The 115,343-nt window shown below is 36.5% G+C and carries 105 protein-coding genes (1 of these 105 cut by a window edge); 54 read left to right on the plus strand and 51 right to left on the minus strand.

The window, feature by feature from the left end:
* Positions 1 to 67: 67 nt before the first annotated feature.
* Both typA and ABN763_RS10800 read right to left on the minus strand, forming a co-directional pair.
* Positions 68 to 1,867, minus strand: coding sequence for a translational GTPase TypA (gene typA, locus ABN763_RS10795; protein ID WP_410485475.1), 1,800 nt, complete (start codon positions 1,865 to 1,867; stop codon positions 68 to 70).
* Positions 1,868 to 1,954: 87 nt separating this feature from the next.
* Positions 1,955 to 2,500 carry a hypothetical protein gene (locus ABN763_RS10800; RefSeq protein WP_410485476.1) on the minus strand — a complete coding sequence of 182 codons (546 nt, stop codon included), beginning with the start codon at positions 2,498 to 2,500 and terminating at the stop codon, positions 1,955 to 1,957.
* Positions 2,501 to 2,610: 110 nt separating this feature from the next.
* Between ABN763_RS10800 and kdsA the strand changes: the two genes are divergently transcribed.
* Positions 2,611 to 3,429, plus strand: coding sequence for a 3-deoxy-8-phosphooctulonate synthase (gene kdsA, locus ABN763_RS10805; protein WP_410485477.1), 819 nt, complete (start codon positions 2,611 to 2,613; stop codon positions 3,427 to 3,429).
* A 1-nt stretch (position 3,430) separates the two neighbouring features.
* Positions 3,431 to 3,955 carry a CIA30 family protein gene (locus ABN763_RS10810; RefSeq protein WP_410485478.1) on the plus strand — a complete coding sequence of 175 codons (525 nt, stop codon included), beginning with the start codon at positions 3,431 to 3,433 and terminating at the stop codon, positions 3,953 to 3,955.
* A 7-nt stretch (positions 3,956 to 3,962) separates the two neighbouring features.
* Here the strand turns inward: ABN763_RS10810 and ABN763_RS10815 are convergent, their stop codons facing one another.
* Both ABN763_RS10815 and lgt read right to left on the minus strand, forming a co-directional pair.
* Positions 3,963 to 4,445, minus strand: a complete 483-nt coding sequence (locus tag ABN763_RS10815) for a DUF192 domain-containing protein (protein WP_410485479.1) — start codon at positions 4,443 to 4,445, stop codon at positions 3,963 to 3,965.
* On the minus strand, positions 4,442 to 5,299 hold the full coding sequence (gene lgt / locus ABN763_RS10820) for a prolipoprotein diacylglyceryl transferase (protein WP_410485480.1): 858 nt from the start codon (positions 5,297 to 5,299) through the stop codon (positions 4,442 to 4,444). Before lgt ends, ABN763_RS10815 begins: the two co-directional genes overlap by 4 nt.
* Positions 5,300 to 5,423: 124 nt before the next feature.
* On the opposite strand from lgt, the gene ABN763_RS10825 reads away from it, so the two are divergent.
* From ABN763_RS10825 to ABN763_RS10835, 3 genes are all read left to right on the plus strand, one after another.
* The gene (locus tag ABN763_RS10825) at positions 5,424 to 6,539 is read left to right on the plus strand and encodes a hypothetical protein (protein ID WP_410485481.1); all 1,116 of its coding nucleotides are present in this window, start codon (positions 5,424 to 5,426) and stop codon (positions 6,537 to 6,539) included.
* Between the two features lie 99 nt (positions 6,540 to 6,638).
* A complete protein-coding gene (locus ABN763_RS10830) occupies positions 6,639 to 8,183 on the plus strand; it encodes an alanine/glycine:cation symporter family protein (protein WP_410485482.1) in 1,545 nt (514 codons plus the stop codon).
* A 208-nt stretch (positions 8,184 to 8,391) separates the two neighbouring features.
* A complete protein-coding gene (locus tag ABN763_RS10835) occupies positions 8,392 to 9,789 on the plus strand; it encodes a hypothetical protein (protein WP_410485483.1) in 1,398 nt (465 codons plus the stop codon).
* A 1-nt stretch (position 9,790) separates the two neighbouring features.
* On the opposite strand, the gene ABN763_RS10840 is transcribed toward ABN763_RS10835, so the two are convergent.
* Both ABN763_RS10840 and ABN763_RS10845 read right to left on the minus strand, forming a co-directional pair.
* Complete coding sequence (locus tag ABN763_RS10840; protein WP_410485484.1) at positions 9,791 to 10,540, minus strand: DJ-1/PfpI family protein; 750 nt, start codon at positions 10,538 to 10,540, stop codon at positions 9,791 to 9,793.
* Positions 10,541 to 10,545: 5 nt separating this feature from the next.
* Entirely contained in the window at positions 10,546 to 11,781 is a 1,236-nt protein-coding gene (locus tag ABN763_RS10845; protein ID WP_410485485.1) for an MFS transporter, read from the minus strand.
* Positions 11,782 to 12,015: 234 nt separating this feature from the next.
* Here ABN763_RS10845 and ABN763_RS10850 point away from each other — a divergent pair, with 234 nt between their 5' ends.
* On the plus strand, positions 12,016 to 12,678 hold the full coding sequence (locus tag ABN763_RS10850) for a DUF1684 domain-containing protein (RefSeq protein WP_410485486.1): 663 nt from the start codon (positions 12,016 to 12,018) through the stop codon (positions 12,676 to 12,678).
* Between the two features lie 74 nt (positions 12,679 to 12,752).
* Here the strand turns inward: ABN763_RS10850 and ABN763_RS10855 are convergent, their stop codons facing one another.
* From ABN763_RS10855 to ABN763_RS10875, 5 genes are all read right to left on the minus strand, one after another.
* Positions 12,753 to 13,787, minus strand: coding sequence for an outer membrane beta-barrel protein (locus ABN763_RS10855; RefSeq protein WP_410485487.1), 1,035 nt, complete (start codon positions 13,785 to 13,787; stop codon positions 12,753 to 12,755).
* A gap of 128 nt (positions 13,788 to 13,915) precedes the next feature.
* The gene (locus ABN763_RS10860; protein ID WP_410485488.1) at positions 13,916 to 15,166 is read right to left on the minus strand and encodes an ammonium transporter; all 1,251 of its coding nucleotides are present in this window, start codon (positions 15,164 to 15,166) and stop codon (positions 13,916 to 13,918) included.
* A 22-nt stretch (positions 15,167 to 15,188) separates the two neighbouring features.
* Positions 15,189 to 15,527 (minus strand): P-II family nitrogen regulator, encoded by a 339-nt coding sequence (locus tag ABN763_RS10865; RefSeq protein WP_410485489.1) that lies wholly within the window; start codon positions 15,525 to 15,527, stop codon positions 15,189 to 15,191.
* Between the two features lie 273 nt (positions 15,528 to 15,800).
* The gene (crcB, locus tag ABN763_RS10870; RefSeq protein ID WP_410485490.1) at positions 15,801 to 16,172 is read right to left on the minus strand and encodes a fluoride efflux transporter CrcB; all 372 of its coding nucleotides are present in this window, start codon (positions 16,170 to 16,172) and stop codon (positions 15,801 to 15,803) included.
* 15 nt (positions 16,173 to 16,187) lie between these two features.
* The gene (locus tag ABN763_RS10875) at positions 16,188 to 17,222 is read right to left on the minus strand and encodes an SRPBCC family protein (protein ID WP_410485491.1); all 1,035 of its coding nucleotides are present in this window, start codon (positions 17,220 to 17,222) and stop codon (positions 16,188 to 16,190) included.
* A gap of 314 nt (positions 17,223 to 17,536) precedes the next feature.
* Here ABN763_RS10875 and ABN763_RS10880 point away from each other — a divergent pair, with 314 nt between their 5' ends.
* Complete coding sequence (locus ABN763_RS10880; protein WP_410485492.1) at positions 17,537 to 17,923, plus strand: hypothetical protein; 387 nt, start codon at positions 17,537 to 17,539, stop codon at positions 17,921 to 17,923.
* A 61-nt stretch (positions 17,924 to 17,984) separates the two neighbouring features.
* On the opposite strand, the gene ABN763_RS10885 is transcribed toward ABN763_RS10880, so the two are convergent.
* Positions 17,985 to 19,055 carry a branched-chain amino acid aminotransferase gene (locus ABN763_RS10885; protein WP_410485493.1) on the minus strand — a complete coding sequence of 357 codons (1,071 nt, stop codon included), beginning with the start codon at positions 19,053 to 19,055 and terminating at the stop codon, positions 17,985 to 17,987.
* Between the two features lie 105 nt (positions 19,056 to 19,160).
* Here ABN763_RS10885 and ABN763_RS10890 point away from each other — a divergent pair, with 105 nt between their 5' ends.
* From ABN763_RS10890 to ABN763_RS10935, 10 genes are all read left to right on the plus strand, one after another.
* Positions 19,161 to 19,631, plus strand: coding sequence for a DUF4920 domain-containing protein (locus ABN763_RS10890; RefSeq protein WP_410485494.1), 471 nt, complete (start codon positions 19,161 to 19,163; stop codon positions 19,629 to 19,631).
* Position 19,632: 1 nt separating this feature from the next.
* The gene (gene mnmD, locus ABN763_RS10895; RefSeq protein ID WP_410485495.1) at positions 19,633 to 20,295 is read left to right on the plus strand and encodes a tRNA (5-methylaminomethyl-2-thiouridine)(34)-methyltransferase MnmD; all 663 of its coding nucleotides are present in this window, start codon (positions 19,633 to 19,635) and stop codon (positions 20,293 to 20,295) included.
* Positions 20,296 to 20,364: 69 nt separating this feature from the next.
* Entirely contained in the window at positions 20,365 to 21,270 is a 906-nt protein-coding gene (locus tag ABN763_RS10900) for a TIGR01777 family oxidoreductase (RefSeq protein WP_410485496.1), read from the plus strand.
* A gap of 102 nt (positions 21,271 to 21,372) precedes the next feature.
* A complete protein-coding gene (locus ABN763_RS10905) occupies positions 21,373 to 21,933 on the plus strand; it encodes a nucleotide exchange factor GrpE (RefSeq protein WP_410485497.1) in 561 nt (186 codons plus the stop codon).
* A gap of 29 nt (positions 21,934 to 21,962) precedes the next feature.
* The gene (gene dnaJ / locus ABN763_RS10910) at positions 21,963 to 23,072 is read left to right on the plus strand and encodes a molecular chaperone DnaJ (RefSeq protein WP_410485498.1); all 1,110 of its coding nucleotides are present in this window, start codon (positions 21,963 to 21,965) and stop codon (positions 23,070 to 23,072) included.
* Between the two features lie 310 nt (positions 23,073 to 23,382).
* Complete coding sequence (locus ABN763_RS10915; protein ID WP_410485499.1) at positions 23,383 to 24,333, plus strand: ABC transporter ATP-binding protein; 951 nt, start codon at positions 23,383 to 23,385, stop codon at positions 24,331 to 24,333.
* Positions 24,326 to 25,651 carry an ABC transporter permease gene (locus tag ABN763_RS10920; protein WP_410485500.1) on the plus strand — a complete coding sequence of 442 codons (1,326 nt, stop codon included), beginning with the start codon at positions 24,326 to 24,328 and terminating at the stop codon, positions 25,649 to 25,651. The genes ABN763_RS10915 and ABN763_RS10920 overlap by 8 nt, the downstream gene beginning before the upstream one ends.
* A 3-nt stretch (positions 25,652 to 25,654) precedes the next feature.
* Positions 25,655 to 26,548 carry a mechanosensitive ion channel family protein gene (locus ABN763_RS10925; RefSeq protein ID WP_410485501.1) on the plus strand — a complete coding sequence of 298 codons (894 nt, stop codon included), beginning with the start codon at positions 25,655 to 25,657 and terminating at the stop codon, positions 26,546 to 26,548.
* Between the two features lie 23 nt (positions 26,549 to 26,571).
* The gene (locus tag ABN763_RS10930; RefSeq protein WP_410485502.1) at positions 26,572 to 27,735 is read left to right on the plus strand and encodes a sigma-54-dependent transcriptional regulator; all 1,164 of its coding nucleotides are present in this window, start codon (positions 26,572 to 26,574) and stop codon (positions 27,733 to 27,735) included.
* Between the two features lie 328 nt (positions 27,736 to 28,063).
* Complete coding sequence (locus tag ABN763_RS10935; protein WP_410485503.1) at positions 28,064 to 28,231, plus strand: DUF6747 family protein; 168 nt, start codon at positions 28,064 to 28,066, stop codon at positions 28,229 to 28,231.
* A gap of 89 nt (positions 28,232 to 28,320) precedes the next feature.
* Here the strand turns inward: ABN763_RS10935 and ABN763_RS10940 are convergent, their stop codons facing one another.
* The 3 genes from ABN763_RS10940 to ABN763_RS10950 form a co-directional block, all read right to left on the minus strand.
* Positions 28,321 to 29,616, minus strand: a complete 1,296-nt coding sequence (locus ABN763_RS10940; protein ID WP_410485504.1) for an amidohydrolase family protein — start codon at positions 29,614 to 29,616, stop codon at positions 28,321 to 28,323.
* Positions 29,617 to 29,627: 11 nt separating this feature from the next.
* Complete coding sequence (locus tag ABN763_RS10945) at positions 29,628 to 32,693, minus strand: amidohydrolase family protein (RefSeq protein ID WP_410485505.1); 3,066 nt, start codon at positions 32,691 to 32,693, stop codon at positions 29,628 to 29,630.
* Positions 32,694 to 32,823: 130 nt separating this feature from the next.
* Entirely contained in the window at positions 32,824 to 33,891 is a 1,068-nt protein-coding gene (locus ABN763_RS10950) for a DUF3810 domain-containing protein (protein WP_410485506.1), read from the minus strand.
* A gap of 87 nt (positions 33,892 to 33,978) precedes the next feature.
* Here ABN763_RS10950 and ABN763_RS10955 point away from each other — a divergent pair, with 87 nt between their 5' ends.
* A complete protein-coding gene (locus tag ABN763_RS10955) occupies positions 33,979 to 35,439 on the plus strand; it encodes an aminoacyl-histidine dipeptidase (RefSeq protein WP_410485507.1) in 1,461 nt (486 codons plus the stop codon).
* A 55-nt stretch (positions 35,440 to 35,494) separates the two neighbouring features.
* Here ABN763_RS10955 and ABN763_RS10960 read toward each other — a convergent pair whose 3' ends face one another.
* From ABN763_RS10960 to ABN763_RS10970, 3 genes are read right to left on the minus strand one after another with little or no spacing between them, the layout of a single operon-like run.
* Positions 35,495 to 36,616 (minus strand): peptidylprolyl isomerase, encoded by a 1,122-nt coding sequence (locus ABN763_RS10960; RefSeq protein ID WP_410485508.1) that lies wholly within the window; start codon positions 36,614 to 36,616, stop codon positions 35,495 to 35,497.
* A gap of 24 nt (positions 36,617 to 36,640) precedes the next feature.
* The gene (gene gldI / locus ABN763_RS10965) at positions 36,641 to 37,189 is read right to left on the minus strand and encodes a gliding motility-associated peptidyl-prolyl isomerase GldI (protein ID WP_410485509.1); all 549 of its coding nucleotides are present in this window, start codon (positions 37,187 to 37,189) and stop codon (positions 36,641 to 36,643) included.
* Positions 37,179 to 38,207, minus strand: coding sequence for a DHH family phosphoesterase (locus tag ABN763_RS10970; protein ID WP_410485510.1), 1,029 nt, complete (start codon positions 38,205 to 38,207; stop codon positions 37,179 to 37,181). The genes gldI and ABN763_RS10970 overlap by 11 nt, the downstream gene beginning before the upstream one ends.
* A gap of 72 nt (positions 38,208 to 38,279) precedes the next feature.
* On the opposite strand from ABN763_RS10970, the gene ABN763_RS10975 reads away from it, so the two are divergent.
* Together ABN763_RS10975 and ABN763_RS10980 are read left to right on the plus strand one after the other, a co-directional pair.
* Positions 38,280 to 39,293 carry an alkaline phosphatase D family protein gene (locus ABN763_RS10975; RefSeq protein ID WP_410485511.1) on the plus strand — a complete coding sequence of 338 codons (1,014 nt, stop codon included), beginning with the start codon at positions 38,280 to 38,282 and terminating at the stop codon, positions 39,291 to 39,293.
* 125 nt (positions 39,294 to 39,418) lie between these two features.
* Entirely contained in the window at positions 39,419 to 39,838 is a 420-nt protein-coding gene (locus ABN763_RS10980) for a nucleoside-diphosphate kinase (protein ID WP_410485512.1), read from the plus strand.
* 49 nt (positions 39,839 to 39,887) lie between these two features.
* Here the strand turns inward: ABN763_RS10980 and ABN763_RS10985 are convergent, their stop codons facing one another.
* From ABN763_RS10985 to recF, 3 genes are read right to left on the minus strand one after another with little or no spacing between them, the layout of a single operon-like run.
* The gene (locus ABN763_RS10985; RefSeq protein ID WP_410485513.1) at positions 39,888 to 40,184 is read right to left on the minus strand and encodes a DUF721 domain-containing protein; all 297 of its coding nucleotides are present in this window, start codon (positions 40,182 to 40,184) and stop codon (positions 39,888 to 39,890) included.
* Entirely contained in the window at positions 40,168 to 40,602 is a 435-nt protein-coding gene (locus tag ABN763_RS10990; RefSeq protein ID WP_410485514.1) for a hypothetical protein, read from the minus strand. The genes ABN763_RS10985 and ABN763_RS10990 overlap by 17 nt, the downstream gene beginning before the upstream one ends.
* Positions 40,599 to 41,678 (minus strand): DNA replication/repair protein RecF, encoded by a 1,080-nt coding sequence (gene recF / locus ABN763_RS10995; RefSeq protein WP_410485515.1) that lies wholly within the window; start codon positions 41,676 to 41,678, stop codon positions 40,599 to 40,601. The genes ABN763_RS10990 and recF overlap by 4 nt, the downstream gene beginning before the upstream one ends.
* A gap of 109 nt (positions 41,679 to 41,787) precedes the next feature.
* Between recF and ABN763_RS11000 the strand changes: the two genes are divergently transcribed.
* The 10 genes from ABN763_RS11000 to ABN763_RS11045 all read left to right on the plus strand — a co-directional run bounded on the left by ABN763_RS11000 (position 41,788) and on the right by ABN763_RS11045 (position 50,411).
* Positions 41,788 to 42,558 carry a tetratricopeptide repeat protein gene (locus ABN763_RS11000; RefSeq protein WP_410485516.1) on the plus strand — a complete coding sequence of 257 codons (771 nt, stop codon included), beginning with the start codon at positions 41,788 to 41,790 and terminating at the stop codon, positions 42,556 to 42,558.
* Positions 42,558 to 43,046: a 6,7-dimethyl-8-ribityllumazine synthase gene (gene ribH, locus ABN763_RS11005; RefSeq protein WP_410485517.1), complete on the plus strand. Its 489-nt coding sequence runs from the start codon at positions 42,558 to 42,560 to the stop codon at positions 43,044 to 43,046. Before ABN763_RS11000 ends, ribH begins: the two co-directional genes overlap by 1 nt.
* 275 nt (positions 43,047 to 43,321) lie before the next feature.
* A complete protein-coding gene (locus tag ABN763_RS11010; RefSeq protein WP_410485518.1) occupies positions 43,322 to 43,828 on the plus strand; it encodes a cytochrome c in 507 nt (168 codons plus the stop codon).
* 6 nt (positions 43,829 to 43,834) lie between these two features.
* The gene (locus tag ABN763_RS11015; protein ID WP_410485519.1) at positions 43,835 to 44,425 is read left to right on the plus strand and encodes a fasciclin domain-containing protein; all 591 of its coding nucleotides are present in this window, start codon (positions 43,835 to 43,837) and stop codon (positions 44,423 to 44,425) included.
* Positions 44,426 to 44,464: 39 nt separating this feature from the next.
* A complete protein-coding gene (nosZ, locus tag ABN763_RS11020) occupies positions 44,465 to 46,429 on the plus strand; it encodes a Sec-dependent nitrous-oxide reductase (RefSeq protein WP_410485520.1) in 1,965 nt (654 codons plus the stop codon).
* A gap of 94 nt (positions 46,430 to 46,523) precedes the next feature.
* Positions 46,524 to 47,141: a hypothetical protein gene (locus ABN763_RS11025; RefSeq protein ID WP_410485521.1), complete on the plus strand. Its 618-nt coding sequence runs from the start codon at positions 46,524 to 46,526 to the stop codon at positions 47,139 to 47,141.
* The gene (locus ABN763_RS11030) at positions 47,138 to 47,584 is read left to right on the plus strand and encodes a nitrous oxide reductase accessory protein NosL (protein WP_410485522.1); all 447 of its coding nucleotides are present in this window, start codon (positions 47,138 to 47,140) and stop codon (positions 47,582 to 47,584) included. Before ABN763_RS11025 ends, ABN763_RS11030 begins: the two co-directional genes overlap by 4 nt.
* Before the next feature lie 106 nt (positions 47,585 to 47,690).
* Positions 47,691 to 48,932, plus strand: a complete 1,242-nt coding sequence (locus tag ABN763_RS11035; RefSeq protein WP_410485523.1) for a nitrous oxide reductase family maturation protein NosD — start codon at positions 47,691 to 47,693, stop codon at positions 48,930 to 48,932.
* A complete protein-coding gene (locus ABN763_RS11040) occupies positions 48,929 to 49,636 on the plus strand; it encodes an ABC transporter ATP-binding protein (protein ID WP_410485524.1) in 708 nt (235 codons plus the stop codon). Before ABN763_RS11035 ends, ABN763_RS11040 begins: the two co-directional genes overlap by 4 nt.
* Positions 49,629 to 50,411 (plus strand): ABC transporter permease, encoded by a 783-nt coding sequence (locus ABN763_RS11045; RefSeq protein ID WP_410485525.1) that lies wholly within the window; start codon positions 49,629 to 49,631, stop codon positions 50,409 to 50,411. Before ABN763_RS11040 ends, ABN763_RS11045 begins: the two co-directional genes overlap by 8 nt.
* Before the next feature lie 37 nt (positions 50,412 to 50,448).
* Here the strand turns inward: ABN763_RS11045 and ABN763_RS11050 are convergent, their stop codons facing one another.
* Positions 50,449 to 52,491, minus strand: a complete 2,043-nt coding sequence (locus ABN763_RS11050; protein WP_410485526.1) for an adenylate/guanylate cyclase domain-containing protein — start codon at positions 52,489 to 52,491, stop codon at positions 50,449 to 50,451.
* Positions 52,492 to 52,540: 49 nt separating this feature from the next.
* Here ABN763_RS11050 and ABN763_RS11055 point away from each other — a divergent pair, with 49 nt between their 5' ends.
* From ABN763_RS11055 to ABN763_RS11065, 3 genes are all read left to right on the plus strand, one after another.
* On the plus strand, positions 52,541 to 54,439 hold the full coding sequence (locus tag ABN763_RS11055; protein ID WP_410485527.1) for a sigma 54-interacting transcriptional regulator: 1,899 nt from the start codon (positions 52,541 to 52,543) through the stop codon (positions 54,437 to 54,439).
* 174 nt (positions 54,440 to 54,613) lie between these two features.
* Complete coding sequence (locus tag ABN763_RS11060; RefSeq protein WP_410485528.1) at positions 54,614 to 55,168, plus strand: OsmC family protein; 555 nt, start codon at positions 54,614 to 54,616, stop codon at positions 55,166 to 55,168.
* A gap of 79 nt (positions 55,169 to 55,247) precedes the next feature.
* A complete protein-coding gene (locus ABN763_RS11065; protein WP_410485529.1) occupies positions 55,248 to 58,526 on the plus strand; it encodes a 4Fe-4S binding protein in 3,279 nt (1,092 codons plus the stop codon).
* Between the two features lie 3 nt (positions 58,527 to 58,529).
* Here ABN763_RS11065 and ABN763_RS11070 read toward each other — a convergent pair whose 3' ends face one another.
* The 4 genes from ABN763_RS11070 to ABN763_RS11085 all read right to left on the minus strand — a co-directional run bounded on the left by ABN763_RS11070 (position 58,530) and on the right by ABN763_RS11085 (position 65,348).
* A complete protein-coding gene (locus ABN763_RS11070) occupies positions 58,530 to 59,741 on the minus strand; it encodes an alpha/beta fold hydrolase (protein WP_410485530.1) in 1,212 nt (403 codons plus the stop codon).
* A gap of 71 nt (positions 59,742 to 59,812) precedes the next feature.
* The gene (locus ABN763_RS11075; RefSeq protein ID WP_410485531.1) at positions 59,813 to 61,252 is read right to left on the minus strand and encodes an SLC13 family permease; all 1,440 of its coding nucleotides are present in this window, start codon (positions 61,250 to 61,252) and stop codon (positions 59,813 to 59,815) included.
* 30 nt (positions 61,253 to 61,282) lie between these two features.
* Complete coding sequence (locus tag ABN763_RS11080; RefSeq protein WP_410485532.1) at positions 61,283 to 61,969, minus strand: DUF2490 domain-containing protein; 687 nt, start codon at positions 61,967 to 61,969, stop codon at positions 61,283 to 61,285.
* A gap of 178 nt (positions 61,970 to 62,147) precedes the next feature.
* The gene (locus ABN763_RS11085; RefSeq protein WP_410485533.1) at positions 62,148 to 65,348 is read right to left on the minus strand and encodes a VPS10 domain-containing protein; all 3,201 of its coding nucleotides are present in this window, start codon (positions 65,346 to 65,348) and stop codon (positions 62,148 to 62,150) included.
* Between the two features lie 301 nt (positions 65,349 to 65,649).
* Here ABN763_RS11085 and tssD (ABN763_RS11090) point away from each other — a divergent pair, with 301 nt between their 5' ends.
* The 14 genes from tssD (ABN763_RS11090) (at position 65,650) to ABN763_RS11155 (ending at position 80,081) form a co-directional block, all read left to right on the plus strand.
* The gene (gene tssD / locus ABN763_RS11090) at positions 65,650 to 66,036 is read left to right on the plus strand and encodes a type VI secretion system tube protein TssD (protein ID WP_410485534.1); all 387 of its coding nucleotides are present in this window, start codon (positions 65,650 to 65,652) and stop codon (positions 66,034 to 66,036) included.
* Positions 66,037 to 66,419: 383 nt separating this feature from the next.
* On the plus strand, positions 66,420 to 66,815 hold the full coding sequence (tssD, locus tag ABN763_RS11095) for a type VI secretion system tube protein TssD (RefSeq protein WP_410485535.1): 396 nt from the start codon (positions 66,420 to 66,422) through the stop codon (positions 66,813 to 66,815).
* Between the two features lie 5 nt (positions 66,816 to 66,820).
* Complete coding sequence (locus ABN763_RS11100) at positions 66,821 to 67,498, plus strand: hypothetical protein (RefSeq protein WP_410485536.1); 678 nt, start codon at positions 66,821 to 66,823, stop codon at positions 67,496 to 67,498.
* Positions 67,485 to 67,883 carry a hypothetical protein gene (locus ABN763_RS11105; RefSeq protein ID WP_410485537.1) on the plus strand — a complete coding sequence of 133 codons (399 nt, stop codon included), beginning with the start codon at positions 67,485 to 67,487 and terminating at the stop codon, positions 67,881 to 67,883. Before ABN763_RS11100 ends, ABN763_RS11105 begins: the two co-directional genes overlap by 14 nt.
* A gap of 9 nt (positions 67,884 to 67,892) precedes the next feature.
* Entirely contained in the window at positions 67,893 to 69,701 is a 1,809-nt protein-coding gene (locus ABN763_RS11110) for a type VI secretion system Vgr family protein (protein WP_410485538.1), read from the plus strand.
* Complete coding sequence (locus tag ABN763_RS11115) at positions 69,701 to 70,708, plus strand: hypothetical protein (RefSeq protein ID WP_410485539.1); 1,008 nt, start codon at positions 69,701 to 69,703, stop codon at positions 70,706 to 70,708. Before ABN763_RS11110 ends, ABN763_RS11115 begins: the two co-directional genes overlap by 1 nt.
* Positions 70,708 to 72,414: a DUF4280 domain-containing protein gene (locus ABN763_RS11120; RefSeq protein WP_410485540.1), complete on the plus strand. Its 1,707-nt coding sequence runs from the start codon at positions 70,708 to 70,710 to the stop codon at positions 72,412 to 72,414. Before ABN763_RS11115 ends, ABN763_RS11120 begins: the two co-directional genes overlap by 1 nt.
* Positions 72,411 to 72,833 carry a hypothetical protein gene (locus tag ABN763_RS11125; RefSeq protein WP_410485541.1) on the plus strand — a complete coding sequence of 141 codons (423 nt, stop codon included), beginning with the start codon at positions 72,411 to 72,413 and terminating at the stop codon, positions 72,831 to 72,833. Before ABN763_RS11120 ends, ABN763_RS11125 begins: the two co-directional genes overlap by 4 nt.
* A 90-nt stretch (positions 72,834 to 72,923) precedes the next feature.
* Entirely contained in the window at positions 72,924 to 73,271 is a 348-nt protein-coding gene (locus ABN763_RS11130; RefSeq protein ID WP_410485542.1) for a hypothetical protein, read from the plus strand.
* 65 nt (positions 73,272 to 73,336) lie between these two features.
* Positions 73,337 to 76,297, plus strand: a complete 2,961-nt coding sequence (locus ABN763_RS11135; protein ID WP_410485543.1) for a hypothetical protein — start codon at positions 73,337 to 73,339, stop codon at positions 76,295 to 76,297.
* Between the two features lie 86 nt (positions 76,298 to 76,383).
* On the plus strand, positions 76,384 to 77,238 hold the full coding sequence (locus ABN763_RS11140) for a hypothetical protein (protein ID WP_410485544.1): 855 nt from the start codon (positions 76,384 to 76,386) through the stop codon (positions 77,236 to 77,238).
* Positions 77,239 to 77,240: 2 nt separating this feature from the next.
* Positions 77,241 to 77,765, plus strand: coding sequence for a hypothetical protein (locus ABN763_RS11145; RefSeq protein WP_410485545.1), 525 nt, complete (start codon positions 77,241 to 77,243; stop codon positions 77,763 to 77,765).
* Positions 77,766 to 77,775: 10 nt separating this feature from the next.
* Positions 77,776 to 78,483, plus strand: a complete 708-nt coding sequence (gene tssD / locus ABN763_RS11150; protein WP_410485546.1) for a type VI secretion system tube protein TssD — start codon at positions 77,776 to 77,778, stop codon at positions 78,481 to 78,483.
* Positions 78,484 to 78,596: 113 nt separating this feature from the next.
* Positions 78,597 to 80,081, plus strand: coding sequence for a hypothetical protein (locus ABN763_RS11155; RefSeq protein ID WP_410485547.1), 1,485 nt, complete (start codon positions 78,597 to 78,599; stop codon positions 80,079 to 80,081).
* Positions 80,082 to 80,416: 335 nt separating this feature from the next.
* On the opposite strand, the gene ABN763_RS11160 is transcribed toward ABN763_RS11155, so the two are convergent.
* The 17 genes from ABN763_RS11160 to ABN763_RS11240 all read right to left on the minus strand — a co-directional run bounded on the left by ABN763_RS11160 (position 80,417) and on the right by ABN763_RS11240 (position 99,748).
* Positions 80,417 to 81,415: a pirin family protein gene (locus ABN763_RS11160; RefSeq protein ID WP_410485548.1), complete on the minus strand. Its 999-nt coding sequence runs from the start codon at positions 81,413 to 81,415 to the stop codon at positions 80,417 to 80,419.
* 21 nt (positions 81,416 to 81,436) lie between these two features.
* Positions 81,437 to 82,012 (minus strand): YdeI/OmpD-associated family protein, encoded by a 576-nt coding sequence (locus ABN763_RS11165; protein WP_410485549.1) that lies wholly within the window; start codon positions 82,010 to 82,012, stop codon positions 81,437 to 81,439.
* 2 nt (positions 82,013 to 82,014) lie between these two features.
* Positions 82,015 to 83,373: a GntP family permease gene (locus tag ABN763_RS11170; protein ID WP_410485550.1), complete on the minus strand. Its 1,359-nt coding sequence runs from the start codon at positions 83,371 to 83,373 to the stop codon at positions 82,015 to 82,017.
* 6 nt (positions 83,374 to 83,379) lie between these two features.
* The gene (gndA, locus tag ABN763_RS11175; RefSeq protein ID WP_410485551.1) at positions 83,380 to 85,263 is read right to left on the minus strand and encodes an NADP-dependent phosphogluconate dehydrogenase; all 1,884 of its coding nucleotides are present in this window, start codon (positions 85,261 to 85,263) and stop codon (positions 83,380 to 83,382) included.
* Between the two features lie 112 nt (positions 85,264 to 85,375).
* The gene (locus tag ABN763_RS11180) at positions 85,376 to 85,978 is read right to left on the minus strand and encodes a short chain dehydrogenase (RefSeq protein ID WP_410485552.1); all 603 of its coding nucleotides are present in this window, start codon (positions 85,976 to 85,978) and stop codon (positions 85,376 to 85,378) included.
* A gap of 15 nt (positions 85,979 to 85,993) precedes the next feature.
* The gene (locus tag ABN763_RS11185; protein WP_410485553.1) at positions 85,994 to 86,908 is read right to left on the minus strand and encodes an alpha/beta hydrolase; all 915 of its coding nucleotides are present in this window, start codon (positions 86,906 to 86,908) and stop codon (positions 85,994 to 85,996) included.
* Between the two features lie 10 nt (positions 86,909 to 86,918).
* Positions 86,919 to 88,250 (minus strand): M28 family metallopeptidase, encoded by a 1,332-nt coding sequence (locus ABN763_RS11190; RefSeq protein ID WP_410485554.1) that lies wholly within the window; start codon positions 88,248 to 88,250, stop codon positions 86,919 to 86,921.
* 53 nt (positions 88,251 to 88,303) lie between these two features.
* The gene (locus ABN763_RS11195) at positions 88,304 to 89,476 is read right to left on the minus strand and encodes an MFS transporter (RefSeq protein WP_410485555.1); all 1,173 of its coding nucleotides are present in this window, start codon (positions 89,474 to 89,476) and stop codon (positions 88,304 to 88,306) included.
* A gap of 3 nt (positions 89,477 to 89,479) precedes the next feature.
* Entirely contained in the window at positions 89,480 to 90,994 is a 1,515-nt protein-coding gene (locus tag ABN763_RS11200; protein WP_410485556.1) for a nuclear transport factor 2 family protein, read from the minus strand.
* A gap of 95 nt (positions 90,995 to 91,089) precedes the next feature.
* Positions 91,090 to 92,901 (minus strand): acyl-CoA dehydrogenase family protein, encoded by a 1,812-nt coding sequence (locus ABN763_RS11205; protein ID WP_410485557.1) that lies wholly within the window; start codon positions 92,899 to 92,901, stop codon positions 91,090 to 91,092.
* 39 nt (positions 92,902 to 92,940) lie between these two features.
* Positions 92,941 to 93,075, minus strand: a complete 135-nt coding sequence (locus tag ABN763_RS11210) for a four helix bundle protein (protein ID WP_410485558.1) — start codon at positions 93,073 to 93,075, stop codon at positions 92,941 to 92,943.
* Positions 93,011 to 93,301: a four helix bundle protein gene (locus ABN763_RS11215; protein WP_410485559.1), complete on the minus strand. Its 291-nt coding sequence runs from the start codon at positions 93,299 to 93,301 to the stop codon at positions 93,011 to 93,013. The genes ABN763_RS11210 and ABN763_RS11215 overlap by 65 nt, the downstream gene beginning before the upstream one ends.
* A 31-nt stretch (positions 93,302 to 93,332) precedes the next feature.
* Positions 93,333 to 94,523 (minus strand): acetyl-CoA C-acyltransferase, encoded by a 1,191-nt coding sequence (locus tag ABN763_RS11220; RefSeq protein ID WP_410485560.1) that lies wholly within the window; start codon positions 94,521 to 94,523, stop codon positions 93,333 to 93,335.
* Between the two features lie 39 nt (positions 94,524 to 94,562).
* Positions 94,563 to 94,910 carry a four helix bundle protein gene (locus tag ABN763_RS11225; protein WP_410485561.1) on the minus strand — a complete coding sequence of 116 codons (348 nt, stop codon included), beginning with the start codon at positions 94,908 to 94,910 and terminating at the stop codon, positions 94,563 to 94,565.
* A gap of 32 nt (positions 94,911 to 94,942) precedes the next feature.
* Positions 94,943 to 97,348: a 3-hydroxyacyl-CoA dehydrogenase NAD-binding domain-containing protein gene (locus ABN763_RS11230; RefSeq protein WP_410485562.1), complete on the minus strand. Its 2,406-nt coding sequence runs from the start codon at positions 97,346 to 97,348 to the stop codon at positions 94,943 to 94,945.
* A 3-nt stretch (positions 97,349 to 97,351) separates the two neighbouring features.
* On the minus strand, positions 97,352 to 97,807 hold the full coding sequence (locus tag ABN763_RS11235) for a MarR family winged helix-turn-helix transcriptional regulator (protein WP_410485563.1): 456 nt from the start codon (positions 97,805 to 97,807) through the stop codon (positions 97,352 to 97,354).
* 165 nt (positions 97,808 to 97,972) lie between these two features.
* A complete protein-coding gene (locus tag ABN763_RS11240) occupies positions 97,973 to 99,748 on the minus strand; it encodes an AMP-dependent synthetase/ligase (protein WP_410485564.1) in 1,776 nt (591 codons plus the stop codon).
* A 394-nt stretch (positions 99,749 to 100,142) separates the two neighbouring features.
* Between ABN763_RS11240 and ABN763_RS11245 the strand changes: the two genes are divergently transcribed.
* The 6 genes from ABN763_RS11245 (at position 100,143) to ABN763_RS11270 (ending at position 106,101) form a co-directional block, all read left to right on the plus strand.
* Positions 100,143 to 101,507, plus strand: coding sequence for a hypothetical protein (locus ABN763_RS11245; RefSeq protein ID WP_410485565.1), 1,365 nt, complete (start codon positions 100,143 to 100,145; stop codon positions 101,505 to 101,507).
* A 68-nt stretch (positions 101,508 to 101,575) separates the two neighbouring features.
* On the plus strand, positions 101,576 to 102,058 hold the full coding sequence (locus tag ABN763_RS11250) for a hypothetical protein (protein WP_410485566.1): 483 nt from the start codon (positions 101,576 to 101,578) through the stop codon (positions 102,056 to 102,058).
* Between the two features lie 37 nt (positions 102,059 to 102,095).
* Positions 102,096 to 102,788, plus strand: a complete 693-nt coding sequence (locus tag ABN763_RS11255; protein WP_410485567.1) for a CsgE family curli-type amyloid fiber assembly protein — start codon at positions 102,096 to 102,098, stop codon at positions 102,786 to 102,788.
* Positions 102,789 to 102,808: 20 nt separating this feature from the next.
* On the plus strand, positions 102,809 to 103,222 hold the full coding sequence (locus tag ABN763_RS11260; protein WP_410485568.1) for a curli production assembly/transport component CsgF: 414 nt from the start codon (positions 102,809 to 102,811) through the stop codon (positions 103,220 to 103,222).
* Positions 103,223 to 103,232: 10 nt separating this feature from the next.
* Entirely contained in the window at positions 103,233 to 104,582 is a 1,350-nt protein-coding gene (locus ABN763_RS11265) for a CsgG/HfaB family protein (protein WP_410485569.1), read from the plus strand.
* A 4-nt stretch (positions 104,583 to 104,586) separates the two neighbouring features.
* Entirely contained in the window at positions 104,587 to 106,101 is a 1,515-nt protein-coding gene (locus ABN763_RS11270; RefSeq protein ID WP_410485570.1) for a carboxypeptidase regulatory-like domain-containing protein, read from the plus strand.
* Between the two features lie 23 nt (positions 106,102 to 106,124).
* On the opposite strand, the gene purL is transcribed toward ABN763_RS11270, so the two are convergent.
* The 3 genes from purL to ABN763_RS11285 form a co-directional block, all read right to left on the minus strand.
* Positions 106,125 to 109,790 carry a phosphoribosylformylglycinamidine synthase gene (gene purL / locus ABN763_RS11275; RefSeq protein ID WP_410485571.1) on the minus strand — a complete coding sequence of 1,222 codons (3,666 nt, stop codon included), beginning with the start codon at positions 109,788 to 109,790 and terminating at the stop codon, positions 106,125 to 106,127.
* Between the two features lie 78 nt (positions 109,791 to 109,868).
* Complete coding sequence (locus ABN763_RS11280; protein WP_410485572.1) at positions 109,869 to 110,204, minus strand: T9SS type A sorting domain-containing protein; 336 nt, start codon at positions 110,202 to 110,204, stop codon at positions 109,869 to 109,871.
* An 8-nt stretch (positions 110,205 to 110,212) separates the two neighbouring features.
* Positions 110,213 to 111,427, minus strand: a complete 1,215-nt coding sequence (locus tag ABN763_RS11285; protein WP_410485573.1) for an RsmB/NOP family class I SAM-dependent RNA methyltransferase — start codon at positions 111,425 to 111,427, stop codon at positions 110,213 to 110,215.
* Positions 111,428 to 111,495: 68 nt separating this feature from the next.
* Here ABN763_RS11285 and ABN763_RS11290 point away from each other — a divergent pair, with 68 nt between their 5' ends.
* Positions 111,496 to 112,569, plus strand: coding sequence for a WD40/YVTN/BNR-like repeat-containing protein (locus ABN763_RS11290; RefSeq protein WP_410485574.1), 1,074 nt, complete (start codon positions 111,496 to 111,498; stop codon positions 112,567 to 112,569).
* Between the two features lie 32 nt (positions 112,570 to 112,601).
* On the opposite strand, the gene ABN763_RS11295 is transcribed toward ABN763_RS11290, so the two are convergent.
* From ABN763_RS11295 to ABN763_RS11315, 5 genes are all read right to left on the minus strand, one after another.
* Complete coding sequence (locus tag ABN763_RS11295) at positions 112,602 to 112,952, minus strand: DUF6515 family protein (RefSeq protein WP_410485575.1); 351 nt, start codon at positions 112,950 to 112,952, stop codon at positions 112,602 to 112,604.
* 97 nt (positions 112,953 to 113,049) lie between these two features.
* Positions 113,050 to 113,499 (minus strand): Spy/CpxP family protein refolding chaperone, encoded by a 450-nt coding sequence (locus ABN763_RS11300; RefSeq protein ID WP_410485576.1) that lies wholly within the window; start codon positions 113,497 to 113,499, stop codon positions 113,050 to 113,052.
* A 23-nt stretch (positions 113,500 to 113,522) separates the two neighbouring features.
* Positions 113,523 to 114,065 carry a hypothetical protein gene (locus ABN763_RS11305; protein ID WP_410485577.1) on the minus strand — a complete coding sequence of 181 codons (543 nt, stop codon included), beginning with the start codon at positions 114,063 to 114,065 and terminating at the stop codon, positions 113,523 to 113,525.
* Positions 114,066 to 114,077: 12 nt separating this feature from the next.
* On the minus strand, positions 114,078 to 114,626 hold the full coding sequence (locus ABN763_RS11310; RefSeq protein ID WP_410485578.1) for an RNA polymerase sigma factor: 549 nt from the start codon (positions 114,624 to 114,626) through the stop codon (positions 114,078 to 114,080).
* A 388-nt stretch (positions 114,627 to 115,014) separates the two neighbouring features.
* A protein-coding gene (locus tag ABN763_RS11315) for an ABC transporter ATP-binding protein (RefSeq protein WP_410485579.1) crosses the window boundary here: on the minus strand, positions 115,015 to 115,343 show its 3' end. Its footprint extends 1,495 nt past the window's final position; 329 of the gene's 1,824 nt are visible here — the last part of the coding sequence; the start codon falls outside the window, past its right edge; the stop codon is at positions 115,015 to 115,017.

Below are 115,343 nucleotides of genomic sequence, written 5' to 3' on the forward strand. Positions count from 1 at the left end.
AAAAAAGCTTAACAATTGCAATAAACAAAAACGGTTGACTTAAAATAGTCAACCGTTAATGAATACTTTATAGCGATTTATTCCGCTTTCTATCTACTTCTTTTAATAATACCTTTCTTAGCCTTAAGTGGTTCGGTGTTACCTCCACTAATTCATCTTTTTGAATGTATTCTAGCGCTTCTTCTAATGAAAATTTAATAGCTGGAACAATTTTGGCCTTATCATCGGCACCAGAACTTCGTACATTACTAAGTTTTTTGGTTTTAGTAACATTGACAGTCATATCATCACCTCGGCTATTTTCACCAATAACTTGTCCTTCATAAATGGCTTCGCCTGGATCGATAAAGAATTTACCACGCTCTTGTAGTTTGTCAATAGAATACGGGATAGCAGTTCCATTTTCCATCGATACTAACGAACCATTTATGCGTCCAGGAATTTCTCCTTTAACTGGTGCATACTCTTTAAAACGGTGTGCCATGATCGCCTCACCAGCGGTTGCAGTCAGCAATTGATTACGCAAACCTATAATCCCTCTTGAGGGAATTAAAAACTCACAAATCATACGTTCGCCTTTAGCTTCCATACTTAGCATTTCACCTTTACGAATAGAAACCATTTCTACCGCCTTACCCGAAACATGCTCTGGTAAGTCGATCGTTAATTCTTCAATGGGTTCGCATTTTACACCATCAATTTCTTTGATAATTACTTGCGGCTGACCAATTTGTAACTCATATCCTTCACGGCGCATGGTTTCAATTAAAACAGATAAATGCAATACACCACGACCAAATACCATAAATTTATCGGCACTATTGGTTTCTTCAACACGAAGTGCTAAGTTTTTTTCTAGCTCTTTTGTTAAACGCTCTTTAATATGACGTGAAGTAACAAACTTGCCATCTTTACCAAAAAAGGGAGAGTCATTAATGGTAAATAACATACTCATGGTGGGTTCATCAATAGCTATTGTTTTCAATCCTTCCGGATTTTCAAAATCAGCAACAGTATCACCAATTTCGAAATTTTCTAACCCAACAAGGGCGCAGATGTCACCTGCTTCAACTTTATCTACTTTCTTTCTGCCTAAACCTTCAAACGTATGTAATTCTTTGATTCTACTTTTTACGATAGAACCATCCCTTTTTACTAATGACACAGGTGCGCCTTCAGTCAAGATGCCACGTTGCAAACGACCAATAGCAATACGACCCGTAAACGAAGAAAAATCTAAGGAGGTAATAAGCATTTGAGCAGTACCTTGCTCAACTTTCGGTTCTGGTATATGCTCGATTACCATATCTAGCAATGGCTCAATATTTTCTGTTTGTTGTTGCCAGTCTTCTGACATCCAGTTATTTTTAGCTGACCCGTAAACCGTCGGAAAATCTAGCTGCCACTCTTCAGCACCCAGCTCGAACATCAAATCGAACACCTTTTCATGTACTTCTTCAGGAGTACAGTTTTCCTTATCTACCTTGTTGACTACTACACAGGGTTTTAATCCTAAGTCAATGGCTTTTTGAAGTACAAAACGAGTTTGCGGCATAGGTCCTTCAAAGGCATCTACTAATAATAAGACACCATCTGCCATATTCAAAACGCGCTCTACTTCGCCCCCAAAATCGGCGTGACCAGGAGTGTCGATGATGTTAATTTTAGTTCCTTTATAAGTTACCGAAACATTTTTGGATGTAATGGTAATTCCACGTTCGCGTTCAAGATCATTATTGTCTAAGATCAAGTCACCAGTATTTTCGTTTTCACGAAATAACTGACAGTGATACATAATCTTGTCTACCAAGGTGGTTTTACCGTGGTCAACGTGTGCAATGATCGCAATATTCCTCATCTGGGCCATATGAATCCGTTTTTAAGCGCGCAAAGGTACGGTTAATACGTTAATAACTACTGGTATAAAACTTTAATTTTAAAGTATTTTATTTTGTTAGTTTTTACTTCCACCTAAAACCCATCCAAGGGTAAAGCCTATGTTTGGAACTATATCTCCGTTATCAAGATCACTCCATGCATAGCCTAAACCAAGATGTAAATTTAGGTTAAATCCACCACCATAGGTACGTTGCATTCCCCATAGCGGTCCGACGAAAGCCCCATAGTTTTCATTAAAATCAATGTTACCGATGATCGATTTCCCGCTTTGAACCAAAGCACTAAAGGCAAAGTAATTGGCAGAGTTTCTATCGATACGCTTACCAAGACTACTTCGTCTTTTAAAGTTATAATAATATCTATACTGTGTGTCTAAAAAGGGAAATACGCCTGCTTCCAGCTTATTATCCCCTTGTTTTCTAAAAAAGTAACCGGTTCCTAATTGGAAATCAATCGTACTGTTAAGTCCAATACTTTTTTCCCATTCAACACCTGGTGTCAGTATATTTATTTTAAATTGACTTTTTTCAAGATTCCATGCGTCTTGGCTGAAGATAAACTGCGTTGTGAGGATTGCAGTCATTACAATAAGGTTTTTCATTTACGAAGTTTTTTAGTTTAAAAAAACCTAAATCATCAAGCTTTATGCCATAAAAATTCAAAAGTCTTATGTGCGCTAATAATGTATCTTTGCCGAATAATTATTAAGAAATGAATCTAGCCAATATCCCTAAGTTAAAACATACTACATCTGATAACTTTTTTTTGCTAGCAGGCCCTTGCGCTATAGAAGGTGAAGACATGGCAATGCGTATTGCCGAGAAGGTACTCGAGATAACTAATGATCTTAAAATCCCCTACGTTTTTAAAGGTAGTTTTAAAAAAGCAAACAGAAGTCGTATCGACAGTTTTACTGGAATTGGAGATGAAAAGGCGCTAAAAATTCTTCGAAAAGTAAGCGAATCTTTTGATGTACCCACGGTAACTGATATTCATGAGGTAGAAGATGCGGCAAAAGCAGCAGCTTACGTTGATGTCCTGCAAATACCAGCTTTTTTAGTAAGGCAAACAGATCTTGTTGTGGCAGCGGCAAAAACTGATAAAGTGGTTAACCTAAAAAAAGGACAGTTTATGAGTCCTGAAAGTATGCAACATGCTGTTCGCAAGGTACATGATTCCGGAAATAAAAAAGCATGGATTACCGATAGAGGAACCATGTTTGGCTACCAAGATATGATCGTCGATTTTCGTGGAATACCTACTATGAGGCAGTTTGCTCCAACTGTATTAGATGTTACACATTCACTTCAACAACCAAACCAGACAAGTGGCGTTACAGGGGGTAGACCAGATATGATTGAAACGATTAGTCGTGCTGGAATTGCAGCAGGAGTTGATGGCTTATTTATGGAAACCCATTTTGATCCAGCAAATGCAAAAAGTGATGGGGCAAACATGCTGCATTTAGACCATTTAGAGAATTTACTTCGTAATCTTACGGCTATACGAAAAGTGATTGCTAATTTGTAAGATGAAGGCCCTGATACTTTTAATGCTAATGTCAATACCCACCGTTGTGATATATGATTTTAACAAGAACAAAAGTGTAAACGACTGGCGCGTGGTTGATGATGTGGTGATGGGAGGTAGGTCTACTGGGAGCTTCAATATTAATGATGGTGGCAACGGTGTTTTTTATGGAAGTGTCTCTTTAGAAAATAATGGAGGATTCTCATCTGTTCGGCATCAAACTAAAAGGTTAGACCTTTCTCAACATTCTAAGTTTGTTATCACACTTAGGGGAGATGGAAAAAAGTATCAGTTTCGAACCCGGGCAAGTTATGAAGACCGTTTTTCGTACATCGGTGTATTTAATACAACAGGGGAGTGGCAAACTATAAGTATTCCATTCGATACAATGTATCCAGCTTTTAGAGGTCGAACACTAGATTTGCCTAATTATTCCGGTACAGCTTTGGTTGAGGTGGCCTTTTTGATCGGGAATAAAAAAGAGCAAGAATTCATGTTGGAGATTGCAAGCATTTCAGCAGAATAAATAAAAGTTAAATTTTCGAGAAAACGATTCGATCACCTTTTGTTAATCCTAATTTATCTGAAAGTCCAGCATTAATTTCAAACACATATTTTGCAGGTCCTTCAGAAGGTAAAGATGCTTCATTAAAAGGTTCAGCATTTTTTTGAATGCTTACGACTTCATTATCTTCACTGATGTAGATAATATCGATCGAAAACTCAGTATTCTTCATATAAAAATAGCGCTGCTGGGAGTCAGGAAATATGAATAGCATTCCTCGATCATCTTGCATCGATTTGCGATACATTAATCCAGTTTGCGTTTCGTACTCATTATCTGCTATTTCAATATCAAAAGAAGCAATCAGGCTATCTTTTTTAAAAACTGAAAGCGTACCTTCTTTGGTGAAAGACACTTCTTGTTTGATTACTTTTTTTTCTGATTTTTTATCCCCACAGGTGATTAAAAAGAATCCTGTGGCGAGAATGATACATGCGAGAAACTTTTTCATGCAACCGCCTTTTTTTGGTTTCCTTTCCACATAAAGTACAAGCCCAGCAAAACAAATGGAATACTTAGTAATTGTCCGGTATTCAATCCTAGCACCCAATCTTCACGCCCATCAACTTGTTCAATTTTAAAGTACTCAACAATAAAACGCACTCCCATTAACATTATCAAGAACAAGCCAAAAAGAAAACCGAGTTTTTCTCCTGCCTCACGTTTCCAATATAAATACATGAGTGTGATGAAGACAAAAACATACCCAAAGGCTTCATATAGTTGCCCTGGATGACGGACTACATTATCAATTTTTGCAAAAATAATACCCCAATCAGATCCTGTAGGTTTACCAATCATTTCAGAATTAAAGAAATTTCCTAGTCTTATTGCTACTGCACCGAATGCACAAGGAATCACCACACGATCTAAAACCCACAATAACGGTTTTTTGATTACTTTTTTACTGTAGTAATACATACCGATGATCATTGCAATGGTAGCGCCATGACTAGCTAAGCCTCTAAAACCCGAAAACTTGTATTTTGAAAACTCGAAAATACCAACTCCTGTTGGTTTTGAAATAGGTAAAAACACCTCAAAAGGGCTTTGCCATAGAAGTTCAGTTTGGTAAAATAGGACATGTCCTAAACGTGCTCCAACCATAATAGATATCATACTGTAGATGAAAAGAGAATCTAGTTCATCTGGGCTACGCTTTTCTTTACTGAAAATCTTTTTAGTAATATAAAAACCAACTGCGAATGCAACAACCCACATTAGGCTATAATACTTTATTTCATAAAACCCGAGGTCTATTCCTTCAGAAGGATTCCATTTAATGGAGAGGGGAAGTGTCGTCATATTTTTATAATGTAGCGGTAAATATAACCAAAAGGCATTTGAACCTTAAAAACATTTTACACAAACTTTTAGCATAATTTAAAGTTCTCATATATCAATTTCTTAAAATAATTACATTTGTTTCATGCTGTTTGATATTGAGAATACGGTAATTGCTTTGGTTTGCTTGGTTACAGCAATTGTTGTTCAACGTATTTATCTTAAAGAAAAGAATCGTATTGGTAATACTGCATCCATTGACGGGATTAAGTGGTTTGGTCTTGCAATATTTATTTGGGGTCTAGGGGCGTTAATAACACAGATATTGTTAATAGCGGGTTTTCCAGAAGCTCATAAAACTATCATTTATTTAGGATTATTAGTGTCTTTGCTAAATTCACTTTTTATTATACTCTCATTGCCTTCAATAGAACACCATCATCCAAGAAGTATGATTGTTAAAATGATAACTCGTTTTAATGAAAAGGAATTTATCGCTTTATACTGCTCAGTATTAGTGATGATCGCATTTGTTTTTGTGGTAACCTCTTTAACAAGTAATAGTATTTCAAATCGACTTGTTTGGCTAATTGATATTCCAATTTCTATTGTAGTTGCATTCTCGTTGCTTTTGGAATTAAATAAAGCATTTAAGCATAGAGATATGCGTTTTATGTATTTACCGTCGTTTGTGTTGTTCATTCTAATTGTGGTAGCAGTATCGCATAGAATTATTCCAATTGATATCAGTACTAGATGGTTTTCTTTCGACTCATGGAAGTTACTTGGAAGCATTACTGCCATTTCTTTTAAATTCTTGTTTATAATCTTGTTTTCGATTTTGCTATATAGCTGGAAGTTTTTATCAGAAAAAGAACAGCAACAATTTGTAGTTGACGACTTGATAAAACAAAATGACGAGCTGTTGAAAACTAACAGTCAGTTAATTAAGGAAAAAGACAAAGGTGCCGACCAATTGGTTCAACTAAAAAAGGAGCTAAAGATGCTTCAAAAATTAAAGAAGATAGAACTGTCAGATAGACAAAAAGAAGTGCTTGGTAATTTAGCAATCTGTGGTAAGAACAAGTCATATACAGATATCGCAGATGCTATGAATATTAGCGTTGACGGTTTTCAAACTCATGTGTATCAAATTAAGAAAATCTTAAACGTCAGTGGTGCAGATGGTAAAGAACAGTTAATCAAATTTGCTGTTCAAAACAATCTCGCGCGTTTCGCTACTATCAAGGAAGATGCTTAAGTATATACTTAAGCATAATTGTACTAAAAAACACCTATGCTTAATCTTTTCATCTTAATAAAATGATTTCATATTCGTCAGGATTTAAAATAAGTTCTGATGATTCCATTATTAAAAAGTCCCGACCTATCTATTGATGATATTATAAATGAGCGTTTTGAAAATGCCACAGGATGGTTTTATGATGCTATTTTTGCTCAAATTCCGATTACTGATTCTGTTGGTATTCCATGGGTGCTCTTGGTACTTCTTATAGGAGCCAGTTATTTTACCGCTTACTTTCGATTCATAAACTTTAGGCAGTTTCTCACGGCGGTTAAAGTTGTAAAAGGGGATTATGATGATCTGGAAAAAGCGTTTATTGAGGGATCAACAAATATTCATCAATCACAAGGCGATGCGGTAGACACGATTAGGGTTGAGGGGCACGAAGGTGAAGTAAGTCACTTTCAAGCGTTAACAGCGGCCCTTTCGGCTACCGTTGGCTTAGGTAATATAGCAGGTGTAGCCATTGCATTATCAATAGGTGGTGCAGGAGCAACTTTTTGGATGGTGATGGTTGGGTTGCTTGGGATGGCTTCAAAATTTGTTGAATGCACACTCGGGGTTAAGTACAGGGAGATTGATGAAAGTGGGACAGTTTTTGGTGGTCCTATGTATTATTTAAAAAATGGACTCAATCAAAAAGGGTTTAAAAAATTAGGTAAGTTATTGGCAGCGCTATTCGCCATTATGTGTATAGGTGGGTCTTTTGGTGGTGGAAATATGTTTCAAATAAATCAAGCTTTCAAATTATTTGAATATGTAACCGGAGCTGAGTCTAGTTTTGTTCATGGAAAAGGTTGGCTATTTGGTTTAATCATGGCTATTTTGGTAGGAGTTGTAATTATTGGCGGTATTAAAAAAATTGCCAAAGTGACTGATAAAATTGTTCCGGTAATGGTTGTTGTATACGTACTAGCAGTTCTAACAATATTAATTATTAACTATAAGCAAATTCCTATGGCGATTCAATCTATAATTGACGGAGCATTTTCACCTGATAGCGCAGCGGGAGGTTTTATTGGAGTAATGGTTCAAGGATTTAAACGAGCCGCGTTTAGTAATGAAGCAGGTATAGGCTCATCGTCTATAGCTCATTCGGCAGTTAAAACAAAATATCCGGCCAGTGAAGGCTTAGTGGCTTTACTAGAACCTTTTATAGATACCGTTGTGGTTTGTACGATGACGGCTTTAGCACTAATTATAACGGGACAAATAACAATTGGTAGTGAAGTTTCTTGGGAAGAGGGTGCTATTTTAACATCAAAGGCATTAGAAAGTGGTATTTCTTGGTTTCCCTATTTGCTATCTGTTGCGGTTATATTATTTGCATTTTCATCAATGATATCATGGTCATATTATGGGTATCAAGCCTGGTCTTTTTTGTTTGGGAGAAAAAAGCGAACAGCATATATTTATAAAACTCTTTTTTGTCTTTTCGTTATTGTGGGGGCGGCTTCTAGTTTAACCGCAGTAACTGATTTTTCCGATGCGATGATATTTGCAATGCTAGTGCCTAATATGATTGGTTTATTTCTACTTAGAAAAAAGGTGGGAGACGAACTTAAAAAGTATTTACATGGTATTAAGTTGCTAGGATGATTTTGTATCTTTAAGTATCTAAACAAGCACTTAAGAAATTGGACGAATTAGATGGTACTTGTGACTATTTGAATTGCATGAATGGTTCTTATTTCGGCAGTGTTATCATGATTTGACAATTTTTATTTATGATACATTAAATAATAATTAGTGATATTATGGTATATTTTTTGATGTTATCAACGAACAATCGATAATCTCGTTTTAAATGATGCGATATTTTTATGTTTTACTGCTTTTATGTTTTTTTTCAACTACACTTCAATCTCAGGATATTACATTAAAAAAAGGCAGTCTTAACGATTCTATCGCAATTGCAGGGACTGAGAGCACTTTCTCGATGTATCTGCCAGGCTCATACAATGAAAATTCAGCTGGTCCTGTCTTATTCGTGTTTGACCCTTATGGCAACGCTTCATTCGCAATTAGAAATTTTAAACTTGCAGCTAATACTTTTAATATGCCGGTGGTAGCTTTAAACGCGCCAATCTCAAAACTTACCGATGAAAATATTGAATTGTTTATAAAGCTCCATAAAAGTGTTTTTAGTATCATCCCGCAATCAAAAGAACTATATTTTAGTGGTTTTTCAGGCGGGGCATTATTTGCCACAACTATGGCCGCACGCATTAATACAGCTGCCGGACTCATTTTGTGTGGTACTAATTATGAGGTAGTCTCTAAAATGAACTATTTACGAAACAGAGATATGCCGGTTATAGGATTAGTTGGTGATGAAGATTTTACATTTAAAAGTATGGAAAGTATTCATCGATTTTTAACAAGAAAGAAGATTGCTAATGATCTTATTGTTTACAAAGGGGGACATTACTGGCCAACTGCGGGGTATTTGCAACAAGCGTTGGAGTGGATTTATGTTAAAAGGGCAATTACAGGAAAACATCCTCAGCACGAGATCGTTACTCCTACATTGTATAAAAAGCACTATGAATATGCCAATGACTTAGTTAACAATAATGAACTGTATTTAGGGGAAAAAGCATTTACAAGAGTAGATAAAAATTATAGAGGTTTATTTAGAATAGATAGTGTAAGGCCTGTTTTAGACACTATTAGAAAAAATAAAGCTTTCAAAAAATATAAAAGAGGTGTTACCGGTGCTAGCTATGATGAAAATAACATATTAAATAACTTTGGCGCGTTGTTGGAAGAGGATATTGCCAACGCTAGTTTTCAAAATTTCGCATTTTGGGAAGAAGAGCTTGAACGACTTAATTTTTACAAGAAGGGAACAATTCATTATAAAAAGAAGTTAAAACGAATAAAGGGATTATTGTTTCATGTTTGTGCAGAAAGCGTTCCCTTATATGATGTTGAGGAATCTATTGACAATCTCTTATTTCTTCATGAGTTTATGATATACATAAAACCAGATTATCATAAAGCGTATATTGAGTTAATTAAACTGTATACCAAAGTAGGTGAGCTTGACAATGCATTATCAAGTATGGAGGCTTTATTGCAAAATGGCTATACCGATGAAGATACTCTTCAACTGTTGCCGGGAATCAGTACCTTAAAAGGGCGACCTGAGTTTTGGGATATTTTAAACACATATCCATTGCCTGAGAATAAAAAGGAATAGTCTAATCTTTTATTACGAGGTGTGGAACTTCTTCCAATTTCCAATCAATTACAAGTCCACCTGCTAATGACCTAGCAATTTCGGCGCCGTACAAATATTCACATAAGTATAAAGCCGCTTCAAAACTTTTTGCACCACCGGCCGAGGTAATGTATTTACCATCATGCACAAAGAGTACTTCTTTTCTTATATCAAGATCTGGAAATTTCTCCCTCATAGTATCAATATCACTGGGGAAGGTGGTAGCAACAACTTTATCTAATAAACCTGCTTGAGCAAGGACAAAAGCACCGTCACAGTGACTGGTAATAAATTGCGCTTCCTTATCAACTTTTTTTACAAAATTGATCATTACTTCGTCCTCTAGATCGGTATCTAAATGATGTTCTGCGCTTGGTACAACCAGAATATCGATAGTCGGAATCGTGTCTTTTACATAATTAAAATCGGGTAATAGTCGCATTCCCTCAAAAGTGGTAATGACATCATCGGTATTAGCAACCGTGAAAACATTCATTTGTTTTATGTTTTTTCTATACTGCGTATGCTGAAAAATGTCATAAGGTGCTGTTAGCTCTGTATTATAAACACCATCCATGATAAGAAAGGCAACATTATAACGTCCTTCTTTTATGTCGGGAAGCTGTTTTTCTATCGATGTAATTTCCTTAGCATTTACTGAGGTTTCTTGTTTACCGCTACAACAAGATAGCAGCACAAAAACTATTAATGATGACAGTACTTTTTTCATTGACATTATAATTTTGTTAAAGATACAGTTTCGGTCGTTTTCTCGTACTTTAATTTACGCATTGCATACAATACAAGTATAGTAGCTACAACCCCGATTCCGGTCATAATCAGCCAAGTATTGTTAAATCCGAAGTTGTTGATCAGCTGCATGCCTACATTATGTCCAAAAACATGTGCCACGGAAAATGACATGGTGAACAACCCCATATATGCTCCTTGTCTTCCCTTTTTAGATCTTTGTAAAGCAAACGCATTTCCCATTGGTAAGCCAATCATTTCTCCGACGGTCATGAAGAGCATACCTATTATTAATATACCAACCCAAGGAGACAGTGGTAATACGATAAAGCTTATTGCCGTTAAAATCAGACCAACAACTACATGCTGCAAGTTGCTAAGTGCTGTTTTTTCTAAAAATGCGATCAAAGGCATTTCCAATATCACAATCAGCAAACCGTTCATCGCTAAAAGTAATCCGATACTTTTTTCTGATAGTTCAAAAATTTGTCTGTAATATAAAGGCATAGCAGAAAAGTATTGAACAAAAATGAATCCGAATAGCGCAAACGCAACTAAGAATAATATGTAGATCATATCCTTTTGAGGGGCAATCGGGTTCTTCACTACTTTTTCTTCATCCGATATTTTTGCTTTTTTTGGATTAAGTGTTTGTATCATTATCAAGCCAGCTACGATGCATGTAAAACCATCTACCCAAAAAAGACCATAATACCCTATAGAGGCTATGATCAGACCACCCAAAGCGGGACCTGCAGAGAAACCCAAGTTAATAGCAAGTCGTATTAAAGTAAGCGAACGTGTTTTATTTTTAGGTTTACTATAGGCACTTAATGCCACAAAAAATGCAGGTCTAGCGGCATCGGCAACTGTAATCAACAAGAAAAATGCAATACACATTCCTACAAAAGTGCTGACATACTGGGTAAGAACAAAGGCAATCCCAGTAGCAAATAGTGATCCTAGAATTACCTTATAGTATCCTATTTTGTCACTAAGTTTACCGCCTAACCAGGCACCAAAAAACGATCCTAAACCAAAACAACTCATGACCCATCCCACCTGAGGTACTGTAAATGCTTTGTCTTCTGTTAAGTAAAGCGATAAAAAAGGTATTACCATTGCACCGGTACGATTTACCAAAGTAATAAGGGCTAACCACCAGACTTCACGTGAAAGCCCTTTAAAAGTGTTGATGTAGTTACTGAATAAACGAAACATTGATTGGTTTTTAGATTGATTATAAAAAAAAAGCCCGGCTCATTGAGCCGGGCTTTCATAATTGTATTGTTAGAGAACATTACAAGACATACCGGCATTTTTTTTCTGCTTTCACAGAAATCAGTTGATAAGTATGTACCGTAATGTGTTTCATTTTCTCCTAAATTGTCACACAAAATTACTCAAATAGTTGAGATGTTGTACATTTAAAACCACATTAATTATCAATTAAAAATGAATTTAATTTCTAAGCTTTTTTGCATTTGTATTTTATTGTCAAGTATTACAACTAGTTGTGCGCAGAAAAAGGTTGAAAAGAAGACTGCAAACGCTTTTAAAAGACCTTCAGCAAATCAAATTATTAATGAGGTGAAAGATTTTCAGGATGATTTGAATCTTACTTACGGCAACTCCGAAGAATCACCACTGACCGAAGCTGACAGGAAAGACTTTAAAGGACTGCAGTTTTTTGATATTGATACCACTTTTTATGCAGTTGCAACATTTATTGAAACCCCCAATACAACTCCTTTTAGAATGAAAACTACTACGGATCGATTACCTTTATATCGCAAGTTTGGTGAAGCTTACTTTAAACTAGCAGGAGAAGAAAGAGTACTTAGTGTTTTTCAAAATATTGATTTGATAAAGGACTCAGAGTACGCAGACCATTTGTTCATTCCATTTACTGATTTGACCAACGGTTCAGATTCATATGGCGGTGGGCGTTATTTGGATGTCGAAATGCCCGAGGGTGACCGGATAATTATAAATTTTAATAAAGCCTATAATCCGTATTGCGTCTATAATGCGAAATACTCGTGCCCAATACCACCGGCTGAAAATCATTTGGAGGTGGCAATTACCGCTGGGGTCAAGGCATATGATAAGCATTAAAAAACCACAAGCCAAAGGGGCTTGTGGTTTAACAACTCTATAATTAACCAAATTATGATTGATTCATACTCTTTTTAGAATGAGTAGATTGCTGCTACACCAAAAGACGACAAACTTTTAGTTGGTGCAAGATCTCCATCAAGAAATCCCTCTTCTGATAAGCTATCTAATCTAAGTTCGGGCTTGATAATTAAATTTTCAACGGTATAGCTTCCTGTAAGTGTAACTGCAAATACGGTTGCATCATCAAAACCAAATACTGGACCACCATCTTCTAACTGTGCGAAGTATTCACCTCTTAAACCGATGGCAAAACTCTCTGATGTTTTAAGTTGAGGGTATAATGCTGCACCATAAAAACCACTTCCGTCATTATCTTGGTATGCTGCATTAATTCCTAGGTAAAAATCTTCTGAAACATCAAATCCACCAGTGTAGTCTACTTCAAAACCTAAACCTGTGCCGTCATCATAGTAAAAGTTTAAATATTGACCTTTATAACCTAATTGTGCTCCTGCAGAGTACGAGCCTGTAAGATTATTGTTTACATCGGTAATATTCATTGCTGCAAGCATTAAACTAAAATCATCCGAAAGTGCAAAATCAGCTTTTAAGCCTACATGCGAGAATGGCCCGTAAGAAAATAGGTATGATGTGCTATAGTTGAAATTGGCAGCAGGCGCAATAACTTCATACCCTAAATAAGTGTTGAAACGTCCCGCAGATAAGGTTGTTTTTTCACTAACATTCCAATATGCGTATAACTGATTTAAGTTAAACCCACCAGTAGCTTGATTACCACGTGGTCCAAAAGTAAGATCGGCTACAACACCTGTTTTTTCACCATCGTAGCTGGCAATTAAGTTAGCCATACCTAATGCAAAACCGGTTTCGTTGGCAAATGATGTTGGTGGTGCTTGTGAGGCTCCGGTTACAATCTCCTGGTCTGTGGAGCTTAGATTGGTACGAAAATAAGCATCGACGCTACCGCTGATTTTAAGCTTTTTCTCTGTAGCCTCTTCTTCCTGCGCAACGATTGTTAATGCAAATAGTGAGCAGGTTAATACAAGTACATTTTTTACGATATTTGTTTTAATGATCGCTTTCATAAATTAAATTTTAGCTATTTATTATTCTCTCTGGTAAGAGTAAATTGATAGTTTTTTGAAGTGATTAGTTGCCGGATGGTGCTGCAACACCATCCGGTTTTTTTTACTTCTACTGTTGTTTAAATTGATTAATGTTGATTCATTCTAAAGTCTGGGTACGAGTCCATTCCATGCTCGTTAACATCCAAGCCCTGAACCTCTTCTTCTTTAGTAACACGAAGTCCCATAGTTTTCTTTATTGGAAGTAATATGAGTACGGCGCTTACTGAACAGAAAGCCCCATAGACACCTACACCTGCTAGCTGAACTAGGAACTGGTCAAAACCAGCCATTTGTCCAAAAATACCAACGGCTAAGGTGCCCCAGATACCACAAATTAAGTGTACTGCAATTGCTCCTACAGGATCGTCCAGCTTTAATTTGTCGATAAGTGCAACACCAAGTACAATAATAACGCCGGCGATTAATCCGATGAGAATTGCATCGGTTGGCGCCATTTGGTCGGCACCAGCGGTGATACCTACAAGTCCGCCTAAAATACCATTAAGGAACATGGTAAGGTCATAATTTTTATACAAAATGGAACTGAAAATAAAAGCCCCTACACCACCTGCTGCCGCAGCTAAGCAAGTTGTTACCAAGGTGATCGAAGTTGCCCCGGGGTCCGCAGATAATACGGAACCACCATTAAAACCAAACCAACCTAGCCAAAGAATTAGTACACCGGCAGCTGCTATAGGAATATTGTGGCCTGGAATCGCTTTTGGTTTGCCATCACTATCGAACTTACCAATACGGGCACCCAGTAAATATACTGCAATTAAGGCAGCCCATCCTCCAACAGAGTGTACTAATGTTGAACCAGCAAAATCATAGAAGCCAAGTTTATCTAAAAATCCACCACCCCATTTCCAAGAACCAGCGATAGGATATATAATACCAACATATAATACGGTAAAGATCATAAAGCTTGGTAGCTTAATACGCTCAGCTACCGCACCTGATACAATAGTTGCTGCAGTGGCTGCAAACATTCCTTGAAATAGGAAGTCTGTCCAATAAGTATAACCTTCGTTATAAGTAAGATCTAAGCCCGCATCTGTCAATGGTGCACTTAGCCCAAATAGGTCGAAAAAATAATCGGGTATAAAGCCAGCTACAAAACTTGAAGGGTACATTAAATTAAATCCAACTAGGCAGTATAATAGCAAACCTACACATATAATAAATACGTTTTTAAATAAAATATTGATGGTATTTTTTTGCCTGGTAAGGCCAATTTCTAAAAAGGCAAAACCCAGATGCATAAAAAATACAAGTGCTGTACAGATCATCATCCATACATTATTAATCGTCAAAATGTTGCTTGTCGTTTCCATATCTTTTTTAAATGATTGTCAATTAGTTTAGAGATTCTGATCCGTTCTCCTTAGTTCTTATTCTGTAAGCTTCTTTAATATCTGAGACAAAAATCTTACCATCACCAACATTGCCAGTGTACGCTGATTTTAGAATGGCATCAATAGTCCGTTGTTCAAAGCTATCAGATACCACGATTGAAAGGTATCTTCTTTGAATATCAGTAGTGCTATAACTAACACCTCGATAGACGTGACCTCTTTTTTCGTTTCCAACTCCTGTTACGTCCCAGTAGCTAAAAAAGTTGACCTCTACTTCGTGCAGTGCTTCTTTGACTTCGTCGAAGCGAGATTTGCGAATAATGGCTTCAATTTTTTTCATTGTTCTATATGGTTAATCTTATGATTTAGGTGCCAAATCTATGTTAAATGAATGCATGCCCCAAAAAAAATAGGGGTTAGACATATATTTTTATGATTTTTATAAATTAACCCTATAAAAATTAGGGTTGCTTTAATTTAAATCAAAATAAATGTGAATATGTACCCACGAATTGAAGGGTGGATTCGTTTTTTCTGTTAAAAATGAGGATATAACCGCTATATAAGATACCTTATATAGTGTAAAGTGATCAAAAAGGCGAGAAAATGTGATTTAAATCAACTTTGATAACCAGATGCCAAAGAATACGGCTGCAAAGCCTATTAAAAAGCTAAGGGCGGTATATATGAAAAATTGAAACAAGTCACCATTTTTAAGAAAGACATGATTTTCGTATGCGAAAGTAGAGAATGTGGTGAATCCGCCACAAAAACCCGTGGCTAGTAAAGTAATTTGTGATTGGCTCAAGGTGTCGCTTTTAGCTGCATAACCTAAGATTAATCCAATAACTAGGCTGCCTATAATATTTGCAGTAAAGGTGCCATACGGAATCCCGTCATTAGGGTTGTTAAGGTATTTTCCGAGTATGAAGCGAGCGACACTACCAATACCACCGCCTATAAATACCAATAACAACTGTTTCATATGGTATATATGTAGCTATTTAATAGGTATGTATAGGTTGGTAATCCATTGAGCTGGATTTTTTACCACACCCGGATCATTCATATATATTTCAAAAGGTTCACTATTCCAAGTCGGCTTTAGTTCATTTTGATTCATATATGCATATGCGCTTTCCCATGCCTCTCCTAAATTAGTGTAATTGCCTGTCAATACCGTCTTAATCATTTTACCTTTTGGTAATTTGCCGCATAACACATCATTGTTCCAAGGTACAATAACACGTTCCGCCACTGGAATACCTGTCGACATAATCGTCGTTCCTTGTTCGGTATTCATTTCTTTATAAACGGTAAGCGGCATACCTGATTGAGGAATATTATTTTCACTCATGTATTTCATAATTACACCAAACATCTCAGCCATTTTTTGCGAAATGGCCTCTTTTTGTGTTTCTGTAGTCATATACATATAGTAGCCTCCGTCAAATTCAACAACACCTTCTACATTTACATTGTAAGCAGTGACTTCATTTGTGATAATCTTATCGAGATTTGCTAGACTTTCTTTGTACATGGGCTGTATGCCTTCCTCAATTGTTTGATCCTGAAAAAGGAAGAATACTTTTTCTAGCAACGATTGTTCTCCGTTTATTCCCCAACTTACCTTGGTGCTCCCTTGATCTTGTTCTTCAAACGTCCAATAAACATTACTTTGCGAATCTCCCATAGGGCTTTTAAAAGTCATCTCTTGTACAATCTCCGCGTTATTAATTACTGATACCGTTTTCATCGTTCCATTTCCTGCTTTTTCCGATTCCCATGAATAGGAAGCACCGTTACCGCTTGTAGTATCGCCATAACTCAATTTCATATTTGGGTCTTCTTTCATCCATGCACCCCAGACTTCCCAGTTTTTATAATCATTTACATTGTTGAAAATAACTTCGGCGGGAGCATTAATCATTTTACTTTCAACAACTTGGTAACTTCCATCTTTGGTTCCAGCATAAACAAGAAGTCCGATAAGTCCTATGATGATTAAGAAGAAAAGGTATTTTATGATTTTCATAAAAAATGGTCGTATTGGTGGATGTTAACGCTAAGATAACGATTTTTATGGTAGTTAATCTTATAATAGATTGTGAGAAATAGGCTACTTCACATAAAATTTGATCAATAGTAGAACAGCTATAAAAACGAGAAACCCAATAATAATTGGAATCACGCCGCCTTTAAAATAACTTTTGTGCATCTTTAAATCTTTACGGTAACTAAAGATGATAATGGCTGTGAAAGCAATGACGAAAATACCGGCAAATATTAATTGACCTGTACTGAGCATATGTTTATTTTTATGCAAAATTACCTATTACACTTTAATATATGAAGCGAAAATTAACTGCCGTTCAACTATTTCATGAGTCCTTTGGTTTAGGAGTAAAACATGAGCCAATTGCTAACCTTGGAGAGGATAAGTTAAAGCTGAGATTTAATCTCATGGCTGAAGAAAACGAAGAATATTTAGAAGCTGCAAAAGATAATGATCTGGTTGAAGTAGCCGATGCACTGGGTGATATGCTGTATATACTTTGCGGTACCATATTAGAACACGGTATGCAGCATAAAATAGAGGAAGTATTTGAAGAAATACAACGTAGTAACATGAGTAAGTTGGGTGCCGATGGAAAGCCTATATACCGAGAAGATGGCAAGGTGTTAAAGGGGCCTAATTACTTTAAACCAAATATAAAGGCGATATTGGAATCTTAAACATCTGGAAATAAAATAGGCAGTTAATTTAACTGCCTATTTTCATAAAAAGTGTTTTGTTCTATTCAACAACATATCGCCATCCAAAAGGATCTGCAGTTACATTGTATTGAATATTAGTAAGTTCTTTTTTAAACAAGCTGGCATACGAGTTCGTTACATTCTCTAATTCAAAACGTTCTCCTCTAAAGCCAAATCCTTTAACAGGGTTTATCACCGCGGCAGTACCGGCACCAAACATTTCTTTTAACGAACCATCTTTTGCAGCTTCTACCACTTCATTTACTTTGACAGGTCGTTCTTCAACCTTAATATTGTGATATTTTGCCAACTCAATTAAGCTTTTACGGGTAATACCATCTAATATGGTGTCACTAGTTGGTCCAGTTACTAAAGTATCATTAATGCGGAAAAACAAGTTCATTGTCCCTGCTTCTTCTATATACTCGTGATTCTTGGCATCCGTCCAGATAATTTGTTGAAAACCTTGCTCAGCAGCTAATTGTGTTGGGTAGAACTGCCCACCATAATTTCCAGCTGCCTTTGCATAACCAAAACCACCAGGTGCCGCACGTGAAAATTCTTCCTCTATTTTTAATCTAACTTCACCACCATAATACGATTGTGCAGGTGAGCATATAATGAAAAACATATATTCTTTTGCTGCAGAAGCTCTAACACCAGCCTCAGTGGCAATTACAAAAGGTCGTATATATAAACTGTTTCCTATTCCTGGTTTTATCCATTCATTATCCAGTTTTAAAAGTGATTCTAAACCGTCAAAGAAGAATTCTTTTGGGAATTCTGGAATTGCCATCCTCTTAGCAGATTTGTTAATGCGATCTAAATTGTCTTCAGGCCTAAACATTAAGATTTTTCCATTATCATCTTTATAGGCTTTCATTCCTTCAAAAACAGCTTGTCCATAATGAAAAACACTTGCCGAAGGAAAAAGACTGATCGCTTGATACGGTTTAATAGTAGGGGTTTGCCAACTTCCATTCTTAAATTCACAGACAAACATATGATCAGTAAATACTTTTCCAAAATCAAGATTTTCAAAGTCTACCTGTCTTATTCTTGAAGTTGTTGCTTTTTCTATCTGTACGGCGGTTAAGGCTGTGCTCTTCATCACGAAAAATTTTGACAAAGTTACAGATTAAATCAATCTAGTTGATTTCAAAAACTCTAAAAAAACCGTTATTTTGTAAAATATGAAACACAAAATAGGGTAATCATGAATAAACTGAAAGTAACGAACATATTTGGGCTGGTTATAATGATAACTGCACTGATATCTTGTAAAAAAGAATACGAGAGTTTCGGTAAAGAAATTGAAAATGCCAGATATACTGAAACAGCTTCTATGTTAGAAAAATATGAGGCCTTGGCTGAAAACGATACCATAGATGCAACCTTCAAGGCTCCAATTAATAGCGTATGCGCTAAGAAAGGTTGTTGGATGCGTTTAGATATGGGTGACGGTAAAGAAACCATGGTACGATTTAAGGATTATGGCTTTTTTATGCCACTTGATGCAAAAGGAAATGTAATTGTAAATGGTAAGGCATTTGTTAATAAAACAAGTGTAGAAGATTTAAAACATTACGCTAAAGATGCTGGCAAGTCAGAGGAAGAAATTGCCGCTATTACACAACCAGAGCTAACATATTCGTTTGTGGCTGATGGTGTTTTGCTTGAAAAATAGAGTGAAACGAAAGATCATTCAAACAGCCGATGGTTCGCATACCATTCATTTGGAAGATTGGAATGAGCAGTATCATTCGAAACATGGGGCCATTCAAGAAGCGTATCATGTTTTTATAAAAAGCGGACTCGACCATTGTACCAAAACTAAAATTGATATCCTTGAGATTGGTTTTGGTACTGGCCTTAATGCACTAATAACACTTATCGAGAGTCATAAGCGTAAATTGCAAATTAATTATGTCGGCGTAGAGAAGTTTCCGGTTGAGTTAAATGAAGTTGGTCAACTTAATTATGTAGCAGAATTAGAAGCTCAACAATTTTCTGATTATTTTGATCAAATACACGGATCAAAATGGGATGAGGTTTTGGATATTTCTGATAATTTCTTATTGGTAAAACAACAAAAAGACTTTTTTGAAATTGATCAAATAAATGAGTTTGATTTGGTTTATTTTGACGCCTTTGGTGCAAGGGTTCAGCCTGAATTATGGACGGAAGAGGTTTTCAAAATAGTGCATAGTGCGATGAAATCATCAGGGATATTGGTTACCTATTCTGCTAAAGGAAGTGTGCGCAGAGCCATGCAATCAGTTGGTTTTGAAGTTGAACGACTCCCGGGCCCACCAGGAAAGCGTGAAATGCTGCGCGCAATCAAAATTTAAGGTGTTAAACCCAATATAAAACCAAGAAATAACTCTGTAATAAGGTGTAACTTTGGTAAAAATGATAGTATGCGACTTTTAATTACGGGAGCAACCGGGTTAATAGGTAAGGCGCTTGTTAAAAAGTGCCTAGAGCAAAGTATTGCAATAAATTATCTTACCACAAACACTTCAAAGCTAGAGGAAACGGCATTTTACAAAGGATTTTTATGGAATCCTTCGGAAAATGAGATAGACATAAAATGCTTTGAAGGTTGTGATGCAATTATAAATCTAGCGGGTGCCTCGGTTTCAAAAAGATGGACTGAAAGTTACAAGAAAGAGATATTGAACAGCCGAATAGACACACTTAGAACGTTAAAACAAGGGCTTTCAAAGGTTAAAGATCATACGATAAAGCATTTGGTGTCAGCATCTGCTATCGGATTTTATCCCGATTCTGAAACCGAATACTATACAGAAGATTATTCCAAGGCTGGGACAAGTTTTCTGGCAAAAGTTACCGAGCAATGGGAAGCGGCTATAGACAGCATCCAGTCTTTAGGTGTTCAGGTTTCTAAAATAAGAATTGGCATTGTTTTAGCTAAAAAGGGAGGGGCTCTTCAAAAGATGGTGCCACCAATTAAATATTTTGTAGGTGCCCCTTTTGGTTCGGGAAAACAATGGCAATCATGGATTCATATTGATGACTTGACCGATATGTTCTTGTTTTTAATTGAAAAGGAAATTGTGGGTGTTTTTAATGGGGTGGCACCGAATCCGGTTACTAACAAGCGAATGGTAAAAGCTATTGGTAACCAATTAAAAGCCCCAGTTTTTCTGCCTAATATTCCTCGTTTTGTCATGAAATTGGTGCTAGGAGAAATGCACACACTGGTTTTTATGAGTCAACGAGTAAGTAGTAAAAAAATAGAATCAGTCGGGTTTCATTTTAAGTATATCAACTTACCTAAAGCCTTATCTAATTTGCTTTAAGTGCTAATTAGACGTTTTCCTATAATTTTTCTGTGACATTTTGACATTTTTGTAGAATTGGCAGTACTTTTGCGCACCCATAAAAAAGTGTTTTAAAATTCTATGGCAACAAAGAACAAAAAGGAAGAAAAAGATAGCAAAGTGGAAGACCAGGTACAAGAAACGATGACTCCGGAACAAGACGATGTTGTAAATGAACAGGAAGAGACGCTTAGCAAAGAAGAGAAGCTTGAGCAAGATTTAGCAAAAGAAAAAGACAAGTTTCTTCGATTATTTGCCGAGTTTGAAAACTTTAAAAAACGCACAGCAAAAGAACGTATTGAGCTTTTCAAAACTGCTGGTCAGGATATAATGGTGGCCATGTTACCTGTTTTAGACGATTTTGATCGTGCACTTAATGAAATATCGAAGTCGGGAGATAAGGAACTTGTAAAAGGGGTTGAATTAATTAGCAACAAGTGTAAAGAAACACTAAAATCTAAAGGGCTAACCGAGATGGAAGTGAATGCTGGCGATGCTTTTGATGCCGAATATCACGAAGCGATTACTCAAATTCCTGCTCCGACAGATGATATGAAGGGAAAAATTGTTGATGTCATTGAAAAAGGGTATCAACTTGGAGATAAGATTATTCGTTTTCCTAAAGTGGTAACAGGCCAATAAAACACCCTAATTATTTTAAAAACAGTATTGTGAAACAAGATTATTACGAAATATTAGGTGTTAGTAAAAATGCATCGCAGGCAGAAATAAAAAAAGCATATCGCAAAAAAGCAATAGAATTTCACCCAGATAAGAATCCTGATGACCCTAAGGCTGAGGAAATGTTCAAAAAAGCAGCTGAAGCCTACGAGATACTTGGTGATGAACAGAAAAAGGCAAGATATGACCAATTTGGGCATGCAGCTTTTGAAGGTGGAGCTGGAGGTTTTGGTGGCGGCGGAATGAATATGGAAGACATATTCAGTCAGTTTGGAGATATCTTTGGTGGCGGTTTTAGCGGATTCGGTGGCTTTGGTGGTGGCGGTCAGCGTCGAGTAAAAGGTAGTAACTTACGCATACGCGTGAAACTGACATTAGAAGAGATTGCAAATGGTGTAGAGAAAAAGATTACTATTAAGCGTAAAAAACAGGCTGCAGGTGTCACTTATAAAACATGTAGTACCTGTAATGGAAGCGGTCAAGTTACGCGAATTACCAATACCATTCTTGGTAGGATGCAAACCGCAACTACTTGTAATACTTGCGGAGGTGCAGGGCAGTCTATCGACAATAGACCTTCTGGTGCTGATGCTAATGGTTTAATCACCGAGGAAGAAACAGTAACAATACCAATTCCAGCCGGAGTTGTTGATGGGATGCAGTTAAAAGTTGCCGGAAAGGGTAACGAAGCCCCTGGTAATGGGATTTCTGGTGATCTTTTGGTAGCAATACAAGAATTAGAGCACGATACATTAAAGCGTGAAGGCGATAATTTACACTATGATCTTTATGCAAGTATTCCTGAAGCAATTTTAGGGGCAAGCAAAGAAATTGATACCGTAACTGGAAAAGTCCGTATTAAGTTAGAACCGGGTATTCAATCTGGTAAGATTTTGAGACTCCGCAGTAAGGGTATCCCAAGTATTAATGGCTATGGAAGTGGAGATCTTTTAGTGCATATTAATATTTGGACTCCACAAAATTTATCGAAAGAACAAAAGGCATTTTTTGAGAAAATGCAAGGAGATGAAAACTTCGAACCGAGCCCATTAAAAAGTGATAAATCGTTTTTTGAAAAAGTAAAAGATATGTTTTCATAACTTTTTTGTTTAACAAAAAAAAGTTATCTTTGGATACTAGTGCTATATCTTTATAGTGCTAATTTTTTCTTTTTCATAGCAATTTTTTCCCATCCTTAGTGCTTTTATCTAAGGGTGGGTTTTGTTTATCGTTAGTATCTTTTCTTTTTTGTTGTCTATTGTTAGTTGTTTAAAAGTTAAACAAAATGAAGTTATTTTGAAAAATCGATGAATTCAAATCACTTTGTTTCTACCATTAAGTTAAATGTGACACACAAATAAAACAAAAACAAATCAGTTGTTTTCGTGTCATTTGAATATCTTTGAATCCATGCATACACCATCCTCTGAACATTTGTTGGTTGCCAACAATATCACTAAAAAATACGGAGATTATACAGCTTTAAATAAGGTTTCTATTAGCGTTCCAAGAGGAAGTATTTTTGGCTTGCTTGGACCTAATGGAGCAGGAAAAACAAGCCTTATTCGCATCATAAATCAAATTACATTACCCGATGAAGGTTCACTTTTTTTAAATGGTGAACACTCACGACCTGAGCACGTTAGACAAATAGGATATTTACCTGAAGAACGAGGATTGTATAAGAATATGAAAGTTGGTGAGCAAGCAATTTATTTAGCTCGTTTGAAAGGCTTATCTAAAAGTAAGGCCAAAGCACAACTAAAATATTGGTTTGATCGATTGCATATTGATCATTGGTGGAACAAAAAATTGAATGAACTTTCCAAAGGGATGGCCCAAAAAATTCAGTTTGTGGTCACGGTACTCCACAATCCGAAGCTCTTAATTTTTGATGAACCCTTTTCTGGGTTCGATCCTGTTAATGCAAACCAAATTAAAGACGAAATATTACAACTAAGAGACGATGGGGCAACAGTCATTTTTTCTACCCATAGAATGGAATCGGTTGAAGAGTTATGTGATCATATAGCATTAATTGATAAATCTGAAAAAATACTAGATGGCAAGTTAATAGATATTAAACGTGAATATAGATCGAACACATTCGAAGTGGCACTTGAGACGGCTAATAATAAAGGTCTATTAAATCAAATTCAGAAAGATTTCAAAATTAGCGATGCGCATTTTAGGACTATTGGTGATGAGTTAAAGTTAAATATTCATTTAGATAAAGATAAAACGGCTAACTATCTAGTACAATACTTAAATAACAAGGGTACCCTTACCCATTTTGTTGAAAAGGTGCCAAGCGTCAATGATATTTTTGTGCAATCAGTAAGTAAAGAGAATAATGAGTAAGTTAAGTCTGATTGTTAAAAGAGAGTTTTTAGCGAAGGTACGGAATCGCGCTTTTGTCGTTATGACCTTTGTAAGCCCGATCCTTTTTGCGGGTACCGTAGCGCTAATTGTATATTTAACAAGTATTAATAATGAAGATAAAAAGTTAATTACCGTACTTGATCAAAGTGGTTTGTTTCTTACTGAGCTCGAAAAAAGTGAGACGATTTCTTTTTTACATTTTAGAAAACTAAATTTTAGTCAGGCGAAAGATAGTAGCTTTCGGATGGGGGCTAGCGGCTTTTTATTTATTCCGGACGAAACTGCTTTAGATCGTTTGGAAGAGGAAATTGAGTTTTACTCTTCTAGTTCCCCTAGTGTTGCGGTACTGGGTAATATAGAACAGCGTATTGAGCGAAAGTTGAGACAACTTCAATTAGCGAACTATGGCATTTCAAAAGATGCACTTACTAAGATTGACGATGATTTTGATCTAAACACAAAGAGCTTTTCAGGGAGCAAGAATCTTAAGGGAATAAATGAGTTAAAAGCATTTATAGGTAGTGCTTTCGGCTATTTAATTATGATGTTCATAGTGATTTACGGTTCCTTTGTCATGCGCAGTGTAATAGAAGAAAAAACAAGTCGTATAGTTGAAGTAATTATTTCGTCAGTGAAGCCATTTCAACTAATGATGGGTAAGATAATTGGAAATTCGTTGGCAGGAGTATTTCAGTTTATGATCTGGGTGGTACTGGGTTTTACAGTCCTTACAATACTTACTTATTTTTTGGGTATTAACATGAACGAGTTGTCATCGGCCAACCCAGCGATGACAAAGTCTATGGAAGTCGCATCTATCTCTCCAAGTGATGCATCGCAAGTAAGTTTATACCTCAAAGAGTTGATGACGATTCCTTGGATAAGCTTATTGGGATTGTTTGTTGTCTATTTTGTTTTAGGTTATCTTATTTATAGTTCAATTTATGCCGCAATTGGTAGTGCCGTTGATAATGAAACCGACACACAGCAATTTGTTTATCCTGTAATAGTGCCGTTGATATTGGCTGTTTATGTTGGTGGTTTTTCGGTGTTTGATAATCCTGATGGACCAATAGCGGTATCATTTTCATTGTTTCCCTTAACTTCTCCTATTGTGATGCTCATGCGTTATCCTTTAGGCGGTGTACCTTGGTGGCAATTGGTGTTATCGATCGTATTATTAGTACTAACCTTTATCTTTATAGTATGGCTCGCAGCAAAAATATATAGAACAGGAATATTAATGCATGGCAAGAAGGTTAGCTATAAAGAACTCTATAAATGGTTAAAATATTAGCATATGTTTCAGAGTAAGACCGAAGATATTCTAGAAACGACTAAATCAACTTGGGATAAAGTTTTCGACTTTTTAAGTCATCAAATATACCTCAGTGAAAAAATACATATATCAGTACTTCAGATACTGATTGTAATACTCGTTTTTGTCGTTACAACGTATGTGTTAAAGTTGGTTCGAAAAGTGGTGACCAGAAAACTGCCGGAAGAAGATAAGCTAAAGTTTGCAGGCTTTTTCTCATTCATTAAGTATTTTATTTATATAGCAGTTATACTTATAACCTTAGATAACACTGGTTTTAATGTAACAGCCGTATTTGCAGCATCTGCTGCACTATTAGTTGGTGTTGGTTTAGCGTTACAAACGTTTTTTCAAGACATTATTTCTGGAATATTTATTCTTCTGGATCAAACGGTACATGTAGGTGATATTATAGAGTTGGATGGTAAAGTAGGTCGGGTTGAAAAAATAAACTTACGCACTACGCGAGCTGTGACAATAGATAATAAGGTCTTAATTATTCCAAATCATAAATATCTAACTTCAATACTATATAACTGGACAGAAAACGGGTCGCTAACCCGTGAGAATATTTCAGTTGGCGTTGCATATGGCAGTGATACTGAATTGGTAAAACAAATACTAATAGATGTTGCTCTTGCACATCCCAAGGTCAGAAAAGTGCCTGAGCCGTTAGTGCTTTTTACTGATTTTGGCGATAGTGCACTAAATTTTAAGCTTATTTTTAGCATGGATGATAGTTTTATAGCCGGAATCCCCAAAAGTGATATGCGTTTTGAAATCGATAAAAAATTTAGGGAGCATGGTATTAGTATTCCATTTCCGCAAAGGGAAGTTCATGTATTCCAGGCAAATCAGTCAGCTGAAGATTTATAGTGATAAGAAAATAAAAACAAGTTATGTCAAAAATATTAGTCATAGAAGATGAGGCGGCAATACGGCGCGTATTGGTCAAGATATTAAGTGAAGAAAGCGACTCCTATAAAGTATTAGAAGCTGAAGATGGTTTGGCAGGCATTGATATGATCAAAAAGGAGGATTTTGATCTGGTTTTGTGCGATATTAAAATGCCAAAAATGGATGGTGTTGAGGTTTTAGAAGCTACTAAGAAAATAAAACCTGAAATCCCTTTTGTCATGATTTCGGGTCATGGTGATCTTGATACTGCAGTAAATACGATGCGTTTAGGTGCGTTTGATTATATATCGAAACCACCAGATTTAAACAGGTTATTGAATACCGTACGTAATGCACTTGATAAAAAAGAACTGGTAGTAGAGAATAAAAGGCTCAAGAAAAAGGTAGGTAAGAAATATGAAATGATAGGGGAGTCAAAGGAGATTGCTCATATCAAAGAAATGATCGAGAAGGTTGCAACCACAGACGCTCGGGTACTTATTACGGGACCTAACGGAACCGGAAAAGAGCTGGTGGCACATTGGCTACATGAAAAAAGTGAGCGAAGTAAAAATCCTATGATTGAGGTAAATTGTGCAGCTATTCCTTCTGAATTAATAGAAAGTGAGCTTTTTGGGCACGTAAAAGGAGCGTTTACATCTGCAAATAAAGATCGGGCGGGGAAGTTTGAAGCAGCTAATGGAGGAACAATTTTTTTAGATGAAATAGGTGACATGAGCTTGTCGGCTCAGGCAAAAGTATTACGCGCACTTCAAGAAAGTAGGGTACAACGCGTGGGTAGTGATAAAGATATTAAAGTTGATGTTCGAGTGGTCGCTGCTACCAATAAGGATCTTAAAAAAGAAATTGACGAAGGTCGATTTAGAGAAGATTTATATCATCGATTGGCAGTTATTTTAATTAAAGTACCTGCTCTTAACGATCGCAGAGATGATATTCCTTTACTCGTTGATCATTTTTCTAAAAAAATTGCGGAAGAACAGGGAGTGGCTCATAAAAATTTCAGCGATAAGGCTGTTAAAAAATTACAAGATTACGATTGGACCGGTAATATTCGTGAGTTACGTAATGTTATCGAACGACTTATAATTTTAGGCGGTACAGAAGTCTCTGAAGAAGATGTGAAACTGTTTGCTTCAAAGTAAGAGTTCGTTCTTATATATTGTATGTTAACATGTACTCCGATTGCTGTAAATGTTAAGCAGCACTGCACTTTTGCTAATATCAAAAACCTGTTAATCAGTGTTTTATACTTGATAATCTTAACTTTGATAAAATCAAAAATATGTTAATGAAATCTTAAAATAGAATGTTAAAATTTTAACATTTATATCTTTTAGGAGCTTTTATACTTAAGCTCGTCGATTATTTTTTGTTTTCACTTTGTTAGGCTATAAAGAGATTGCATCTTTGACCAGCCAATGACCTATTGTATTTTAATAGACACTATAACAACAATAAATACAATAGATTATGACAACAATTTTACTTTTTAGAGACCTGTACGCTCAAGCGTTCAAAAAGATACAGTTTATACAGTTGGTTGTATTAAAGTCCTTAACCTGGTTCGCTTTAGGAATGATTGCTTTGGGTTTTTTAGCATTTGTTTTTAGAATAACCTCCGGATTTTTTACAATCTAGAGGTACCATAATACTAGTTTGCAAAAACAAGTGGCCTGAAAAGGATAAATCCTTATCAAGCCGCTTGTTTCTTTTTAAATCAGAATTTATTATTTACCACTTCCATGATATTTGTTCATGTAGCGTTTCCACAATTTGGTTTGATGTGTTTCTAAACTTAATTCACGACCTTGAATAAATGCATGACTAATTAAGTTAGTACGCATGTCTAAGGCATCACCTTCACTAATAAACAGGGTAGCACTTTTTCCCACTTCAAGACTTCCAAAATCAGTATCAATACCAAGTACTTTTGCCGCATTGAGTGTAATCATTTTTACAGCTTCTTCTTTAGGTACACCGTATGCCGCATAGGTGCCAGCATAAAATGGAATATTTCGTGTATTCATGCGTTCCATTTGTCCTTCCATTCCTATTGTGACCATGATACCCTTATCAATGAGTATTTTTGCCATTTTATAGGCTAACCGAACATCTTCGTCATCCATATTTGGATTACGGTGTGACCGATCTAAAACAACTGGAATCTTGTGTTTTACCAGCTCATCAGCTACCAAATGCGCTTGGTCGCCATGAACAAGCACCATTTTAATCCCTTGTGAAGTGGCAAAGTTTATGGCATCTACAATCTCCTTTTTACCGCTTGTGTGAACAAAGAGTTTTTGAGAACCATTATACAAGCCTTTTACAGCGTCATAAGGTAGGTTCTTTTTAGACTGTTCGCCATTTAAGTAGGCTTTTGCTTCCAGCATAAAGTTCTTGATCTTGCCAACATTATCCATGTATTTTTTGTCGGGCTTAGCTCCTGGCTCTTCTCCAAGCCACCAGCGTCCATAGGTGAAGCTGCTTGGCCAGTTCAAATGAATCCCATCATCTGCTTTTACAACCGCGTCTTCCCAGTTCCAGGCATCTAGCTGCATTACCGACGATGTTCCTGAAATTGTACCACCACGAGGGGTTATTTGAGCTAACAATACACCATTAGGGCGCATACTTTCTACCACTTTTGATTCAGCATTATAAGCTATTTTTGCTTTTACATGGGGGATGATTTCGCCTATTTCGTCAAAATCACGGGTGGGTCTTACAGCATCGATTTCTGATAAACCCAAAGAGGCATTAGGTACAATAAATCCAGGGTAAACATGCTTACCACTTGCATCAATTGTTTTACCTCCAGTATTTTGCGACTGGGTGCCAACATAGGTTAATGTACCCTCTTTAAAAACGATTATGCTGTTCTCTATAACCTGACCATTGCCTATGTGCGCTGTGGCACCGGTAATGGTTATTGTTTCGTTTTGCTTCGATGCCGGAGTTTGCTGGGCAACAACCGCTGATACTGCAAACATCGAGACTAATAAGCTTTTATATAAATTTTTCATCTTGCTTCGTATTAAAATTGTTCGACAGTATCACAGTGAAAATCTTCCTTCACTATTTTCTTAGGAGGCTGCGTTTTCATTCCACTATTTTTTGCTTTCAGCATCATATTAATAAGCATATTACGCTCTTTTGCAATATCCTTATTTAGTTGCTGGTCTCGACCCGAATCGAAATAGGTTACCCCTTCAATGATGGTTTTTTCTGCTTTTGCATAGATAGACATCGGATGATCACTCCATAACACAAGATCAGCATGTTTGCCTACTTTAATACTCCCAACTTTATCATCTATTTGCAACATTTTAGCAGGATTAAGGGTAACAAACTTCCATGCTTCTTCCTCAGAAACGCCACCGTATTTTATAGCCTTTGCAGCTTCCTGGTTTAATCTTCTAGACATTTCAGCATCATCGGAATTAAATGCCGTTAAAACGCCTACACTATTCATAATGGCCCCGTTGTATGGTATAGCATCGTTTACTTCGTACTTATAAGCCCACCAATCTGAGAAGGTAGAACCGCCAACACCGTGCTCTTTCATTTTATCAGCTACCTTATAGCCTTCCAAAATATGCGTAAATGTTTGTATTCTAAAATCAAATTGCTCTGCTACCTTCATTAACATATTAATTTCAGATTGTACATAGGAATGGCATGAGATGAATCGTTCTTTATTTAGAATTTCGACCATGGTTTCCATTTCAATATCATAGCGTGGTGCCTTAGCTCTCGATTTCGATTTTTTAGAAAGGCTATTATACGCTTTCCATTCGGCTTCATATTCTCTTGCTCTAGTAAAGTTATCTACAAAGACCTGTTCAACACCCATACGTGTCTGTGGGAATCGAGAAAAGCTATTCCAGTTACTTTGCTTAACATTTTCCCCTAACGCGAATTTTATGTATTTAGGAGCACCTTTAAATAGCAAACCGTCTGCATCTTCACCCCATTTAAGCTTTATGATTGCAGAACGCCCACCAATTGGGTTAGCCGACCCATGTAATATTTGAATGGTGGTAACACCTCCGGATAAGTTTCTATAAATTCCAATGTCATCAGCTTCCACAACATCTTCAATAGTAACTTCAGCAGAGTTATTGTGTCCTGCTTCATTAATAGATGCTGCAGCAATGTGACTGTGCTCATCAATAACTCCAGATGTTAAGTGCTTTCCGGTAGCATCTATTACTTTTGCACTAGGATCGCTAAGGTTTTTTCCAACCTTGGCAATACGGCCATTTTTTACCAAAACATCAGCATTCTGCATGATGCCTTCTGATTCATTAGTCCATACAGTTGCATTTTTAAATAATAGGTTTTCAGCAGTAGGTTTTGTTTTAAAACCAAATGCGTTGTTAGGATAGGTAAGTGGTAGTAAAACAGGATCGTCATCACCACTTTTACCGGCTTTGCCTCCTTTACCTCCTTCGCCACCATTTTCTCCATGCTTGCCACTTTTTCCATCTTTTCCTCCTGTATCGTCTTCTTTTGCATCTGCCGATTTATTGGCAGTCCATTTAGTTATCGCACCGCTGGCCAAGGTACCGTTACCAGATAAATTGTCAGAATTTCCTATAGCGGCAGTTAAACGTACAAAACGCTCTTCTTTTTCATCCGCAGGAATATAAAACAGGTTGAGCCATCCGTCTTTATATTTTACTTTAGAAGCCAATTTAAGGGTGTCCTTTTTTATCTCTGATTTTAGTTTTGATAACTCTCCAGAAAGTTTCAGACTATAGGTGTTGCCAACAATATTAAGATCATAATCTCCACGAATGTCTTTTACGTTCATATCATTAACGACATTTTTGTTGCCTTGAACCCAATTTTCATAGAGGGTTGTTTTTTTGTTGAAAATATCTCCAGAAGTGATTAAAAAGTTCGCGATAGCTCCTTTGTTGAGCGAACCGATCATGTTACTTTTTCCAAGAAGTCTTGCTGGGACCGTGGTTAATGCTTCTAATGCTTTAGTTTCATCTAAACCATACTTAATGGCTTTCATTAAGTTCGATTTAAAATCTTTAGTCGATTTTAATTCGGCAGTGGTTAATGCAAAGGGAATCCCATTTTTTGCCAAAACACTTGGATTAGTGGGTGCATGATTCCAATGTTTCATCTGGCTTAATTCTACCATCGAAGCAGCATAAGGGTCACTAACATCATAGGCAGCTGGAAACTTTATAGGAATAATAAAGCTGGCATTTGTTCTTTTTATCGCATCAATACTAGCGTATTCGTCACCGCCACCTTTAATGATATAGTTGATGCCAAATTCATTTGCAATTTTATCCGCCCTTAAGGCATTCGCAGCACTTCTTGCATCTATAATTTGCGGTAAGTTCATGTTTTTGGCAACAGCTTCTAACGACCTATCTTTCGTATCACTATTTCCACTTGCATACCATTTGGAATCGTGATACACCTGGCGTATCAATGCCATAGAACCCATGATGGAGGTAGGGTAACTTTGTCTTGAAGCCACACTTTTCCTAAACGATAGGTGATTGGCGGCGTCCTGATCTAAAATACGGGTTTCGTCACCATCAGTCTCATTTAAGGTAACTAACATGCTAGTTCCTCTCATAATACCATCTTCCATATGGGTGTTTACAGCACCAAAACCAGCTTTTACAAGTTCTCCCGCTTTTTTGCTGTCAAATTTAAAGGAAGATATACCATGTGTTTCTGGCATAATATGATCATTCCAATAAAAACCTTCTCGACTTCCATGATATTGGGCACTACGGCCATTACCGCTAGCTCTTTTGGGCTTGGCAATGCCAAAACTACTATACATATCAATAAAAGAAGGGTAAATATGTTTTCCTTCAAGATTGATAATCGTTGCGTTTTTAGGAATACTAACTGAAGATCCAACGTTTACCACTTTTCCATTTTGTATAAGGAGTGTACCGTTATTTACTACTTGAGTAGGTGTAACATAAATGGTAGCATTGGTAAATGCGGTGTAATTGTTATTCGCAGTTTTTACTCCGTCATTTTTTGGAAAGTAGTCTTGCGAAAACATCGAAATACTGCATAGCAAAAAGCTAAGCAGCAAGAGCTTTTGTTTCATAGGTTGGTTGTTGAATTTGTTAATCTATCGAGCTTAAAGTTAACATAAGCTTAATAAAGTGATGGCGAAATGAAGAATTTTAACGTTTAGCAACCGACTTGTGTATTGAAGAACTCAATGAAAATATCGCCTATAAAGGTTCCGTTTTATAATAATTTACCAAAAGCGCTACTACATGATTGTAACTCTTTATCCCGGCTGATTGGCTATTAGCTTTTAAGTAGGTATTAAACGTGAGTTTAAAAAGCGGTTCGAATACGTTTTGATGATTGCGCCAAAACATCCTTGCCTCTTCATAGTTTTTGAGAATTCCCGGATTTACTTTTTCCAAATATGAATCAATAAGTTCAGGCTCTCGTCGGCTAATTTCATTCAAACAATGCCTTAAGGCAAAAGTATAACCTGAGTATTTAAAATATTGATCCTTATTATTAATCGACGCCAAATAACCTAAGAAGTTTGCTTCGTTTTCTGCACTATATCCTAGTTGGTGGGCTTCTTCATGACAACTGGTTGTCGGAAACTTATGTCCCGGTATCATATAATCTACATGACCTTCTTGAGTGAATGGATTTAAATATCCACTAAATCCCATGTACGTTAAGGGGTAACTAAATAATGATTTTTTTATACTCTTAGGTTTGTATTCAAGCTGTGGATATTTCTTACTTAAAACAGCATAGCCTTCGGGAGTTTTTTTAAACACTTCAGATAAGGAATGCGGAATCTTAACAGGAATCGTATCATTTTTGGTAATACTTGTATGCAGGGTATTATTCTTTTCGATCAAAATATCGGTAAAAGCCAATAATTCTTCGGTAGTGTATTGGGGGCTAATTCCCAATGATTTATACAGAGGAAGTCTGTAATAATTCATTCCCCAAAGCAAATGAAAAATGAAATAAACTAATGACACTCCAACAAATACATCAGTAAAAAATGCCCGAGTTGACGAAAAGAATTTCTTGCCATTTTTGATCAAAAATCGAACAATCATTACGATGGCAAGCGCATATAATATATCACCAAAAGAGAAAGGAAGCCAACCAAGCAAATATCGAAACAGCTTAGAGATGAATGGATAAAGGCCTTGGCTGTAGTACTTTTCTACAAATTCAGGGAAACGAGCTAATGTTTTCACAATGATCACTTGCGGAATAATAGATAGCGCAATAATGATCTTGGTCTTTTTTTGCATGTAGCTAAAATAGGTTTTTATCGATTTATGAGGGCGTATTCAATATTTTTGCAACTCGGTATATTAAAGTTAGCAAAGCATAAAAATATGAATTCTGAAATAATACAACTAGAACCCACAGAAATATGGAGCAATTTTTCAAAATTAAATGCTGTCCCACGTGCTTCCAAAAAAGAGGAACGCGTTATTGCTTTTATTAAAAATTTTGGGGAACAGTTGAAGCTTGAAACAGTAGTCGACCATGCTGGAAATGTAATCATACGCAAACCGGCTACCCCTGGTATGGATGATAGGAAAATGGTGGTCATGCAATCGCATTTGGATATGGTACATCAAAAAAATAATGATACTATATTCGATTTTGATACGCAAGGGATCGATATGTTTATTGAAGGTGATTGGGTGAAAGCGAGAGGGACGACCTTAGGTGCAGACAATGGCTTGGGTGTCGCAACTATTATGGCAGTTTTAGAGAGTGCCGATATTGAGCATCCGGCTATTGAAGCGTTGTTTACTATTGATGAAGAAACAGGGATGACAGGTGCTTTTGAATTAAAAGGAGGTTTGTTAAACGGTGAGATCCTACTTAATCTAGATACAGAAGAAGATGATGAAATAGGTGTAGGCTGTGCAGGCGGTATTGATGTAACAGCAACAAAAGATTATGAGACTGAAGAAAAACCCGAAAACACCATTGGTTTTAAGATAACAGTTAAAGGTTTGCAAGGAGGTCATTCTGGGATGGATATTCATAAAGGGCTTGGCAATGCAAACAAGATCATGACTCGCTTATTATTTGATGGTTTTGAGAATTTCGGATTGCGAGTTCAGTCATTTGATGGCGGTAGCTTACGCAACGCCATTCCTAGAGAAGCTGTTGCTTTGGTAGTTGTTGATAAAATGCATCGGTCTTCTTTCCAATTTGAGATGAAACAACAGGCTGATCAGATTAAAAAAGAACTTCAGGCGATGGAACCCGAGTTAGAAATTGTATTGGAAGAAAACGATGCTACAGACCAAGTAATGGAACTCGGTATTCAAGAGGGTATCATCAAAGCGCTATATGCAGCCCAAAATGGAGTGTATCGAATGAGTGCTGATATACCGGACCTAGTTGAAACTAGTAATAATATAGCAAGAGTCCAGATAAACAAAGGTGCTATTCAAATAGGATGTTTGACAAGATCATCGGTTGAAAGCTCGAAAATCGATTTGGCAAATAGTCTAAGAGCAACTTTTGAATTAGTTGGGTGCGAGGTTGAATTTTCTGGGGACTATCCAGGGTGGACACCCAATATGAACTCTCCAATACTAAAAATAATGTCGAAGCTTTATGAAGAACTTAATGGAGAAAAACCAAATGTTGCTGCTTGTCATGCGGGCTTGGAATGTGGTATTTTAGGCCAAAACTACCCGGATATGGATATGGTGTCTTTCGGACCAACTATTAAAGGTGCGCATTCACCTGATGAACGGGCAAGCATTTCTTCAGTTAAAAAGTACTGGAAGTTTGTGCTAGAGATTTTAAAGAATATTCCTGGAAAATAAACATTAAAAAAGGTGCTATTTCAGCACCTTTTTTATTTGTGTTGCAAACTAAATGTTATTCTGGCTCATTTTCGAATCCGAGAATTTCCAGATCGAAAACTAAAGTCGATCCACCTGGTATAGGGCCGTAGTTGTTATCGCCGTATCCTAAATGTGGTGGAATAATCGCGCGAACTTTATCACCGACCTTCATCGATAATAACGCTTCTCTAAATCCAGCAGCTAACTGTGCTTCAGGACTATATTCCATTGGGAACGGAGTCATTGGATGTCTAATCTGTTTTGCAACGCCAAATTCTTCAGCAGCTTCAGTAACGTTAGTATCAAAAAGGGTAGCGTCTTTAGCTAACCAACCCACGTAGTTAACCATTACTCGTGGCCCACCTACTTTAGGTTTTTCGCCCCCACCGTTGACAAGTGAGACTACTTTTAGACCAGAAGGGAATGTTTTTGCGGTTTTTTCTTGCTTAGCAAGGGTAGCTAAAAAATCAGATTTTGCCTTTGTGATTTTCGCTGCGACCGCCTCCTTTTCTTTTTTCTCATCTTCTAAGGCTTGGGTAAAAACTTCAGCCGCATCAAAGTTTTTAGCATCACTACCAACCTTAATGATCTCTACTTTGTTTATTACCATAGGGGTTGTAGGTTTCGTATTGCTTACCTCTGTTGCAGCAATACTGTCTACAACAGCAATACCCTTAACAACCTCACCAAAAACAGTATGAACGTTATCTAGCCAAGGAGTTGCCTTGTGTGTTATAAAAAATTGACTCCCATTGCTGTCGGGACCGCCATTAGCCATTGATAACACTCCTTTGCCGCCGTGTTTTAAGTCAGGGTGAAATTCATCTCCGAATCGGTATCCCGGGTTACCAGAGCCATTACCGTTAGGGTCACCACCTTGTATCATAAAGTCTTTCATAACCCTATGAAATGTTAAGCTGTCGTAAAAGGGTTTTCCTTTAAACTTATCGGCTACAGCAGGATTATTTCCCTCAGCCAGTGAAACAAAATTAGCCACTGTTTTAGGTACTTTTTGGTATTCTAATTTCAAAAGAATGTCACCTTTAGTAGTTTGCATGTCAGCGTACAAACCATCATCAAGATCTTGATATTTGGCCGATTTGCATCCTACAACCAATAAGGCTACTAATAGAATAATATGGTTTACTGTTTTCATTTATGTAATATTAAAATTTGGTTTTTATTCAGTTTTTTCCTGTTCAATACTATGTACACTTACAATTGCTTTCACAGGAGTGTTCGTAGTTATTTTCTTATTGTCTCCATGATAGCCGTATACTTGGTTTGAAGGAAATAGAAATATAATTTCTTCATTAGCTTTCATCAGCTTAATGCCACTTCGCAATCCTTCTATGATATTTTGTTTATCAACATAATATTCTTGCTGACCAAGTTCTTCCTTCGAATAAATCACTTCGTTATTTAAGCTACGCAGTTCGTAATCAAAGGTTACTTTATCCCCGAATGTTGGTAGTTTGGAAACCACATTACTTTTCGTTTTATAATAATACCAATATCCATTCTCTGAAGCAATGTAGTCGTTTAAACTATCTTGTTTAATGATACTTTTAATAAGGGCTTCTTCTTTAGCCACTAACTTTTTATTTCGTTCAACGGACTCCTTCAAAAAAGATCCACTTGATATTGAAATTGGCTTTCTTGGAATAGGCTTACTACATGAGAGTGTTAGCGCAACCATGATTATAAAAACAATCAATCTAGTCTTCATAGGCCTCGTATAATTGGGTTTTATAATCAGGTAAAATGGCTTTAAACTTTTCAATAGTTGCTTCCATAGTGTGATCACTTCGACCACCTGCTGCGTTATCATGGCCGCCTCCATTAAAATGGTTGCGAGCAAATTGATTTACAGAAAAATCTCCTTTTGATCGCAATGAAAGCTTTATAAAATTATCTTGTAAGTCTTCAATAAAAATGACTGCAAACACAATTCCTTCTAGGGATAAGCCATAATTTACAAAACCTTCAGTATCACCTTTTTTAAAGTCATGGGCATTTAATTCTTCTTTTGAAAGTGATATAAATGCAGTTTTATAATCTTCAAGTACTACCAAATTCTTCAATGCGCAACCCAATAGCTTCATGCGATTTGTGCTATTGGTATCGGCAATTTTCGAATGAATCTTAAAACCATCAATACCGGTATCAAGCAGAGCGGCCGCGACACGATGCGTGGTTCCAGTAGTTGAAGCAAATTTAAATGAGCCGGTGTCGGTCATAATTCCCGTATACAAACAGGAAGCAATATTTTGATCGATTAATTTGATGTCTCCCAGCATATTAATAAAGTGGTATACCATTTCACAAGTTGAGGACATGGTGGTATCACTATACATATAGGTGGCGTAGTCTGCTGGTTGCTGATGATGATCAATCATAACACATGGGGCTTTTGCTTCTTCCACATCTTCGCCCATAGCGCCAATACGACTCAAGTGATTAAAATCTAACGTGAAAATCAAAGTAGCATCATTAATGAGGTCAATAGCGTGTTTCATCGTCTGATCATATTTGATAATTCGCTCCTCCGTCGGCATCCATTTCAGAAATTTAGGATAATCATTAGGTGCAATCACATGACAACTATGCCCTAACTTTTCTAAGTATAATGCAAGTCCTAAAGTCGAACCGATAGCATCACCATCTGGATTTTTATGCGGAATGATTACCACCTTTTGCGGTGAACTTAGCAGGTTTTTAAGGGCTTCTAGCTGGTTTTTATCCATAAGGGGCTAATATACAAATTTAATACACGCTTAACCTTTAATATGCTAATTTTGGAAGTAAACTCGATAGCAATGAAACGCATCTATCTACCACTTATTTTGTTACTATTTATTAAATGTAGTTTGATAAATGCACAGAAAGAAAAATTTGACTTTACCGTGGCATTTGGCTCTTGTAACAATCAAATCAGGACCAATAATTTATGGGATGATATTGTACAGGTACAACCGGATGTATGGATATGGGGCGGAGATAACATTTATTCCGATACGTATGACATGTCGGTGTTACGGTCAAATTATAACCTACAATTGGGAATAGATGGATATAAAAAGTTACGATCAATGACCCCGATAATGGGAACCTGGGATGATCATGATTATGGAAAAAATGATGGTGGCGTTGAATACAAAATGAAAAGAGAAAGCCAGCAGTTGTTTCTTGACTTTTTAGGAGTAGCTAAAAACAATGCGAGAAGAAAACAAGAAGGGGTTTATACATTTAAAGATTTTCATACAAAAAAGGGAAGTGTTCGAGTTATTGTTTTAGATACACGATATTTTAGAACAGGACTCACAAAAGCTAGTGGAAAAAAAAGATACCGACCCAACAAGCCTGGAGAAGGAACAATCTTGGGTGCAACGCAGTGGAAATGGCTCAGGCAAACACTTGAAGATAGCAAAGCGAATTTCAATATTGTTGTAAGTAGCATTCAAGTATTAAGTGGTGAACACGGTTTTGAAACCTGGGCAAATTTTCCGGCTGAACGTGATATGCTGTTTCATCTTATTGCCAATTCTGGTGCAAGGGGAGTAATTGTATTATCAGGCGATCGTCATATATCAGAATTTTCGAAAAAGGAAAGCATTATGCTGCCTTATCCGTTGATCGATTTTACCTCAAGTGGATTAACTCATGCCTATAAAAACTTTTCAGGAGAACCTAATAGCTTTAGGGTTGGAGAAGTTGTACATACTGAAAGCTTTGGGGTACTTCGTTTTAATTTTGGCACGAATACAATAAACATGCAGATGATTGGGGACAACAATGAAGTGCTCAACAGCTTGAGTCAGACTTTTAAATAACCGAGAGTTTAGTGTAAATATCACATGTAATTTGAACAGACTATTTCTTTACAGAAACTTTTTGTTTTAACAACTTTAAAACTGTCATAAAGTATTACTTTTGCACCACATTTTAAAAAGTAGAAATGGCAACAAACAGAACATTTACAATGATAAAGCCCGATGCAGTTGAAAATGGGCATATCGGAGCAATTCTTGAAAAAATCACAGCAGCAGGATTTAAGATAGTTGCGATGAAGTTCACTCAACTTAGTAAAAGAGACGCGGAAGCTTTTTACGCTGTACATAATGAGCGCCCATTTTTTGGTGAGCTAGTTGAATTTATGACAAGAGGCCCGATCGTAGCTGCTATTTTAGAAAAAGATAATGCAGTCGATGATTTTCGTGCATTGATTGGTGCTACGAATCCGGAAGAAGCAGCAGAAGGGACCATCAGAAAATTATTCGCTACTTCAATTGGTGAAAATGCTGTACACGGTAGTGACAGTGACGAAAATGCAGCTATCGAAGGCGCTTTTCATTTTTCCGGAAGAGAGATATTCTAAGAAATTATAATTCGATTTAAAAAAGCCATCTAAACGTAGATGGCTTTTTTTATCGTAACACCAGTTTACTAACCAGACTTTTACCAATTTCTTGATTGATCATATCGATGATCTTTTGTTTTCCGTAGCTTAGCTCTTCTCTCAGCGGTGCAGATCGTAGTGAAATATACAGGGTGCTTCCCTTTAGCTGCACATCGTCAGTGTAAGCAGCGACCGCTTGACCCATCATTTGTGTCCAAATATCTTTAACCTGTACCTGGTCAAGACCTTTTTCAAGCTTATTGGTGCTTACAAAATCTTTAAGCACATCACCTATGGTCTGTTCTTCTCTATTGCGTTTTTTCATTACCAAGGTTTAATGGTTCATATCTTTTGTAATAATACTGCAACCCTCGATCATTTTGAAGGATCATTGACAGACTATCAGCCTTTTTTACATAATCTTCCCAATTAGCGATTTTGTTTTTTTGTACGATAAATAAGCTATCATTTCTAATGATCAACTCTATTGCAGATTGGTTTTCGTTGCTCAAGAATTTACCATTTAAGGTTGGAGTTACTTTTTTTCGATAACCAATTGTAGGGGTTTCTAAATAAATAAAATCGATCGTACTACTAATAGTATATTCTTTTTTCTCTCCTTTAAACAACACTTTTTCAATTTCCCAATAACCGTCAACCCACTGCTTTTGGTCCTCTGGGGACGATTTTTTCGAGCATCCATAACAAAACACAAGAATAATCAAAACGAACAGTCTTTTCATAGCTTGAATATTTTATATGATTGATGCGTTTTACGTACTACTTTTTCCGTCCGGTCGGCATGGGTGTCGGAAATGAAAATTTGCCCGAAATGGTCATCATTTACTAAAGACACAATATGAGAAACTCGCTCTTCATCTAGCTTATCAAAAATATCATCAAGCAACAAAATAGGATTCACGCCTGCTTTTTCTTTAATAAAGTCAAATTGCGCCAACTTTAAAGCAATTAAAAAACTTTTTTGTTGACCTTGCGACCCAAACTTCTTTATAGGGTATCCCTCTATTTCAAAACCCAAGTCGTCTTTATGAATGCCCTGGCTTGTATATTGTAATGCTTTGTCTTTGTTTAAAAATTCTTTAAACAATATGGCTAGGTCACCATCATGCAATTGCGATTTATAAGTTAATCCTACTTGTTCACTACCACTAGAAATAGCTAAGTAGCGATCTATGAAAATAGGAACAAAAACGGCTAAAAACTCTTTTCGTGCCTTATAAATAGGTTTCGAAAGTTCATCTAATTGCTGATCGTAAATGTCAAGGTTGTTCGCATCAAATGTATTATTGGCGGCAAAATACTTAAGTAAAGCATTGCGTTGTTGTAATACTTTGTTGTAGGCAATTAGGCTAGATAAATACTGTTTGTTTTGCTGGGAAATTACACTGTCTATAAAGCGTCTTCTGGTGTCGCTGCCTTCAATAATTAAATCACGGTCTGCTGGGGAAATAATGACCAATGGTAAAAAACCAACGTGGTCAGATAATTTCTCGTAAGCCTTACCATTGCGTTTGATAATCTTTTTATTTCCTTTTTTAAGACTACAGATAATCTTTTCTTGCCGATCATTTTTTTCAAACTCACCATCGATCACAAAAAAATCAGACCCATGCATAATATTTTGAGTGGCTACAGGATTAAAATAACTCTTTCCCATAGCCAAATGATAAATGGCATCTAAGGCGTTGGTTTTGCCAACACCATTATTACCAACTATACAATTAATCTTTGCATCAAGCTCAAAATCTTTCGATTCGAAATTCTTATAATTTATCAGTGATAACTTTTTAAGATGCATTAAATGAGTTTATATATGTGAGAAGGCCTTAATTGATGGCAAATATAAATTGCAAAATATCGAAAAATTCAATAAATATTATATTTTTGCCCCGCATAAAAAATGACAAATGGCAACGTATAAAAAACGCGCTAGTAAAGATAAGAGAGCAAAGAGCCAAAAGGATTTGGTTGAAGAGCAAAGTACTACCGCCGAAGTTTTCAATACTCTTGATGAAACGGCTGGTAAGACAGAAGCATGGGTAGCTAAGAATCAAAAATATATTTTCATATTTATTGGTGTTATTGCCTTAGGAGTTTTGGGATATTTAGGTTACAATGAATACGTTCAAAAGCCAAAAGAAAAAGAAGCTGCCAATGAAGTTTACCAGGCAAATGAATTTTTTCAGGAAGCGATGACCGGAAGCACAGCAGCAAAAGATTCTTTACTTAACTTGGCGTTGAATGGCGGTGAAGGTAAATTTGGGCTAATCGATATTATCGAAAACTATTCAGGTACAAAAGCAGCAAATTTAGCGAATTACAGTGCCGGGATTGCTTACTTAAATTTAAAAGATTACACCAAAGCTATCGAGCATTTGAGTGATTTTTCATCGGACAATGCTGTGTACGGAGCGGTAGCTAAGGGTAGTATTGGTGATGCATTTATGCAATTGAATCAGCCTAAAGATGCACTTGAATATTATGAAAAAGCGATTGCGCATAATGCAAATGACTTCACAACACCAAAATATTTATTAAAGGCAGGTATTGCTGCTTTGGAAGCAAAAGATTTTACCAAGGCGTCTGATTTTTTCAATCGAATTAAAGAGGAATTTGAGAACAGTACTGAGGCTAGAAATATTGATGTATACATAGGTCGGGCTTCAACCACTAAATAATGGCAACGGCAAATAAAAATTTATCAGATTACGATAAGGCAACAATCCCTAACGCGAAAGACTTTCGGTTTGGGATAGTTGTTTCTGAATGGAACGATACTATTACCGAAGGATTGTATAAAGGAGCTGAACAAGCACTATTAGATAATGGGGTTCCAAAAAGTAGTATCGTTCGTTGGAATGTTCCAGGAAGCTTTGAATTAGTATATGGTTGTAAAAAAATGATTCAGACCGATAAGGCTGATGTCGTTATTGCCATAGGAAGCGTTATTCAAGGTGAAACTAAGCACTTTGATTTTGTATGTAGCGCTGCAGCTCAAGGTATTAAAGACCTAAATGTGGAATATGACACACCTGTAATCTTTTGTGTGCTCACAGATAACAATCTGCAACAAGCCATTGATAGAAGCGGAGGAAAGCACGGTAATAAAGGTACCGAGGCTGCTATTGCTGCTATTAAGATGGCGACATTACGATCTAATATCTAGATTATTAATTTCATGATCCTTCTATTGTAAGTGTTTGGTTTCTTCCATTAACAAGTACAACGATTACTCTTCATAAGATTTATTTTCTTAGAACGGTTTTCAGTCGTGAATAGGCTTTTTATCTAAAAAGATTTCTGATAATCGGGACATTATTTTATCACTTGAATTCGGCTGAAACATAATAAAGGACTTTTTTATCCTTTTTATGACGAATGTCATATCTTTCTTCTAATACAGCATATACTTTTGGTTGAAATCTTAAATCAGCCGAAGTCATGAAATTCATATTTAGAAGTATTGTTCTCCTTTTTACTCTGGTGATGTTTAGTTGTGGAGGAAAAGAAGAAAAAAAGAAAGAACAGATACAGATAAAGCGAAAAGCAGATGTTGAGGTCAAAGCCCAAGAAACTGCAACAAACGAAGTGCCAGCATCTCAACGAATTACATTGGATAATAAAGGAGTTGGTAAGATAAAATCGCTACCATTGGACCCGGAGATCAATCAGGAAATGGTCACCCGCGGAGCGGCTCTCTTCAAAACCAATTGTACTGCATGCCATAAACCTGATAAACGTTTTATTGGCCCATCTCCAAAGGGAATTATGAAAAGGCGCAGCCCAGAGTGGATCATGAATATGATTCTTGATCCTCAGTTAATGGTAGAACAAGATCGATGTGCAAAAGACTTATTGGTTGAATTTAACGGGGCAGCAATGGCCAACCAGAATATAACCGAAGAACAAGCGCGTGACATTCTGGAGTATTTCAGAACCTTAAACTAATAACATATGAAAACAAGACACCCTAATTGGCTCTTGAGCGTGCTCATCATGCTTTTATTGCTTTTTGTAATCGTTGGATGTAAGCAAGGAGCCAAGACAGAAAAACAAGAGACTCCCGCAGTAACGGAATCAGCGGAGACTTCTAAACAAGGTCAAGCATTCATTGCAGATGACGAATCGACGCCCAATGTACTTCAAATAGCAATGGGTTCACCAGATCATACTACACTAGTAGCGGCAGTGCAAGCTGCTGATCTTGAAAATGAACTTGTAAATGCCGGCCCGTTGATGGTTTTTGCTCCCACAAATGCTGCATTTGATGCACTCCCGGAAGGAACGGTAGCCGACCTACTTAAACCAGAAAACAAAGATGCCCTAGCCAATATTTTAAAGCACCATGTAACACCCGGTAACTATAGCAAGGACTTCCTGAAAAAGTTTAAAAAACTAGGACAAGCTAATGATCAAAATACCACCATAGAGGTAAAAGGTGATGATGTTTATGTAGGTGGGGCAAAGATTGTTGCAAGCGTAAAAGCAGGCAACGGTATTGTACACGTGGTAGATAAAGTAATCCTACCGCCTAACGGAGAATGAAAAGTATAGAAACAAATTAGTAATCATAAATACAAACCAATGAAAAAATATAGTTATCATATTATGTCACTATTGGGCTTATTACTGGTATTTGCAGGATGTGGCAACCAGCAAGGCCCATCTTCTTCAAATGGTGCGTTAGACTCTAGTGCGGCAGAAAAGGTATATGTTGCTCCTGGTCAACAGGATGAGTTTTACGCGTTTCTTTCTGGAGGATACAGTGGCAATCTAACCGTTTACGGCCTGCCCTCCGGGCGTATGTTTAAAGAAATTCCTGTTTTCTCTCAATTTCCTACCTCTGGTTATGGGTATTCAGAAGAAACTAAGCCAATGCTAAATACTTCACATGGTTTCGTACCATGGGATGATCTGCATCACCCGGACATTTCTCAGACTAATGGTGAATTAGATGGTCGTTGGATTTTTGTTAACGGAAACAACACTCCAAGAATTGCAAGAGTAAGTTTAAGCACATTTGAAACGGAAGAGATCATTGAAATCCCTAATAGCGCAGGTAATCATAGCTCTTCATTCATCACTGAAAATACAGAGTATGTGGTAGCTGGAACACGATTTTCGGTTCCTGTACCACAAAGAGATATGCCAATTGCAGAGTATAAAAGCAATTTCAAAGGCGCTTTAAGTTTTATCAAGGTGGAGCCGGAGCATGGTCACATGGATATTAAATTTCAAGTTTTAATGCCCGGGTTTAACTATGACCTTTCACACCCTGGAAGAGGCGATTCGCACGGATGGTTTTTCTTTAGTACTTATAACTCAGAGGAAGCCAGTACTTTGTTGGAAGTGAATGCTTCTCAAAATGACAAAGATTTTATTGCTGCTATTAATTGGAAAAAGGTAGAAGAGTATGTAAACAATGGTGGTGGCACCAAAATGCCAGCTAATTATGCGCATAACGTATACGATGAAAGTACGCATACAGGTACTAGTACCATGAAAAAAGAGGTGGTTACAGTAGATCCTACTAAAGTTCCAGATGCCGTGTTCTTTTTACCAACACCAAAGTCACCTCACGGTTGTGATGTAGATCCTTCCGGTCAATATATCATTGGAGCCGGAAAACTGTCGGCCGATCTCACCGTACATTCATTTGATAAAATGTTAGCTGCTATTGAAGGCAAAAAGTTTGATGGGGAGGCTTATGGTATTCCGATTCTAAAATTTGAAGACGTACTGGCAGGAACGGTCAAAAGTGGCGGTTTAGGGCCATTGCATACCGAGTTTGATAGTGACGGTAATGCGTACACCACATTTTTTATCTCATCAGAAGTGGTAAAATGGAAATTAGGAACGTGGGAGGTAATCGATAGACAACCTACTTTTTATTCTGTGGGTCACTTAATGATACCGGGTGGTAATTCAAGAAAACCATTTGGCAAATATGTAGTTGCCATGAACAAAATTACCAAGGATCGATACTTACCCACAGGTCCTGAAATGGAACATTCAGCACAGATATATGATATCTCCGGTGAGAAAATGGAATTGATCTATGACTTTCCAACCCATGGTGAGCCTCACTACGCGGCAGGTTGCCCAGCTGAGCTATTAGCTCCGAAGTCCAAAAAGATCTATCGCTTAGACGAGAATAAGCACCCATATGCGGTAACAAGTCCTGATCAGGCTAAAGTGGTGAGAGAAGGGAAGAATGTTCATATTTATATGTCGACTATACGTAGTCACTTCACTCCTGATAATATTGAAGGAATTAAAGTAGGTGATAAAGTATATTTCCATATTACCAACCATGAGCAAGACTTTGACGTACCGCACGGATTTTCAATGATTGGTCAAAATACATCCGAAATTCTTATCATGCCGGGGCAGACTAAAACGTCTATTTGGGAACCTAAACAAGTAGGAGTATGGCCATTTTACTGTACAGACTTCTGCTCAGCTTTACACCAAGAAATGCAAGGGTATGTACGTGTATCACCTGCAGATTCAAGTATTGAATTAAGTTGGTCACTCGGTGGGGATTAAGTATTACTTAGTATACGCCTATAAGCTAAAATGGGCAGTGGAAAGCTGCCCATTTCTTTCGCCATTTCCATCTGTATTCACTTTATCTAAGACTATGAAAAAAGCAAGTATTTTAATGATAGTTGGTTCCCTCTTGTTATTGGGCTTATTTAAATTTCCGCTTTGGAATATTATGCTCGGTGCACCGCAATATCCGGAACCTTTAGGGATGAATATTTTTATTAATGGTATCGAAGGTCAAAACGAATTCGATATTCAAAATATTGATGGGTTAAACCACTATATCGGTATGAAAACCTTACCGAAGCCTGAAGATATGTGGGAGTTTAGGGTTTTTCCAATGGTAGTTGGCGGTATGGCTTTGCTAGGTGTTTTGTTCGGTTTTTTAGTCCTAACAAAGAAGATAGGATATCAATGGTTTTTAGTGTGGTTCATTTTGATGACTATTTTGGGTACGTTGGGAATGTATGATTTTAATGCTTGGATGATTGATTATGGGACCAATCTGGACCCGAATGCCATTATGAAACTTCAGAACCCTGATGGTACCCCAATGAGCTACAAACCTCCTTTACTCGGGCACAAAAAACTCCTAAATTTTGATGCATTTTCTTATCCTAGATTAGGAGGTTACTTAATGTTCGTAGGGATGTTACTCACGCTGCTGGCTTATATTATTGGAAGAAGGAATTTCAAATTAGAAAGGGTATGAAAAAGTATTTAAAAACCAATTTGTTTATAGCGGTCTTCATTTTAAGTACAATACTATCCTGCAGTACTGGGCCCAAACCTATTAAATACGGAGCTGACAGTTGTCATTATTGTAAAATGACAATTGTAGATAAAATTCACGCAGCTGAGCTGGTCACCAAAAAAGGAAAGGTATATAAGTTTGATGCGGCAGAGTGTATGGTCAATCATATTAAGGAAATTGATAAAAACACTATCGATAAATTACTGACTAATCATCATGATACCCCTGAAGAATTAATTCCAATTAGTACCGCCACCTTTTTAATTAGTGAACAGCTACCAAGTCCTATGGGAGCTTATTTGACCGCTTTTGATGATAGGCCAAGTGCTGAAGAAGTATGGAAAAATATTGGCGGCACGCTATACACCTGGGAAGAACTTCAAAATCACCTAAACAATTGAAAAACTTTCAGTTAAGAAATGCTATTATGAAACAAAGCATAGTTTTTATAAACGAAAAATTTACAATAAACACCTGCCTTAAATACACCATATTGTAGTAAATGTGATGACCTCGAAATTGAAGCATATTATCTTTTTTGTATGTATACTGTATTGGTTTATAGGAGAATCTAAAACCATAGACGTTTGCGCCGCATGCGATATAAAGTCCGTTAAGGATGCTATTTCGAAAGCTCAGGATACAGATACTATTCTAATAAAAAAAGGAATTTATAAAGAATATAATATACTAGTTGATAAACCTTTAACAATTATTGGTAATGAGTACCCTATTATTGATGGTGAAGATAAAGGTGAGATTATTAGAGTGGTTGCAGATAATGTAACTATTGACGGACTTTTTATCATAAACGTAGGCACCAGCTATACCAGTGATCATGCTGCCATAAGAGTGGTGCGTTGCGAGAATTTTGTTATTACGAATGTTGTTTTAGAAAAACTCTTTTTCGGTATCTACATTGAAAAATCAAATCATGGTAAAATCTACCATAACAAAATTATAGGCGATGCTAAAGACGAATATAATTCTGGTAATGGTATTCAGCTATGGTATTCAAAGCATGTGGAGGTAGACAGAAACATTGTACAAGGAGTACGTGATGGTATTTATTTAGAGTTTTCAGATAACATTGTGATTAACAATAATAGTAGTTCTAACAATTTACGTTATGGACTACATTTTATGTTTTCTAATGATGATGTATATACCAATAATACTTTCGAAAACAATGGGGCAGGTGTTGCCGTTATGTTTTCTAAAAGGATAAAAATGATCAATAACATTTTTAGAAAAAATTGGGGAACAACTGCTTACGGAGTGCTTCTAAAAGAGATTAATGATGCCGAAATTATCGGTAATACCTTTGAGGAAAATACCATTGCAATAAATACCGAAGGATCAAACCGAATTAATTATCAAAAAAACAGTTTTATTAAGAATGGCTGGGCAGTGAAGGTATTAGGAGCCTGTTACGCCAATAAATTTGAAAGTAACAACTTCCTGTATAATTCGTTCGATGTATCCTACAACAGCAAGCTAAATGACAACATTTTTGACGGCAATTATTGGAGTAATTATACGGGCTATGATCTAGATAAAAATGGCATTGGAGATGTTCCGTATAGGCCTGTAAAACTCTTTTCATATGTGGTAAATAGAACACCGGAGACAATTATTTTACTACGTAGCCTGTTTATGGATATTATTGATTTTTCTGAAAAAGTATCTCCGGTATTTACTCCTGATAATCTAGTTGACGCGAATCCTTTGATGAAGAAAATAATATGATTAAAATTGAAGGCCTACATAAAAAGTATGGGAAAAATCAAGTGCTTCAAGGTGTCGATCTTGAAATTGATAAGCCAGGTATTATTGCAGTTTTAGGTCCCAACGGCTCGGGAAAAACGACTCTAATTAAAAGTATATTGGGTATGGTAATTCCTGATAAAGGAAGCATATCAATTCAAGAAAGTCTTATCAAGAAAAAATGGAAGTACAGAGAAAGAATTCAATACTTACCTCAAATTGCGAACTTTCCTGCTAATCTTAAAGTACGTGAACTCATAAAAATGATTAAAGATTTAAGGCAACAGGAGAGTGATGATAAAGATTTGATCTCACTTTTCGGGTTAAAACCTTTTTTAGATAAAAAATTGACATCACTTTCCGGCGGAACCAAGCAAAAAGTGAATATTGTTTTGGCATTTATGTTTAACGCGCCTTTAGTAATTCTAGATGAACCGACAAGCGGTTTAGATCCTGTTTCATTGATAAGTTTAAAACAACTAATTAGTCGCGAACGTGAAAAAAGAAAAACCATATTAATAACCTCCCACATTATGCAGTTTGTCGAGGAGGTGGCTGATAACATTATTTACCTTCTGGAGGGAAACATCCATTTTAATGGTACCATTGACGAATTAAAAAGTATCACAAACCAAGCAAGTGTTGAACATGCTGTTGCAGCGATAACGAAGGAAACACATGTTTAAAATTCTCAAATACAGTTTTTTTGATTTAATGCGAAGTCGATGGAGTTACGTGTACTTTTTGTTCTATCTAATTTTGGGTTTTGTGCTGCTATTTCTGAACAATGATGTTTCAAAAGCTGTAATCACCTTAATGAATGTTATTATCATTTTAGTGCCATTGATTAGTACCATTTTTGGTGTCATGTACTACTATAACAGCAAAGAATTTACCGAGCTTTTGCTGGCGCAACCAATAAAGCGTTCATCGATTTTTATGGGACAGTTTTTAGGAGTTTCAGGTTCGTTATTATTAAGTTTAGTACTCGGATTAGGAATTCCTTTTATATCATACGGCCTTTTTAAAAGTAGTGCAATCTTCGATTTTTCTTTACTGCTGGCAGTTGGGTCATTTTTGACAATAATCTTTACCGTTTTATCATTTAACATTGCCATTTCAAATGAGAATAAAATCAAGGGGTTTGGTTATGCGGTGCTATTATGGCTATTTATGGCTGTTATTTATGATGGCCTTTTTTTAATGTCATTAATTGTTTTTGAAGAATACCCACTAGATACATTTTCCATCGCCGCAACCATGTTCAATCCTATTGATCTATCTCGTACATTGATCTTGTTAAAACTTGATATTTCAGCCTTATTAGGATATACAGGAGCTGTTTTTAAAAGTTTTTTCGGGACAAACCTAGGGCTGATAATTTCTCTTTTGATATTAACCTTGTGGGTAGTATTGCCAATTTGGAGGCTAGTAATTAAAGCTCTAAAAAAGGATTTCTAAATGTTTTACGAATCTATACCTAGTTTAGTTGTTAAGCCTATTCCTGTAAATGATTCTGTATCCTATGTTGTGCTAAAAGTTTTGTATAAAAAGAGGTCTTTTTGAAATCATCAAAATAATAAATCCTTTTATTATTGAATAGTTTACTCTTATTTCTAGCTGTATCTAAATAATAAAAAATACTGTCATTAATATCAAGTCCTGCAAAAACTACTGCGACCCGGTGATTTTTCATTCGTGTAATATCTAAATCTTTAATACTATCGATAATGCGGTATGCATTTGAAGTATCTTTTAATCGTCCATAGCTATATCCTAAGAACCGATAATAAGCCCAATCTTTTGAAGAAAGATATTTTAATGGTTCAATCGCTTTCTTAAAATCTGGTTTCGCCATATATAAGCGCATATAAAGTCGGTTAATAACAAAAGGATCACTTTCTTTGTTATTAGTCTTTATCTCTTCAATTAAAGCTTCAGCTTCATCAAATCTATTATTGCTAGTAAGAGCAGTGAAATAACTTGATGCTGTAGCAAAAGAAAGAGGGTCGAGGCTATAGGCGATTTTTGTCTGTTCTAGTTGTTTTTCATAATCCTCAGTATAGTAAAAGAAGGTCGCGAATTGATGTCTGGCTGTAACGTCATTTGGTGATAATTCTATAGCTTTTTCAAAAGCAGCTTTTGCTTTTTTAAATTGCTTAGTGTGATTATATAGTAATCCCTTGACTGTATATACTCTTGATATCGAGCTATTTATTTTTTCTGCACGTTCTAAATATTGCTCTGCTGTTTTAGCGGCAGTGTTTGGGTTGGCATTTCCATAGTATGTTTGTAAAAAGATAGAGTTTGCTATTTCTGCATAGGCTTCAGCATAATTAGGATCTAAAGCAATCACTTCTTTGTAAAGCTTTATACTTGCTTCAATACTCTCATTATTTCGTTTGTCTGCTTCTCTTTTTCCTTTTAAGAATAGTTTGTAGGCTGCTATATTCCTAGTAGGTATTCGCGCGATTTCTTTTTGTTTGTCTGAAGTTAAGTTTAAATCGAGGGCCTTCACGATTTCTTCAGAAACCTCTGATTGAATAGTAAAAATATTGGTAAGAGTCAGGTCATATTTTTCTGCCCAGATGTGTTTGTCGTTCTTTGTATCAATTAGCTGTGCTGTAATTCGAACCTGATCACCGTTTTTCTGAATACTCCCTTCAAGAATAAATGTGACATCCAGTTCTTTGGCGATGTCCCGGATATTTTTTTTAGTGTTTTTGTACTGTGTTACCGACGTACGCGAAATAACATGTAGGTCCTTTAATTTTGAAAGCTGACTTAATATATCTTCTGTAACCCCATCACTCAAAATATCTGACTCGCTATCCTTACTAAAATTGGTAAAGGGTAAAACAGCAATAGACTTATCAGTAAAGGTAATCTTTGCCGTAAATAGCTCTGCATTGTGGGCGACTAGTATTAGGGAAATCAATATTAGGGCAGCGATCGCAATTTTCTTTAATGAAAAAGTTGATTTTTTAGGTTGTATTGTTTGCTTTAGTTTTCCTCTTACTTGTTCCGGTTTTGGAATTTTTAAACCTTCTCCGGCTATCGCGAAAATAGGAACGGTATCTTCTACATTCTTAAGCTCATAAGCATCTAGAAACTCGGTTTTAATGTGCCTATGGCTTCGAAGTTGATCATTTACTTTATCAGAAATTAAAATACTACCAGAAATGGCACATGATTCAATACGTGAAGCGACATTAACAGCATCACCAATGATATCATCCTTACTATACACAATATCGCCAACATGAATACCGATTCTTACAGGAATTGTGGGGTCACTTATAAAAGCCTTTTGTAGCTGAATGGCACATTCAACGGCTTCTACTGAGCTTTTAAAAATACTTAATGTTCCATCTCCGAAATATTGAATAATCTTGCCGTTATATTTTTCAGTATTACTGTTAAATATATCACGATGCTTATTTCTTACAGCAATAGCTTCTAATTCATCCTGTTGCATGATAGAAGTGTATCCTTCGATGTCGGTAAACATGATAGCAGCTAATTGTCTGTGTTGAGACATTAAGAAAATTCTTAGGTTGGTTACCCTAAATTTAAGTAAATAGTTGCATATGCAACAGGTTTTGGTTTTTAGAACTATCTTTAAAAACGGAAAACAAGTATTCAATATGGAAATGTTGCCTACTAGAACCATAGTTTCTTTTTTAACACAAGTTCCTTTCTTTTCTGAGGTTGAAAAAAGGTCTTTAGAATATTTGGCAAAAGACACACAACAACAGATTTTTAAAAAAGATCAAGTTGTTTTTGAAAAAAATGACATTGGCGATGCATTATATGTTATTTATCAAGGTAGTGTTAAGATTCATGGCGAAGAACACCAATATGATATATTAAACAAAGGCGACTGCTTTGGTGAATATGCACTTATAGATAATAAAGAACGTTCAGCTTCAGTAACTGCCATTAAAGAGACCGTTGTTTTTAAAATAGGAAGACATCACTTTCTTAACTTATTGACAAATGATAGTGGGTTTACCCAAGGTATTTTATCTGTTTTAATAAGACGACATAGAGAGTTAGACCGTATTCAGGAAAATTTGTCGATTTCGAAAAAGGAACTAGAACTTGTGAATTCAAAAATGATGAGTTTAGTTCATGGCGCTATGGATAGTATTATTATGTTCAACAGCCAATTGAAAATAGTACTTACTAATCCTTCTGCCCTAAGCCTTTTTGAAAATAAAGATGTTACAAATCTCGATTTGCGTACGTTTCTTGACCATGAAGGAACTAAGATGATAAAATCAATTATAGAAGAAGACAATCCCGTTAAATTAAATAATTATTTACCCGGACTTTTGAAGATAGTCGGATCTAACAAAACTACTTCCATTAACGAAGGTACCATTAGTAAAAATGGTAGGGCAGAGGGAGTCTTTTATACACTCATTTTACGTAATATTGAGAATCGATTAGAGGCAGAGAATAAGATCAATTTACTTACCAATCAAACTGAGTATTTAGAGCGGGAAATTGAGGAGCTTACCAATACTTATGGCATCATCACCAAAGATATTGGAATGCAAAACGTACTTAATTTGATCAATCAAGTGGCGGGGACCAGTGCGACCGTATTAATAACAGGTGAGACGGGTACCGGAAAAGAGTTAGTTGCAAGAGCCATTCACCAAGCAAGTGAAAGAAACCATAAGCCTTTAATAAGACTTAATTGTGGGGCAATACCTACCAATCTAATCGAAAGTGAGTTATTTGGTCATAAAAAGGGTGCTTTTACGGGGGCAACTGAAGACCGAAAAGGGCGTTTTTTACTTGCTGACAAAGGGACAATTTTTCTAGATGAAATTGGTGAATTACCATTGGAATTGCAACCTAAACTGTTAAGGGTTATTCAAGAAGGTGAATTTGAACCTGTAGGTAGTTCTGAAACGAAGAAGATTGATGTCCGAATCATTGCTGCTACGCATAGAGATTTGCTTCAGTATGCTAAGGAAAATAAGTTTAGAGAAGATTTGTATTATCGTTTAAATGTATTTCCGATTATGGTTCCTCCTTTAAGAACTAGAGGAGAAGATATTTGCCTTATTGCAGAAGCAATGATTCACGATTTTTCTTCTAAACTAAATAAACAACACATTGAACTATCTGATACAGATAGATTATTATTTGAAAGCTATACTTGGCCCGGTAATGTCCGAGAATTACAAAATTTGGTTGAGCGAGCTGTAATTGTTTCTCAAAAAGGAAATGTAAACTGGGAGCGCATTTTGCCAACTAATTTGGATATTGAGAATCTCGAAAGTGACAATATTACTCAAAGAATACTTAGTTCAAAACAGATGCTCTTGTTTGAAAAAGAGAACATAACAAGAGCTGTAAAACAATGCGGTTGGAAAATATCAGGAAAAAATGGTGCTGCAGAATTACTTGATATGAAGCCTACAACACTCACCTCTAAAATTAAGGCTCTTGGCATTGAGCGCTCGTATTAAAATTACGATATCTCGTTAAAAATTTATGATTTTTCATAAATTAACGAAATGTCGTTACTATTTTATTTATCCTATTTAATTTTAGGTCATTGATTTTCAATATTTTAAATGTTTTGGCATGCAAATCGCATACTGGTTGTCAACAAAATGTCTAATCAATTTAAAATAGAAAAAATGACAACAACAGAAAATTTTACAAACGGAGTAAATGTAGACCAGTTAATGCAAACCATCAAGCATGTTCAAGATGATCCGGCTTTGGCCAAATTTGAATTTAGGGCAAAGAACAACTGGATTGAAGGAGGTAGATGTGTGTCGAGTGTTAAAGGCTTTTATGGGGTAGGACAAGAAGATACTACCCGAAAGGAAACCTTTACTATGGAGTGTGATCATCCTAACGTATTACTTGGTGAAGACAAAGCTGCTACACCGGCTGAGGTAGTACTTCATGCTCTTGGTTCTTGCTTAACTGGTGCGATGGCGTACCACGCCGCGGCTAATGGAATTGAAATTGAAAGCGCTGAGTCGACCTTAGAAGGTGGTTGTGATTTACATGGATTCCTTGGGTTGGATCCTGAAGTTAGAAAGGGTTTTGATGGAGTTAAATTCAAATTAAAGGTGAAATCTGATGCTACTGCTGAGCAACTTGAAAATCTAGCTAGATTTTCACCGGTATTTGACATGATTTCCAACCCTACCCCAGTTTCGATCGAGATTGTTAAATGTTAAAATCGAATCTCAATAAAGACCGCTCAGCAATTGATTGATTTGTTCGGGCGGTCTTTAATTTTTTCAATTATTACAACCGATGAAAACCAGCCAGCCATATCATTTTACTACAGCGTACGAAGCAGTTGCTTCCATTGCTTATAAAACCAACGAAGTTTTTCCTATTTACCCTTGCACACCAACATCGGAAATGTCGGCGTTAGTAGAGGAGTGGAGCAGTAAAAAAAAGAAAAACTTGCAAGGCGCCGTACCTTCAGTTTTTGAGATGCAAAGCGAATCGGGAGTTGCAGGTACCATGCACGGTGCATTGCTATCGGGAACATTGTCTTCTACATTCACTGCTTCTCAAGGTTTATTGTTAATGATACCGGCCATGTATAGAATCGCGGGCGAGTTGTTACCGAATGTGATACATGTCGCTACACGTTCAATTGCAACTCATGCGCTATCGATATTTGGAGATCACAGTGATGTCATGGCTGCAAGACAAACAGGTTATGCTTTTTTAAGCAGTGCTTCAGTACAGGAAGCACAGGATTTTGCACTGATAGCTAAAGCAGCGAGCTTGAATTCAAGAGTGCCGTTCGTTCATTTTTTTGATGGATTCAGAACATCTCACGAAAAGAATTGTATACAACCTATAGACGATCATATCATATCTCAAATGATAGATCACAAGCTAATAGAAGAACATAGAAATCGCGCACTGAACAACGATAATCCTAGCCTCCGCGGAACTACACAAGGACCAGATGTGTTTTTTCAAAGTAGGGAAGCGCAAAATATATTCCATAACCTTTGTCCGACCATCGTTCAAGACACGATGGATCAATTTACAGAACTAACAGGACGCCGGTATAAATTATTTGATTATGTAGGTAATCCCGAAGCAGAAAACGTAATCGTTACAATGGCATCCTCTTCATGCACGGTTGAAAAAACGATCAGTTACCTGAACGCTAAAGGATTTAAATTAGGATTGATCAAGGTTCGACTATTTCGTCCATTTAGCAAAAAGCATCTTCTTAATTCCTTGCCGAAAACAGTAAAATCGATAGCAGTTTTAGATCGGACAAAAGAACCTGGAGCTGCTGGGGAGCCACTTTATTTAGATATAGTTCAATCATTAACCGAAGCTTTTACAAATGATGAAATTTCTCATCTACCAAGAGTTGTAGGGGGACGATATGGCCTATCCTCTAAAGAGTTTACCCCCAATATGGCCGTTGCTATTTTTGATAATTTGACATCTAAGCTTCCTAAAAATAGTTTTACCGTTGGTATTGAAGATGATATAACCGACTCTCACCTAAACATAACTCACAATGTTCATCTTGAAAAAGAGATGAACGAAATTCTTTTTTTTCAGTACAGGTCCGCTGAAAATACCGAAAGCATAGATCGTGTACTTACAACGGTTGCTACAAGTAACCAAGTACAGATGTACACCGAATTTGATTATAAAAAGTACGAATCGAGAGAGGTAGTGAACCTCAGGATCGATTCAAAACCGGTTAGTGCACCGTATACCATTGCTTCTGCAAATATAGTTTGCTGTGAACACGACTCATTTATCATAAAGGATATAGCAGTCGAGAGATTAGCTTTCAAAGCAAGTTTAGTGGTGCTAACGGAAAAGTCCAGAGAGGCTTTTTGGAATGATCTTCCGGCAAAAAATCAGCGATTACTAATAGCTAAAGAAATTAAGATATACATAATTAAGTCTGACGAAATTAAAGAGGAGTACATTTTTGAAGGAAATAAAATAACGGCATTACATGCTTTCTTTTTGAATCTAACCAAAATAAAAACAAATAAGGTTGATTATTTTAATCCTGAAAGTCACCGAATAGAAATTGATACTGCCCAATGTGTTTTCAAGAAAAATGAAAGCACCGTTCAGTCTGATGTATTGAACAGATTAATGTCACTCAAAGGAAATGAGATCACCACAAGCGAACTACCCTTTGATGGGACCTACCCGACAAACACTTCAAGCTTCAATGAATTTATGTCAGTTTCGGAAATTCCTGTTTGGAATCCGGAGATATGTATACAATGTGGTGCTTGTTCGTTGGCCTGCCCACAAGGAGCTATACGAGCTAAGGTATTCGACAATGACCTAGTTCAAAAAGCACCTGTAGATTTTGAAAGTGTCCCTGCCCTTGATGCTGAGTTTGACCTATTAAACTTTACCATACAGGTGCATCCTGATCAATGTAATGGTTGTAATCAATGTATTGATGCTTGCCCGGTTAAGAATACACTAAAACTCGAAAGTGCTGAGGTGAAGAAGGATTTGAAAAGGGAAAACTGGGACTATTTTAATTCAATTCCCGAGATTGAAAAGGAGCGCATATCAATCAGCAAACTAAATCATATACAGCTGATAGAACCGCTTTTTAAGTATTCGTCTGGTGTAAAAGGATGCGGTAGTGCTCCTTATTTAAAACTACTTTCTCAACTGTATGGTGAGCGTCTTTTGGTTGCGAATGCAACCGGAGCCAGTTCGATTTTTGGAGGAGCTTTGCCAACGACCCCATGGTCTACCAATAAGGATGGGGTAGGTCCCGCTTGGGCTAACTCACTATTTGAAAATAATGCCGAATTTGGTTTAGGCTTTGGCATGGCAACCGATTTTTTGAATAGAAATGCTGGTAAAAAAAAGAAAAGCACTTGGATAGTAGGTGGAGATGGATGGGCGTACGATATTGGATATGGCGGTTTAGATCATGTACTCGCGAGTGGAGCAAATGTCAATATTTTGGTATTGGATAATGAGGTATATGACAACACCGGAGGCCAAATGTCAAAGGCTACTCCTTATGGTGCAACAACTAAATTTGCCTACAGATCAAAACAAGGACGAAAAAAAGATTTAGGGTTATTGGCAATGCAATATGAGGATGTATATGTAGCGTCAGTTGCTATAGGCGCTGATCAAGAACAAACACTGAAGGCATTTATTGAAGCAGAAAACTATGAAGGACCATCCTTGATCATTGCTTATTGTCATAGTGAATCACATGGTATAGATATGCGCCATCCTAGTAAATACCATAAAGCGGCGGTTGAAAGTGGTCAGTGGCTTTTATATCGGTTTAATCCAAGTCTCAAATTCAGAGACTTGAATCCTCTACGCTTAGATTCTCAAAAGCCAAAGATCCCAGTAATCGAATATTTAAAACAAGAAAACCGTTTTCAGAATTTATTTAAGCGCAAAAACGGTTTCAATACTGAAGTTTTTGAGTTGATACAAAACAATATAGATCGTCGATATAATAAATTTAACGAAATGTCTTTAAGTAATCTTAATTACTATTCCAGCCCGAGAAATAGATTGTTTTATGGTTCTTAGGGTTCAAATAAGCTTTGTTTTTACTTGTACTGCGTTATGCAATGTCTTATGTACAGGACATTTATCAGCAATTTGAAGAATACGGTTTATCTGCTTCTCATCAAGGTTTCCCGTGAGTTTGATCTCACGGTCAAATACATCAATTTTGGCCTTTGGGTCCTCACAATTCTCACAATCCGAAGCATGTTGTTTAGAATAGCTAGTGTGTACTTCGACATTTTGTAGATCCCAACCCTTTCGCTTCACGTACATCTGAATGGTCATCGCTGTACAAGCCGAAAGTCCTGCGGAAACCAACTCATACGGATTCGGTCCAAAATTATTCCCGCCTACTGATTTCGGTTCGTCAGCAGTAATAAAATGATCGCCAACTTTCAAGTTCGTAGTAAAACCATCTTCAGTATTTAAACTGGCAACTACCTCATGATTTGTTTTAAGCAAACCGGTTTCAGAAGTCTCGAGATATCTTGATGACCACCCTGCAATGACCTGACCAACATAATTTGAATCTTCTTTTCGCATTAACAGATGATCAGCTCCATCTAGACTAACAAAACTTTTAGGGTGTTTGGCAGCGTGATATATTTGCTCGGCATTTTTGATTCCGACTGTAAGGTCTTGAGGAGAGTGCATTACTAAAAGCGCTTTACCAAAATCGGAGATGATCGATGGCAGTGACTTACTTTTTAAATCATCAATAAACTGTTTTTTAATAGTAAAATCGCGTCCGCTAAGATTCACTATTGCCTTCCCATTTTGATTGATCTCGTCAATACTACTTTTTAATAAGTGTGTTACATGTTCAGGATCTGATGGAGCACCAATAGTAGCGACTGCTTTTACCTCTGGTAACTTACCTGCGGCAAATAAAACGGCCGCTCCACCTAAAGAATGCCCCACTAAAACGGTAGGGGCTTCATACTCTTTTTCCAGAAATGCTGCCGCAGCTACCAAGTCATCAACATTTCCTGAAAAATTGGTGTCTGCAAAATCGCCTTCACTTTCTCCTAAGCCAGTAAAATCAAATCGAAAAACACCAAATCCTTGGCTGGTAAGTGCTCGGCTAATATTTCTTACTGCAGATAGGTTTTTGTTGCACGTAAAACAATGAGCGAATAATACATAATTATGTGGATGCTCGTTCGCAGGAAGCTCCAATCTTCCCGAAAGTTGATGTCCTTCTCTATTTTGAAAATACAATTTTTGTTGATTCATCGGTCGGTTTTGTTACGGTAGTCGATAACAAGTTACGAAGCTTTCAGTAATAACCTAATGAATACACTTGGCTAAAAAACCAGAGGAATCACATACTTATAAAATATTATTAATAGGGCAACACCAATACAATTCAAAATGAAACCTGCCTTTACCATTTGCGATACTTTTACATGGCCGCTGGCAAATACAATGGCATTTGGCGGAGTTGCCATAGGTAGCATAAAGGCACAGCTGGAAGCTATTGTTATTGGAATAAGAACATGCAGCATTGGTACATCAAGTCCGATAGCGATTCCAGCAACAACCGGAGCTGCAATATTAATTAAAGCTACATTACTAAAAAGTTCGGTTGTAAATAATACTACTATAATCAAAGTGATTACAATTAGCGATATCCCCCAGCTTACATTACTTGCAATTCCATTTGCAATGGCATCTACAATTCCAGATTCTTTTAGGCCGGAGGCTAATGCCAATCCGCCGCCAAATAAAATTAAGATTCCCCATGCCATTTTGGCCGTATCATTCCATTGTAAGACAAATTCGCCTTTTCTTAATTTTTGTGGGATAACGAAAAGGGCAATAGCCGCGATCATCGCAATTTCGGTGTCATTAATATTAATAAACTCAAACTGAGTATTAAGTACTCCTTTAAATATCCACATGAAAATGGCAAATACAAATACCGCAATCACCTTCTTTTCTTGAGAAGAGATCTTTCCTAGTTTTTGTATTTCAGAATTGATAACTGCAGATGATGCTTCAAACTTACCAAGTCTATTAGGAAAAACGATTTTTACTAGTACGAAGTAGGTAGAAATAATCATTAAAATGGAAAATGGTAAGCCAATGACTAACCAATTTAAAAATGAGATATCTATTTGATATTCTTTCTCTAAGAATCCAACCAGAACGGCGTTTGGTGGGGTGCCTATTATGGTTGCAATACCACCGGCATTAGCAGAAAATGCAATGCCTAGCATAATGCTGAGGGCAAAATTTTTGTCATTTGCAGTAAAACCATCTTCATCATTAATTAATAAGGAAATTACAGAAAGCGCAATCGGAAGCATTACCAAGGTGCTTGCCGTATTACTTATCCACATACTTAAGACTGCTGTGGCAATCATAAACCCAAGGATAATTCGGTTAGGGCTTGTTCCCGTAATTCTAATAATATGAAGTGCAATACGTTTATGAAGATTCACTTTTTCTAATGCTAAAGCCATTATGAAGCCACCAAAAAACAGAAATACGATTCGATGTCCGTAGTTTTGAGAAACTTCTCCAATATCCATTACTCCGTTTAAAGGAAATAACACTAAAGGAAGTAATGCGGTGACCGATATAGAAACAGCTTCGGTAATCCACCAGGTAACCATCCAAGTAGCTACAGCCAATACTTTATCAGCCATTGGACTTACCATTTCCGGCATAGCTAAAAGAACAAAAAATAATATTGGACCTGCAAATAACCCAATTTGCTTGGACAAAGGGAATGCTTTCATACAAGCACTAAAATAGAAATTTTAAACTGCTTATTGTACTTTGTTTTTCCTACGTAAATCGGTATTAAAGATCAAACCTAGCTGCAAACGGTCGAAGTTTATTCCAGTAAAATGGTTTTTTAAGTATCCCAACTGCAATTGCACATCTTCATTAAACTTACGTCCTAAAGCAAAGTATAATCGGTTTTGACCGAATATAGGTTCTTGAAAATTAATAAACACTTCGTCATAGGCGTTTAAAAACCAGTTGTCATCAAGTGGATAAGTGATTTGAAGCCGATAGCGACCTCTATGTTGTGTGTCGGTATTGCTATTGCCGAAATTAAGAAAGCGCTGTTCTATGCGATATCGATGTTCGAAAGCAAATTTTCCCACCTTGTTTTTAAGTATGAATTGTTGAAAAATTCGATTTTCTTTTGGATCAAATTCACCTTCAAATTCCTCAAAAGTGGTGTCGGTAGCAATGTAGCCATATCCCAATGTCACTATCGCTTTGTCAGAAATATGATAGTTAAGTCCGGTACGAAGTAATAATTGATTGAAGTTGCCAAAGGTTTCATAAAAACGGAATTGAGCCTCGGAGTGAACACTGAGCTTATCAGATACTTTGTTGGTGCCAAAATACATATACCAGGCTCCTAATTCATCTTCACCAGTGTTTTGAGAAAATACTTGGATGGAGCTTAATAGAAATATTCCGATTAATAGTTTCTTCATTGGGTTACTTGTTTAAAAAAGATCAGGGTTTATAAAAAAATAAAGAAGTTCAGAAGTTTCAGGTTGAGCGCAGTCGAAATCTAATTCCAAAAAGGGTTTAGGGTTCTCGACTGCGCTCGAATTGACATGATAGGACGCTTTTTAGACACCCTAATCATTTAATATAGTTTACCAGTTATTATTCTACAGAGAATACTTTAGTTTTCTTAAATGGCGAAAGATCAATTTTCTTCATTTCAGTTTCATAGTTTTTCCATTTATCCGAAAAGAATGTGTTTGTTTTTGAAATGGCATCTTGCAACGCATCCTTCGCATTTTTGATCAGAGTCTGCTCAGTGGTAGTGATACCTTCAGGACGTGAACCTACATATCTGCTTGCAGTAAAAACCCTTTGCATTACTGTAACTTCTGGATTACGTGTAATACCTTGACGCTTGTCTACTTTACCGATGTAAAGGGCAATTATAGAGTCAATACCTTTCACTATGTCGTTTGAAGATTTAATTTCGGTTTTGTACTTTTTCTTATCTTTTTTGGTCAACTTGCCCTTGTATTCATTGGCAGTATTTTTACTTTCTACCAACTGTTTTACAGCATCTGCAGCTGTTTGGGTCATTTTCTCAATTTGTTTTCCATATGTATAAGCATCATTAATGGCTTTTTGAGAAACTTGTAGTCTTGGATCACTTTTTACGGTAATATTCTGCGTTGAAGTTTGGTCACCGTATTCCATAACCACTTTATAAGTTCCTGGTTTTACATCTACTCCACCTGGCTCATTTTTTCGTTTGCGAATGGTTCTTGATGGCCTTTCACTTCCTTTTTCATCCATAAACCAACGAGTCTTGTAGATACCCGTGCTATCTGGTGTTTTTCTCTTAAGAGATCGGATTAATTTGTCATTGTTGTAAATTTTTATCTTAATAGAATCCCATTTTACTTTCTTTTCGTCCTCTTCTTTATCAGTATCTTCATCTTTCTTTTTGCCTTCTTTTTTCTTCTTTTTCTTAACCTGAACAAAATAGGTCATATGAGCTCCACCGGATTTATTTTCCCCATTATAAAGCGCATCGCCTCCAAATCGGCTGCCAGTAGGCTGTTGATAAGCCGCTTGATATGCCGTAGGAGGTTCAAACAAGTGTAATTTTTTGTTTTGGATAGATGCGTCTTGTGCTAAAGCTCTTAGCGGACGAATGTCATCTAAAACCCATGCGGCGCGACCAAATGTGCCAATAACAAGATCGTGCTCTCTTTCTTGTATGACTAAATCTTTAACTGAGGTAGTTGGAAAACCTTTTTTGTCCCATTTGGTCCATTTTTTTCCTGCATTAAAGGAAACATACAAACCATCATCAGTACCTAGAAACATAAGGTTTGGATTAATAGGATCTTCAATAATGCAAAGGGCATAACTTATAACATCGCTTTGGTCAACAATTCGTTCCCATGTTTTACCATAATTTTTGGTACGGTAGGCATAAGGGGTATAATTATAGCGTCTGTAATCATTTGCAATTAACAATGCCTCACCTTTATTTTTATTAGATGCTTTTATTTGTGGAATCCAACTTCCTTTAGGGAGTCCTTTGATATTTTTGGTAACCTCAGTGTACGTATTTCCACCGTTTTGAGTAAAGTGAACGCGGCCGTCATCGGTACCCACCCAAAACATATCTTTTTCAAGAGGAGAAGGTTCGATTACTAAAACCGTGCAATGATTTTCTGCCCCGGTAGCATCCATAGTCAAGCCTCCACTTTCACCCTGTTTTTGCTTTTCCGGATCGTTCGTAGTTAGATCAGGGGAAATCACTTTCCAAGTCAGCCCTTTATCCGTTGATTTATGTACAAACTGACTTCCAAAATAAATGGTGTTATTATCAAAAGGGTCAATATTGATAGCAGCATTCCAATTGAAACGAAGCTGAACCTTAGGATCAGGATGCGTGGGACGAACGCTGTAATTATTTCCTGTTTTCCAATCGTATCGGCTAACAAAACCCTGTTGACTCATACTCCAGCCGTATTGCGAATTGTCTTTATCAGGCACTACATCAAAACCATCACCAAATGAGATTTCTTGCCAATAGGAATTTCGTATCCCTTGAGCACGCCATACATAAGAAGGGCCTCTCCAACTACCATTATCTTGCATACCGCCATATACGTTGTAAGGATATTCATTATCTACTGCGATATGATAAAATTGAGCCACCGGTAGATTGCCAATAAAACGCCAGGTTTTACCACCGTCTTTTGTAATATTCATACCACCGTCATTGCCATCAATCATAAATTGTCCATTTTCAGGATGTATCCACCAAGCATGATGATCAGGATGTACGCCATTACTTACGCCATATGCTGGCATTAATTGGCTAAAGTTTTTACCGCCATCTTCAGAAGCATTCACATAGGTGAAAATGGAAAAAACCCGATTTTCATTTTGCGGATCTACATAGATTTCAGAATAGTAAAAAGGTCGGTTGCCAATGTCATTTTTATCGTTGATTTTTTTCCATTTAAATCCGCCATCCACACTTTTATAAAGTGCATTCTTCTTTGCCTCGATTAATGCATAAACGATATTAGGTTTGTTTTTGGCAATTGCGATTCCAATTCGGCCAAGTTCACCTTTAGGAAGCCCATCTTTATCGTTTAGTTTTTTCCAGGTTTTACCGCCATCATGTGTCATGTGAAGTCCACTTCCTTTACCTCCTGATTTAAAAAACCAGGGATCCCGCTTGTGTTCCCACATCGCTACAAAAAGTTTGTTAGGATTTGATGGATCCATCACCATATCAGCCACTCCCGTTTTGTTGTTGGCAAATAATATTTTATTCCATGTTTTGCCACCGTCGGTAGTTTTAAAAACTCCACGCTCAGGATGCTCACCCCAAGGCGAACCAATAGCGCCTACATAAACTGTGTTTGGATCGGTGGGGTCAATGATCACCCTGTGAATATGTCTTGTTTGTTCAAGGCCCATTGATTTCCAGCTTTTGCCTCCATCTAACGACTTGTAAATACCAAAACCACCATTTAAACTGTTTCTGGGGTTACCTTCGCCAGTACCCACCCAAATAACAGAAGGATTCGATTGCTGGATTGCTATTGCACCGATTGATGCAGTTAATTCTCCATCAAAAATCGGTTCCCATTTAATACCTCCGCTGGTCGATTTCCAAAGTCCACCCGAAGCGGTACCAACATACATTACATCAGGGTTATTATGCACGACATCAATGGCAGTTACACGACCACTCATACCACCTGGGCCAATATTTCTAGGTTTTAGATTTTTTAGATAAGTGGGATTAATTTCTTGAGCACCAGAAATTAGAGGTATTAAACCTATTAAAAGAGTAATTAGAATACGCATGTTTTGGTTTGAATTAGTTTTTGGACGCTAAAGTTAGCAAAATGTAAAGCCGTATTTCTTAAAGTGATGTTAAGGTGTTTTTAAATGGAAAATGGAGTTTTTAGTTGTTGTAAACAGCATAAAATTATTACTTTTCTAATTTTTGATCAGGCGAGTATTTGTGCGGTATGTTCCTCAAAAACTGATACTTATTTACTATAAATTAATCCATAAGATTTGGTTTTTTTAGAAAAACTATTTAATATTGAAGTTCATTATTATCATTATTATAGTTTTTTATTAATTATTAAAATTTATTATTATGTCTTTTAAAGCTAAATTAAAAGTCGGTGGGAACGAGTACAATGTATTGAACTGTAACTACGGTTTGCACCAAGAAACAGACGCCACAGGACGACCTTCTTCTGTAACTCGTGGCGGAATGATTACCATTGAAGTAGAATCAACAGCTGACACTAGTCTTTCTGACTGGATGTTTAACAATTTCGAATTACGTAGTGGCTCTATTGTGTTTCTAAAAAGAGATACTGAAGCGACTGCAAAAGAGTTGGTATTTACAGATGCTTATGCTGTAAAGTATGTTGAGAACTTCGACTCTACAGGAAAAAACCCAATGACGGAGCGCATTACCTTATCGGCCAGAGAAATTGCAGTTGGTAATGGTTCGCATACTAACGAGTGGGTATAATTTAGATACTTACCACATTTGTGGTTCAATCGAAAAGTTACATTCTGAACAAACCAGTATCTGTATTTTCTAGGATAGTTACTGTGTAGTTAACCATCACTTGTTTTGGGATATTTTGTTAACTGTATTGCTAGGGGATGTAAAATGTTTCAACTAAAAAGTATCTAATTGCATTCAATCTTTCGAGACGAATCAGATAATAATGAGTTGCTATAAAATGCCCTAGGTTGGTAGGAAAAATTTGGGTGATTATTTAATAGCATATATTCGATAGATCAATGTTTGATGTTGCTTTTTGCAGATTCAAATTCATCTGTAGTTCAGATGTAACTTTTCCATTATTATTTTGCAATAATTTGTACCTTAACTAAAATAATTGGTAGATGTCTTTTTTAGCGAAATTAACTATTGACGGAGAAGAAATGAACGTGCTTGACTGCTCGTTTGGATTTCACCAACTTACGGATGCCACCGGCAGACCATCGGAGAAACCTAAAGGTGGTCAAATACGTCTGATTATTGAATCGACCTCCAAAACAGATTTTTTAGAATGGATGATTTCATCAACCAATGTCAAAAAAGGAGAGATTACTTTTTACAGGCGGGATAGTATGTCTAGTTTGAAAAAAGTTGTTTTTGTCGACGCATATTGCGTGGATTATGTGGAGCAGTTTAATGCAACCAGTAATCAGCCATTACAAATTCGTTTAGTGCTGTCAGCAAGAGAAATAAGCGTTAAGGGAACGACGTTTACTAATAATTGGCCGGTTAAAGGGTAAATACTATGAGCTATCATATTCCTTTAGATTATTGTGATATTTATATTGAACCTAATCGAGAAATAGTGACGGTTAGGCAAAGATGGAAATATTCGTGGTGGCGAGGGGATTGCGAGGCATTTACATATTGGACATACCAAAGAAGAAAGGCATTTCACGATGCTGCGGATAGACTTATTTGGAACCACTGGAGCAATAATTATTTCTTAATGGCTTATGGTGAAATTGAAGATGCAAAGTTGATTAAGGACTTTCGGGATAGGAATTATCGATTGGTTTTTGATATTCAATGGGTATTAGATAACCCCCATTGGACAGTTAATGTAGTACGTCAGGAAGAAGGATATAAAGATCGAAGTTCAGTGAAATGGAATAGTAAGGAAGTATGGTTAAATGAATCAGATCTACGTTTTTATGATTTAGATTGTGATATACCATTTAATACGGTTTTACATGAGTATACACATACACTTTATAACGATGATGAATATGGTGAAGTTTATGGTGGTAAATCAGGCTCTAGATATGAGTTTGACTATAGATCATTACAAAATATTGGTGTTGAGTTACGTGATCGCTTCGTGACTGCCATAGAGGAAGATATTAGTTATGGGGTTCCTGGTGTAAGCTTTTCTTTATTGTTAACCCAAAAGTATGTGAATTCAATTGATGGTAGGCATTAGACTTTTTTCTTACATTCTCGTTTTGTCTTTATTTGGTTGTAACCAACTTAAAGAAGAAAAAAAGAAAATTTCAGTAATACCAGAGCATAGAAATGGTTTTCTGGAAATTGAATTTTTGAAAGAAGCGCCTTTTTATGAAGCTGAACGAATAAATAATTTGTATTTATTTAATAAAGAGTATTTGTTGTATGAAATCAGGCCATTTTTTCGATATAGAATTTTATTGAAAGTTTATGATTCGTCTGATTTTGATAAACCAATTCCGATGAAAGAGGTAACCTGGGAGCGAAGTAAAAATTACAATGTCACAGTTTTCTATCAGAAAAAGGATACAACTTGGCAACCAGTTTTGGTCGATGTTGTTGGGAAGGATGTGAAATTTTAATATAAGATTATGGCATTACAAAGTAATATTCAAATATATATAGGAGGTAATCAAATTACGGCATTTAAGGAACTAAGTTTATATCAAGGTTTGGCACAGCATCATATGCTCGAACTGGTATGTCGTATGGATGTTCTTGAAGAACTCAGTGGAGAAATAGCTTCAGAAAGCCGTAATTTTCTTGGAGAAATCATTACACTTCAAGTAACCACCTTGGATACTTTAGAGGGTTATAAAGAACTAGAATTTAAAGGAGTAGTAACTGGAGTGAATAACTCCAAAGCTTTTCATCAAGGTGGAGGTGATTTGGTAATTATTAAAGCCCAAAGTGCTACAGTTTTAGCGGATGATGGGCCACATTATGCTTCTTACAATGATATGGGACTAGCTGAAATTCTCGACCAAACCTTTCAGGGCTATGATCAATCAAAATTAGAAACCAATTTTAGTCCGCAATATAACGATACACTTCACTATAGCGTTCAGCAACAGGAAAGTGCTTGGCAATATGCAAGTCGTTTAGCGGCTCAATATGGTGAGTGGTTTTATTATAACGGCAAGACACTAATATTTGGTAAACCAGAAGAAGTAGAAGCTACTCAACTAATATATGGGCAAGACCTAGAGGAATTTTCTTTAAAATTACAACCTTCGTCCAATAATTATAATTTCTTTACAAATGATTACTTAAACGCTGATCAAGTTGAGTCAGCGACCAGTGGTGTTAATAGTAATTTAAATGGCCATAATGCATTTACCAGCAATAAAAGCAGTGAGTTGTTTTTAAAAGAAACAGCAGTTTTTGTTAACACTTACAATGATGAGAAGCTACAGCAGCGATTAGATAAGCATGTTGAAAATCAGAAAAAAGCTGAAGAGGCTAATCAGGTAAAGATAAATGGCGTTAGTGATAACCCGGGTGTCTTGTTAGGAAGCATTATTAAAATTGCAGATGAAAATGGAGCCTATGGTAGTTACCGTATTACAAGAGTAACGCATACAGCCACTGAGAATGGTCGTTATCAAAATAGATTTGAGGGATTGACGTCAGATGCTGATGTGTACCCAAACACCAATATTATGGCGTATCCTCGTAGTCAAAGCCAGACTGCGGTTGTTACGGACAATGCTGATCCTGACGGATTAGGTCGTATTCAGGTTCAGTTTCCATGGCAAAAGGCTACTGGAGCAACTACTCCATGGCTTCGAATTTTGACCCCGCATGCTGGCGGGGAAAAGGGTTTCCATTTCATTCCGGAAATTGATGAAGAAGTCTTAGTAGGTTTTGAAGGAGGAAACGCAGAGCGCCCTTACGTGATGGGGACTTTGTATAATGGGTCAGCCAATGCGGCTAGTTGGAATACTCCGGAAAATGATATTAAGGCAATAAGAACCCGCAGCGGACACACAATTGAGTTTAGCGATGCTAGCGGAGCTGAGAGTATAACCATTACCGATAAAAATCATAATAAGGTATTTATTGATTCCGCAAATAACAACATTGAGATTACAGCGAATGAAAACATGATTTTGACTGCTAGAAACCTTCAAGTTAATGTATCTGAAAACATGGATGTTTCTGTTGGGCAAAATCAAAATGTATCGATAGGTGAAAACTTAAATTCGAGTATTGGCAAGGAAGTCACTACAACGGCTAAAGAGTCTAAAACGCTAATAGAAGGTAAAATAGGAGTCCAATCTAAAGAATTAGAGCAAAACGCTGAAAAGATTACAATGAATAGCACCAAAGACAATATGGAATTATCCAGTGCTAAGCAGGTAATTTCTAACAGTAGTGAAAAGAATATTCTGGTTTAATGAGGGATTTTGGAATCAACATATTACGTGATGAGAGCACTACCGAATTGGAGGATGGAAAGCTAAATTTGGCTCCAAATCCAATTTATCTTACTCCGGTTCCTGATGTAGAGTATGTGTATCTATTTCAGTTGATCATTACAAATCCACAAGAATCGAACGAGCACAAAACAGTCGATTATAAAATAGGAGTAAAGTGCCTCGAAATATTTGAAGATGATACTGCTTTGATATCGTTTTTTAAGTATGATTTTTTTATCAACAAAAAACAACCTTCGCTAATTATTGATCAGATTGCCGATGAGATTAACGATGCTTTGTATCCTATTACGCTCCTCATTAATAGAGTTGGAGCAGTATTATCTGTTACAAACCTTATCGAGATAAAAGACCGTTGGAAAAAGAAAAAGTCTCAGCTTAAATTAGAATATCAAGGATCACTGGCAGACAAAATATTTAGGCAAATAGACAATAGATTAGATAATGAAGTGAATTTTGAGTTGTCCCTTGAAAAGGATTTATTTTTAAAAACATTTTTGAGTAAAATCTTTGGTAGTTATAATTCCAATCTAAAGTCATATAGAGGCTTATTAGTACCATTAAGTTCTGGTAATAGTTCGTTTCTTATTGATGGTATGTACACGCTAAAAAGAAATATAACCACATACAGTACGATATTTGTCGAGTTCGAAGGAAGTCGACTTTTTACTCCTAAAGAGTTGAACATGTTCAACAACGTCCTTGATACAAAAATCGAAGTTAATTCTCAGGTGGTTTTTGATTTACATGAAGATACCTGTTTACCAAAATGGATTCAGCTTGAAACAAGTTTTACGGATACTTCTAGTAACGATAAGATAAAACAAATCACGCTTAACATCAATAAACTTCAAGGAGAACAAAACTCAAAGCGGCTAGAAATAGCGTCCAAAAAGGAAGAAGAACTTGAAAGGGAAAAGGAAGTACAGACGAGAAAAAAACGTTTTTCAATCTTTAAAAAGAAGTAATGAGCGAAAAAAAACTTGTTTGTCACGGTGCCTTGTGTAAATGTCAATTTGGAATGACACCGGATTCCCTTGTTGTTTTATCTCAGAAAAAGGTATATATAAACGATAGTGCCGGAAGCCAAAAATTAGTGGCGACTGATAAAGAATTAGGAATGCCCTTCCAGGCGAAAACATTTGGTCAGTGCAAGTTACAACCAACCACGGGCGGATTTTTACCATGTGTTCCTAGTATTACCGGATGGACCGGTTTTTTTGAAAAAACTCAAATTAAATCAAATCAGGGATATCCGTTAATTGAGGATAGTAAAGCCACATGCGCCATTGCTGGTTCCCCATGCGTTGAAATTACATTTCACGGACAAACAGCAGCGCCTTCTTCACAGAATGTAGACAATGCTGATGAAGAAGTATTAGCCCAGGTGTTACCACAGGTAAATATTAACGAAATCAAATATCCTTCTCCTTATGATGGAGTGAGTGTTTCGTCTGAAGAAACGAATGCTCAAAGTAATTCAAATCAAGAAGAAGAAGAAAAAGAAATAGCGGTTGCTGTAAGTGTTGTTAAAGATACGTTTGTACCCTTAGGAATTCCTGCATTTAATGGAAATCAAGAGAATGAATTCATAAAATTCAAGATTGAGGTGAAGGATAATGATGCTGAGCGGATGCTGGTGGAGGTGCGAAAAAATGGTAGTACCTATTTCAGCGAAGAAATTACTGAAGGAGAATTACTGACTGTTGGAGAAAGTGAATGGAAGTGGGACGGGTTTAGCAATGCTCAGAATCTAAGTACTAAAGAGCTAAAAGAAAACGAATTTGATATAAAGGTTACCGTTTGGTTAGAAGGTAATGAGCAGTCTGACACAAAAAAAATAGGCCAATTTAAAGGTGACGAGGTAAAGTGGGTCGATGTTGATATCCAAAAAAATACAAAACAGATTCTAGTAACCCTTCGTGTCAATTTAAAAGACGGAGGAGAACACGGTACCGATGTTGACTGCCGAGAAATGGGGGCATCAAGAAATTCACCGGTAGTTAAAAAGTGTCCATGGGATAAAATACCATCTAAAGATCTGATCAGTTCTAAACCAATAATAAAACAAAGAAATAAGAATTTTTCTGATTTAGAACAATTAGCCATAGCAGGCATAAATTATCACTGGGGAAGAAATTCAAATCATGTGGCTGCCAAATCAGTTCAATATAATGGCATTATGTATGAAGTATTAGTTGATACTGTTAATACGAAACAAGATTCAATGGATGATGTTTCATTGATTTTTAATACCAATAGATCTTGGATGCGATCCGGCAATCCTGGAACTGTGGAAGGTCCAATTTCATTAATTGGAAACTTAGTTTCTAGAGAAGCCGTTTGTTATAACGTGGGATATATTAAGGGAAAAAAATGGAGTTATCGCGAACCCAGAAATGAAGATGTTGTTTTTAAAGAGACAGCAGCTCATGAAATCGGTCATACCATTTTAAAAGCCTACGGCGGCACCTCGTACTCTTATGGTCACAAAGGAAGTGTTAATACAATTACTCAATCAGAAAGTTCTAGTGCTACTAAATATCCGTCGACAGGAGAAATAGATATTATGCCGTATTACACAAATTGGATTAGCTATTCTGACCGAGAGCGTATGGTAGCAGCTGAAAAGGATGTTTTGGGTCTTATTTGGTTAACAAAGCTTAAAACATGAGTTATTTTTTAAAAGTACATGAATTTGATAGAATCAAAAGCAAATTGTTTATCGCTTTAATAGTGGTAATTGGTATTAGTTGCAAGACCTCTTACTATTTTTCTCCAAATGTTATTGGAAAAGTAGTAGATCATGAAGATCAACCTATTGAACAGGTGTCAATATATTTCACAGATAAATCAGAAATGGTAAAAACTGAAATCGATGGGGACTTTTATATTAAGCCTAAAAAGATAACCACTTCGAAAAAATTAAATCTTAGTGAGCAGAGAATGATTAATAGTTCATTCATAATTTTTTATAAGAAAGGGTACAGCCCTGATACTATTGATATAAATAATTATGATTATGACAAAAGTGTTTTTGCAGCGGATACATTGGATTTAGGGAAAATTATTTTATCAAAAATGAAGTTGTGAGAAATTATTTCTATCCATCCTCTTTTTAGCTAGTTCCTGTTCGAGTTTGAATAGAGATAGTACGATAATAACAACTGTAGTTACTGAAAAATGAAAAAGAAGATACTAAGCATATTATTTTTAGCACTACTAGTGCAATGTTCAGGAAAAATTAAGTTTTATCATGGATATGTTTATGGTGAGGACGGGGTACCATTAGAAAATGTTAGAATTTTTGAGGATGATAATCTTCGTGAGAGCGCATTAACAGATAAAAATGGATACTTCAAGTTGGAAGAAAAAAACAGTTTTTCGGGTGACTTAGTAATTATGCTTAGTGATAGTACGGTGATAGATACGATAAAAACAGCATACGCGGTTCATGGTGAAAGAATAAGATATCAATTCATAAATGGTACGAGTGATACAATTTGGATTAAAGTGGTGAAAAAGAAATGAAACGATTTTTAAATAGAATGACCACTGTTTAAACGATATCAAACTTCAATAAGAAGTATAATAAAATGACTCAAGGAAACGGAAAAATCATATTAGTAGAAGCTGAGGGAGTAAACGAAGTGGCTGTTGGAAACAATAAGGTCATCGTTAAAAAAATGGGTAAATCTGCTACCCTTAAACCTGTCAATATCGATCCATCACAAAAAGTCCGTTGGATTTGGATAGCTGTTGAATACCTGGAAAAAGCAAAACAGGCACTTTCAGGCGAACACGTAGATGAATGGGGTGAATGGACCCAAAAAATAACAGATACTCCAATTGATAAATTCGGGATCGGGAAACAGTATACAACTTCGTTTAGTGTAGGCGCCAATTTTGGTCATGAAGACCATTATATACGTTCTGGAACAATTTTTTATTTTGAATCCTTTTATGATGAACCAACTCTTGACAAGGGAATTTTTGTCGGGGTTACCGATCAACCGAAAATACTTTCGGCATACTTTGCAAGTTATGCTGATGAGTTCATGTATCCCGGAGAGTCCGAAAACTCCAAAATATATACCTATAAGTCCGTTATCAGGCTTTATGTTAGCACACATCTAATCCCAAATCATACCGTCAAAGGGCACAATTTTGCACTGTTTGAAGTGGATATTTATGATGCAGATGGAGACAAAAAGGTGACAGATGAACCTTTAAAGTTTTTTCAAACAACCAACCCAGGACATTTTTCCATTAATTCTTTTACGGAATTAGACATTACGATTGATGAAAAATGGCGAGATGCTTCAGGTCATGAGCCGAAAACCCTAAAACGTTATTATGCGAAGATAAAAACAACCCTTTATCATAATGAAGATGCCGAAACCGGAGAAGGTGCGAAAAACATAGAAGATAATAAGTTACTAACAGGAAATCCCAATTATCAGGATGGGAGGTATCTAAAATTTACCAATCGTTTTAGAGGTGTTGCTCCAAATGGAGAAGCAGTAGGTATAACCTTTAAAACGGAGGATGAGGTAATTCATTGGTTCTGGGGAAGACAATTATCTAAGGGAAAAAGAAAAGCCGCCTCGTATCAAAAAACGACTTTAGACGACTATAACTTGTTGGAAGGGGAGGTGCTGGAAGGTCAAACTACTTATTTCGATGTTCGTTATGACAAAATGGATGTTATTCTAGAGAATTTTCAGGTGTCAAAAACCAATATGATGGCCGTTGTTGGTGATGTTGAATATACCAGAATGAATGGGCATCCTTGTAAATACTCTAAAGTTGTTATTAGCCACGAAAAGAAAAATGAAAAAAGAGAATTCGTCCTTTTTGATGAGAATGCCACTACTAAAAAGGTAACCGACAATACTGATATGGTATTTGGTATCGTAGCAGGTGATAAAAAAGAAAAGGTTTCTATCGTGGCCGAAGGCTTAGAAATACAGGACGTAAATAGTGGTGAAAAACCGAGATGTGACGGTATTACGATGCGGAAAGTGATACGTAAGGGAAAGATCGAGGCAAAACGTAAAAGGCATAAAGGTGATACTGAATTTGTACACAAATCAATACAAGATGTTTTTGATCTTGAAAATGTGCACATATTGTTTCCTGAAAGAATTAATAACAAAAATGCGACTGCTCAGGAGTCCTCTGGGAATGAAACAGTTGATATATCAAGTCAACGAATAGAACATTCTTATACAGATAAAGGAGTTGATTTAAAGCTGGGTTATCTCTATAATAAGACATACGACAGTAGAGCAGAAAAATGGTTGGGTGATCGATTTGGTAATTGGACCAATGATCTTTTAGATATTGCCTGGATAGTTCGATATTTTGTTCTAAAAAAGGAATATGGTCAGACTTATTTTGTACCCATTAGTACTTGTCGTTATCCCAATCAAACAGCCGTTATTGAAGTTTTTCCTGATGTTGAATGGTGGATTAATTTTAAGTTCAACTCGAAAAACGCCTTATATGTTAGACAACAGCCTAATTACAAATACAGAATTTTTCATCCTAACCCCACTTATAACCAAAAAAAAGCGGGCGAATATGGGTATGAGAAAAGCCAATCTGGTAAGGTAGATTTTGAAGTAGAATTTGAAGCTGGGTTTAAATATAATGGAAAAGAAATAAAATTTAATTCAGGAGAAGGCTTTCCACTAGTAAATGCTATTAACTTCTTTTTGATGGCTTATAAAGTCTTTAAAAAGATAAGTTTTGCAGATGAATGCGAGGAGGCTGAAGGTCCGGTTGCCAATGGAACAGCTCAAAGCTCTAGAGGAGCCGCGGCAAAAAAAATGACACAACGATATCAACAACGTAAAGGCAAAGGTTTTCCCTTTAGAATCGAGGTGTCTCAACCATCATTCAGTGGTGGAGTACATGGATTTTATCAGCAAAGCAAAAAAACAGAAGGCGCTTATGGAGCAATGTACGAAGCAAAATTCGCGGCTGATCCTCTTTTTAGTATCAAAGGAAAGCTTGACTTGCTATTTTTTGCACAATTTATTGGCCCTATAGGTCAGGCTCTGGATAAAATTGGTAAAGTTGTAAAACGTATCGATTACTTGACCTTCGGAGCAGTTAAAATAGACTACTTTTTGTATCTAGCCGCGAAAGTCGATTTAAAAATTGAAGTGAGTGGAGTGAACCATCATTCTATTGATGGCTGGGGAGGAGGAGAGCTAAATGCCACAATGCCAATAAAGGTCTGGTTAGAAGCGGGTGTTGATGTTGATGTCAAACTACAAGGAGTTGGAAGTTTAGATGCGGATGCAATCATTAGGGGAGAAGCGAATATGGACTTAAATCTATTTCTTGACAAACGAAATAGTAAAATGCCGATGGAGTTTCAGTTTAAAGGACTGGATGTAAAAATCTGGTTGAATTTTAAAGCAGAAAGCAAACGAAAGGAAGAAACTAAAAAGAAAGGAAATGATCAATCTGATCCTGTAAAAAAGCCAAGTGCTGTTCGGAAGCTTTTAGGTCCTGGTAAGCGATGGAAAGTTGAAATTTTATGATAAGACAGTTTTGCAAAATATTCTTTTTGGGGTTGACCATGTGCTGTTGTGTCCAAAATACTAATACTAAGAAAGCAGATAATAATATGAGTTCATTACCTAAATATGCTAAGGAAAAGCAAATTACTTATGCTGTGCATGTAAATGCTAAGACACCTTACGAAATTTTCATTGATGATATTCCTTTAGAACGCTTTTATGAAAGCGGAATTAATTCCACTATGGAATTAAACCCGTATCTATTACGCAATGGAAAACATATTTTAAAAGTACGATACCTTCCTTTAGAAACCGCAAAAGATAGATTGCTTCATCCTGGGGACGTATACTTTAATGAAGATGCCAAATGGAATATTTTTTTTGTTAGTTACATCAAAAATGAGAATGAACCACTTGGATATGAAGGCGAAATAGATTACGTAAATTCAGAATTACAGGTAGTTGCTCCCCCGGAACCGGTTCCCTTTTGGGAACAAACCTTTGAATTAGATATCAAATCGCTTCCATATAGTTTGAAGGGGTGGTCAGCTAGTAAAGATTTAAAGGAAATGGATCAGGATGTGTTAGCTGACGAGGTTTTTGATTTCTTCCAAGATTTACGCGCTGTAATGAATAATGGTAATTTTGATTCTTTTTTAGAAATGAATAAAAAAAGGGACTTTGAAATTGCGGTAAGTCAATATAAAGAAGACTTAGGCTGGTTTGGTGCTAAACAACAAAAAGAAGAGTTTCTGGCGGATTGCAAAGGCAATATGTGGTTGGTTAATAGGGATGATTACGTGGTAAAAATATACGGAAACGGTAAATTGGCTACCATAGAAAGAATATTTAAGTTAAAAAACCAATGTCTTATAGCGGAAACCGAAGAAAGTTATTTTAACTATAGTTTTTTGATCCATAAACCCCAAGGTTCTGAAACTTTTGAAATAATAAGAAAGTAAGAATGAGATTATTTTGGCTATTAATACTTTCTACTTCCTATGGCTTCTGCCAATCTGAGGTAACCAATCTGTATGAATGCGTTTGCGAGAATACGCCGAACGGTGAAGAAAAATTGGAAGAATTGGAAAAAAGTATGATATCTGACAATTTGTTGGTTTCGAATTCAGCAAAGCATTATAAGCAGTTTTTTCTAAAAGGAAATGGATCATATTTTGATTCATTTGATGAGAACGAAATAGCTAGTCTTCAATATAATCTGGGAGCCTTTTTCACCTCAAATATACTTGCCAATCTTAAAATCAATTGCTTTCACCAGAATAAGTGGGGTAGTATTGAGTCACAAAACCTTTTTAATAAAATTAAAGAAGTTGATAACATTTTAATGAAGGGAACGTCTCTAAAAGATAATAGGTATGATTCCATTGAAGATTTTTGGGATGGTGAGTTCAAGACTGAATGGTTTGTATCGAACGATACGAAAGTGTTATTATATATTTATTTATGTACTCAATATTGTGAGAATTGATTTTTAAGTTATGAGCTTCAAAGCTACCCTACACATTTTTGAAAAAACATACAATGCGCTGGATTTAAACTATAAAATCAATCAGCAAACGGATCTTAATGGTAGGCCGACAAGACGTGCTTTGGGTGGTACTATTCATGTTAAAATAGAGTCCACAAAAGATGATTTGGGATTGTATGAAGCCATGTTTTCCCCAACACAATCAGTTCAAGGATCCATAAGGGTGTATAAACGTGACGGATTTAGCAAATCATTTGATATTGAGTTCGCCAATGCCTATGTCGTTGGGCTAAATGAAAATTATAACGCCATTAGCAATCAACCACTGCATATGGATATTACAATTAGTGCGCAAATACTGCGAATCAGAAATACGGTGTTTGAGCTACCTGCTAATCCTAGTAATCCATTTAAGGAGTTTAAGGCAACCATAACAGAACGGGAAACAACCAATGATGAACCCGAATTATTAGATTATTACATAACGGATTTAGAGGAAAACAAGATAGACGAGGCGGTTCCTGGTGACAAAATCTTGTTAAATGTGTTGACAAAAAATTTAAAGGGAGAAGTGCTAACGATTACATTGGAAAACCCTACTGCGGATTATAAATACAAAGGGCAGCTATTGGAAAATGATACCTTGACTGATTATTCAGTGAAATATGATCATGAAAAAATTGAATTGGAAGTAATTACACAAGGGTCAGAAGAATGAGTGAAAATACGTTTAAAATAGAGGTTGGGGGGTTTACAGCCACTACTAGCATTGAGGTAAAAAGCCCCAAAGATGTAATTATGTTTGTGCCCGGTACTACAGATCCTACAAACATGAAAGCATTAAATCATGAGGCAAATAAGTCATATTGGAGACAAAAAGAAGAGGATGCTGATAATTTTTGGAGCGCTGTTAAAGATTTAAAACCCCAATTCCTTGATCTCCACATAGAGGATCAATTTTTTAGTTGGTCTGGCGATAATTCTGTCGAAGCAAGAACCGAAGCTGCAAATAGATTGTTGGATCTCTTTTTGAGGGTTTATAAAAATTGGACCGACCAAGAAGTTATGCTCCACCTCATTGGACATTCTCATGGGGGCAATGTGATTAATCAGTTTACTAGAATTATTGGTGAAAACGCATCATTTCCTGAAAAATGGAGAGTGAAGAGTATCGTATACCTATCTACTCCTTTTTTCCAGAAGGAACATCAACTAGCTCATACATATTTACATGATGATTGCAAAATTCTTAATGTATACAATGAGTATGATATAACCCAAAGGTTTATAGCGAGTTTTTCTTTAAAAAACCTTGAGATTTTAATAGGAAACTTCAATAAAAAGTCTATTCAAGAAAAGATAGTAAAATTTAAAAAAGTAGATTTCAAGGCTTTTGAGCATCTAACAGATATCGCAATAAATAATAAGACAGAAGGGCCATTTTTATGGAGAGAGACAAATAAGTTATTAGATTGTATTAAAGAGGTATTTTGTGAAATCTCAGATTATATTGAAACTTTTGATGCGAGTTCGGTTTTGACTGATAAGAGCGAATTGATTCTTTTAATTAATAGAATAAGTAGTTGGGCTACGGAACGCTCAAAAATTTTTGCAGTAAATAGTAAAAATAGAAAAGGAGGTTATGGGCGATCTGAATATTTTGAAGACATAGATCTTTTAGCTACCTTAAAATTTTTAAATGAAATATTTCATGTTAAAACCGGTCCGATAGATAGTTATTTTCTGGGGATGCTTTCTAAAATTATAACCAATAAATCTTCTGGAATAACCGATAAAATTGATCCTACTGATTGGTCACCTCAAAGACAAGTAAATGGCGCTTTTGAGTTAATTAATGTTCCAATAACTGAAGAGGATGACTATTTTCTTAGAGGAAAGAAGGCTAACTATGATTCTTTTATTACTGGATTAGAGTCATGTATAAGAAGTTCGAAAGAAGACCTAATTCCTGATATTCTTATGAGACTGTTTAGTCAGTTTATATTACCCCAAGATATCCAGGCAATTTTAAGCAAAATTTGGTGGGTGGAGTTTTATTTTAGAGGAAAAAAGGATACCGAGTTAAAAAAGATTAGAAAAAGTCTAAAGGTTTATAAAAAACTAATAGCAGAGTACAACCAAAATCTCATTCTAAATGAAGACAAAAAAATTAAAGAAATATTTAATCAGCCTGGTAGTATTCCCTATTTAGCAATGACATCTCATAGTTTAAGCCATACTCAACTTTGGGATGAAGTACAAGATAATTTGAAAGAGAGTTTTGTGTCAGGAAAAAACCCTGGATATAAAGAATAGTCAATGGTAAAGAAATATTTTATTTGGTTTTTATGTTCGGTTCTACTATCTGTTGGGTTTTTCTATTTATTCAATGATTGGCCAATATTATTAATACTGGTAGGGGGGGTGAATGGTTTAATTACATTTATTCTATTCCTAGTAATAGATAGATTCTTAGTTACTAAATTAAACACTGAAAAGAAGCTCCTTATCCGACTAATAACTGTTATTACTTTAGTTCTGGTCGTTTATTATGTTCATAGCTTTATTGAACATGCCATTTAAGCTAGGATTATTCTTAAATAAAAATAACGGGACCTATTTTTTTGGAGGGTAAAACGGTATGACAACTATTATTTAGTCTCCTCCCTTCCATCAGCATGCAACGCAAATCGTCCTTTTTCTTTCTCATTAGTGGGGTCATGCTTGTCCCAGGGCCAACCACCAAATTCAGTTTTACGATACTCCATAATAGCTTCGTTTATTTCCTGATAGGTGTTCATTACAAAAGGACCTTGCTGTGCTACCGGTTCACCAATCGGCTTCCCTTGAATTAATAAAAATTTAGCGGGCTTGCTTGCGTTTTTGATGATGAGTTCTTTTTCCGATGAAACATGCATTCCATGCAAAACAGGAATTTCATATCCTTCAACCTGTATTTCATCTCCCTCAAAAAAATAAACGCTTCTATTTACTAAATCTCCTGAACCCGGAACTGTCCATTCAGAATTTGCCTCAACAGTAACGATCCAAATACTGACATGATTTGCAGAGTTTGCAGCCCATGAATTAGGGGTAGGAGATAAGGCTTTCTGATCTTGGTAATCACCGGCTATTAGTTTGATTGAAACACCGTTTTCAACCGTGATAATTGGAATATCTTCATTCCATAGCATCTTGTAATGTGCATCGACCATCTTATCTTTTGAAGGTAAATTGAGCCAGATTTGAAAGAGTAATAACTCATTTGTTGCATCTGTTTTGAGAAGTGGAAACATCTCACTGTGTTGCACACCTTTTCCGGCAGTCATCCATTGCACATCACCTTCACCAAATCGACCTTTGGCACCTAAAGAATCAAAATGATCAGCGATTCCTTTTTCCACTATGGTGACTGTTTCAAAGCCTCTGTGTGGGTGGTGTGGGAAACCGGGTACTGTTTGACCATGATACATATTCCATCCGTCCTTATTGGCAAAATCCTGACCTAAGTTTCTTCCTTCTAAGGAGGCATCGGGTCCTAACTTACCGTTTCCTTTTGGAAAGTAATCGTGATGAAATGCGCAAAATAAAAACGGATCTTGTGTTGGCCATTGATTGCCGAGTTGAAATATTCTGTGAATGCTGCTCATATCTTATTTTTTTTGAATAAACTACCAGCTACTTCGAGATTTGATCCCTTGAGCGCATAATCTGATAATTTCTTTAATTCGTTTTTCTCTTGTTTCTTGTCGTTTTGCTTGGTTTAACCAGTACAAATAACTTTTTCGATTGCTAAATGTAAAGCTGCAATAGTTTGTAAACGCAAGCTCATTATTGTCGAATGCTTTTTGAAGATCATCCGGAATCACCCCATTTTCAACATCATCCAAAGCAACCCATGAACCATTTTCTTTTGCTATTTTGATTGATTGATAACCAGATTCTTGCATTTTACCAAGGGCAATCAACTCTTTAATATGGGTTTTGTTCACTTTGCTCCAAACACTTTTTGATTTTCGTTTTCGGAAATATTGAATTCGCTTTGGTCCACCAACATTTTTCACCGTAGAATCGATCCAGCCAAAGCAGAGTGCCACACGAACCGCTTCCTCCCATCGCATCGTGGGTATTTTAGCCTCTAGTTTATAAAATACAAGATAAATTCCTTGGTCATACTGGTTGTGATTCTTTAATAGCCAATCGTACCATTGCTCATCTTTCTCAAAGTATAATTCGGGTTTTTCCATAGCTAAACAAAGATACTAATGAGAGCAACACCTGAAAACCCAACAAATGCTAAAATTGTGGTCATGACCGTCCATGATCTGAAGGTCTGCTTTTCATTGATATTGAGGTATTGACTTACTAACCAAAATCCACTATCATTTACATGAGAAAAAATAGAAGCTCCTGCTGCAATGGCTATTGTTATGCAAGCGAGCTGCATTCCCGGAAGGTCCGCATCGGTAATTAGCGGTGCAACAAGACCCGCAGCAGTAAGCATTGCGGTGGTCGCTGAACCTTGAATAATACGAACTAAAGCGGCAGCAATAAATGCAAAAAGCAAGATTGGAATTCCGGCCTCAATGAGCGCGCTGGCAATCATCTTGCCACCCCCAGTATCTACTAATACCTGTTTTAAAACTCCACCAGCTCCAGTGAGTAATATAATAGTGCCGGCAGGGGCGAATGATTTGTTACTTACGTTAAGTAACTCGTCTTTCGAATAGCCCTGTTTTCTTCCTAAAAGATACCATGCCAATAAATTTGCCAATATTAATGCCGTAAATGGGTGACCAACAAAACTGGATATCAACTTAATTTCTCCCAAGATGTTTTTATTAAAACTACCATCAATCAAGCCGCTATCAATTGTTGTATTAATCAATATTAAGACAATGGGAAATGCGATTATGGAAATAATTATTCCAATTTTTGGAAGTTTGTTGAATGAATCCTTTATCTCACCTTCCATAATTGATGGAGCTTCAACATGTATTTTTTTTGCAATATGTTTTCCAAATAGCAATCCCGATATAAGTACAGCTGGTAATCCTACCAAGAAACCAACTAAAATGACTTCGCCTAATCCAACCCCTAAAATATCAGCTACTGCTATAGGTCCCGGGGTTGGTGGTATGAATGCATGGGTAGCTGCTAAACCAGCCAATAACGGAATGGCATACAACAATAACGATTTTTTGGTTTTTCGTTGAATTGAATACAGCATTGGTATTAAGATGATAAAGGCAACATCAAAAAAAACAGGAATAGCAATAATAAAACCAGCCAATGACATAGCCAAGGGAGCTCGTTCAGTACCTAATTTACTCAGTAGGAATTGTGCAATTACTTTTGCTCCTCCAGAATGTTCCAGTATGGCGCCAAATAACGCTCCCAATCCCACTACCGTTGCTACAAAGCCCAATGTCCCTCCCATGCCTTTTTGAATAGTAGCCATTAATTCTGTAGGATCTAATCCTGCAAAAAGACCAATGAACATACTTGCTATTAATAAGGAGATGAAAGCAGATAATTTGGTTCTTAGAATCAAAAAAAGAAGTAGGGCCACTCCTAATACGATTCCTATTAATAACTGATAATCCATATACTATTATTTAACGAACCAGTCGGTGTGAAAAGTTCCTTCTTGATCTATCCGCTTATACGTATGTGCTCCAAAATAATCTCGCTGCGCTTGTATCATATTTGCAGATAAATTTTTTGTAACCATCGAATTAAGATAAGTAAGTGCTTCATTAAAACAGGGAAGCGGAGTATTGCTTTCGACCGATGCGAGAACAATATTTTTTAGACTTTTTTTGAGTGACTTTATTTGATTTACTGCTGTCGGTTGAAACAGAATCTCTTTTTCAGATATCGTAAAGGAATCGACTAGGCTTTCCATTAATTCTGATCTTATAATACAACCATTCGTCCAAATACGAGCAATTTCGCTAAGATTCAAATTCCAAGCATGTTTTTTTGAAGCTTCATTGATAAGACTGAAACCTTGATGATGATTAATGATTCTAGCAACTGTATAGGCTTCCTTTAAGGTATTAATATCAAATTGAGGAATTGTTTTTTCAAATTGATAAAGCCCAGCTAACTCTATGCGAGCTTCCTTGAAAGTAGATACATAACGTGCAAATAATGCACTTGAGATAACGGTAGCCGGTATTCCTAAATTAGCCGCAGATACGGTAGTCCAGTTTCCGGTACCTTTATTTCCTGCTTGATCTAATATTTTATCAATAAGCCAATCTTTCCCCTCTTTTTTTCTTAAAATATTGACCGTTATTTCTAATAGAAAACTATTTAATGCTGTTTTAGTCCATGGTTCTATAAGATCTGCAATTTCGAAAGGTGTCTTTTCTTGCATTCTTAATAGTTGATATACCTCTGCCAACAGTTGCATTTCAGCATATTCAATACCATTATGCACCATTTTGATATAATGACCACTTCCGTCAGGCCCTACATAAGAACAGCATCCTTTTCCATTCTTATCGGTTGCAGCAATTGTCTCTAAATAGGGCGCAAGCACTTTATAAGCTTCCTCACTGCCGCTTGGCATAATCGAAGGGCCTTTTAAGGCTCCCTCTTCGCCACCAGATACGCCGGCACCTACAAAGTGAATTGCTTTTTTGTTTAAATGATCAACCCTTCTTTTGGTATCCTCAAAATGAGAATTACCTCCATCAATAATGATATCACCTCGATCGAGTAATGGCAATAAATCTTCGATTACATAATCAACGGGTTTACCAGCATTGACCATTAGCATGATTTTTCGAGGTCGTTGAATAGAAGTAACAAAATTAGCTAAATCATCAAAGGCCATAGCGTTTTTAAACACTGGGAATTCAGCCTTAAAGTTTTTAGCAACGTTAACCTCTTTTTCATCGACATGCCTATTATACATCGATATAGTGAAGCCATTATTTGCTAAATTTCTACTAAGACTTTTACCCATTACCCCCAATCCTATAAGGCCAAATTCAGTTTTATGGTTAACAATGCGTACTACTTGATCAGTAATTTCTTCAGGTGTCATCGTAATTGAGAATGTTAATGCTTTTATGGGATTTTCCAAAGTATCAAATTGTGATATAAGGAGCACTGGTGGCATAAAATGGCCTTTACGTTGTTTCATTCTTTCGGTAATCAACTCAAAATCACCTTTTAAATGGACAAAATAAGTGGACCTTACTTCCCTTGAAAGTATTTGACGGTAGTTTTCTTTTAAGGCTGAACAGGCAATGATTGCACCTTCACTTTTCTGATGTCTAATCGCTAGGGCATTTAGTGCTTCCAACCAACCTTGGCGATCATGGTCGTTGAGTGCTTCTCCTGAAGCCATTTTCTGTTTGTTGGCTTCAGGATGAAAATCATCTCCATCAAAAAAAGGAATGCCAGTTTTTTTTGAAAGAAGTGTTCCTATGGTAGTCTTACCAACACCTGAAACACCCATTATAATAATTATGTTCTTCAATTTTGTGATGCTTAAATAAGCCTGTCAAGTTATGTAGTTATGCTACTTAACACATAATACTATTTGAGAATACTATGATACTTTATTAAACAGCGTTTACAGAAATTACTTTTTATCCGTAAATACGAATGACCTGACCGCTTATTTTTCCTTCAATACTTTTAACGTATGCATTGACAACCTTGTCCATTGATACCGGATTGTGGCCCGGAAAGTATTCACGGTACTTATCAACTGCATCCACTACCAAACCTGATGATACAGCATTAATGCGATGATTGTGTTCTAGTTCCAAAGCAGCAGCTTTTACAAAGCTGTGTATTGCACCATTAACCATTGCTGCACTAGTGGTCATCGGGACAGGATCGTCGGCTAATATTCCGGTAGAAAGTGTAATTGAGCCTCCTTCGGATAAATACTCCAGACCAATACGGGCCAGATTAACCTGCCCCATAAGTTTACTTTTTAGACCAATATGAAAGTCGTCTTCTGTTAGATCCTTAAATGGAGCCCACTTTGCTTCTCCAGCAATACAAACAATTGCATCGATCATTCCAACCGATTGAAACATGGTTTCAATCGATTTTGAATTAGCAATATCTACATTGATATCACCAATAGTTCGACCAGCGATGATCAACGTATGTTTCTTCTTTAGATAATTGCTTACAACCTTTCCAATAGTTCCGTTTCCGCCTATGATAAGAATCTTCATGTCTATGTAGTAGATTTATTTAGCTAACATAAAGAGTATTGGAATATGAACGCGAGCGCTCCAACTTTTTTCACTATGATCAGCCCCTTCAAACTTTTTGGTCACCCAATTTTCATTTTTAATATAGCCCTTGTCCAACATCATTTGATCAACTTTTTGTTGGAAAGGTTCGTATTGTGCATCCAGTGTTTCTGTGCCATAGTCAAAATAAATTTTATGGGTTTTGGGGTCTGGCAGTGATTTTGGTAATGTCGAAATATAAGCGTTACCAATCATTGGCACTGGCCAATGTGTTGAGACACAACCAGCGGCTCCAAAAACCTCTGGGTACTTTGAAATAGCATATAACGATATTAATCCACCCATTGAAGATCCCATAATAAAGGTGTCTTCTGTTTTGGTAGATACATTGTATGTTTTGTCAATAAAAGGTTTCAATTCGTTCACTAAGAATTCGAGATATTCATCCGATAATAATTTGTCACCTCCAAAGTTTTCTTTTAGGGCTTTTCTTGCCTGATCATTATCAGTGGCTTCCTTCGGTTGAGCTGGCATGTACTCAATAAAACGTGTTTTCACCGTATTCCAAGGAGCAACCACTATTGTCTTTTCTATAGCACCAATACCCATTAGGCTGTCAATTGTTTCGTCAACACCCCAATCTATTTTTGTATAGGAGGTTTTAGGATTGAAAACGTTCTGACCATCATGCATATATAATACATGATAAGGCGTTGACGCATTTTGATCATATCCTGAAGGAAGAAAAACTTCAACATTCCTGGATTGCACAATTTCAGATTTGAAGTTTTCATGCATAACCACTTTTCCTTTTTTGCTAGATATTAGCTGATTGTTAGAACTTTGGGAAATAGTAGTTGTAACAGTTGTACAAATTAGTATGGTTGTGATAAAAGAAGTTAATTTCATTTAAGAATAATTATCTGATTATTTGATTAGGAAAAACTACGGTACTTTCATGGCCATCCTTCCCGATGGCTGATACGCCAAAAAAGAAATTATCGATCACAATTCCGTCCAAGGTAAACTCGGTTACATTACCAACACTTCTGCTATGATCCCATGTAGGACTCGTGGTATCTCTCCAATAGATTTTATAACCTTTTGCACCCTCAACTTTATTCCATTTCAATCTGGCTGAAGGTTCAACAATGCCTCCAATGCCAACTGTTTTAGGAGATGGCGGTGCCCAAGCTAGACCTGCCATTGTAATTGCATTTACGGTAGTTAATTTTTTAGCATATTCAAAATTCACATGCTCAAATGTATCGCCATATGTAATGCCGTTTTCAGTACGAATATCCTGATGTTGTTGTGTATAGTTTTCATGAGCTTCCATTATACGTATTCCTGGATAACCAGCATCATTAAATGGTCTGTGATGACCACCACGACCAAAACGATCTAGACGATATACCATCATCGGATTCATTTCAGGCATATACCTTTCGGTTTGCTTGTGTACGTACCTTGCCAGTTGGCGCGAAACACCATCGACTTCACCGCCGTAAAAACGTCTTGCTCTTCGTTGTCTTTCTGTTTCGGTAGGGGGAACAGGTTCTGAGAAAATTCTGAAAGTTCGGTTATCAATAATCCCATCAACCCCGGTTATATTGCCGATCATATCATTGTTCAAAATGCCGATAATTTCCCATTCTTTTTCCTTAGCATATCTTGCTAAGCCTTGTCCACCAAATAACCCTTGCTCTTCTCCCGAAAGTCCTACATAAATGATACTGCTTTCAAATTGGTATTTAGACAAAACTCTGGCTGCTTCAATTGCCCCGGCCATGCCACTCGCGTTGTCATTTGCTCCGGGCGCATCCGATGTGTAATTATTAGGATCAGACACACGGCTGTCAATATCGCCACTCATTATGATATAGCGATTTGGGTATTTGGTGCCTATTTGAATAGCAACCACATTAACAACCATTACATCTTTTACAATACGTTGATTGGCCCCTTTTTTTACCAGGTCTTTTTGATAAAAAACATCTAAGCAATTGTTACAATCTTTTGAGATTGTTTCGAATTGTGATTTAATCCAACGTCTTGCAGCCCCTATTCCTCTGGTGCTGGAAAGGGTGTCGCTTAAAGTATGTCTTGTTCCGAAATCTGCTAATTTCTTTATATCAGCTTTAATGCGATCGGCTGATACGCTTTCTATGATCTCATACATACGCTGATCTTGCTGAGAAAATATTGATGTGGTAATTATTAAACTAAGAAGTAGTAATGTGGTTTTCATTTTTGGTGTGATTATCAACTTCTAAATTAAACAAAAGTGAACGCACATTTTTATTAAAGTTTGTTAGAACTTTTTTTAAGCAGGTGGTATAGTCCGAATATGGGACCAATAACTAAGGGGATGAATAAAAATTTAATGGGAATGAGCATACTTAAATACGATAATAATTGAATGCTTACAATGCTTATTCCGAAGCCAATACAGTTTACTATAGTAAGCCCTGTTCCCTTAAGCTCTGGTGGAGCGGATTTGGCTACAAGCGTCGAAAACTGAGGAGAATCGGCAATGACAGCCATACCCCAAATAATGAAAACGATCAAAAAGATAATGTAAGGAAGCTCGAACAAAAGGGGAGAACATAGGCAGCATATTCCTGATATTGCCAATGAGAAAATCGCCACTTTTCTACTGCCTTTTTTTAGAGAAATATAACCACCGATAATGCAGGACAATAATCCAATGGCGATCACAGTAAAAATTACATACGAACTTGAAATTGCTGAATTATTTATTGTATTAAAGTGTTGAAAAGCAATAGGTACAAAAGCCCAGAATGCATACAACTCCCACATATGTCCAAAATAACCAAAAGCAGATTTCTTAAATTGTTTTAATTTAAAAAGATTCGTAGTTGCCCTTAATTGAAGTTGCGTGCTAGGTTTGCGAAACGGACCATTTTTAACAAAAATAGCAAGCGCTAAGCTTCCAATTGTTGCTAGTATTGAGGTTCCTTTTATTATGAAGCTATAACTTGTACTCCAATTAATTCCTTTTAGAAAGTGAGGAAATGCTGTGCCTAACACTAATGCACCTACCAAATAACCCAACGCTTTTCCAAGGCCGTCTTCAAAATAATCAGCGGCGATTTTCATGCCAACAGGATATATCCCAGCAAGAAAAAAACCAGTACCAAATCTTGCTAGTATCAAACTTGTAATATTCAAATTAGGGTGTATAATAGAAATATTGCAAGCCGCAGCTAAAAGCCCGCAGCACAGAAAAACTTTAGATGGTGAAAACCTGTCTGCTACCATCAGCAAAGCGAAAGAAAGCGTGCCAATAATAAAACCAAGTTGTACTGATGATAATAGATACCCTATATATTCACTTGAATTGTTCCGTATAATTGGAATTTGACTAACTACCGCATTACCTGCAAACCACAATGAGGTACATGCAAATTGAGCAAATACAATAACAGGTAGAATATGTGGTTTTGGATTCAATTATTACTCTTGAATGCTGGTGACGGAAACAATCTTACCGTTTTTAATTTTGTAAACGGAAACAGCACGGTAATTTGCACCATTAAAATCATGATGTTCTTCATCAATAACAATGTCACCTATAATTATTCGTCTATCTATCTTCACTTTTATACCTTTTACATTCTTGAAGATATTTCCGTACAAATTAGATAATGTATTCTTACCGGTAGAAGTTTTTAGATTTGGGTAGTTATAAAGGGTAATTTTTTCGTCATAGGCCTTCAAAAAGGTTTTTAGATCCTGATTATTATAAGCTTCATTTTGTTTTAAAACAGGAGCTGGATCAATATTTTTTTGCTTTGGGCGGATGAAACGTGCCCGGATAATCTTTCCATTCTCCACTTCATACATGGCAACTATAGAATAGGTACGGTTATTTGCAGTTATAAATTCTTCATCAATTACCACATTGCCAATGACAATTCTGTTTTTAATTTCTGAATGAAGATTCGGTGTTTTTTCAAAAAATTCTTGATACCGTTTTCTGGTTGCTTCAGCACCTTCTGTTGTTAATGAATCGGGATAACTATATAGCCGCACATCTTCAAAAAACGTCCTCATGAATCCTTCAATATCCCGATTGTTATAGGCTTCTAACTGTTTTTGTACTACATGTTCGGGAGAAACTTCGGCCACAAAAGCCATATAAGTGCCAGCTTGGTTGACAGCCAAACGTGAAATGTTGTTGATCTCAGGGTTATTGAAGGTTTTAAGCACTTTCCAATTTAAACTTTCGTCGGGATTTAAGAAGTAAATTGTTTTATCTTTTGCCATGAAAATAGTGCCATCTGGGGTCCAACACATGTCTTCAACCTTGGGTATGGTGTTGATAATTGATTGAGTTTTTCCGTTTGTAACGTCAAGTGACCGTACCTCCCATTTTCTATTTTTCTTACTTATATAACTAATCAGGTTACTATTTGGAATTTTATGTAAGGAGCGCCCTATGTTGGTTTCAATTTTTTTATTGGTTTTTGCAGTAATATCTGAAACTACCAATGAGGATTCTTTACCTAATACAAACGAGGCTAATGTATGTTGATTGGCCCATGCATGATAACCAATTACCAAGTCGTTTATCAAAACCTCAGATGTTCCCATTAAATAATCATATTTATATAGCAATTGCTTGCCATCTTTATCTAGTCGTATTGATGAGATTGCTTGTTGACCCGGAATTTTAGTCGGAGAGTATTCACTACCGAATTCGGTATTGGTAATGTGACAAAAATGCCGCTCTAAAATGGAGTATTTTCCAATTTCTGTTTGCCCATTTAAGTTGGAAGAAAATAGCACCGTATTATTATTGTAAAACGAAGGTTGATTATCATAACCATCATTATTACTGATGTTTATGGGTTCAGAAAATTTGAATGAATTTCCACTTTTTTCTAAATATAAAAGATGTATCTCGGTATCGGTTTGAGCTGTAATTGTTAAACAAAAAACAAGGGCGAAAAAAGGTAGTATTCTCATTCCTAAATTATTTTGTTTAAAGGTAAGAAGTTTCCACAAAAAAAGCCGCTCAGTCACGAGCGGCTTCTTTGGTTTACGAATAAACCAGATTTGAATTAGTCAAAGTGATATCCGTTTTCTGCTGCAACGCTATCGGCGATTTGAGTACGCAAAGCGACTACATTAGGGTGGTTCATGTACTTAGTAAATCGCTTAAGCCCCATTAACATCATGCGTTGTTCATCTCCTTCGGCAAAAGAAACAATTGCTTCTTTTCCTTTCGATTGAATAATATCAACTGCATTGTATAGGTATAATTTAGACATTGCAATTTGTACTGCTTGCGATTCTTCGCCAAATCGTTTCGCATTCTTTTCTGTTCTTAAAATTGCCGATTCTGCTAAATAAATCTGAATTAAAATATCAGAAGAAGCCATTAGTAATTGCTGGTGTTTTTCTAATTCTGGACCGAATTTTTGTACAGCCGATCCTGCCACCATTAAAAACACTTTTTTAAGTTTGGCAATCATATCTTTTTCTTCAGATAATACCTCTGAATAATCAGGTGTATCAAATGATGGAATTCCTGTTAGCTCATCAGCAACTTTCATTGCAGGATTTAATAAGTCGACATGACCACGCATTGCTTTCTTTACTAACATACCCACAGATAACATTCTGTTGATTTCGTTAGTTCCTTCATAAATTCTTGAAATACGAGCATCTCTCCAAGCAGATTCCATAGGAGCTTCTGCAGAGAATCCCATTCCGCCAAAAATCTGGATACCTTCGTCAGAAGTGGATTGAACGTGCTCAGAAACCGCTACTTTCAAGATTGAACATTCGATGGCATATTCTTCCACACCTTTTAATTCAGCTTCTTGATGACTGTTTCCTTCAGCAACACGAATGGCAATACGGTCTTCAATATTTTTTGCGGCACGGTACGAAGCTGATTCGTCAGCATACGTATTTGTAGCCATAGTTGCGATCTTTGATTTGATCGCACCGAAATTCATGATTGGCGTTTTAAATTGAATACGCTCGTTGGCATATTTTGTCGCTTCGTCAATAATTCGGCGTTGAGCATCTAAACAAGCTGCGGCTAATTTAATGCGCCCAACATTTAACGCGTTCATTGCAATTTTGAACCCACCGCCTCTTTCAGATAGCATGTTCTCTACGGGAACTTTTGTTTCGTTAAAGAATACTTGTCTTGTTGACGAGGATTTGATACCTAGTTTAGGTTCTTCTTCACCCATAGTAATACCGTTACTCGGGTCGTTTTCTACTATAAAACCAGTAATATTTTTATCATCGCCAATTCGTGCAAAAACAATGAACAACTGGCAGAAACCAGCATTCGAGATCCACATTTTTTGGCCGCTTATCAAGTAATGTTTCCCATCATCAGATAGTTCTGCTTTTGTTTTACCAGAGTTCGCATCTGATCCGGCTCCAGGTTCTGTTAAGCAATACGCCCCAAACCATTCGCCAGTTGCTAGTTTAGGAACATATTTTTTCTTTTGCTCTTCATTTCCATATAGTGTAATAGGCATCGTTCCAATTCCTGTATGTGCACCATATGCAGTACTAAATGAACCAGTAGCACCAGATATGTAGTCGCAAACAAGCATTGTCGAAACGAACCCCATACCAAGTCCGTCATATGCTTCTGGTACTGAAATTCCTAAAAGCCCGAGTTCACCTGCCTTACGCATACACTCTTCGGTAAATGCATAATCCTTTTTTTCAAAACGCTCCCAATGCGCCCAAACCTCGCGATCTACAAACTCCTTAGTACTGTCGCGCATCATTTTCTGCTCTTCGTTTAGGTCTTCTAACGTAAATACGTCTTCACACTTGGTTTCTTTTACTAGGAACTGTCCTCCTCTAAGTATTTCTTTGTTTATTGTTTCAGTACTCATATTCTAAAAGATTTAAGAATCAAGATACAAGGGACAAGACTAAATGTCTAAATTCCTCATGAATCCCGAAATCATTTTTTGTAGTTGTTGAATTTTACTTTCTAGTAATTTAAATTGTTCTTTGTTTATGTAATTTCTTCTTTCTGCAATTATCAATTGGGTTTCCCCATTCAAAAGCAGATCCTAAGCTGCTTTCTAAATATTTGTTGAAATGTCTATCCGTTTTTTTACTTGTTCCTTCTGCAATATTTGAAGGGATTGAAACAGAACATCTTATTAATTGTTGCGTCAGATTAAACTTTTCAAGACTTGGAAAATGGGTAATCAAGTTATAAGTCTCATCAACTAGGGTTATACCTTCTTGCCAAATCTTTAGATTCTTGAAATTATGATTAGCCACTTTCCTGCTTCTTGTTTCTTAAATCTTGCTTCTAGTTTAAAAATTCAAATATTCCTGCTGCTCCTTGACCCGTACCTACGCACATGGTTACCATTCCATATTTCCCCTTCATGTCGCGTTTACGCATTTCATCGAAAAGCTGAACCGATAACTTAGCGCCAGTACAGCCAAGCGGATGACCTAATGCAATGGCACCACCATTTACATTGACGATGTCTTGATTTAAATCAAGTTCTCGCATCACCGCAAGGGACTGCGAGGCGAACGCTTCATTAAGCTCAATAAGTTCGATATCATCTTGTTGTAAACCAGCCTGTTTTAATGCTTTTGGAATCGCCTTTACTGGTCCTATTCCCATGATGCGGGGCTCTACACCAGCTGCCGCATAATTTACCATACGTGCTATTGGCTCTAGATTTAATTCTTTTACCATTTCTTCACTCATGATCATTACAAAAGCAGCACCGTCACTCATTTGCGAAGAGTTACCGGCGGTAACACTTCCTCCAGCCGCAAACACAGGACGAAGCTTTGCAAGAACTTCTTTGCTAGTGCCCTTACGCGGACCTTCGTCTTTATTTACCGTATATGACCTTGTTGCTTTTTTACCATTTGCATCGATATAGACTTGCTCAACATCAATAGGCGCAATTTGATCTTGAAAACGATCTTCTGCCTGAGCTTTTAACGCTTTCATATGCGAGTTGTAGGCAAACTCATCTTGGTCTTCCCGTGATACTTTGAACTGATTGGCAACGGCCTCGGCGGTATTACCCATGCCCCAATAATAATCTTCATGTCCAGATTTCACTAGGTCATAGTTTAACTCCGTTTTAAAACCTGTCATGGGGACGGCACTCATACTTTCTGCACCACCAGCAATAATACAATCGGCCATACCCGCTTGAATTTTTGCTGTAGCAATACCGATTGTTTCTAATCCTGAAGAACAAAAACGATTAACTGTTACACCGGGAACATCAATGGTATCCAACCCCATTAATGAAATTAAACGTGCCATATTCAGTCCTTGTGATCCTTCTGGCATTGCATTACCAACAATAACATCATCAATACGTGATTTGTCTAGTTGCGGTAATTCTTTCATCATATGTTGGATCGTCTCTGCAGCCAATTCATCTGTTCTTTTAAATCGGAATAACCCTTTAGGAGCCTTTCCTACCGCAGTTCTGTATCCTTTTACTATATATGCTGTTTTCATTTTGTTAGTATTGAGAATTGAGATATCAGTATTGAGATTTTAAAGTTTCTTTTGAAATGAATAATTCATTTTTTGAATTTCAATACATAAATCAATTACTGGTTGTATTTTGTTTTTATTCTTAAGATTTAATTCATCTAATAATATCAATTGAGTTTGCAACTCGTATGATGAGCCATTTGCAATACTCATAAAATGCTTAAATTCCTTATTCGAATTTCTTCCAGCACCCTCAGCAATATTAGAAGGAATGGAAACTGCACTTCTTTTTATTTGAGATTTTAATCCAAATTTTTCCTCAGAAGGAAGTTCTGCGACAAGAAGATAAACGGATTTGGCCAACTCAATTGACTTCTTCCAAATTAGTAAATCGTTTATTTTGTGCATTTTTCTGAGTACTCAATACTAAAATCTCATTACTAATTTCTTAGCGGCTTCCCTTTCTTCAACATGTGCTCAATTCGCTCTAAAGTCTTGCGCTCCGTACATAAACTTAAAAATGCTTCGCGCTCAATATCAAGCAAATATTGTTCACTTACCATAGTGGGTTCCGAAAGATCACCTCCCGCCATAACATATGCTAGCTTATTCGCTATTTTTTTATCGTGTTCAGAGATATAATGAGAAGCTTCCATGCTATCGGTTCCAACTAAGAACATACCTAAGGCTTGCTTACCAAGTACCTTAACATCTTTACGTTTTGGTGGTTGGGTATAACCTGATTCAGCCAATAACACAGCATGCTTTTTAGCAGTTGCTATTTGACGGTCTTTATTTACAACAACAGTATCTCGCCCTTTTAATAGTACCCCGAGATCAAAGGCTTCATAAGCCGAAGTAGATACTTTAGCCATACCTACTGTTAAGAAATACTCTTGAAGTACATTTAGTTCGACATCATTCTTTTTGAAAGTGTCTGCAGCTCGAAGGGCCATTTCTTTTGAACCACCACCACCAGGAATCACACCTACTCCAAACTCAACAAGTCCCATATAGGTTTCAGCAGCTACTACAGCTTTATCAGCATGCATGGTTAGCTCACAACCACCTCCTAATGTCATTCCGTGTGGTGCTGCAATGGTAGGGATTGATGAATAGCGCATGCGCATCATACTATCCTGGAAGTATTTAATGGCCATATTAAGCTCATCATACTCCTGCTCAACAGCCATCATAAATATCATTCCGATATTGGCACCAACTGAAAAATTGGCCCCTTGGTTACCAACTACAAGACCTTGATAGTCTTTTTCGGCCATATCGATTGCCTTATTTAATCCAGCAAGCACATCGCCACCAATGGTATTCATTTTACTTTGGAATTCAACATTCAAAATGCCATCACCCAAATCTTCAACGACTACACCACTATTTTTAAATACTTCGTTTGTCTTACGAATATTATCAAGGATTATGAATGAATCCTGACCAGGTACTTTTTCCTGAGATTTTTTAGGAATATCGTATGCATAAGTTGCTCCTTCTTTAACTGTATAGAAGGAAGGACTCCCTGCCGCGATCATGTCATGTACCCAAGCTGCCGGCTCTAGGCCTTCTGCTTTCATGATTTCAATTCCTTTTTCAACACCGATAGCATCCCAAATTTGGAAGGGACCATGTTCCCAACCAAATCCTGCTTTCATAGCATCATCAATTTTGTAAAGATCATCGGTTATTTCCGGAATTCTGTTGGAAACATAAGCGAATAATGCCGATAATGTTTTACGGTAGAATTCTCCAGCTTTATCTTTTCCAGCAACCAATACTTTAAATCGATCTACTACATTGTCGATCGTTTTTGTCATTTCTAGTGTTGCGAAGCTGGCTCTTTTCTTAGCTCTATAATCTAGCGTATCAAGATCAAGCGAAAGAATTTCTCTTTTTCCACCTTCACCTTTAATTTTCTTGTAAAAACCCTGCCCTGTTTTACTTCCTAACCATTTGTTTTCCATCATATGGTTGATGAAATCGGGAAGTTTAAACAACTCATGACGTTCGTCATCAGGACAATTTTCGGCAATACCATTTGCGACATGAACCAAGGTATCTAGGCCTACAACATCAACCGTACGGAAAGTTGCCGATTTAGGTCGACCAATAACAGGGCCAGAAAGTTTATCGACTTCTTCAATAGTCATACCTAATTCTTTCACCATATGAAATAAGCTCATGATCGAGAAAATTCCAATGCGGTTTCCAATAAACGCAGGTGTATCTTTTGCCACAACAGAGGTTTTGCCTAAAAACTGTTCGCCATAACCGTTCAAAAACTCAAGGACGGCTGAATCTGTTTTAGGACCAGGAATTATTTCAAAAAGTTTTAGATAACGCGCTGGGTTAAAGAAGTGTGTTCCGCAGAAATGTTTCTGAAAATCATCACTACGTCCTTCACTCATAAATTTAATAGGAATGCCTGAGGTGTTCGAGGTAATAAGCGTTCCAGGTGTACGATATTTTTCTAAATTCTCGAAAACCTTTTTCTTGATGTCCAAGCGTTCAACTACAACTTCAATTATCCAATCAACTTCTGCCACTTTTGCAATATCATCCTCCAAGTTTCCAGTAGTAATTCTACTTGAAAATTTTTGATGATAAATAGGAGAGGGTTTAGATTTTAAGGCCGCCGTCAACGAATCGTTCACTAGACGATTTCTAACAATTGTATCTTCTAACGAAAGACCTTTTGCCTTTTCTTTGTCATTAAGTTCTCTTGGGACGATGTCTAGTAATAATACTTCAACACCTATATTGGCAAAATGACAAGCAATACCGCTTCCCATAATACCGGAGCCTATTACAGCTACATTTTTGATTCTTCTGGTCATAACTTAGTTAGTGATTACTTCTTTTTGATCAAATATTTTTTTAGATGATATTAAATCATTGATTATTTCTGTTACCTCAAAAAAGCTTTTTAGTTGATTCTCTGAAACGCGTTCTTTTATAGTTTCATTGAATGTAACAACTACATCTTTTGACACCGCTCTCTTTTCTTTTCCGAAATCAGTAAGGTAAATAAGGACACCACGACCGTCTTCTGGATTGGGTTTACGGACGATTAGGCCCTTTTCTTCCATCGATTTTAGCGTTCTAGATAAGCTGGTAGCTTCCATGCCCATTCTTGGGCCAAGAGATGTGGATGGTGTGCCTTCATCAGGATCAATGCTAAGCAGTGCAAAGCCAGTTGCCATGGTGCTTTCGAACTTTGAGGCTTCTTCATTATACATTTTAGCTACGGCTTGCCAAGTAGCTCTTAATGCATAATCAATTGTTTTATCTTTCATAAATTTTTAATGGAATGCCAAATATAAAAAAAAATACTATGCATGCATAATAAAATTTAAATAAAACCTATAGATTGTTAATAACATGGGTGTTAGAATGCTTTATCAATAAAAAAGCCCCCTTGGCGAGGGAGCTTTTTGAGAATTTGTATGTTTTAAGCTTATTTAATGACCATATATTTCATTATATAGGTCTGTATACATTTCCTTTATAATTTTTCTTCTTAACTTAAGAGTAGGTGTTACATGTCCACCATCTATTGACCAAACTTCTGGTGTTAGTCTAAACTGTTTTACTTTTTCCCATTTCGCAAAATCAGCATTGGCTTCATCAACTTCTTCTTGAATTCTGTCAATTACTTTTTGGTTTTTAACTATGTCATTGTTATCTCCCAGATTAATACTATGCCGCTCGGCCCAGTCTTTAATAAACTCAAAATTTATTTGTATCAGTGCGGCTGGCATTTTTTCACCTTCACCGACGACCATAATTTGTTCAATAAATCGGCTTTGTTTAAATCTGTTTTCCAATAGTTGGGGTGCGACATATTTACCGCCAGATGTCTTAAACATTTCTTTCTTACGATCAGTAATCTTTAAAAAGTTGTCTGAATCTACTTCCCCTATATCCCCTGTATGAAAATATCCGTCTTTATTAATTACTTCATCCGTTTTTTCCTTGTCTTTATAGTAACCTTGCATTACGTTTGGTCCTTTGACCAGTATCTCGCCATCTTCTGCAATCTTCACCTCTACACCTTCAATAATTCGTCCTACAGTCCCCATTTTTAAACCATTGTTTATTTCTTCATTAACTGAAACAACAGGAGAAGTTTCTGTCAATCCATAACCTTCCATTACTGGTAACCCCGCAGCATTAAACACTCTCGCCAACCTTGGCTGAAGCGCAGCACTACCTGAAGAGATGACATCGAGTTCGCCCCCAAGTGCTTCTTGCCATTTTTTGAAAATTAATTTTCTAGCGATCTTTAATTGGAATTCGTACCAACCACCATTAGCTCCATAGGGCTCATATTTTAGTCCAAGCTCTACCGCCCAGAAAAAGAGTTTTTTCTTAATTCCTGTAAGTTCTGTTCCCTTAGCTATAATCTTATCATATACCTTTTCTAAAAGCCTTGGTACACAGGTCATCATATTGGGGTGTACCTCTTTTGCGTTATCACCGATCTTTTCCAAAGACTCAGCAAAGTAAATTCCAACACCCGCAAACTGATATACATATAAGGTCATGCGTTCATATATATGACATACCGGTAAAAAGCTTAATGCCTTGGATTTCCCTAATTCTATAGGGAGTCTTTTTGTGCAAGAATTCATGTTGCTGACGATGTTGTCATGTGATAACATGACCCCTTTAGGTCGACCTGTAGTTCCCGAAGTGTATATTAAGGTAGCGAGGTCAGTTGGTTTCACAGCATCTTTTAGCTTTTCAACTTCTTCTTGATTGCTCTCATCTGCACCAAGCTCTAAAACTTCATTCCAATTTTTACAATCACTAAGTTGATCAAATGAATACACTTCTTTTAAGGATGGGACTTTGTCTTTAATCGCCTTTACTTTTTGCAAAACTTCAGTGCATGAAACAAAACAATATTTGGACTCTGAATGTGATAAAACATATTCGTAATCTTCTTGAGAGATGGTTGGATAAATAGGGACATCTTGCGCTCCTATTTGTAAAACACCAATGTCAACAATATTCCATTCAGTTCGATTGGTCATTGAAATAATGGCAACTTTGTCATTAGGCTTAACACCTAATCTTAATAACCCTCTGCTTATAGCATTTGCCTTATCAATGTATTCTTTTGTTGAGGTAGCCACCCATTCCCCATCATACTTCGTAATCAAAGATTTCTCAAGATCATATTTTTCTAATTGATGGTAAGGTATATCGAAAAGGCGTGTGATTTGTGTCATTGGTATTGAATAAATTCAGTTTTGCAAAATAGAAAAATACCAACGGTTTTCAAACGTATTCGTAAAAAAACAGGCTAATAATTAAGAAATTATTGAATGGTTGATATTATTAATTCTAAATCAAAAGAATACAAAATAACACTTCCATTTGGATATGGATTTCTTACTACATGTTTTGTCAAATTGAACAGAATGTGTCGTTCATCTTGAAATTTCACAATCTTGTAGTAATTTGTTTTTTAATTGTAATATATTTTGGTAGTTTCACCCCATGATGAAAGATTATTAATTTTTTGTCATAAAAACCCATAATCTTACATTTCGGCTTTTCTGTTTTTGCATTGGTATGTTGACTATATAATTAATCATTAAATACTAATCTAAAACACTTACCATGAAAAAAAACATTCTAGGTATCGCATTCGCATTGGGTGCATGTGTTGCACTATCTGCTCAGGATAATACTAGTGACAACACAACAGAAGGTAATGACAACCAAGTAACAATCAATCAAACAGGTGGACGTAACAGTTCTACTACTGCACAAAACGGTGACGCTAATGTCGTAACAGTACGTCAAGGTTCTGATCTGTTCGCTTCTAATGGAGGTACTTCTGAAGTTTCACAAACTGGACGTTCCAACAACGCAAACGTTGAACAAGAAGAGTTCGGTAATGCGGCATCAGTTGCTCAGGCAGGCGGACTTAACATCGCTAACGTATTACAAAACTTATTCTTTTTCGGTGGGGATAACGAAGGAGTTATTTCGCAAACAGGTACAGAAAACGATGCGCTCGTATTTCAAGATGGTAATGCCAACTCTGGTGAGATTCGTCAGGGTTCTGACTTGTTCGAATCTAGAAATGGAGTTGCTGTAATCGACCAATTAGGTGATGAGAACGAGGCTTCTATTGCTCAAGAAGAAGATGCAAATGAGGCTTTAGTTGTTCAGGCAGGAAACGGCAACCAGGCTTCGATCAATCAAAATTTGTTGTTCTTCGGTGGAGAGAATGAGGCGGTAGTGAGACAAACTGGTGATGGTAACCAAAGTTTCCAAGACCAAGATGGTATTGCTAATACAGCCACTATTACTCAAGGTTCTTTCTTTTTCGCTGCAAATGACGGGATTGCTCAGCAAATTCAGTTTGGTGAGGACAACGAAGCAACCATTACGCAAGAAGAAAATGGTAATCTTGCTGGACAACTACAAGATGGTACAGGAAATAATGCCCTAATAGAACAAAATCTTTTTGCTTTTGGAGGTGAAAACCTTGCTGTGCAGAGACAAACAGGTACTGACAATCAAGCAGTAACTTTTCAAGATGGTACAGGTAACGAAGCACAGGTTACGCAAGGTTCATTCTTCTTTGCATCAAGAGGTGGATTAGTTGTACAAGAGCAGTTTGGTGATGATAACTATGCTGAAGCGAACCAAGAAGAAGATGAAAACATTGCTGACCAAAGACAATTTGGTAACGGTAATGTTATTGTTACTGAGCAAAACTTACTTTTATTTGGAGGAAACAACATTAGTGGTATTTTACAGTTTGGAGACCTTAACCAAGCAGGAGCTTTTCAAGATGGAAGCCGTAATATGAGTTCAATCAGCCAGTTTGGTAATGGTAACTTTGCTGTTGATTCACAAATTGGTGAAGGTAATATGTCTACTACTGTTCAGTTTGGAAACGGACATAGTAATGTAACAAGACAAGCAGGTGTTGGTAACACTGCAGTTGTAAACCAAAACAACGCAAACTAAAATATTTATTATATTCACTGCGCCATTTTATTGGCGCAGTGATATTTTCTAAAACAAATCCAATCTTTATGAAAAAGGTATTACTTCTATCTTTTCTCGTCATTACAACAATGATGTCTGGGCAGAATGCTGAAAAGCGACCCGATGCAGGTGTTTTTCTACCTCAGGTTGGATTAAATATAGGTCAATTTTCTGCTGATACTACTCCAACACAGAATGTGGTGTTTATTGAGCAAGCCGGTATTGCTAACTTTACACAAATAAATTCTTCTGGTCTTAACGCTATTTCAGTATTACAAGAGGGCGACAACAATTTTGTTTCAATTGATACAGGTAATGTTTCTTTAGTTGAAAGTATTGTGCAACGCGGCAGTAATAATAGTATTACAGCTAGTTATGGTACATATAACAGTGCACCTGTAAACTCTCAAATAATGCAAGAAGGTGTTGGCCTATCAGTGCTTCGTATAGGTACAAACTCCATTACTGAGAACCTCAAAATTAATATGGAAGGTTCAGGTAGAGAAGTCATTATCAGAAGTTATAAATAACCCTAAATCTTTAGGCATGAGATGGGTATCTTGTATCATGGCCTTATTTTTTTTCCTAACAGCACAGTCTCAAAATAAAGATTTACCTGATGTTGGTATTATCCCCAAAATTGTGGTGAAAGCAATAGGAGTTAACACCGATATTCAAGGAATAATAAAGAATGATTCAAACCTTTTCAAAACACTCTCTAGCGAACTTATAATTATAAGTAATATGGGTGCAAAAAATGCTAGCAAAGCAGAGCAAAAAGATAACTTTAGTATAGCACCTGATGAGGTTAAGATTGTTGCAACAAAGAATATTAATGTTGCTGACACGGATAATATTATTGTCTTATTCTTAATCTATGAGGATGAAAAACTTATTGCTCGAGATAGAAAAGAGCTTAGAAGACAAAAAAATGATCCGAATGTTTCTGACGGATTGGAAATAAAAGGTTTAGTTGTAGAAAATGTAAGATCTAAGGTTGGTAAAGATTTTTATGATTATTTTTATCAGCAATTCACACTTAAAAATCCTGAGAGTGATCAATTAGTGAAAGTTGAAGAACAGTTGGGTATTGGCATAGGAACACGAATTCAAATAAAAGTTCAGGAAGATCTCGTGTTTGAAAGTTTCGCGAGACCCAATGAAGAACAGCTTGTGAATTTAGCAAATTCAGCGGTTGCAAGAGTGTTACAATACTTTAAACAAAAAGAACGACAAAAACAGTTGCTTAGGCAATTTTAGGAATCATAAAAAATTAAAAAATGAAACTTCGTTTAGCTATTTTAACAGTAGTAATCAGTCTTTTTTCATTTGTTGATATATCTGCACAACAATTTGTTTACAGACCTGTAAATCCAGCTTTTGGTGGCGATACTTTTAATTACAATTGGTTATTAAATTCAGCTAATTCTCAGAACAAATTCAAGGAGCCTGAAGAAGAAAGGGAAGAGCTTACCGAACTAGAACAGTTTACACAAGATTTAAATAGGCAATTACTTAACCAACTATCTCGACAGCTTTTTCAAGATGAGTTTGGAGATGAAAGTTTCGAAGAAGGTACTTTTACTTTTGGTAGTCTTTTTGTGGAAATTGCACCAGGTTCGGGAGGACTTAATATTGATATATTGGATACCAATACGGGAGAAAAAACACAAATTATTGTTCCAGCTTTTTAGTGAAAGTTAGATGTTAAAAAACAAACTTATTATACTGGCATTTCTTGCCAGTTTTTTATTGAGTAGCTGTGGAGCTTACTTTAACCAACCTCTTGGCGTAGAGAAAGCAAGGCTAGGGGAAGAGACAGCATTAAATGATCAGCTTAAAACGCTACCGTTACCTAAAGAACCCTTAGTAGCTGGGGTTTATAAGTTTAGAGATCAAACAGGTCAATACAAAAATGTTGAACAGGGGACTAGTTGGAGTACAGCAGTTAGTCAAGGAACCACTTCAATTTTGCTCAAAGCACTTGAAGATTCCAGATGGTTTGTTCCAATAGAACGAGAAAATGTTGGAAATCTGCTTAATGAACGTCAGATTATTCGTAATACACGTCAACAATATAGTGGAGCCAAAAAGAATGCACAGCCCAACTTACCTCCATTGTTATATGCCGGTATTTTATTAGAAGGAGGAGTTATTTCATACGATTCTAATATTATAACAGGTGGGGCAGGAGCACGTTATTTCGGAGCCGGAGCATCAGCCAGATACCGTCAAGATCGAATAACTGTATATCTGAGAGCAATTTCTACTTCAAATGGTAAAATTCTAAAAACGGTGTATGTTTCTAAAACAATTTTATCCCAAGCGGTAGATGCGAGTATTTTTAGATTTGTTAAACTACAACGTTTGCTGGAAGCAGAAACGGGTTTTACTCGTAATGAACCCGTACAGTTAGCAGTCACCGAGGCTATTGAAAAAGCCGTAGAATCGTTGATTGTTGAAGGAGTAAAAGATAATATTTGGTTTGTTAAGAATGAAGATGAAAAACAAGCATTATTAGATCGATATGAAGAAGATGTTACTGAGGCAGAATCGACTGAATTGTACAATCGATTACTAAAAAAGAGACGGTCTTCAAATAGTATTAGTATTACGGCAGGTGCCGCTTACATTGATGGTGACTTTGCTGAAAGTCGGCTAACAGGGTCTTTTGGCGCATCGTATAAACATGCTTTTACGCCTGCATTTGGGGTGTCTGGAGCAATAAATGGATTCGCCTTGAAAAATGAGGGAGTATTTTCGGATAGTTTTGTTTCGTTTGATTTTAATGGAGAACTTACACTACTGCCAAAAGACTCTTTTTCACCATATTTAACAGCTGGAGTGGGTAGTTACTTTACAACTGCTTTGGATGATGCAAATATGAAATTCCAATATGGGATCGGTTTTGAATATATCGGATTTGAGAATATTGGTATAAAGCTGTTTGGAGAGAATAATATATCAATTGCAGATGATCTGGATCGCGTTGTAGCTGGACAACGCAATGACCATTTTTGGAGGTTCGGTATCGGACTTAACTACTATTTTTAAGAAGATGAGAGTATTTAATATAACATGCCATTTTAATAAAGTTATTGCTGTAGCGTTGACCTCATTAGTTATGTTTTCTTCCTGTAACGAAGACAAAATAAATGCGGTAGACACCGGAGATATCATAGGTACTGTGGTTCAAAAGGGGACTAATGAGCCTATCGAAAATGTAAAAATTTCGACTTCGCCGGTTAGCGGAACGGCCTTTACTAATGCTGAAGGTAATTTTCGCATAAAAGATGTAACAGTGGGAGATTACTCAGTAGAAGCTTCTAAAGAGGGCTTACTTACATCTTTTGAAGCAGCAAAAGTGCTGGCCGATGGTGAAGTTAATGTTGTTTTTGAGCTTGATATTTCTGAATCAGCCAATTCAGCGCCAACTACTCCTATACTTTCTAATCCGGTTGACGGGGCGACCAACATTCCAATTACACAAGAATTTAGATGGTCATCTTCTGATGTAGATAGTGATGATGTTTTAAACTATGTTTTTGAACTTAAAAATGAAAATGATAATGAGATTATCATGTCAGAATCAATTACTGATTCTTCATTTACGGTTAACAACTTAAAATTTGGGACTAAGTATTTTTGGCAAGTGCAAGTAACAGACGGTATTAACGAACCTGTTTTTAGTGCTGTTAATATCTTTACTACTGCTGAAAATCCAAATAATCGTTTCCATTTTGTTCGTGAAGAAAATGGATTGAGTCGCATAATTTCATCTAACCAAAATGGATCAATTGCGTTTGGCCTTACAGAGGAAGATCAAAATTCTTTTGGACCGAAGAAAAATAATACGGCGGGGCAGATTGCTTTTATGAGAACCGTGGGTACACAAACGCATATCTTTACAAGTGATCTCGACGGTGACAATGTTAAACAAGTAACTAATTCGGTACCTGTTGCAGGCTTTAATCTTGGTGAAATAGATTTTGATTGGTCTACAAATGGCAGTCAACTGATCTATCCAAATTTTGATAAATTATATGTGATCAATAAAGATGGAAGTGGATTAAGACAACTCTATGAAACGGCAGATGGTAGTTTGATAAGTCGCTGTGCATGGAGTTTTGATGGTAGTTTTATTGCCTTGCAAACCAATGATGTTAACGGATACAATGCCTCGGTATTTACTATTGATTTAAGTGGTACAGTTTTAGAAAATGTTTTAACAGGTGTATCTGGGGCTGCTGGAGGAATTGACATTTCTGTAGACGGAACTAAAATATTGTATACCTACGATGTTTCAAACTTTCAATCAGCAAGTTTTAGACGTCTAGATTCCAAGATATTCTCTTACGATTTGAATACCGATACCGCTACTGATCTTTCCACAGGAAAAAATGCGGGTACAAACGATTTTGATGCGGAGTTTTCACCTAATGGAGCAAACATCATTTTTGTAAATACATCTAATGACGGAATTTCTGCAAAAGGTATTTACGTACAAGCCATAGAAGGTGACGGAGAACGTACGTTAGTATTCAATAATGCAAGTGCTCCTAATTGGGAATAATTTATTCCATTAGAATTAAATTATTAATTATTTTCAATCCATTTTCTTGCATTGACAAAAGCCTCTATCCACGGTGAAACCTCGTCTTGTCTATCATTTGGGTAATGCGCCCAGTTCCATTGAAAGATAGATCGTTCGATATGTGGCATGGTCACCAAGTGCCTTCCGGTTTTATCAGTTAACATAGCTGTATTATAATCGGATCCATTTGGGTTTGCAGGATATTCTTCATAACCATAAGTCGCTACAATATTATAGGCTTCTTTTGGCATAGGCATACTAAATTTGCCTTCACCATGCGATATCCATACACCTAAAGTTGAACCGGCTAAACTTGATAACATAATCGAGTTATTTTCTTGAATAACTACTGATGTAAAATTGCTTTCGTGTTTATGAGAATCATTATACGTCATTTTAGATAGCTTCTCATGTTCAGGATTAATTAAATCGAGCTCTAAAAATAACTGACAGCCATTACAAATGCCAACAGAAAGCGTATTGGGTCGTGCAAAGAAATTTTTAAGCGCTTTGTTCGCCTTTTCATTATATAAAAATGCACCGGCCCAGCCTTTTGCAGATCCTAGCACATCACTGTTAGAAAAACCACCTACTGCACCTATAAATTGAATGTCTTTTAGGGTTTCACGACCAGAAATAAGATCCGTCATGTGAACATCCTTAACGTCAAAACCTGCAAGATACATAGCATGCGCCATCTCACGTTCGGAATTACTTCCTTTCTCTCTTAATATAGCAGCTTTGGGTTTGGACGATCCTATTGTTGGAACTAGGCTAGAAATCTTCCCGGTAAAGTTAGTTGGAAAACTAAAGTGAAGCGGTTGATTTTTATAATTTTGATATCTAGCGTCCGCTTGATTGTTAGCACATTGTTTAGCATCCAATAAGTACGAAGTTTCGAACCAAATATCACGTAACTTGGCTATATCAAATACTTCATTCTGATCCATATTTTTTAAGTTGATTCGATTGCCTGAAACTACCGATCCTATTTCGTAAAACTCCACTTCATTTTTAGAAAGTACTTCTTCTATTTCCTTGTTGGCTTGAATTAGTATGCTTGTGTTTTCAGAAAACAACAATTTTACGGTGTCTTCTTCATTTAATGGCGTTAAATCGATATTTGCACCGAGATTTACTTCGGCAAAACACATTTCTAACAAAGCAGTTATTAATCCACCTGATGAGATATCATGCCCAGCGTTTATTTGCCCTTTTTTTATTAAGTGTTGAATACAATTAAAGGTTTTCTTGAAATATGCTGCATCTTCAACAGTTGGAGCTTCATTGCTCACCTTATTTTGAACCTGTGCGAACGAAGAACCACCTAGTTTAAAGGAGTCTTTTGATAAATTGATGAAATAGATGTTACCGCCATCTGATTTCAATACTGGTTCTACGATTTTAGTAATATCATTACAATTGGCAGCAGCCGAAATGATTACGGTACCTGGAGATATTACTTCATCATTAGGATACTTTTGTTTCATAGAAAGTGAGTCTTTACCAGTTGGCACATTCACTCCTAGTGCAATTGAAAAGTCAGATACCGCTTTCACAGCCTCATAAAGCCGAGCATCCTCACCTTCGTTTCTGCAGGGCCACATCCAGTTTGCAGATAGCGATACTGAGGTCAGTTCATTTTTTAATGGTGCCCAGATAATATTAGTAAGTGCTTCAGCAATTGAGTTTTTAGAACCTGCTACTGGATCTATTAAACCGCTAATTGGCGAGTGTCCAATAGAAGTTGCGATTCCTTCCGTACTGTCAAAGTCTAATGCCATTACTCCGACATTATTAAGTGGAAGTTGTAAAGGTCCGGTACATTGTTGTTTTGCAACACGACCACCTACACAACGATCTACTTTATTGGTAAGCCAATCTTTACATGCAACTGCTTCGAGCTTTAATACTTGTTCTAAATACTTATGTAAGTCTTCTTGCCTATAAGATACCGCTTCGAACATTCTATCAACGGTTTTATCATTCATATATGTTTTGGGGGAACTACCAAACATATCAGACAGTGCAAGATCCATAGGTTTTGCACCTGTTTTTTTAGATGTAAAGGTAAAGCGATCATCACCTGTAACCTCACCAACGGTATACATTGGCGAACGTTCTCGATCAGCAATTTCTTTTAATGTATCGATGTGGTCTTTACCAATTACAAGTCCCATACGTTCTTGAGATTCGTTTCCGATCAATTCTTTATTTGAAAGGGTTGGGTCACCGACAGGTAAGGCATCCAGATCAATTAACCCCCCGGTTTCTTCTACAAGTTCTGACAAACAATTTAAATGACCTCCCGCACCATGATCATGTATCGAAACGATGGTATTTTCTTCGCTCTCAACCATGCCGCGTACGGCATTTGCAGCCCGTTTTTGCATTTCAGGATTCGAACGTTGTACCGCGTTTAGTTCAATTCCCGAACTGAATTCACCAGTATCGGCAGATGATACCGCCGCACCTCCCATGCCAATGCGGTAATTGTCTCCTCCAAGCAGTACTACCTGATCTCCTTTTTTAGGAGTGTCTTTCAAGCTTTGATCTTCTTTGCCGTAACCAATTCCGCCAGCAAGCATAATTACCTTATCGAAACCAAGTTTTCTTGCATGTTCTTCATGTTCAAAAGTCAATAAAGATCCAGAAATTAATGGTTGGCCAAATTTATTACCAAAGTCTGAAGCCCCATTGGAAGCTTTTATTAAAATATCCATTGGGGTTTGGTATAACCAATCTCGCTCTTCCATTCCACTCTCCCATGGGCGGTTTTCTTTAAGGCGGGAATAAGAAGTCATATATACCGCAGTCCCTGCTAAAGGTAGCGAACCTTTTCCACCGGCAAGGCGATCCCGAATTTCTCCACCAGAACCAGTAGCCGCACCGTTGAAGGGTTCAACAGTGGTAGGGAAATTATGCGTTTCTGCCTTTAGAGAAATAACGGATTTGAAATCTTTTTTCTCATAAAAGTCGGGTTTGTTTGCCGATTTTGGAGCAAACTGTTTGACCGTCGGACCTTTAATAAATGCGACATTGTCTTTATAAGCTGATACAATATTATCAGGATTAGCCTTAGAAGTTTTTTTAATTAGTTTAAAAAGAGAGCTCGATTTTTCTTCACCATCAATGACAAAAGTGCCATTAAAGATTTTATGTCTACAATGTTCTGAATTAACTTGAGAGAATCCAAACACTTCACTATCAGTTAATTTACGGCCCAGTTTATTTGCAAGATCTTCTAGGTATTGTACTTCTTCTGCACTTAATGCTAAGCCTTCCTTTTCATTATACGCCTGAATATTATCGATCTCTATAATTGGTTCAGGAGTAATATCAATATCAAAAATCGTTTGGTCTAGGAATCGATACTTTTGAGAAAGCATTGGATCATAGTCCTTATCATTTTCCGAGGAGGAATAAAACTCTTCGATTCGTTGGACGCCTTTAATGCCCATATTTTGGGTAATTTCAGTGGCGTTGGTGCTCCAAGGTGTAATCATAGTGGCCCGAGGACCAACAAAAAAAGCGTCAATAGACGCCAATTTTATTTGAGGTTGATTACCAAAAAGCCATATAAGTTTTTCAATGTCTTGGCTTGATAATTCAGAATTAGTTTGCAGGGCAAAAACCTTGGTTTTTACGTCTCCGAAGAAAAGGATCATGAACTGTTAGGTTGTGCGATTTAACAAAGCACAAAATTACTTTTTTTCAGTCTAAAGATAAAGACAATACTAAAGAAGTTACTTTACAACTATTCGTCGGGTTGCTACTGTTTTATTCATTTGAATGCGCAGCAAAAAAATACCCCTTGGGAGCTCTCCAATAGTTACTTTGGACCTAGGTGTAACCCTGGGTTTTAGAAGAAAAACTGATTTACCGAGAAGATCGAAGACCTCAATACGTTTTACAACAGTATTTTTTTCAAATTTGATAAATAGTTGATCACTTGATGTTGAAGGATTCGGATACAGTTTAAAGGAAGCCTCTTGAGGCTCTAAGGCTGCAAGTACCTTTTTCTCTTGTGAGAAAGCATTGAATGAAATTAACAAAATAAGTACAGGTAATAGTTTTTTCATCAATGGGATTAGTTGTTCTTTTTTAGCATAGCCATATAAAAGCCATCAAAACCAGTTTGATGTGCTAAAATCTTGCGATCATCCACAAAGGTAAAATCTTTTCCGGGTTCTGTACTTAAAAATTTTTTTATTTGCGACTGATTTTCAGAAGGTAAAATAGAGCAAGTGGCGTAAATCAGATTTCCGCCAGGTTTAACCATTTTTGAATAATCGTGTATAATTTTTGACTGAGTTTCTTTGATTTTTTCAATAAATTCTGGGGTTAGTTTCCATTTTGCATCTGGATTTCTTTTTAAGACACCAAGACCACTACAAGGGGCATCAATTAAAACAATGTCGGCTTTAGCATGTAGTTTTTTAATAACCTTGTTGTTTTCAATCCAACGGGTAGTAATGTTATGGGCACCTGCACGCCTAGCTCTTCTTTTTAATTCCTTTAATTTGTTCTGGTAAATATCTAAAGCAATTATTTGTCCTTGATTTTCCATAAGGGCTGCAAGATGTAAGGTCTTACCACCCGCACCGGCACAAGCATCTACAACTTTATTTCCTGGTTTTGGGTTAGCAAATGCGGCTACTAATTGTGATGAAGCATCCTGTACTTCGAAAAGGCCTTTCTTAAAGAGTTCCGTTTTGAAAACATTAGCGCGTTCTTTTAATAATAGCGCGTCTTTACTTCCGGAAACAACATCCGTTTCGATTTCAATCTCTTTTAATGCCTTCTTGAGATTTTGCTTACTACCTTTTAACGTATTGGTTCTAAGAACTACATCGGCCTGTTCATTTAAAGCTGAAATCTCTTTGTTCCAAACCACTTCACCTAATTCTTGTTCACCTATTTGGTCAAGCCAATCGGGTATAGATTCTTTATATTTTCTAATTTTTGAAAGTTCTTCAAACTTCCCCTTAATTCTTCGTGTCGGTGTATTTTTTAGTTGAGGCCAATCGGGTAGTCGTATCCCTCTAAGTACCGCCCAAACGGCAAACATTCTCCAAAGGTCTTCGCGACTAAAAGGTTGTTTTACATCCGCAATAGAAGAATAAAGGCGTTTCCAGCGTACCATTTCATATGTTGTTTCTGCAATAAATGCACGATCGCGCGCTCCCCATCTTTTATCTCTTTTCAACAAGCCTTCAACTACTTTATCGGCATATTGTCCATTTTCAAAAATGTCATTCAATCCATCGATTACCGCAAAAACAAGATTTCTATGCAGCCTCATAAGCTTTTTTATTTGAGGGCAAAGGTAATTGTTTTAACTTGGCTACAATTCAAATTAATTGCTTTGTTATGACCAGACCGAACACCAGATTGCTACACATAGAACTGATCGCTTTTGTTTTGGTGTTACTGACCTTTTTTATGGTTTCAACCTGTAAGAAGGGGCATGAGATAGCGCCTATTAAATCGGTTAAGGTCGAAACTTTACTCACCGATAGTATAAGCATTCGCGCCATAACTGTTATGGGAAATAATCTGGGTTTTGCGGGAAATAAAGGGTATTATGGGTTATATGATGACAATAAAAATACGGTTCGAACCAATATCATAAAATATGATTCCTTAACGCCAAACTTTAGGGCTGTGGCAAGTACATCTGATGATTTTTTAATGTTGAGCATCCAAAGCCCTGCATTGTTATATAAAACTGGTGACCAAGGATCGATGGAATTAGTTTATCAGGAAGCAGATGAGAAAGTATTTTATGATTCTATGACCTTCTGGAATGATGAAGAGGGAATAGCCATGGGCGATCCAACGGATGGATGTTTATCAATAATTATTACAAGAGACGGCGGTAAAAGTTGGTCTAAAGTACCCTGTGAGAAATTACCTCCAGTCGTTGATGGAGAAGCGGCTTTTGCAGCTAGCGACACCAATATAGCCGTAAACGGCGCTCATACATGGATCACAACTGGAGGTAAAAAAAGCAGGGTTTTTTATTCAGCTGATAAAGGGAAAAAATGGGAAGTATTTGATACTCCTCTCATTCAAGGAAAGGAAACTACAGGAGGCTACTCAATTGATTTTTACAATGATCAACTAGGCTTTATTATTGGGGGTGATTATACAGATGTGAATTCAAATTCAAAAAATAAAGCAATAACTACTGATGGAGGGCGTAGTTGGAGTTTGATAAGTGATGATAAAGGTCCGGGATATCAAAGTTGTGTTCAATTTGTTCCAAGAAGCGAAGGAAAGCAATTAGTAAGTGTAGGTAAAACGGGAATTTGGGTCTCTAATGATACTGGTAAAAATTGGAACAAATTAACAGATGATAGTTTTTACACACTTCGTTTTTTAAACGATTCCACCGCTTATGTTGGGGGAAATAATATTTTGGCTAAACTTTATTTTAAATAAAAAAGAGGCTTTTAAGCCTCTTTTTGAAATAACTAAACGGTAACAACCGTATATTTCCTTCCTCTTTTTTTATAATAAATGCCTTTATAGGTGAAATATCTTTTACCTCTTACCTTAACTATTTTGTAGCCTATGGGCAAAGTTTTTACTCTTATTCCAACAGGAGGTCTTACTACAACAAATTTACTTCCTCGAGTCTTATACCAAACGCCATTGGCGATAGTGTAATTAATTCCTTTATGAATAATTACCTTAGGATTATTAACTTTCTTAACTACCACACCTTGTTTAGGGTATACTTTTATGACTGTTCGCTGAGCGTTCAAGCTTAAACTGAATAGAGCGATGAATACAATGCCAAGTACTAGTTTAATAGTTTTCATAATAATTGTTTTAGGATTATATTATTATGACTTTTATTATGAAAAAAGGTTTAAACAACAACGGAAAAATTTCAAAATTTTTCCGTTGTTGTTATCATTAGTTCTTTTTACGTCGATCTCTAAAACGTTTGATAAGTTGTTTATTGAACTCCTCTTCAACCCGGCGAAGTTTAATGATCTTTTTTGCAGGAATTACTTTTTTAAGATCAAGGATTAACTGGGTTTTTTCTTGATGTAGTTGATCTTCAATTTTTAGTAACCGATCTAACAAAACGGTAGCTTCTGCATCGCTCATAGAATCACCTCCTTTAGCTTCAAATTCTCTTCTTAGTTTTCGCATTTCTACTCTTCTAAGTTGATGAGTACTTTGGTCGAACTTGTTATAAATAGGCCAGAATTTTTCGGCTTCATCAACAGTTAGTTTTAACTGGTCTGTAATAAACGCAACCTTTTGTGCCTTTATTCGCTCTCTAACTGGACCTTGAGCAAAGCTGATACTACTAAAAGAAATGAATAGTAGTAAAATGGTTTTAGTAATTGAGTTCATAAATATTGTTTTAATGTATGATATTAATTAATATCATCGATTAATGTGTTATCTATAATGACATCATAGGTTTCAGTTTGATCGGTCAGATACTCTATGACGGTATCATCGTTAAAATTCAATTCGTTTAAATTAGATAATTGATCATTTTCCAATTCTAGTAAATCAGCAAGCTCATAGCTATCATAATCAACTAGGTCATTGTCCAAATATTCCTGCATATCCGCATATGCTAATTGCTCATCAAATTTGTCATTGTTTGTAATTATACTAGTGGCAATTACAAATGCTAATATACTTGCAGCAATACCAATATAAACCCATTGGTTCAAGTTTATAACCCGATTGGTAATTGGCTTTTGCTGATTTTTGAGATTGACCTTATTATAAACATTGTCAAAATAATGAGTAGGCACCATGAAGCCATCACCGTTCTTCTTAATGTTATTAAGAACAGGTGTGTCTTCTATTTCATTGATTTTTTGAAATAGCCGATCTTGAAAATTATCAAAATAACCTTCAGGTATGTCAAAGTCTTTCTTGTTTTTAAAATTGTCCTTGTTCATGATACCGGTATTTCACGTGCTTGTTAAATATGTTTCAATTTTTTTTGTGGCTATATGATAAGAAGCTTTTAAAGCACCTACAGAGGTTTCCAAAATCTCTGAAATCTCATCATATTTTAATTCTTGAAAATACTTCATATTAAAAACCAGCTGTTGCTTTTCGGGTAAAGTGGCAATTGCCTTCTGTAATTTTAATTGAATTTCTGTACCCTCAAAATATACATCTGCTCTTAAATTATCAATCATCTGATCTTTAATTTCAGAAGTAGATATTTTCATTTTTTGTGCTTTACTATTTAAAAAACTAATCGATTCATTGGTGGCTATACGATACATCCAAGTGTATAATTTACTGTCACCTTTAAACTTTGAAATCGACCTAAAAACTTTTATAAATGTGTTTTGCAAAACATCATCCGTATCATCATGATTTAATAGCATACGCCTAATGTGCCAATACAAGCGCTCTTGATACTGTTTCACAAGCTGCTTAAATGCCTCTTGTTGGGTATCAGGCTGTTGTAGCAATACTATAAAATCTTGTTCTGTTGTTTCTAGCAAGCGCCCTTTATTTAGTGTTATAAGTTAGACCTAATCTATTTAAAAAGGTTTAAAAAGGGCTTAAAAAACGCCATAATGTTAAAAAATAATGCATTTCATCGATTTTTTAATGCTTTTTAACGGTCAATTAAGATTTAATTATACTTTAGCAGTGGTTACATAGTAATCATGTTATTATTTGAATTTGTCAGTTAAGTAAAAGTAAGTTTCCCCAGATCTTATCGAGACGCCCCCAAAATCTTGATAATTTTTGCCCAATCTTAAACTTGCTTACAATCAAAAAGGATAGACTCCTACTTGTCTATCCTTTTTTTGTTCTTATAAAAATCGGTCACAGGAATAATTTCTAATACTAATACTTTTAAGGTTTTACATTCCAAGCGCTTCATTAACTTAACGACTGCATATCGACCAGCTTTTTGTAAACACCATCTTTTTTAAGTAGATCTTGGTGTTTTCCTTGCTCTACAATTTTGCCTTTCTGCATAACAACGATGGAATCCGCATTTTGAATGGTAGAAAGTCTATGTGCAATGACAATAGATGTTCTATTTTTCATCATATTTTCTAATGCATCTTGAACAAGTCGTTCTGATTCTGTATCAAGTGCTGAGGTTGCTTCATCGAGAATCATAATAGGTGGATTTTTAAGAACTGCTCTTGCTATGCTTAATCGTTGTTTTTGACCGCCCGATAATTTGTTTCCGCTATCGCCAA

This window comes from Spongiivirga sp. MCCC 1A20706 (assembly GCF_046524175.1).
Lineage (GTDB): Bacteria > Bacteroidota > Bacteroidia > Flavobacteriales > Flavobacteriaceae > Spongiivirga.

What these genes read in the sequence shown, in the direction of transcription:
- ABN763_RS11155 (WP_410485547.1), top strand. Translation starts at nt 78,597, where the DNA reads ATGAAAGCATTAAATCATGAGGCAAATAAGTCATATTGGAGACAAAAA.
- ABN763_RS10840 (WP_410485484.1), bottom strand. Translation starts at nt 10,540, where the DNA reads ATGAAAAAAGTACTGTCATCATTAATAGTTTTTGTGCTGCTATCTTGT.
- ABN763_RS11045 (WP_410485525.1), top strand. Translation starts at nt 49,629, where the DNA reads ATGTTTAAAATTCTCAAATACAGTTTTTTTGATTTAATGCGAAGTCGA.
- ABN763_RS11135 (WP_410485543.1), top strand. Translation starts at nt 73,337, where the DNA reads ATGACTCAAGGAAACGGAAAAATCATATTAGTAGAAGCTGAGGGAGTA.
- ABN763_RS10990 (WP_410485514.1), bottom strand. Translation starts at nt 40,602, where the DNA reads ATGAAAAGACTGTTCGTTTTGATTATTCTTGTGTTTTGTTATGGATGC.
- ABN763_RS11200 (WP_410485556.1), bottom strand. Translation starts at nt 90,994, where the DNA reads ATGAGAATACTACCTTTTTTCGCCCTTGTTTTTTGTTTAACAATTACA.
- ABN763_RS10815 (WP_410485479.1), bottom strand. Translation starts at nt 4,445, where the DNA reads ATGAAAAAGTTTCTCGCATGTATCATTCTCGCCACAGGATTCTTTTTA.
- purL (WP_410485571.1), bottom strand. Translation starts at nt 109,790, where the DNA reads ATGATCCTTTTCTTCGGAGACGTAAAAACCAAGGTTTTTGCCCTGCAA.
- ABN763_RS11125 (WP_410485541.1), top strand. Translation starts at nt 72,411, where the DNA reads ATGAGTTATTTTTTAAAAGTACATGAATTTGATAGAATCAAAAGCAAA.
- ABN763_RS10935 (WP_410485503.1), top strand. Translation starts at nt 28,064, where the DNA reads ATGACAACAATTTTACTTTTTAGAGACCTGTACGCTCAAGCGTTCAAA.
- ABN763_RS11120 (WP_410485540.1), top strand. Translation starts at nt 70,708, where the DNA reads ATGAGCGAAAAAAAACTTGTTTGTCACGGTGCCTTGTGTAAATGTCAA.
- gldI (WP_410485509.1), bottom strand. Translation starts at nt 37,189, where the DNA reads ATGAAGACTAGATTGATTGTTTTTATAATCATGGTTGCGCTAACACTC.
- ABN763_RS10970 (WP_410485510.1), bottom strand. Translation starts at nt 38,207, where the DNA reads ATGGATAAAAACCAGCTAGAAGCCCTTAAAAACCTGCTAAGTTCACCG.
- ABN763_RS11035 (WP_410485523.1), top strand. Translation starts at nt 47,691, where the DNA reads ATGACCTCGAAATTGAAGCATATTATCTTTTTTGTATGTATACTGTAT.
- crcB (WP_410485490.1), bottom strand. Translation starts at nt 16,172, where the DNA reads ATGAAACAGTTGTTATTGGTATTTATAGGCGGTGGTATTGGTAGTGTC.
- ABN763_RS10845 (WP_410485485.1), bottom strand. Translation starts at nt 11,781, where the DNA reads ATGTTTCGTTTATTCAGTAACTACATCAACACTTTTAAAGGGCTTTCA.
- ABN763_RS11270 (WP_410485570.1), top strand. Translation starts at nt 104,587, where the DNA reads ATGAGAGTATTTAATATAACATGCCATTTTAATAAAGTTATTGCTGTA.
- ABN763_RS11105 (WP_410485537.1), top strand. Translation starts at nt 67,485, where the DNA reads ATGGTAGGCATTAGACTTTTTTCTTACATTCTCGTTTTGTCTTTATTT.
- ABN763_RS11000 (WP_410485516.1), top strand. Translation starts at nt 41,788, where the DNA reads ATGGCAACGTATAAAAAACGCGCTAGTAAAGATAAGAGAGCAAAGAGC.
- ABN763_RS10985 (WP_410485513.1), bottom strand. Translation starts at nt 40,184, where the DNA reads ATGAAAAAACGCAATAGAGAAGAACAGACCATAGGTGATGTGCTTAAA.
- ABN763_RS11040 (WP_410485524.1), top strand. Translation starts at nt 48,929, where the DNA reads ATGATTAAAATTGAAGGCCTACATAAAAAGTATGGGAAAAATCAAGTG.
- ABN763_RS11065 (WP_410485529.1), top strand. Translation starts at nt 55,248, where the DNA reads ATGAAAACCAGCCAGCCATATCATTTTACTACAGCGTACGAAGCAGTT.
- ABN763_RS10975 (WP_410485511.1), top strand. Translation starts at nt 38,280, where the DNA reads ATGAAACGCATCTATCTACCACTTATTTTGTTACTATTTATTAAATGT.
- ABN763_RS11185 (WP_410485553.1), bottom strand. Translation starts at nt 86,908, where the DNA reads ATGAAATTAACTTCTTTTATCACAACCATACTAATTTGTACAACTGTT.
- ABN763_RS11245 (WP_410485565.1), top strand. Translation starts at nt 100,143, where the DNA reads ATGAAAAAAAACATTCTAGGTATCGCATTCGCATTGGGTGCATGTGTT.
- ABN763_RS11190 (WP_410485554.1), bottom strand. Translation starts at nt 88,250, where the DNA reads ATGAAAACCACATTACTACTTCTTAGTTTAATAATTACCACATCAATA.
- ABN763_RS11080 (WP_410485532.1), bottom strand. Translation starts at nt 61,969, where the DNA reads ATGAAGAAACTATTAATCGGAATATTTCTATTAAGCTCCATCCAAGTA.
- ABN763_RS10800 (WP_410485476.1), bottom strand. Translation starts at nt 2,500, where the DNA reads ATGAAAAACCTTATTGTAATGACTGCAATCCTCACAACGCAGTTTATC.
- ABN763_RS11285 (WP_410485573.1), bottom strand. Translation starts at nt 111,427, where the DNA reads ATGAGGCTGCATAGAAATCTTGTTTTTGCGGTAATCGATGGATTGAAT.
- ABN763_RS10900 (WP_410485496.1), top strand. Translation starts at nt 20,365, where the DNA reads ATGCGACTTTTAATTACGGGAGCAACCGGGTTAATAGGTAAGGCGCTT.
- ABN763_RS11225 (WP_410485561.1), bottom strand. Translation starts at nt 94,910, where the DNA reads ATGCACAAAATAAACGATTTACTAATTTGGAAGAAGTCAATTGAGTTG.
- ABN763_RS11170 (WP_410485550.1), bottom strand. Translation starts at nt 83,373, where the DNA reads ATGGATTATCAGTTATTAATAGGAATCGTATTAGGAGTGGCCCTACTT.
- tssD (WP_410485546.1), top strand. Translation starts at nt 77,776, where the DNA reads ATGAGCTTCAAAGCTACCCTACACATTTTTGAAAAAACATACAATGCG.
- ABN763_RS11075 (WP_410485531.1), bottom strand. Translation starts at nt 61,252, where the DNA reads ATGAAAGCATTCCCTTTGTCCAAGCAAATTGGGTTATTTGCAGGTCCA.
- ABN763_RS10810 (WP_410485478.1), top strand. Translation starts at nt 3,431, where the DNA reads ATGAAGGCCCTGATACTTTTAATGCTAATGTCAATACCCACCGTTGTG.
- ABN763_RS11260 (WP_410485568.1), top strand. Translation starts at nt 102,809, where the DNA reads ATGAAACTTCGTTTAGCTATTTTAACAGTAGTAATCAGTCTTTTTTCA.
- ABN763_RS10905 (WP_410485497.1), top strand. Translation starts at nt 21,373, where the DNA reads ATGGCAACAAAGAACAAAAAGGAAGAAAAAGATAGCAAAGTGGAAGAC.
- ABN763_RS11055 (WP_410485527.1), top strand. Translation starts at nt 52,541, where the DNA reads ATGCAACAGGTTTTGGTTTTTAGAACTATCTTTAAAAACGGAAAACAA.
- ABN763_RS10890 (WP_410485494.1), top strand. Translation starts at nt 19,161, where the DNA reads ATGAATAAACTGAAAGTAACGAACATATTTGGGCTGGTTATAATGATA.
- ABN763_RS11235 (WP_410485563.1), bottom strand. Translation starts at nt 97,807, where the DNA reads ATGAAAGATAAAACAATTGATTATGCATTAAGAGCTACTTGGCAAGCC.
- ABN763_RS11145 (WP_410485545.1), top strand. Translation starts at nt 77,241, where the DNA reads ATGAGATTATTTTGGCTATTAATACTTTCTACTTCCTATGGCTTCTGC.
- ABN763_RS11140 (WP_410485544.1), top strand. Translation starts at nt 76,384, where the DNA reads ATGAGTTCATTACCTAAATATGCTAAGGAAAAGCAAATTACTTATGCT.
- ABN763_RS11010 (WP_410485518.1), top strand. Translation starts at nt 43,322, where the DNA reads ATGAAATTCATATTTAGAAGTATTGTTCTCCTTTTTACTCTGGTGATG.
- ABN763_RS11130 (WP_410485542.1), top strand. Translation starts at nt 72,924, where the DNA reads ATGAAAAAGAAGATACTAAGCATATTATTTTTAGCACTACTAGTGCAA.
- ABN763_RS10885 (WP_410485493.1), bottom strand. Translation starts at nt 19,055, where the DNA reads ATGAAGAGCACAGCCTTAACCGCCGTACAGATAGAAAAAGCAACAACT.
- ABN763_RS11060 (WP_410485528.1), top strand. Translation starts at nt 54,614, where the DNA reads ATGACAACAACAGAAAATTTTACAAACGGAGTAAATGTAGACCAGTTA.
- ABN763_RS11250 (WP_410485566.1), top strand. Translation starts at nt 101,576, where the DNA reads ATGAAAAAGGTATTACTTCTATCTTTTCTCGTCATTACAACAATGATG.
- ABN763_RS10855 (WP_410485487.1), bottom strand. Translation starts at nt 13,787, where the DNA reads ATGAAAGCGATCATTAAAACAAATATCGTAAAAAATGTACTTGTATTA.
- ABN763_RS11220 (WP_410485560.1), bottom strand. Translation starts at nt 94,523, where the DNA reads ATGAAAACAGCATATATAGTAAAAGGATACAGAACTGCGGTAGGAAAG.
- typA (WP_410485475.1), bottom strand. Translation starts at nt 1,867, where the DNA reads ATGGCCCAGATGAGGAATATTGCGATCATTGCACACGTTGACCACGGT.
- ABN763_RS10920 (WP_410485500.1), top strand. Translation starts at nt 24,326, where the DNA reads ATGAGTAAGTTAAGTCTGATTGTTAAAAGAGAGTTTTTAGCGAAGGTA.
- ABN763_RS11265 (WP_410485569.1), top strand. Translation starts at nt 103,233, where the DNA reads ATGTTAAAAAACAAACTTATTATACTGGCATTTCTTGCCAGTTTTTTA.
- ABN763_RS10830 (WP_410485482.1), top strand. Translation starts at nt 6,639, where the DNA reads ATGATTCCATTATTAAAAAGTCCCGACCTATCTATTGATGATATTATA.
- ABN763_RS10915 (WP_410485499.1), top strand. Translation starts at nt 23,383, where the DNA reads ATGCATACACCATCCTCTGAACATTTGTTGGTTGCCAACAATATCACT.
- ABN763_RS10835 (WP_410485483.1), top strand. Translation starts at nt 8,392, where the DNA reads ATGATGCGATATTTTTATGTTTTACTGCTTTTATGTTTTTTTTCAACT.
- ABN763_RS10945 (WP_410485505.1), bottom strand. Translation starts at nt 32,693, where the DNA reads ATGAAACAAAAGCTCTTGCTGCTTAGCTTTTTGCTATGCAGTATTTCG.
- ABN763_RS11295 (WP_410485575.1), bottom strand. Translation starts at nt 112,952, where the DNA reads ATGAAAACTATTAAACTAGTACTTGGCATTGTATTCATCGCTCTATTC.
- ABN763_RS11290 (WP_410485574.1), top strand. Translation starts at nt 111,496, where the DNA reads ATGACCAGACCGAACACCAGATTGCTACACATAGAACTGATCGCTTTT.
- nosZ (WP_410485520.1), top strand. Translation starts at nt 44,465, where the DNA reads ATGAAAAAATATAGTTATCATATTATGTCACTATTGGGCTTATTACTG.
- ABN763_RS10850 (WP_410485486.1), top strand. Translation starts at nt 12,016, where the DNA reads ATGAATTTAATTTCTAAGCTTTTTTGCATTTGTATTTTATTGTCAAGT.
- ABN763_RS10980 (WP_410485512.1), top strand. Translation starts at nt 39,419, where the DNA reads ATGGCAACAAACAGAACATTTACAATGATAAAGCCCGATGCAGTTGAA.
- ABN763_RS11100 (WP_410485536.1), top strand. Translation starts at nt 66,821, where the DNA reads ATGAGCTATCATATTCCTTTAGATTATTGTGATATTTATATTGAACCT.
- ABN763_RS11300 (WP_410485576.1), bottom strand. Translation starts at nt 113,499, where the DNA reads ATGAACTCAATTACTAAAACCATTTTACTACTATTCATTTCTTTTAGT.
- ABN763_RS11115 (WP_410485539.1), top strand. Translation starts at nt 69,701, where the DNA reads ATGAGGGATTTTGGAATCAACATATTACGTGATGAGAGCACTACCGAA.
- ABN763_RS11030 (WP_410485522.1), top strand. Translation starts at nt 47,138, where the DNA reads ATGAAAAAGTATTTAAAAACCAATTTGTTTATAGCGGTCTTCATTTTA.
- ABN763_RS10925 (WP_410485501.1), top strand. Translation starts at nt 25,655, where the DNA reads ATGTTTCAGAGTAAGACCGAAGATATTCTAGAAACGACTAAATCAACT.
- ABN763_RS10940 (WP_410485504.1), bottom strand. Translation starts at nt 29,616, where the DNA reads ATGAAAAATTTATATAAAAGCTTATTAGTCTCGATGTTTGCAGTATCA.
- ABN763_RS11025 (WP_410485521.1), top strand. Translation starts at nt 46,524, where the DNA reads ATGAAAAAAGCAAGTATTTTAATGATAGTTGGTTCCCTCTTGTTATTG.
- ABN763_RS11015 (WP_410485519.1), top strand. Translation starts at nt 43,835, where the DNA reads ATGAAAACAAGACACCCTAATTGGCTCTTGAGCGTGCTCATCATGCTT.
- ABN763_RS11255 (WP_410485567.1), top strand. Translation starts at nt 102,096, where the DNA reads ATGGCCTTATTTTTTTTCCTAACAGCACAGTCTCAAAATAAAGATTTA.
- kdsA (WP_410485477.1), top strand. Translation starts at nt 2,611, where the DNA reads ATGAATCTAGCCAATATCCCTAAGTTAAAACATACTACATCTGATAAC.
- ABN763_RS10875 (WP_410485491.1), bottom strand. Translation starts at nt 17,222, where the DNA reads ATGAAAATCATAAAATACCTTTTCTTCTTAATCATCATAGGACTTATC.
- tssD (WP_410485534.1), top strand. Translation starts at nt 65,650, where the DNA reads ATGTCTTTTAAAGCTAAATTAAAAGTCGGTGGGAACGAGTACAATGTA.
- ABN763_RS10960 (WP_410485508.1), bottom strand. Translation starts at nt 36,616, where the DNA reads ATGAAAACAGTAAACCATATTATTCTATTAGTAGCCTTATTGGTTGTA.
- ABN763_RS11205 (WP_410485557.1), bottom strand. Translation starts at nt 92,901, where the DNA reads ATGAGTACTGAAACAATAAACAAAGAAATACTTAGAGGAGGACAGTTC.
- ABN763_RS10880 (WP_410485492.1), top strand. Translation starts at nt 17,537, where the DNA reads ATGAAGCGAAAATTAACTGCCGTTCAACTATTTCATGAGTCCTTTGGT.
- ABN763_RS11230 (WP_410485562.1), bottom strand. Translation starts at nt 97,348, where the DNA reads ATGACCAGAAGAATCAAAAATGTAGCTGTAATAGGCTCCGGTATTATG.
- ABN763_RS11240 (WP_410485564.1), bottom strand. Translation starts at nt 99,748, where the DNA reads ATGACACAAATCACACGCCTTTTCGATATACCTTACCATCAATTAGAA.
- tssD (WP_410485535.1), top strand. Translation starts at nt 66,420, where the DNA reads ATGTCTTTTTTAGCGAAATTAACTATTGACGGAGAAGAAATGAACGTG.
- ABN763_RS11305 (WP_410485577.1), bottom strand. Translation starts at nt 114,065, where the DNA reads ATGAACAAGGACAATTTTAAAAACAAGAAAGACTTTGACATACCTGAA.
- ABN763_RS10955 (WP_410485507.1), top strand. Translation starts at nt 33,979, where the DNA reads ATGAATTCTGAAATAATACAACTAGAACCCACAGAAATATGGAGCAAT.
- recF (WP_410485515.1), bottom strand. Translation starts at nt 41,678, where the DNA reads ATGCATCTTAAAAAGTTATCACTGATAAATTATAAGAATTTCGAATCG.
- ABN763_RS10950 (WP_410485506.1), bottom strand. Translation starts at nt 33,891, where the DNA reads ATGCAAAAAAAGACCAAGATCATTATTGCGCTATCTATTATTCCGCAA.
- ABN763_RS11165 (WP_410485549.1), bottom strand. Translation starts at nt 82,012, where the DNA reads ATGGAAAAACCCGAATTATACTTTGAGAAAGATGAGCAATGGTACGAT.
- ABN763_RS11050 (WP_410485526.1), bottom strand. Translation starts at nt 52,491, where the DNA reads ATGTCTCAACACAGACAATTAGCTGCTATCATGTTTACCGACATCGAA.
- ABN763_RS11110 (WP_410485538.1), top strand. Translation starts at nt 67,893, where the DNA reads ATGGCATTACAAAGTAATATTCAAATATATATAGGAGGTAATCAAATT.
- lgt (WP_410485480.1), bottom strand. Translation starts at nt 5,299, where the DNA reads ATGACGACACTTCCCCTCTCCATTAAATGGAATCCTTCTGAAGGAATA.
- ABN763_RS11180 (WP_410485552.1), bottom strand. Translation starts at nt 85,978, where the DNA reads ATGAAGATTCTTATCATAGGCGGAAACGGAACTATTGGAAAGGTTGTA.
- ribH (WP_410485517.1), top strand. Translation starts at nt 42,558, where the DNA reads ATGGCAACGGCAAATAAAAATTTATCAGATTACGATAAGGCAACAATC.
- ABN763_RS10930 (WP_410485502.1), top strand. Translation starts at nt 26,572, where the DNA reads ATGTCAAAAATATTAGTCATAGAAGATGAGGCGGCAATACGGCGCGTA.
- ABN763_RS11280 (WP_410485572.1), bottom strand. Translation starts at nt 110,204, where the DNA reads ATGAAAAAACTATTACCTGTACTTATTTTGTTAATTTCATTCAATGCT.
- ABN763_RS10825 (WP_410485481.1), top strand. Translation starts at nt 5,424, where the DNA reads ATGCTGTTTGATATTGAGAATACGGTAATTGCTTTGGTTTGCTTGGTT.
- ABN763_RS10865 (WP_410485489.1), bottom strand. Translation starts at nt 15,527, where the DNA reads ATGAAAAAAATTGAAGCCATTATTCGCAAATCTCGCTTCGACGAAGTC.
- ABN763_RS11085 (WP_410485533.1), bottom strand. Translation starts at nt 65,348, where the DNA reads ATGCGTATTCTAATTACTCTTTTAATAGGTTTAATACCTCTAATTTCT.
- ABN763_RS11160 (WP_410485548.1), bottom strand. Translation starts at nt 81,415, where the DNA reads ATGAGCAGCATTCACAGAATATTTCAACTCGGCAATCAATGGCCAACA.
- ABN763_RS11070 (WP_410485530.1), bottom strand. Translation starts at nt 59,741, where the DNA reads ATGAATCAACAAAAATTGTATTTTCAAAATAGAGAAGGACATCAACTT.
- ABN763_RS10860 (WP_410485488.1), bottom strand. Translation starts at nt 15,166, where the DNA reads ATGGAAACGACAAGCAACATTTTGACGATTAATAATGTATGGATGATG.